Annotated in this window: 105 protein-coding genes, 1 tRNA gene, 1 pseudogene and 1 riboswitch (1 of these 108 running past the window's edge); of the genes and pseudogenes, 56 read left to right on the top strand and 51 right to left on the bottom strand. The window is 60.9% G+C overall.

Annotation, left to right across the window (positions count from 1 at the left end):
• Together HMPREF3175_RS07940 and HMPREF3175_RS07935 are read left to right on the top strand one after the other, a co-directional pair.
• Window positions 1-115, top strand: the final stretch of a protein-coding gene (locus HMPREF3175_RS07940) for an ABC transporter permease (protein ID WP_070491700.1). 1,670 nt of this gene lie to the left of the window's left edge; only the last 115 of its 1,785 coding nucleotides appear in the window; its start codon lies off the left edge, out of view; the stop codon is at window positions 113-115.
• Between the two features lie 2 nt (window positions 116-117).
• Window positions 118-843 (top strand): ABC transporter ATP-binding protein, encoded by a 726-nt coding sequence (locus tag HMPREF3175_RS07935; protein ID WP_070491697.1) that lies wholly within the window; start codon window positions 118-120, stop codon window positions 841-843.
• A gap of 71 nt (window positions 844-914) precedes the next feature.
• Here the strand turns inward: HMPREF3175_RS07935 and HMPREF3175_RS07930 are convergent, their stop codons facing one another.
• From HMPREF3175_RS07930 to HMPREF3175_RS10015, 6 genes are all read right to left on the bottom strand, one after another.
• Complete coding sequence (locus tag HMPREF3175_RS07930) at window positions 915-2,321, bottom strand: L-serine ammonia-lyase (RefSeq protein WP_035756277.1); 1,407 nt, start codon at window positions 2,319-2,321, stop codon at window positions 915-917.
• A 129-nt stretch (window positions 2,322-2,450) separates the two neighbouring features.
• Entirely contained in the window at window positions 2,451-2,831 is a 381-nt protein-coding gene (gene gcvH / locus HMPREF3175_RS07925) for a glycine cleavage system protein GcvH (RefSeq protein ID WP_035756276.1), read from the bottom strand.
• Window positions 2,832-2,922: 91 nt separating this feature from the next.
• Entirely contained in the window at window positions 2,923-4,050 is a 1,128-nt protein-coding gene (gcvT, locus tag HMPREF3175_RS07920; RefSeq protein WP_176745147.1) for a glycine cleavage system aminomethyltransferase GcvT, read from the bottom strand.
• A gap of 119 nt (window positions 4,051-4,169) precedes the next feature.
• The gene (gcvP, locus tag HMPREF3175_RS07915) at window positions 4,170-7,070 is read right to left on the bottom strand and encodes an aminomethyl-transferring glycine dehydrogenase (protein ID WP_070491695.1); all 2,901 of its coding nucleotides are present in this window, start codon (window positions 7,068-7,070) and stop codon (window positions 4,170-4,172) included.
• A gap of 201 nt (window positions 7,071-7,271) precedes the next feature.
• Window positions 7,272-7,362, bottom strand: a riboswitch (glycine riboswitch).
• A gap of 132 nt (window positions 7,363-7,494) precedes the next feature.
• Window positions 7,495-8,340, bottom strand: a complete 846-nt coding sequence (locus HMPREF3175_RS07910) for an SGNH/GDSL hydrolase family protein (protein WP_370991853.1) — start codon at window positions 8,338-8,340, stop codon at window positions 7,495-7,497.
• Window positions 8,341-8,399: 59 nt separating this feature from the next.
• Window positions 8,400-9,443, bottom strand: coding sequence for a ribonuclease H family protein (locus HMPREF3175_RS10015; RefSeq protein ID WP_256276336.1), 1,044 nt, complete (start codon window positions 9,441-9,443; stop codon window positions 8,400-8,402).
• Between the two features lie 119 nt (window positions 9,444-9,562).
• On the opposite strand from HMPREF3175_RS10015, the gene HMPREF3175_RS07900 reads away from it, so the two are divergent.
• Together HMPREF3175_RS07900 and HMPREF3175_RS07895 are read left to right on the top strand one after the other, a co-directional pair.
• Window positions 9,563-10,090, top strand: a complete 528-nt coding sequence (locus HMPREF3175_RS07900) for a MarR family winged helix-turn-helix transcriptional regulator (RefSeq protein ID WP_052048471.1) — start codon at window positions 9,563-9,565, stop codon at window positions 10,088-10,090.
• Between the two features lie 307 nt (window positions 10,091-10,397).
• Entirely contained in the window at window positions 10,398-11,627 is a 1,230-nt protein-coding gene (locus HMPREF3175_RS07895) for a hypothetical protein (RefSeq protein ID WP_141742504.1), read from the top strand.
• A 253-nt stretch (window positions 11,628-11,880) separates the two neighbouring features.
• Here the strand turns inward: HMPREF3175_RS07895 and HMPREF3175_RS07890 are convergent, their stop codons facing one another.
• Entirely contained in the window at window positions 11,881-12,585 is a 705-nt protein-coding gene (locus tag HMPREF3175_RS07890; RefSeq protein WP_070491693.1) for a copper resistance CopC family protein, read from the bottom strand.
• A gap of 183 nt (window positions 12,586-12,768) precedes the next feature.
• Here HMPREF3175_RS07890 and HMPREF3175_RS07885 point away from each other — a divergent pair, with 183 nt between their 5' ends.
• The 6 genes from HMPREF3175_RS07885 (at window position 12,769) to HMPREF3175_RS07860 (ending at window position 18,936) form a co-directional block, all read left to right on the top strand.
• Window positions 12,769-13,677 (top strand): MBL fold metallo-hydrolase, encoded by a 909-nt coding sequence (locus HMPREF3175_RS07885; protein ID WP_256276335.1) that lies wholly within the window; start codon window positions 12,769-12,771, stop codon window positions 13,675-13,677.
• A gap of 46 nt (window positions 13,678-13,723) precedes the next feature.
• A complete protein-coding gene (locus HMPREF3175_RS07880) occupies window positions 13,724-14,527 on the top strand; it encodes an SDR family NAD(P)-dependent oxidoreductase (RefSeq protein WP_070491692.1) in 804 nt (267 codons plus the stop codon).
• Between the two features lie 312 nt (window positions 14,528-14,839).
• Entirely contained in the window at window positions 14,840-15,787 is a 948-nt protein-coding gene (locus tag HMPREF3175_RS07875; RefSeq protein ID WP_035756270.1) for a siderophore ABC transporter substrate-binding protein, read from the top strand.
• A 158-nt stretch (window positions 15,788-15,945) separates the two neighbouring features.
• Window positions 15,946-17,094, top strand: coding sequence for an ABC transporter permease (locus HMPREF3175_RS07870; protein WP_083289502.1), 1,149 nt, complete (start codon window positions 15,946-15,948; stop codon window positions 17,092-17,094).
• The gene (locus tag HMPREF3175_RS07865) at window positions 17,087-18,181 is read left to right on the top strand and encodes an iron chelate uptake ABC transporter family permease subunit (protein WP_239445963.1); all 1,095 of its coding nucleotides are present in this window, start codon (window positions 17,087-17,089) and stop codon (window positions 18,179-18,181) included. The genes HMPREF3175_RS07870 and HMPREF3175_RS07865 overlap by 8 nt, the downstream gene beginning before the upstream one ends.
• Window positions 18,178-18,936 (top strand): iron ABC transporter ATP-binding protein, encoded by a 759-nt coding sequence (locus HMPREF3175_RS07860; RefSeq protein WP_035756268.1) that lies wholly within the window; start codon window positions 18,178-18,180, stop codon window positions 18,934-18,936. Before HMPREF3175_RS07865 ends, HMPREF3175_RS07860 begins: the two co-directional genes overlap by 4 nt.
• Window positions 18,937-18,987: 51 nt before the next feature.
• Here HMPREF3175_RS07860 and HMPREF3175_RS07855 read toward each other — a convergent pair whose 3' ends face one another.
• A complete protein-coding gene (locus HMPREF3175_RS07855) occupies window positions 18,988-20,262 on the bottom strand; it encodes a mechanosensitive ion channel family protein (protein WP_083285428.1) in 1,275 nt (424 codons plus the stop codon).
• A 250-nt stretch (window positions 20,263-20,512) separates the two neighbouring features.
• Here HMPREF3175_RS07855 and HMPREF3175_RS07850 point away from each other — a divergent pair, with 250 nt between their 5' ends.
• Window positions 20,513-21,820 (top strand): acyl-CoA dehydrogenase family protein, encoded by a 1,308-nt coding sequence (locus tag HMPREF3175_RS07850; RefSeq protein WP_083285429.1) that lies wholly within the window; start codon window positions 20,513-20,515, stop codon window positions 21,818-21,820.
• Between the two features lie 98 nt (window positions 21,821-21,918).
• On the opposite strand, the gene HMPREF3175_RS07845 is transcribed toward HMPREF3175_RS07850, so the two are convergent.
• Complete coding sequence (locus HMPREF3175_RS07845) at window positions 21,919-22,710, bottom strand: alpha/beta fold hydrolase (RefSeq protein ID WP_070491688.1); 792 nt, start codon at window positions 22,708-22,710, stop codon at window positions 21,919-21,921.
• Between the two features lie 57 nt (window positions 22,711-22,767).
• Here HMPREF3175_RS07845 and HMPREF3175_RS07840 point away from each other — a divergent pair, with 57 nt between their 5' ends.
• Window positions 22,768-24,054, top strand: coding sequence for an AI-2E family transporter (locus HMPREF3175_RS07840; RefSeq protein WP_083289501.1), 1,287 nt, complete (start codon window positions 22,768-22,770; stop codon window positions 24,052-24,054).
• Here the strand turns inward: HMPREF3175_RS07840 and HMPREF3175_RS10545 are convergent.
• On the bottom strand, window positions 24,051-24,179 hold the full coding sequence (locus HMPREF3175_RS10545; protein ID WP_256276334.1) for a hypothetical protein: 129 nt from the start codon (window positions 24,177-24,179) through the stop codon (window positions 24,051-24,053). The genes HMPREF3175_RS07840 and HMPREF3175_RS10545 overlap by 4 nt on opposite strands.
• Window positions 24,180-24,193: 14 nt before the next feature.
• On the opposite strand from HMPREF3175_RS10545, the gene HMPREF3175_RS07835 reads away from it, so the two are divergent.
• The 5 genes from HMPREF3175_RS07835 (at window position 24,194) to HMPREF3175_RS07815 (ending at window position 29,099) form a co-directional block, all read left to right on the top strand.
• The gene (locus HMPREF3175_RS07835; RefSeq protein ID WP_070491686.1) at window positions 24,194-24,601 is read left to right on the top strand and encodes an RNA-binding S4 domain-containing protein; all 408 of its coding nucleotides are present in this window, start codon (window positions 24,194-24,196) and stop codon (window positions 24,599-24,601) included.
• Window positions 24,602-24,856: 255 nt separating this feature from the next.
• Window positions 24,857-25,060, top strand: a complete 204-nt coding sequence (locus tag HMPREF3175_RS07830) for a cold-shock protein (protein ID WP_035756264.1) — start codon at window positions 24,857-24,859, stop codon at window positions 25,058-25,060.
• A 226-nt stretch (window positions 25,061-25,286) separates the two neighbouring features.
• Window positions 25,287-26,837, top strand: coding sequence for an FMN-binding glutamate synthase family protein (locus tag HMPREF3175_RS07825; RefSeq protein WP_070491684.1), 1,551 nt, complete (start codon window positions 25,287-25,289; stop codon window positions 26,835-26,837).
• 129 nt (window positions 26,838-26,966) lie between these two features.
• On the top strand, window positions 26,967-28,001 hold the full coding sequence (locus HMPREF3175_RS07820; RefSeq protein WP_070491682.1) for an LLM class flavin-dependent oxidoreductase: 1,035 nt from the start codon (window positions 26,967-26,969) through the stop codon (window positions 27,999-28,001).
• Between the two features lie 12 nt (window positions 28,002-28,013).
• Window positions 28,014-29,099, top strand: coding sequence for an enoyl-CoA hydratase/isomerase family protein (locus tag HMPREF3175_RS07815; protein ID WP_070491680.1), 1,086 nt, complete (start codon window positions 28,014-28,016; stop codon window positions 29,097-29,099).
• A gap of 129 nt (window positions 29,100-29,228) precedes the next feature.
• On the opposite strand, the gene HMPREF3175_RS07810 is transcribed toward HMPREF3175_RS07815, so the two are convergent.
• The gene (locus HMPREF3175_RS07810; RefSeq protein WP_070491678.1) at window positions 29,229-32,840 is read right to left on the bottom strand and encodes a bifunctional proline dehydrogenase/L-glutamate gamma-semialdehyde dehydrogenase; all 3,612 of its coding nucleotides are present in this window, start codon (window positions 32,838-32,840) and stop codon (window positions 29,229-29,231) included.
• A 178-nt stretch (window positions 32,841-33,018) separates the two neighbouring features.
• On the opposite strand from HMPREF3175_RS07810, the gene HMPREF3175_RS07805 reads away from it, so the two are divergent.
• The gene (locus HMPREF3175_RS07805) at window positions 33,019-33,291 is read left to right on the top strand and encodes a GlsB/YeaQ/YmgE family stress response membrane protein (RefSeq protein WP_370991852.1); all 273 of its coding nucleotides are present in this window, start codon (window positions 33,019-33,021) and stop codon (window positions 33,289-33,291) included.
• A 154-nt stretch (window positions 33,292-33,445) separates the two neighbouring features.
• On the opposite strand, the gene HMPREF3175_RS07800 is transcribed toward HMPREF3175_RS07805, so the two are convergent.
• Complete coding sequence (locus HMPREF3175_RS07800; RefSeq protein WP_070491676.1) at window positions 33,446-34,966, bottom strand: MFS transporter; 1,521 nt, start codon at window positions 34,964-34,966, stop codon at window positions 33,446-33,448.
• Between the two features lie 48 nt (window positions 34,967-35,014).
• The gene (locus HMPREF3175_RS07795) at window positions 35,015-36,496 is read right to left on the bottom strand and encodes an AI-2E family transporter (RefSeq protein ID WP_070491674.1); all 1,482 of its coding nucleotides are present in this window, start codon (window positions 36,494-36,496) and stop codon (window positions 35,015-35,017) included.
• Between the two features lie 299 nt (window positions 36,497-36,795).
• Here HMPREF3175_RS07795 and HMPREF3175_RS07790 point away from each other — a divergent pair.
• Window positions 36,796-36,868: transfer RNA gene (locus HMPREF3175_RS07790), tRNA-Ala, on the top strand.
• Between the two features lie 47 nt (window positions 36,869-36,915).
• Here the strand turns inward: HMPREF3175_RS07790 and HMPREF3175_RS07785 are convergent.
• Window positions 36,916-38,106, bottom strand: a complete 1,191-nt coding sequence (locus HMPREF3175_RS07785; protein WP_256276333.1) for an IS481 family transposase — start codon at window positions 38,104-38,106, stop codon at window positions 36,916-36,918.
• Window positions 38,107-38,425: 319 nt separating this feature from the next.
• On the bottom strand, window positions 38,426-39,505 hold the full coding sequence (locus HMPREF3175_RS07780; RefSeq protein WP_070491671.1) for a GNAT family N-acetyltransferase: 1,080 nt from the start codon (window positions 39,503-39,505) through the stop codon (window positions 38,426-38,428).
• A 59-nt stretch (window positions 39,506-39,564) separates the two neighbouring features.
• Here HMPREF3175_RS07780 and HMPREF3175_RS07775 point away from each other — a divergent pair, with 59 nt between their 5' ends.
• The gene (locus HMPREF3175_RS07775; protein WP_256276332.1) at window positions 39,565-40,185 is read left to right on the top strand and encodes a TetR/AcrR family transcriptional regulator; all 621 of its coding nucleotides are present in this window, start codon (window positions 39,565-39,567) and stop codon (window positions 40,183-40,185) included.
• 30 nt (window positions 40,186-40,215) lie between these two features.
• Here HMPREF3175_RS07775 and HMPREF3175_RS07770 read toward each other — a convergent pair whose 3' ends face one another.
• Window positions 40,216-40,599: a VOC family protein gene (locus HMPREF3175_RS07770; protein WP_070491669.1), complete on the bottom strand. Its 384-nt coding sequence runs from the start codon at window positions 40,597-40,599 to the stop codon at window positions 40,216-40,218.
• Window positions 40,600-40,711: 112 nt separating this feature from the next.
• On the opposite strand from HMPREF3175_RS07770, the gene HMPREF3175_RS07765 reads away from it, so the two are divergent.
• On the top strand, window positions 40,712-41,683 hold the full coding sequence (locus tag HMPREF3175_RS07765) for a helix-turn-helix transcriptional regulator (RefSeq protein WP_070491753.1): 972 nt from the start codon (window positions 40,712-40,714) through the stop codon (window positions 41,681-41,683).
• Between the two features lie 245 nt (window positions 41,684-41,928).
• On the opposite strand, the gene HMPREF3175_RS07760 is transcribed toward HMPREF3175_RS07765, so the two are convergent.
• From HMPREF3175_RS07760 to HMPREF3175_RS10540, 4 genes are all read right to left on the bottom strand, one after another.
• Entirely contained in the window at window positions 41,929-42,135 is a 207-nt protein-coding gene (locus HMPREF3175_RS07760) for a hypothetical protein (protein ID WP_070491666.1), read from the bottom strand.
• Complete coding sequence (locus tag HMPREF3175_RS07755; RefSeq protein WP_338110365.1) at window positions 42,116-42,535, bottom strand: DMT family transporter; 420 nt, start codon at window positions 42,533-42,535, stop codon at window positions 42,116-42,118. Before HMPREF3175_RS07755 ends, HMPREF3175_RS07760 begins: the two co-directional genes overlap by 20 nt.
• A 352-nt stretch (window positions 42,536-42,887) precedes the next feature.
• Window positions 42,888-43,259, bottom strand: coding sequence for a nuclear transport factor 2 family protein (locus HMPREF3175_RS07750; protein ID WP_070491664.1), 372 nt, complete (start codon window positions 43,257-43,259; stop codon window positions 42,888-42,890).
• Between the two features lie 264 nt (window positions 43,260-43,523).
• Window positions 43,524-43,652: a hypothetical protein gene (locus HMPREF3175_RS10540; RefSeq protein WP_256276331.1), complete on the bottom strand. Its 129-nt coding sequence runs from the start codon at window positions 43,650-43,652 to the stop codon at window positions 43,524-43,526.
• Window positions 43,653-44,328: 676 nt separating this feature from the next.
• Here HMPREF3175_RS10540 and HMPREF3175_RS07745 point away from each other — a divergent pair.
• The 6 genes from HMPREF3175_RS07745 (at window position 44,329) to HMPREF3175_RS07715 (ending at window position 51,440) form a co-directional block, all read left to right on the top strand.
• Window positions 44,329-46,191 (top strand): ABC transporter ATP-binding protein, encoded by a 1,863-nt coding sequence (locus HMPREF3175_RS07745; RefSeq protein WP_083289508.1) that lies wholly within the window; start codon window positions 44,329-44,331, stop codon window positions 46,189-46,191.
• Window positions 46,192-46,444: 253 nt separating this feature from the next.
• Window positions 46,445-46,729, top strand: a complete 285-nt coding sequence (locus HMPREF3175_RS10535) for an Abi family protein (RefSeq protein WP_070491662.1) — start codon at window positions 46,445-46,447, stop codon at window positions 46,727-46,729.
• A gap of 421 nt (window positions 46,730-47,150) precedes the next feature.
• Complete coding sequence (locus HMPREF3175_RS07730; protein WP_070491658.1) at window positions 47,151-47,537, top strand: TetR/AcrR family transcriptional regulator; 387 nt, start codon at window positions 47,151-47,153, stop codon at window positions 47,535-47,537.
• Window positions 47,538-47,566: 29 nt separating this feature from the next.
• Window positions 47,567-47,938 (top strand): hypothetical protein, encoded by a 372-nt coding sequence (locus HMPREF3175_RS07725; protein WP_035756356.1) that lies wholly within the window; start codon window positions 47,567-47,569, stop codon window positions 47,936-47,938.
• Between the two features lie 195 nt (window positions 47,939-48,133).
• A complete protein-coding gene (locus tag HMPREF3175_RS07720; protein WP_035756355.1) occupies window positions 48,134-49,429 on the top strand; it encodes an SIR2 family protein in 1,296 nt (431 codons plus the stop codon).
• Between the two features lie 4 nt (window positions 49,430-49,433).
• Window positions 49,434-51,440: an ATP-binding protein gene (locus HMPREF3175_RS07715; protein WP_070491656.1), complete on the top strand. Its 2,007-nt coding sequence runs from the start codon at window positions 49,434-49,436 to the stop codon at window positions 51,438-51,440.
• 439 nt (window positions 51,441-51,879) lie between these two features.
• On the opposite strand, the gene HMPREF3175_RS07710 is transcribed toward HMPREF3175_RS07715, so the two are convergent.
• Both HMPREF3175_RS07710 and HMPREF3175_RS07705 read right to left on the bottom strand, forming a co-directional pair.
• Complete coding sequence (locus tag HMPREF3175_RS07710; RefSeq protein ID WP_035756352.1) at window positions 51,880-52,173, bottom strand: antibiotic biosynthesis monooxygenase family protein; 294 nt, start codon at window positions 52,171-52,173, stop codon at window positions 51,880-51,882.
• A gap of 162 nt (window positions 52,174-52,335) precedes the next feature.
• Window positions 52,336-52,863, bottom strand: coding sequence for a hypothetical protein (locus HMPREF3175_RS07705; RefSeq protein ID WP_035756350.1), 528 nt, complete (start codon window positions 52,861-52,863; stop codon window positions 52,336-52,338).
• A 241-nt stretch (window positions 52,864-53,104) separates the two neighbouring features.
• On the opposite strand from HMPREF3175_RS07705, the gene HMPREF3175_RS07700 reads away from it, so the two are divergent.
• Window positions 53,105-53,362 (top strand): YobI family P-loop NTPase, encoded by a 258-nt coding sequence (locus HMPREF3175_RS07700; protein ID WP_218078898.1) that lies wholly within the window; start codon window positions 53,105-53,107, stop codon window positions 53,360-53,362.
• Window positions 53,363-53,430: 68 nt separating this feature from the next.
• Here the strand turns inward: HMPREF3175_RS07700 and HMPREF3175_RS10000 are convergent.
• A pseudogene (locus tag HMPREF3175_RS10000) lies at window positions 53,431-53,556 on the bottom strand (DUF4411 domain-containing protein); the annotation flags it as partial.
• A 70-nt stretch (window positions 53,557-53,626) separates the two neighbouring features.
• Window positions 53,627-54,784 carry an ImmA/IrrE family metallo-endopeptidase gene (locus HMPREF3175_RS07695; protein WP_070491652.1) on the bottom strand — a complete coding sequence of 386 codons (1,158 nt, stop codon included), beginning with the start codon at window positions 54,782-54,784 and terminating at the stop codon, window positions 53,627-53,629.
• A gap of 75 nt (window positions 54,785-54,859) precedes the next feature.
• Between HMPREF3175_RS07695 and HMPREF3175_RS07690 the strand changes: the two genes are divergently transcribed.
• Together HMPREF3175_RS07690 and HMPREF3175_RS07685 are read left to right on the top strand one after the other, a co-directional pair.
• Complete coding sequence (locus tag HMPREF3175_RS07690) at window positions 54,860-55,453, top strand: TetR/AcrR family transcriptional regulator (protein ID WP_070491749.1); 594 nt, start codon at window positions 54,860-54,862, stop codon at window positions 55,451-55,453.
• Entirely contained in the window at window positions 55,450-55,806 is a 357-nt protein-coding gene (locus tag HMPREF3175_RS07685; RefSeq protein WP_035756348.1) for a DoxX family protein, read from the top strand. Before HMPREF3175_RS07690 ends, HMPREF3175_RS07685 begins: the two co-directional genes overlap by 4 nt.
• A gap of 172 nt (window positions 55,807-55,978) precedes the next feature.
• Here HMPREF3175_RS07685 and HMPREF3175_RS07680 read toward each other — a convergent pair whose 3' ends face one another.
• Window positions 55,979-56,893 carry a 3-hydroxyacyl-CoA dehydrogenase gene (locus tag HMPREF3175_RS07680; RefSeq protein ID WP_070491650.1) on the bottom strand — a complete coding sequence of 305 codons (915 nt, stop codon included), beginning with the start codon at window positions 56,891-56,893 and terminating at the stop codon, window positions 55,979-55,981.
• A 199-nt stretch (window positions 56,894-57,092) separates the two neighbouring features.
• On the opposite strand from HMPREF3175_RS07680, the gene HMPREF3175_RS07675 reads away from it, so the two are divergent.
• On the top strand, window positions 57,093-57,728 hold the full coding sequence (locus tag HMPREF3175_RS07675) for a DsbA family protein (RefSeq protein WP_070491648.1): 636 nt from the start codon (window positions 57,093-57,095) through the stop codon (window positions 57,726-57,728).
• A 44-nt stretch (window positions 57,729-57,772) separates the two neighbouring features.
• Here HMPREF3175_RS07675 and HMPREF3175_RS07670 read toward each other — a convergent pair whose 3' ends face one another.
• Window positions 57,773-59,221 (bottom strand): NAD-dependent epimerase/dehydratase family protein, encoded by a 1,449-nt coding sequence (locus tag HMPREF3175_RS07670; RefSeq protein WP_070491646.1) that lies wholly within the window; start codon window positions 59,219-59,221, stop codon window positions 57,773-57,775.
• 141 nt (window positions 59,222-59,362) lie between these two features.
• Between HMPREF3175_RS07670 and HMPREF3175_RS07665 the strand changes: the two genes are divergently transcribed.
• Complete coding sequence (locus HMPREF3175_RS07665) at window positions 59,363-59,725, top strand: BlaI/MecI/CopY family transcriptional regulator (protein ID WP_052048480.1); 363 nt, start codon at window positions 59,363-59,365, stop codon at window positions 59,723-59,725.
• A gap of 25 nt (window positions 59,726-59,750) precedes the next feature.
• Entirely contained in the window at window positions 59,751-60,533 is a 783-nt protein-coding gene (locus HMPREF3175_RS07660; protein ID WP_070491644.1) for a M56 family metallopeptidase, read from the top strand.
• A gap of 35 nt (window positions 60,534-60,568) precedes the next feature.
• Here HMPREF3175_RS07660 and HMPREF3175_RS07655 read toward each other — a convergent pair whose 3' ends face one another.
• Genes HMPREF3175_RS07655 through HMPREF3175_RS07645 form a run of 3 tightly spaced genes read right to left on the bottom strand, consistent with a single transcriptional unit; the run spans window position 60,569 to window position 63,188 of the window.
• Window positions 60,569-61,831 carry a Dyp-type peroxidase gene (locus tag HMPREF3175_RS07655; protein ID WP_070491642.1) on the bottom strand — a complete coding sequence of 421 codons (1,263 nt, stop codon included), beginning with the start codon at window positions 61,829-61,831 and terminating at the stop codon, window positions 60,569-60,571.
• 48 nt (window positions 61,832-61,879) lie between these two features.
• Window positions 61,880-62,461, bottom strand: a complete 582-nt coding sequence (locus HMPREF3175_RS07650) for a copper chaperone PCu(A)C (protein WP_070491640.1) — start codon at window positions 62,459-62,461, stop codon at window positions 61,880-61,882.
• A gap of 25 nt (window positions 62,462-62,486) precedes the next feature.
• Window positions 62,487-63,188 (bottom strand): copper resistance CopC family protein, encoded by a 702-nt coding sequence (locus HMPREF3175_RS07645; protein ID WP_176745146.1) that lies wholly within the window; start codon window positions 63,186-63,188, stop codon window positions 62,487-62,489.
• A gap of 337 nt (window positions 63,189-63,525) precedes the next feature.
• Between HMPREF3175_RS07645 and HMPREF3175_RS07640 the strand changes: the two genes are divergently transcribed.
• Window positions 63,526-64,860, top strand: a complete 1,335-nt coding sequence (locus HMPREF3175_RS07640; RefSeq protein ID WP_083289498.1) for a CDP-glycerol glycerophosphotransferase family protein — start codon at window positions 63,526-63,528, stop codon at window positions 64,858-64,860.
• A 128-nt stretch (window positions 64,861-64,988) separates the two neighbouring features.
• Here HMPREF3175_RS07640 and HMPREF3175_RS07635 read toward each other — a convergent pair whose 3' ends face one another.
• Window positions 64,989-66,431, bottom strand: coding sequence for a variant leucine-rich repeat-containing protein (locus HMPREF3175_RS07635; protein WP_070491638.1), 1,443 nt, complete (start codon window positions 66,429-66,431; stop codon window positions 64,989-64,991).
• Window positions 66,432-66,616: 185 nt separating this feature from the next.
• On the opposite strand from HMPREF3175_RS07635, the gene HMPREF3175_RS07630 reads away from it, so the two are divergent.
• Complete coding sequence (locus tag HMPREF3175_RS07630; protein WP_141742503.1) at window positions 66,617-67,408, top strand: hypothetical protein; 792 nt, start codon at window positions 66,617-66,619, stop codon at window positions 67,406-67,408.
• A 108-nt stretch (window positions 67,409-67,516) separates the two neighbouring features.
• Here HMPREF3175_RS07630 and HMPREF3175_RS07625 read toward each other — a convergent pair whose 3' ends face one another.
• Entirely contained in the window at window positions 67,517-67,753 is a 237-nt protein-coding gene (locus tag HMPREF3175_RS07625; protein WP_035756368.1) for a helix-turn-helix domain-containing protein, read from the bottom strand.
• Window positions 67,754-68,110: 357 nt separating this feature from the next.
• Between HMPREF3175_RS07625 and ald the strand changes: the two genes are divergently transcribed.
• Window positions 68,111-69,223 carry an alanine dehydrogenase gene (ald, locus tag HMPREF3175_RS07620; RefSeq protein WP_070491635.1) on the top strand — a complete coding sequence of 371 codons (1,113 nt, stop codon included), beginning with the start codon at window positions 68,111-68,113 and terminating at the stop codon, window positions 69,221-69,223.
• A gap of 38 nt (window positions 69,224-69,261) precedes the next feature.
• On the opposite strand, the gene HMPREF3175_RS07615 is transcribed toward ald, so the two are convergent.
• Window positions 69,262-70,362: a YeiH family protein gene (locus HMPREF3175_RS07615; protein ID WP_083285436.1), complete on the bottom strand. Its 1,101-nt coding sequence runs from the start codon at window positions 70,360-70,362 to the stop codon at window positions 69,262-69,264.
• A 195-nt stretch (window positions 70,363-70,557) separates the two neighbouring features.
• Between HMPREF3175_RS07615 and HMPREF3175_RS07610 the strand changes: the two genes are divergently transcribed.
• The 5 genes from HMPREF3175_RS07610 (at window position 70,558) to HMPREF3175_RS07590 (ending at window position 75,283) form a co-directional block, all read left to right on the top strand.
• Window positions 70,558-71,424: an NUDIX hydrolase gene (locus HMPREF3175_RS07610; protein WP_035756332.1), complete on the top strand. Its 867-nt coding sequence runs from the start codon at window positions 70,558-70,560 to the stop codon at window positions 71,422-71,424.
• A 73-nt stretch (window positions 71,425-71,497) separates the two neighbouring features.
• Window positions 71,498-71,953, top strand: coding sequence for a type II 3-dehydroquinate dehydratase (aroQ, locus tag HMPREF3175_RS07605; protein WP_070491745.1), 456 nt, complete (start codon window positions 71,498-71,500; stop codon window positions 71,951-71,953).
• 196 nt (window positions 71,954-72,149) lie between these two features.
• Window positions 72,150-73,937, top strand: a complete 1,788-nt coding sequence (locus tag HMPREF3175_RS07600; protein ID WP_070491633.1) for a DHA2 family efflux MFS transporter permease subunit — start codon at window positions 72,150-72,152, stop codon at window positions 73,935-73,937.
• Entirely contained in the window at window positions 73,930-74,436 is a 507-nt protein-coding gene (locus tag HMPREF3175_RS07595) for a MarR family winged helix-turn-helix transcriptional regulator (protein WP_070491631.1), read from the top strand. The genes HMPREF3175_RS07600 and HMPREF3175_RS07595 overlap by 8 nt, the downstream gene beginning before the upstream one ends.
• 211 nt (window positions 74,437-74,647) lie before the next feature.
• Window positions 74,648-75,283, top strand: coding sequence for a DNA-3-methyladenine glycosylase I (locus tag HMPREF3175_RS07590; RefSeq protein WP_218078901.1), 636 nt, complete (start codon window positions 74,648-74,650; stop codon window positions 75,281-75,283).
• A 7-nt stretch (window positions 75,284-75,290) separates the two neighbouring features.
• Here HMPREF3175_RS07590 and HMPREF3175_RS07585 read toward each other — a convergent pair whose 3' ends face one another.
• Window positions 75,291-75,566 carry an ATP-binding cassette domain-containing protein gene (locus HMPREF3175_RS07585; RefSeq protein ID WP_052048485.1) on the bottom strand — a complete coding sequence of 92 codons (276 nt, stop codon included), beginning with the start codon at window positions 75,564-75,566 and terminating at the stop codon, window positions 75,291-75,293.
• A gap of 28 nt (window positions 75,567-75,594) precedes the next feature.
• Between HMPREF3175_RS07585 and HMPREF3175_RS10190 the strand changes: the two genes are divergently transcribed.
• On the top strand, window positions 75,595-75,885 hold the full coding sequence (locus HMPREF3175_RS10190; protein WP_176744676.1) for an ArsR/SmtB family transcription factor: 291 nt from the start codon (window positions 75,595-75,597) through the stop codon (window positions 75,883-75,885).
• Between the two features lie 96 nt (window positions 75,886-75,981).
• Here HMPREF3175_RS10190 and HMPREF3175_RS07580 read toward each other — a convergent pair whose 3' ends face one another.
• The 10 genes from HMPREF3175_RS07580 to HMPREF3175_RS07535 form a co-directional block, all read right to left on the bottom strand.
• Complete coding sequence (locus HMPREF3175_RS07580) at window positions 75,982-76,998, bottom strand: glycine betaine ABC transporter substrate-binding protein (protein WP_256276329.1); 1,017 nt, start codon at window positions 76,996-76,998, stop codon at window positions 75,982-75,984.
• A 1-nt stretch (window position 76,999) separates the two neighbouring features.
• Window positions 77,000-77,761, bottom strand: coding sequence for an ABC transporter permease (locus tag HMPREF3175_RS07575; protein ID WP_070491627.1), 762 nt, complete (start codon window positions 77,759-77,761; stop codon window positions 77,000-77,002).
• On the bottom strand, window positions 77,758-79,056 hold the full coding sequence (locus HMPREF3175_RS07570; RefSeq protein ID WP_305366910.1) for an ABC transporter ATP-binding protein: 1,299 nt from the start codon (window positions 79,054-79,056) through the stop codon (window positions 77,758-77,760). Before HMPREF3175_RS07570 ends, HMPREF3175_RS07575 begins: the two co-directional genes overlap by 4 nt.
• Window positions 79,057-79,135: 79 nt before the next feature.
• Complete coding sequence (locus tag HMPREF3175_RS07565) at window positions 79,136-79,777, bottom strand: ABC transporter permease (protein WP_035756395.1); 642 nt, start codon at window positions 79,775-79,777, stop codon at window positions 79,136-79,138.
• Window positions 79,778-79,928: 151 nt separating this feature from the next.
• A complete protein-coding gene (locus HMPREF3175_RS07560) occupies window positions 79,929-81,077 on the bottom strand; it encodes a lactonase family protein (protein WP_070491625.1) in 1,149 nt (382 codons plus the stop codon).
• Window positions 81,077-81,922, bottom strand: coding sequence for an HpcH/HpaI aldolase/citrate lyase family protein (locus tag HMPREF3175_RS07555; RefSeq protein ID WP_070491623.1), 846 nt, complete (start codon window positions 81,920-81,922; stop codon window positions 81,077-81,079). Before HMPREF3175_RS07555 ends, HMPREF3175_RS07560 begins: the two co-directional genes overlap by 1 nt.
• Window positions 81,923-82,085: 163 nt before the next feature.
• Window positions 82,086-83,534, bottom strand: a complete 1,449-nt coding sequence (locus HMPREF3175_RS07550; protein WP_070491621.1) for a dihydrolipoamide acetyltransferase family protein — start codon at window positions 83,532-83,534, stop codon at window positions 82,086-82,088.
• Window positions 83,535-83,555: 21 nt separating this feature from the next.
• On the bottom strand, window positions 83,556-84,521 hold the full coding sequence (locus tag HMPREF3175_RS07545) for an alpha-ketoacid dehydrogenase subunit beta (protein ID WP_083289506.1): 966 nt from the start codon (window positions 84,519-84,521) through the stop codon (window positions 83,556-83,558).
• 11 nt (window positions 84,522-84,532) lie between these two features.
• Window positions 84,533-85,756, bottom strand: coding sequence for a thiamine pyrophosphate-dependent enzyme (locus HMPREF3175_RS07540; RefSeq protein WP_256276328.1), 1,224 nt, complete (start codon window positions 85,754-85,756; stop codon window positions 84,533-84,535).
• Between the two features lie 235 nt (window positions 85,757-85,991).
• Window positions 85,992-87,134, bottom strand: a complete 1,143-nt coding sequence (locus HMPREF3175_RS07535; RefSeq protein ID WP_070491617.1) for a histidinol-phosphate transaminase — start codon at window positions 87,132-87,134, stop codon at window positions 85,992-85,994.
• A gap of 206 nt (window positions 87,135-87,340) precedes the next feature.
• Here HMPREF3175_RS07535 and HMPREF3175_RS07530 point away from each other — a divergent pair, with 206 nt between their 5' ends.
• Window positions 87,341-87,742, top strand: a complete 402-nt coding sequence (locus tag HMPREF3175_RS07530) for a phage holin family protein (protein ID WP_035756387.1) — start codon at window positions 87,341-87,343, stop codon at window positions 87,740-87,742.
• A gap of 12 nt (window positions 87,743-87,754) precedes the next feature.
• On the opposite strand, the gene HMPREF3175_RS07525 is transcribed toward HMPREF3175_RS07530, so the two are convergent.
• Both HMPREF3175_RS07525 and HMPREF3175_RS07520 read right to left on the bottom strand, forming a co-directional pair.
• Complete coding sequence (locus HMPREF3175_RS07525; RefSeq protein WP_070491616.1) at window positions 87,755-89,170, bottom strand: alpha/beta hydrolase family protein; 1,416 nt, start codon at window positions 89,168-89,170, stop codon at window positions 87,755-87,757.
• Window positions 89,167-89,460 (bottom strand): hypothetical protein, encoded by a 294-nt coding sequence (locus HMPREF3175_RS07520; protein ID WP_035756384.1) that lies wholly within the window; start codon window positions 89,458-89,460, stop codon window positions 89,167-89,169. The genes HMPREF3175_RS07525 and HMPREF3175_RS07520 overlap by 4 nt, the downstream gene beginning before the upstream one ends.
• A gap of 146 nt (window positions 89,461-89,606) precedes the next feature.
• Between HMPREF3175_RS07520 and purB the strand changes: the two genes are divergently transcribed.
• Window positions 89,607-91,019: an adenylosuccinate lyase gene (purB, locus tag HMPREF3175_RS07515; RefSeq protein WP_070491614.1), complete on the top strand. Its 1,413-nt coding sequence runs from the start codon at window positions 89,607-89,609 to the stop codon at window positions 91,017-91,019.
• A gap of 268 nt (window positions 91,020-91,287) precedes the next feature.
• Here purB and trxA read toward each other — a convergent pair whose 3' ends face one another.
• Both trxA and rlmN read right to left on the bottom strand, forming a co-directional pair.
• A complete protein-coding gene (gene trxA / locus HMPREF3175_RS07510; protein ID WP_070491612.1) occupies window positions 91,288-91,668 on the bottom strand; it encodes a thioredoxin in 381 nt (126 codons plus the stop codon).
• Between the two features lie 62 nt (window positions 91,669-91,730).
• Window positions 91,731-92,969 (bottom strand): dual-specificity RNA methyltransferase RlmN, encoded by a 1,239-nt coding sequence (rlmN, locus tag HMPREF3175_RS07505; protein WP_035756164.1) that lies wholly within the window; start codon window positions 92,967-92,969, stop codon window positions 91,731-91,733.
• A gap of 35 nt (window positions 92,970-93,004) precedes the next feature.
• Between rlmN and HMPREF3175_RS07500 the strand changes: the two genes are divergently transcribed.
• A complete protein-coding gene (locus HMPREF3175_RS07500) occupies window positions 93,005-93,982 on the top strand; it encodes a DUF7010 family protein (protein WP_035756163.1) in 978 nt (325 codons plus the stop codon).
• Between the two features lie 47 nt (window positions 93,983-94,029).
• On the opposite strand, the gene HMPREF3175_RS07495 is transcribed toward HMPREF3175_RS07500, so the two are convergent.
• The 4 genes from HMPREF3175_RS07495 to HMPREF3175_RS07480 are packed head-to-tail and all read right to left on the bottom strand — an operon-like array spanning window position 94,030 to window position 100,176.
• Window positions 94,030-97,323: an ABC transporter permease family protein gene (locus tag HMPREF3175_RS07495; RefSeq protein ID WP_141742502.1), complete on the bottom strand. Its 3,294-nt coding sequence runs from the start codon at window positions 97,321-97,323 to the stop codon at window positions 94,030-94,032.
• Complete coding sequence (locus tag HMPREF3175_RS07490) at window positions 97,320-98,114, bottom strand: ABC transporter ATP-binding protein (protein WP_052048449.1); 795 nt, start codon at window positions 98,112-98,114, stop codon at window positions 97,320-97,322. The genes HMPREF3175_RS07495 and HMPREF3175_RS07490 overlap by 4 nt, the downstream gene beginning before the upstream one ends.
• On the bottom strand, window positions 98,111-98,845 hold the full coding sequence (locus HMPREF3175_RS07485; RefSeq protein WP_052048448.1) for a phosphoribosylanthranilate isomerase: 735 nt from the start codon (window positions 98,843-98,845) through the stop codon (window positions 98,111-98,113). Before HMPREF3175_RS07485 ends, HMPREF3175_RS07490 begins: the two co-directional genes overlap by 4 nt.
• Before the next feature lie 38 nt (window positions 98,846-98,883).
• A complete protein-coding gene (locus HMPREF3175_RS07480; protein ID WP_232219280.1) occupies window positions 98,884-100,176 on the bottom strand; it encodes an MFS transporter in 1,293 nt (430 codons plus the stop codon).
• 262 nt (window positions 100,177-100,438) lie between these two features.
• On the opposite strand from HMPREF3175_RS07480, the gene HMPREF3175_RS07475 reads away from it, so the two are divergent.
• The 11 genes from HMPREF3175_RS07475 to HMPREF3175_RS07425 all read left to right on the top strand — a co-directional run bounded on the left by HMPREF3175_RS07475 (window position 100,439) and on the right by HMPREF3175_RS07425 (window position 114,509).
• Complete coding sequence (locus HMPREF3175_RS07475; RefSeq protein WP_070491609.1) at window positions 100,439-101,326, top strand: TetR/AcrR family transcriptional regulator; 888 nt, start codon at window positions 100,439-100,441, stop codon at window positions 101,324-101,326.
• Entirely contained in the window at window positions 101,316-104,063 is a 2,748-nt protein-coding gene (locus tag HMPREF3175_RS07470) for an MMPL family transporter (RefSeq protein ID WP_070491607.1), read from the top strand. Before HMPREF3175_RS07475 ends, HMPREF3175_RS07470 begins: the two co-directional genes overlap by 11 nt.
• A gap of 120 nt (window positions 104,064-104,183) precedes the next feature.
• The gene (locus HMPREF3175_RS07465) at window positions 104,184-104,789 is read left to right on the top strand and encodes a GNAT family N-acetyltransferase (RefSeq protein WP_070491605.1); all 606 of its coding nucleotides are present in this window, start codon (window positions 104,184-104,186) and stop codon (window positions 104,787-104,789) included.
• 73 nt (window positions 104,790-104,862) lie between these two features.
• Entirely contained in the window at window positions 104,863-106,038 is a 1,176-nt protein-coding gene (locus HMPREF3175_RS07460; protein WP_070491603.1) for a lipid II:glycine glycyltransferase FemX, read from the top strand.
• A 53-nt stretch (window positions 106,039-106,091) separates the two neighbouring features.
• On the top strand, window positions 106,092-107,396 hold the full coding sequence (locus tag HMPREF3175_RS07455) for a carboxylate--amine ligase (RefSeq protein WP_256276326.1): 1,305 nt from the start codon (window positions 106,092-106,094) through the stop codon (window positions 107,394-107,396).
• 170 nt (window positions 107,397-107,566) lie between these two features.
• Entirely contained in the window at window positions 107,567-107,893 is a 327-nt protein-coding gene (locus tag HMPREF3175_RS07450) for a metal-sensitive transcriptional regulator (RefSeq protein ID WP_070491602.1), read from the top strand.
• A 34-nt stretch (window positions 107,894-107,927) separates the two neighbouring features.
• Window positions 107,928-108,152: a copper ion binding protein gene (locus HMPREF3175_RS07445; protein ID WP_035756150.1), complete on the top strand. Its 225-nt coding sequence runs from the start codon at window positions 107,928-107,930 to the stop codon at window positions 108,150-108,152.
• Window positions 108,149-110,731: a heavy metal translocating P-type ATPase gene (locus HMPREF3175_RS07440; RefSeq protein ID WP_070491600.1), complete on the top strand. Its 2,583-nt coding sequence runs from the start codon at window positions 108,149-108,151 to the stop codon at window positions 110,729-110,731. The genes HMPREF3175_RS07445 and HMPREF3175_RS07440 overlap by 4 nt, the downstream gene beginning before the upstream one ends.
• Complete coding sequence (locus HMPREF3175_RS07435; protein ID WP_256276325.1) at window positions 110,728-111,423, top strand: FadR/GntR family transcriptional regulator; 696 nt, start codon at window positions 110,728-110,730, stop codon at window positions 111,421-111,423. Before HMPREF3175_RS07440 ends, HMPREF3175_RS07435 begins: the two co-directional genes overlap by 4 nt.
• A gap of 236 nt (window positions 111,424-111,659) precedes the next feature.
• Window positions 111,660-113,087 (top strand): MFS transporter, encoded by a 1,428-nt coding sequence (locus HMPREF3175_RS07430; protein WP_256276324.1) that lies wholly within the window; start codon window positions 111,660-111,662, stop codon window positions 113,085-113,087.
• A 156-nt stretch (window positions 113,088-113,243) separates the two neighbouring features.
• Window positions 113,244-114,509: an alpha-hydroxy acid oxidase gene (locus tag HMPREF3175_RS07425; RefSeq protein WP_070491598.1), complete on the top strand. Its 1,266-nt coding sequence runs from the start codon at window positions 113,244-113,246 to the stop codon at window positions 114,507-114,509.
• Window positions 114,510-115,343: the final 834 nt, after the last annotated feature.

Raw genomic sequence — 115,343 nt, 5'->3', positions numbered from 1 at the left:
CGCCGAACGCTCCACACGCTCCGCGAAACTCGCCTCAACATCCGCCCGTCGCGGCGCTGTTCCCCAGACTGCTGTTCGCCGCAGCGCAGATGCCGCTCAAGCTCAGGAGGACTAAATATGTCTACTGCTTCATATGCTCTTGAGGTTCGGGACGTGGACGTCACCTATCCCGACGGCACCGTTGCTGTCCGCGGGGTCAGCGTGGGCGTGGAACCGGGCTCGGTTTTGAGCCTGTTGGGCGCTTCTGGCTCCGGTAAGTCCACGCTCTTGCGCGGAATCGCAGGCCTTGAAGACGTCACGGCTGGCCAGGTTCTGCTCGATGGCGTCGATGTTGCCGGCGTTCCGGTCCACCGGCGCGGCATCGGGATGGTGTTCCAGGACGGGCAACTGTTCCCGCACCGCACTGTGGGCCGCAACATCAGTTATGGCCTCGAGATGGCAGGGGTCGCGAAAGAGCAACGCAAGGCCAGGGTCGAGGCGATGCTTTCGCTCGTGGACTTGGACGGTTACGCCGAGCGCCCCATCCGCTCGCTTTCGGGAGGTCAGGCCCAGCGTGTCGCGCTCGCGCGCACGCTCGCACCGGAACCGAAGGTCGTTTTGCTTGACGAGCCGTTTTCGGCTCTGGACCGCGGCCTGCGCGCAACGCTCGCGCCGCACGTGCGGGAAATCCTCGCCCGCACCAACACGACCGCCGTGCACGTGACCCACGACCACACCGAAGCCCGTGCGCTCGCAACTCATGTGGCGATCCTCGATCACGGCAAGCTCATCGCCCACGGAACCTGGGAAGAGATCGACCAAGCGGCGGCAACAGACGCGCGCATCGAACGCCTGCTCGGCTAGCACGGGCCGGGCCGTTCCAGCTATACCCGTTCCCCGCTAACCAAAGCCCGGCCATGCCAGCGCGGTGGGCGTCAGCATTCGACGACGTTGACGGCGAGGCCGCCGCGGGCTGTCTCCTTGTATTTATCGAGCATGTCTTGGCCGGTGTCCCACATCGTCTTGATGACCTCATCGAGGCTGACTTTCTGTGTGCCGTCCCCCATCATCGCCATGCGGGCGGCGTTGACAGCCTTCGTTGCGGCGAGCGCGTTGCGTTCGATGCACGGGATTTGGACGAGGCCGCCGATGGGGTCGCATGTGAGGCCGAGGTTGTGTTCCATCGCGATCTCCGCGGCGACTTCTACTTGCCAGGGTTCGCCACCGAGGACTTCTGCGAGTCCCGCTGCGGCCATCGAGGAGGCGGATCCGACTTCGCCTTGACAGCCGACTTCGGCCCCTGAGATAGAGGCTTGTTTCTTATACAGGTTGCCGATCGCGGCCGCGGTGAGCAGATAGCGGCGCACTTGTTCCGCGATGACCTCGGGGGCTTGGCCGCGGCACGCGCGGGCGTAGTGGGTCACGTAGAAGCCGACCGCCGGAATGATGCCGGCCGCGCCGTTGGTTGGGGCGGTCACGATGCGCCCGCCGGAGGCGTTCTCTTCGTTCACGGCGAGCGCTGCGAGGTTGACCCACTCTTGCCAGTATTCGAAGGAGCGGTCTGTGTCGCGGGCGTAGAGTTCCTTGTGCCAGCGTGGTGCGCGGCGTGAAACGTTGAGCCCGCCGGGGAGGACGCCGGTGCGTTCGATCGCGGAGTTCTTGCAGTCCTCCATGACCTGCCATAGATGGTCGATGCCGTCCAGGACTTCTTGGCGGTCGCGGATCGCTTCCTCGTTAGCTAGCGCGACCTGCCATATGGCGAGGTCGTTGTCCTTGCACTGTTGCAGAAGCTCGGCACCCGTATCGAAGGGGTACGGGACGTCGATGTCCACGTGTGCCGCCGCGTCTTCATCGCCAGCTCGTTCGATGAATCCGCCGCCGATCGAGAAATAGGTCTCTTCGGCGATGACTCCCCCAGCGGATTCGAGGGCCGCGATCTTCAGTCCGTTCGTGTGCCGCGGCAGGATGGTGAGCGGGCGCTGCGTCATGTCCTCAACACCGAACGCGAGCTCAACGGTCTCCACGCCATCGAGCGCGGAGCCCACCGCGAGCTTCTCCCCGCGATCCCACGCGGCATAACGAGCCTCGGCCTGCTCGGGCAAAACCGTCTCCGGCGCATAGCCCTCAAGGCCCAACAAGAGTGCCGTGAACGTCCCATGCCCTTGCCCCGTGGCAGCCAGCGAGCCATACACATCAACACGTAAGCCAGCCAGCCGGCCATACGCTGACGGGTTAGCGGCAAGACGCTGCACGAAGTCCCGGCCGGCACGCAACGGGCCGACCGTGTGGGAGCTCGAAGGCCCCAAACCCACGGAGAAAAGATCAAAAATACTCAGGTACATTCGCACTCCTGAAAACTTTCGCCGGCACGCTCTCCCTCAAGGTGGGCGTGCCGGCGAAGGTCTATATGTCGCTGTGGCGAGGCGCCCTGCCTGGCCCCGCCACTACGGTGAAACGCGTCAAGCGACGCTCTAGACGAGGTTGCCGCCATTCGCGGAAGCGTAATCCTCAGCGGAGAGCAGCTCACCTTCCGAGCTCACCTCGACAGTGAAAAGCCAACCGGCACCGTATGGGTCCGAATTCAACAGTGCAGGATCATCGATCACGGCCTGGTTGATCTCAACGATCGTGCCGCTGACCGGCGCGTACAGGTCAGAAACCGACTTGGTGGACTCGACCTCGCCGCATGTCTCACCAGCGGTGACCTCGCTACCGGCCTCTGGCAGGTCTACGTAGACAACATCACCCAGTGCGTCAGCCGCAACCTGGGAGATGCCAACCTTCACCGGGTTGGAGTCATCCACCCACTCGTGTTCAGCGGAATAACGGAGGTTCTTCTTCACATCGGACATGGTCTCTCCTTGATGATCAGGCCAGGAATCCGGCCGTACATGTGAATCTAAAACTGTGAATCTAGATGCGTGAATCTAGTTGTGTGTGACTTTAGTTGGAACGACGATAGAACGGGAGAGGCACCACCGTAAACCCGAGCATCTTGCCCCGGATATCCACGGCCAACTCGGTGCCTTCCTCAGCGTGGGCCACATCGACCATCGCCAATGCGACCGGATAACCCAGCGTCGGGGACGGCTGGCCGCTGGTCACCTGCCCCACCTCAGCGCCATCGAGCATCACGGTGTATCCGCCGCGGGCGGCGCGACGCTCAAGGCCCTTCAAACCCACCAAGCGGCGGCCACTCGTGACACCCAGCCCGGATTCTTTGGCGGCCTCGAACGCGTCCCGGCCCACAAAACGCTCATTCTTCTTCAACGAAACCACCGGCCCCAAACCGGCCTCGAGCGGCGAGGTCTCAGCCGATAGTTCGTTGCCATACAGCGGCATGCCGGCCTCCAGACGCAGCGAATCGCGCGCAGCCAGGCCGCACGGAAGCAAACCTTCCGCAGCGCCAGCGTGAATCACCGCATCCCATACGGCCTTCGCATCGGCGTTAGCGATATAGATCTCGTAACCGTCCTCGCCCGTGTAACCGGTGCGAGCAACCAACGCATCCACACCAGCCACCGTGGCGGGCACCGCCGAATAAAAACGCAGATCAACCACGGCGTCGCGGTCAGCGCCCTCGGTCACGGCCGCGAGGACCTTCTCCGCATTCGGGCCCTGAACCGCGACCAGCGCGGTCTCATCAGACTCATCGGTAACCACAACATCGAAACCCAGAGCGCGTTCCCTGAGGGCCTCAAGCACCGCCGGGGTGTTGGAGGCGTTCGGGACCACCAGGAACTCGGTCTCATCTAAGCGGTAGACGATCAAGTCATCGATGATCCCGCCGTCGGCGTTCATAAGCAGCGAATACTTAGCCCGACCCACAGCGACCGCCGCGAGATTCCCCGCAAGAGCCGTGTTGAGGTAGCTCGCCGCATCAGGCCCGCTCACCCGAACCTCACCCATGTGGGAGAGGTCGAATACGCCCGCTGCCTCACGCACCGCCTTATGCTCGGCAAGCTCGGAACCGTAACGCAACGGCATATCCCAGCCGCCAAAATCGGTGAAGGATGCACCCAGCGCCTCATGAACCTCATGAAGCGGAGTGTGACGAGACGTTATATGCATGTTCGTTGGAACCCTTTCGTGCAGGGTCGGCGAAACGCCGGTGCTATCTGGATGGTGGGGTGAGTTATGAGCCACGGGCCAGTCCTCTTGATCGTGGAAGAAACTAGTCCTCTAAGAAACTAGTCCTCGAAAGCCGAAAGTGGCGGGCATTCGCACATCAGGTTGCGGTCGCCATAGGCCTGGTCGATGCGGCTGACCGGAGTGAAGTACTTGTCCGTGACCGAGGTCTGGCCCGGGAATACGCCCTGCTGGCGGGAGTAGGTGCGGTCCCAATCAGTGCGAGTCACGACTTCCGCGGTGTGCGGCGCGTTACGCAACGGCGAGCCTTCGAGGGAATGGATGCCGTCTGCGACCTCGTCGATCTCTTCGCGGATGGTCAGCATCGCGTCGATGAATCGGTCCAGTTCCGCAAGGTCTTCGGATTCGGTTGGCTCAACCATGAGGGTGCCTGCCACCGGGAACGCGAGCGTTGGCGCGTGGAACCCGAAGTCCATGAGCCGCTTGGTCACATCCTCCGCGGTGACACCCGTCTTGTTGGTGAGTTCCCGCAAATCGAGGATGCATTCGTGCGCAACCAGCCCGGCGTTACCCGTATAAAGGATCGGGAAAGCCTGCTTCAAGCGGGCCGCGATGTAGTTGGCGCCCAACAACGCATGCTTGGTCGCTTCCGTGAGGCCAGCCGGGCCCATCATCGCGATGTAGGCCCACGAGATCGGCAGCACACCGGCGGAACCGAAGCTCGCCGCGGTGATCGGCGCGCCATCGCGGCCGCCCAGGCCCTCATCGTCGCGGTCCTCAAGCGCCGGGCCTGGCAAGAACGGGCGAAGATGCTCAGCGACAGCAACCGGGCCCACGCCCGGGCCGCCACCGCCATGCGGGATGCAGAACGTCTTGTGCAGGTTCAAGTGCGAAACGTCGCCACCGAACTTGCCCGGCTGAGCCAGCCCGACCATCGCGTTCATGTTCGCGCCATCGATATAAACCTGGCCACCGGCATCGTGGACCGCTTTGCACACCTCAACCACCTGCGCGTCAAACACGCCGTGCGTGGACGGGTAGGTGATCATGATCGCGGCGACCTTACCTTGATTCGCTTCGATCTTCGCGGCAAGATCGCCTTCGTCGATCGAACCGTCATCAGCTGTCTTGACAACCACCACGCGCAGGCCCGCCAAGACAGCCGAGGCCGCATTCGTGCCGTGCGCGGAGGCCGGGATGAGGCACACATCGCGGTCAGCCTCGCCCCGGGACTGATGGTATTGGCGGATCGCGAGCAAGCCCGCGTATTCACCCTGGGAACCGGCGTTCGGCTGGATCGAAACCCCGGCGTAACCGGTGATCGCCTCTAGCCGCTGTTCAAGGTCAGCGATCAGCTCACGCCAACCGCGGGTCTGGGTTACCGGAGCGAACGGGTGGATGCCTGCGAATTCAGGCCACGTGATGGCCTCCATCTCCGCTGCCGAGTTCAGTTTCATAGTGCACGAACCCAGCGGGATCATCGTCCGATCAAGCGCAAGGTCACGATTCGCCAGCCGGGTTAGGTACCGCATCATCTGCGTTTCAGAGCGCACCGAGTTGAAGATCGGGTGCGTCATGAACTCAGATTCACGCACCAGGCCCGCGCTCTGCCCGTACACGCCGTCGCAGGACTCGCGGGCTTCGCGGGCCGCTGCGATCGCGTCATCAGCGTTGGCGATGAGCGCCTTGCATACCGCGGCGATCACGGTCTCGACGTGCTCATCGGTGGTGGTTTCGTCTGTGGAAACCGAAATCGTGTCCGCATCCACGCGGCGAACGTTGATGCCTGCGGAATCCGCGGCGTCCACGATCGAATCCGCCGCCCCGTCGGTTACGAAACGCACGGTGTCAAAGAACGATGCGGTGGCTAGCTTCGCACCGGCGGCTTCAACGCCTGCGGCGAGCGCGCACGCGTGGGCGTGGGTGCGGCGGGCGATGTTCTTGAGGCCTTCCGGGCCGTGATAAACCCCGTACATTGAGGCGACAACGGCGAGCAGAGCCTGGGCGGTACAGATGTTGGAGGTCGCCTTCTCGCGACGGATGTGCTGCTCGCGGGTCTGGAGCGAAAGCCGGTAGGCGGGGCGGCCATCGGTGTCATAGGAGACACCCACGAGGCGGCCTGGCAGGTTGCGTTCCAGGCCCTTGGTCACGGCCATGAAGGCGGCGTGCGGGCCGCCGAAGAACAGTGGGACACCGAAACGCTGGGAGCTACCGACCGCGATGTCAGCACCCTGTTCGCCCGGGGATCTCAGGTGGGTGAGCGCGAGCAGGTCGGTTGCGATCGTGACTTTCGCGCCGCGTTCCTTTGCTTCCGCGATGATCTCGGCGTGGTTGACGATCGCGCCCGAATCGCCTGGCTGTTGCAGCACGATGCCCGAAATCGGGCCCTCCGGAAGGCCTTCGGCGGCGAAGTCACGCACCTCAAGAGGGATCCCGAGCGCTTCAGCGCGGCCGCGAACCACGTTGAGGGTCTGCGGGAACATGTCCGCATCCACCACCGTGACCGCGTCGTCTTTCGCGCGGGTTGCGCGGCGCATCAAGAGGATCGCCTCTGCCACGGCCGAGGCCTCATCAAGTAGCGATGCGTTAGCGATCGCGAGCCCGGTGAGGTCAGCGACCATCGTCTGGAAGTTCAACAGCGCCTCGAGGCGGCCTTGGGAAATCTCTGGCTGATACGGGGTGTAGGCGGTGTACCAGCCCGGGTTCTCAACGATGTTGCGGCGGATCACCGCCGGGGTGTGGGTGTCATAGAAACCCTGGCCGATCATCTGAACACGCAGCGTGTTCTTCTGCGCCAACGCCCGCAACGCAGCAAGCGCTTCCTCTTCTGAGAGCCCCTCCGGGATATCTAGTGGCTCTTCCATGCGGATCGTGGACGGGACCGCGACATCAACAAGAGCGTCCAGGGACGCATAGCCAACGGTTTCCAGCATGTGTTCGGTCTCGGTACCGCGTGGACCGATGTGGCGGGAAACGAATGCGGACATATCGGAGCGTGTCATAACGTGATCGGCTCTTCTCGGCTCGGGATTCGACTCAGGGTTCGATTCAAAGAGTTCGGATCGGGGTCGGATCGGGATTCGATTGTCCTCCCCGCCCTGTCTTGGAACCTGAGAGCTTCCGCGCCGTTGACGGTTCGTCCTGCGCTTGCACCATCGGTGGGAACCAGCCTGTGGTGGCGAGGTTCCGCTTTCCAGGGTCGCCTGTACCTAGCGGTGCGGTTGCCTGAGAGTTTCCCGGGGAGGGTTTGCTCCTACGGCGCCTCGCTGGGGAGGTCTCTCCCGCTAAGCGTAGTCGGCGGTGCCATCAACCCGCGTCCCGCTGAGTGCAGGCGCGTGGTCCACAGCATGTGTCAGTCTACCGGGGCTTGCGTGATCCTGTGAAGAGGTGCCGCCGCATCGGCGGTGTCTCGGGGTCGACCCTGTTTCAGGCCTGATTTTCTGGTGCTTGGATGCGCACGTATTCGGGATACCGCGGGCTGAGGGTGTCACCGGAAGAGACGCGTTTGATGCGTCGGCGGACCCACGGGCCAGCGTGTTCGCGGACCCATTCGGCGTTGGTGCGGGCGCGTTGAAGTTTGGACAGTTCCGGTAGCTCGAGTGGTTCGACGTCGAATCCGCCGACGTCGTAGCCGAGTACACCCAGAGTTTTGCGGGCGGTGAATTCGTGGCCGCGGCTGTTCATGTGGAGGCGGTCCTCGGACCAGTAGCCGGGGTCTTGTAGCTCTCGCCAGCGCCAGTAATCGGCGATGATCGCGCCGGTGTCGTCTGCGATCTCGCGGAGGCGCTCGTTATAGAGTGCGGCGCGCCCGGCGAGCGCCCGGTAGAGCGGGCTCTTGGAAACATCGAGGCTTGTGAACAGCACAACCTTGGCCCCGACGCCGCGCAGCTCGGAGACCATGTGGTGCACTCCCCCTGCGATGTAGTCGATGTCTACACGTGGGCGCATGATGTCGTTGCCACCCATACACACGGTCGCGAGTGTCGGGTTGAGCTCTAGTGCTGGTTCGAGCTGTTCGGCCATGATCTGGGGTACTTTTTTGCCGCGGATCGCGAGGTTCGCATACCCGAAGTTCGGATGTTCACGGCACAGCCGTTCTGCTACACGGTCGGCCCAGCCGCGCACACCGTTGGGGCGGTTGAGCTCGACATCGCCCACGCCTTCCGTGAAGGAATCACCGATGGCCACGTAGCGCTGTTGATACGGCGGGTTGGTTTCGCTCATATTCGCTGACGATGTTGGCACGTTGTGTTCCTCGTTGCGTTGACTCACACATGCGATCCTACGAGGTTAGCCCGCAATCGCGAACCCCCGTGCCGCGTCGCGTCGCCTTACACGTTGATGTGCGCGGTTTCTTGCCGGAAGAAACACTGCCACCGTTGCGTGCCTGCTTGCCCTGCGTCCCCGGTGAGGCGCCACCATGACAGCACCACGGCATCGGCGGTTGAGGCCCGCTGCGCACGGTAGGCGACGTAGGCGATGTCCTGGCTGACGCGTTCGGTGGTGATGACCTCGAGGTTGGTGATCGGGTCTTGGCCGCGCAGGCCATCGATCCCGTGGAGGGCGCCGTGGGCGGAGACGCCGCGGAAGTCTTCGGTGAGCAGGTAGCGCAGGGTTGGTTCGTCGTCCTGGTCGATGCTGTCGAGCAGGTCCGCTTCAGCAGCGGCTAGGAGCTCGCGGATGTCAGTGCTCGCCTGCCCGGCGTCAACCGCAGCGGGCATCGCGCTGGGCTGGGTTACCGTGCTGGGCTGGGTTGCGGCGTTACCTTGCCCCGCATCGTTGTTCTGTCCATCGTTGCTTTGACTCGGGGTGCCGCTATAGCCAGGGCCTTCCTCGGGAGCCTCGCCGTCTTTATAGGCTTGCGCGCATGCGCGGGCGCGATCGTCGGCGGCTTCGTTGAGCTCGTGGCCTGTGTGGCCGCGCACCCACTCGAATTCGACCTTCCGGCCGGCCAGTGCGGCATCGAGCGCTTTCATGAGTTCGGCGTTTTGGACTGGTTTGCCGTCAGCTTTCTTCCAGCCGCGTTTCTTCCACCCAAAGCGCCATTTGGTGAGCGAGTTGATGACGTACTGGGAATCGCACAGAACCTTCAGCGGCGCGCCCGCGGCCTCGGTTGCTTGCAGCAGTTTGAGGACGGCCTGTAGTTCGCCCTGATTGTTGGTGCCTTTGGGCCAGCCGCCTGCGGCCCACTGGTTTTCGTCGATGTACCACGCCCACCCCGCGGGGCCGGGGTTGCCGAGGGCGGAACCGTCCGCTGCGGCAATGATCACCGGAGCGTCAGTGTTCTTGGGGGCGTCAGCGGTCTTCGGGGCGTCCGGATTCCCTGATGCGTGGGCTCCGGATGCCATCGCGGTGCGTTGTCGTGCAGAACTCATAGTCCTATCCCATCACGAACCTCTCCGATGCGGTGGTGACGGTGCATTATTTGATTCGGGGTTGGTTGGTTGCCGGGAACATGTGACGATTGATAGATCAAGTGCATGGAGTGTTTGAGATGAACCACCAACTGGACCCTGAAACGAACATTGAGCAGGGTGAGCCGCACAGTGACGTGCGGTGGCTGAACGCTGAGGAAGCTGATCTTTGGTACACGTTGCGTGAGTTCATTTGGGGTTTCCCATCCACGCTGGACCGTCAGTTGCTTCACGATTCCGCGCTGTCCTCGGGCGAGTATTCGGTGATGGCTACCATCTCAGATTCCCCGGAGCATCGGGTGCGCACCGGTGAGCTTGCCTCCGCACTTGGGTGGGAACGGTCGCGGCTCTCACACTTATTGCGGCGAATGGAGGATCGCGACCTTGTGGAACGTGCCCCTTCTGAGGGACGTGACCGCCGCGCCCAGGATGTGCTCCTGACCCCGCACGGGTGGGATGTCCTTCGTGCCGCGGCTCCGGACCATGTCACGTTTGTGCGCGAGACCGTGTTTGATCCTCTCACCGGCGAAGAGCAAGCACTTTTGGCGGACATACTGACCCGCATCAACAGGGCCTGTGATGAACAGAATGCGCGCCGCAAAAACTAGAGCTCTGTTCAAGGCAACTCTCAGGTAGTCACAACACCCCAGAAACAGCGATTTCTCAGGCATCGCATACCATCCCGAGGTTCTTTCGACAGCCGTTTCTTAGGCATTTCACACCTGTCCGGGGTCTCGGACGGAGGGTGCGTTGACGCTAGGACAACGTGGTGGTCTTCGCTATTGTCACTGTCGCTTCAGCATCCGTAGGCGGCAAGTTCACCTATAAAAGCTGTGAGCCTTCAATCTAAGACCAGGTGTAAACCGGGTGTTATTCGATGCGAGAAAACGTTGATTCCGAAGGGGTAAATCGCGCGTGTTCACCATAAAGAAGCCTGCTAAGTATGCAGTGGTCCCGTTGGCGCTGGGACTCGTTCTCCCAACTTCTGTTGCAGTAGGAGCCCATGCTGCTCCCGCCCCTACCGCAGTGGAGACGAAAGCCGGCCCTCCAGAGATCTCCCATGACAGCGGACGGTTTGAGACTGACTACAAGTTCGACACGATCGAATTCTCTGGTCAGGACTGGGCTATTCGCGGCAAGAACGATGTGATGGGTTGGGGCGGTCCTCAGGCTCCGCACCCGAGCGATGGCGAAGGTAAGTGGGTCAGCGGCGCTCACGTCAACGACAAAGGTGAGCTTGTTGTTGAGAACCAGGGCATCAACGGTGGCGTTGAGCTCATTGCTACCAAGTCCACCGGTTACGGCACGTACGAGTTCAGCTACACCGCTGACTTCGACAAGATGGACCCGAACAACGTTCTTGGCATCTTCACCTATGACACCGCCGAGGTCGCTATTGACGGCACCCCTGGCATGAAGAAGCACGTCAACATGAAGGGCCTCACGGAGATCGACTTCATCGAGGTTTCCCGCTGGGGTAGCCAGGATCTCCCTAAGACCTTCGGCATGGTCACTGTCTACCCGGATGACCTGAAGAACTTCCGCGACCGCGTATCCCACAAGCGCTTCGACATCCCTAAGGGTGTTCAGACCCTCAAGACTAAAGCGATCTGGGATAAGGATTACCTGCGTGTGATCACCTCGCTGGAAAACGGCAAGGTCCTCTCGGACGACACCCAGACCAAGCGCGTCCCTAAGGACAACGGAACCCAGCAGCTGCGCATCAACCTGTGGACCACCAAGGCCAACCGCGCTAACTTCGAGAACGCTCAGGGCGACACGATCGTCTTTGATGACGCGACCTTCACCCCTGCAGGCGAGAAACGTCCAGCCGAGGACAAGCCTAAGGATAAGAAGGACAAGAAGAAGGATTCCAAGAAGAAGAAGGATTCCAAGAAGTCCAAGGATAAGAAGGCTAAGGACAAGAAGAAGTCCAAGAAGTCTAAGGATTCGAAGAAGAAGGACTCTAAGAAGAAGAATTCGAAGAAGTCCAAGGACGCTAAGAAGAAAAAGAACTCGAAGAATACTCTGAGGACTCCGGACCACATCAGGAAAGCCATCCCGCGTGACTTCCACGGGGACCTCGACGAGTTCGAGAAGACCGTCAACGAGTTCGTGACCACGCTCGCTGGCAAGACCAAGTAAGCGAGCTAACCCTCGCGACACCGCGGTTGCCGCGTAAGAAGAGAAACACTCTGCGAAGAGAAAACCCTGAGATAGGGAAACGCTCTAGAAGCGGCACAACATGAGTAGCGGTTACACCCCATAGAGAAAGCCCTCGTCGCCAAGCGACGGGGGCTTTCTTGTGCACTGTCAGCGCTGAGGTCAGAGGCAGAGATCAGCAGCAGAGGTCAGCAGCAAAGGTCGCGGTGTTCGCGTTGAGTAGTGCCGCAAATAATTAGTGGCGGTGCCTTCCAGTCTTCTTGAGGGTCACCTGCAAGATGAGACCGATCACTACGAGCACTAGGAATGCGGCGCCCACAATCCACATGATGGTTGTGGTGTCAGCCGTGGATTCCGGCGTCACCGCCTTCGCCTGAGCAGACGCAGAGTCTTCCGTATTTGCTGCCGCGGCATCGGAGCCCTTGGAACCCTGCCCGTCCTCGCTACCCTTGCCGGAGCCTGCTTCGCCGTCATCGGAGTTGCCACCCTGGGACTTCTCCCACGCCTCGATGTCCTTCTTCGAGGCACCTTCGGTCACGGTGAAGGAATAGTTGCCGTCGCCCTGGATCCGGTGGCCGTCCGAGGAAAGCGCGGACCACTTGACGTCATACGTGCCTTCCGGAAGCGGCTGCATAGCCCGCGAAACCTTAGTCCCTTTAACTGTGACGTCGCCGTAAGTCAGCTCGTTGCCGTCGCGGTCTTGAACAATGATCTGGTTGGCTTCACCACCTGAAACCTGCCGGATCTCACCCGAGAACGTCAGCGTGATCTTCTCCGGCGCTTTCGCGATCGCGTTGCCCGAGGGCGGGTCGCCGGCAATGAGCTGATCATGCGCAAACGCCTTCTGGGCACCAAATCCCGCGAACAAACCAGCGAACAGCAGCATGGACGCCGCCAACACAGCGACCATGGGCTTCGACAAACGAGCACGTACCTGCACAGTTCAATCCTTACCGTTGATGATTCGCATTGAGGACACCGCTTGCAGATATTCGTTACGTCACGCTTCCAGCGGGTCACTGCGATAAGTTTAGGCGCTCACCTTCCCAACCGGGCGCCCAAACCCGGAAACTATCAGGCTCTGTCCAGAAACCGTCAGGGGGGTTCCTGCATACTGGGGTGCATGAACGCGAGCGAGAACAACCCTCACGCCCACGGCATGCACGATGCGGCTGCTGGCCCAGGCGGCGCTGTCCCGGTCTCTACAGGCGACGCCGCCCCGGACGCTGTAGACACGGCCCCGGCCGGCGCGGTTGCTACACCTGTCGAAGGCGTGTGGATGGTGCACCAGAACAATCCAGGCCCTATGACGTTGGATGGCACGCAAAGCTATTGGATCCCCAGCCAGCGCGGTGCGATCGTTGTGGACCCAGGTGAGGACGATGCGCAACACCAGGCCACGCTCGCCTCGCACAAAGTCGCGCTGATCCTGGTTACGCATCGGCACCCTGACCACGTCGGTGGATTAGAACGCCTACAGGACCTCACGGGCGCGCCGAGCCGAGCATTCAGCAGCGACTACTGCAGCGAAGGGCAAGAACCACTCTCGGACTCCGAAGTCATCGATGTGCCTGGCACCGGGCTTCAGTTGAGGGTCCTTGCCACGCCTGGCCACACATCGGACTCCATCAGCCTCGTCATCGAAACCTCACCCGGGGCCCACCCGCTCGGTGTTCTGACCGCGGACACGATCCTGGGGCGCGGCACCACCATCATCGACCACCCGGACGGCCGGCTCGCCGACTACCTGGACTCACTCGAGAAACTTGAAACGCTCGGTAACATCCCGGCACTTCCCGCACATGCAGGTTTCCTCCCCTCGGTTGCCGCAACCGCGCGGGAATACCTCGCCCACCGCCGCGAACGTCTCGAACAGGTCCGCGCCGCCGTACATACCCTGCAGGAACGCGGCGAAGAAGCCACCGTCAGCAACGTGACCGATATCGTCTATGCCGACGTCGATCCCGGGGTCAGGCCCGCCGCCGAACACACCGTGAGCGCCCAGCTAGCCGCACTCAAAGATGGCGCATGAACGCAACATCGAGACGCCAACCCCACCGAAGGACTAGTGTTTCAGTATGGACACCACCCCAGCCCCACTAAACGCACCTCACCGAACAGCGCTGATCACTGGGGCAACCGCAGGGATCGGCGAAGAATTCGCAGAACAACTCGCCGCGCAAGGCAGGCATCTCGTGCTGTGTGCCCGCGACGCCGAAGCGCTCGCGGAAGTAGCTCACCGGCTTGAGAGCCGTTACGCCGTCCACGTTGAAACCCTCATCGGCGATCTACTGACCGAAAAAGGGGCCGCGGCAGTCGAGAAACGCCTCGCCTCCGACATCGACCCCGTGGAGTTGTTAGTCAACAACGCTGGTTTCGGGCTCATCAAAGGGTTCACATCCAGCGAGTGGCAAGATGAACAGGACCACTGGCGCATCCACACAGAAATCCCGCTGCGATTCATGCACACCGCGATTCCTGCGATGATCAAACGCGGCGGCGGGCGCATCATCAACATCGCCTCTATCGCCGCGTTCACAGGTGTCAGCACCTACTCCGCCGCTAAGCACGCGATGGTTGAATTCTCCGAATACGCTTCCCGCAGGTATCAAGACCGCGGTGTGTCCGTGACCGCGGTATGCCCCGGCATGACCCGCACCTCATTCCATGAACGCATGAACATGAACGTGAGCCGTGTCCCCAAGGTCGCGTGGCTCAAACCCGAACAGGTAGTGCGGGAGTCCCTTCTGGCCTCCGCGACAGGCAAGCCCCTGTACATCCCGTCCCGCCGCTACCGCCTGCTGCGTTTCCTCCTGCGTTTCCTCCCTGCACGCACCGTGCAGAAAGCCACGACGAACGCGGCAAGCTCGACCAACGACTAGGCCGCGTACAGCCCAGCCGCACCCCAGTCATACCCCGGCCGCCGGCTGCCCTGGACCACACCTCACTTTGTAACCTGGCTCACAAGAAAGTAGCTGCTCAAGCGCCGTTCGGCGCGGAACCTCAACGTTCCGCACCGAACGGCGCTTTCATGTAAAGGAACACGTACTTGCATCTTGCGGATAGGATCGCCTAACCTCATAGGCAGATGATTACGAAACATAAATGTTTGCTAATCAATCGCCTTGTCAAATAGAGCGGTAGCTGGGGCATCCGAGCCACCCTCCACGGAACAGATAGAACGAGAGAAATCCATGAAGCGTACCCGTCTCGCAACCCGGCTCACCGCCGTCGTTGCCGCCGCAGCCCTCGCGCTGACCGGTTGCTCCGGCAACGGAGACAACAACAAGGGCTCGTCGGAGACCATCGAGATCAAACACGCGCAGGGCACCACCCAGGTCCCTAAGAAGCCGGAGAAGATTTTCAGCTACGACCTCGCCTCCACTGACACCCTCAAGGCGCTCGGCACCGACGTCGCAGGTGTTGCCGAATTCACCTACCCGGAGCAGATGAAGTACCTCGAGGACGACAAGTACACCAAGATCGGTGGGCCAAAAGAGCCAGACCTGGAGAAGGTTGCCGCTGAAAAGCCTGACCTCATCATCATCTCCGGCCGCACCGCAGACGCGTATAAGGACCTCAGCGATATCGCCCCGACCATCGATATGTCGGTTGACGCGACCAAGCCGCTGGAGTCCTTCGAGGAAAACACTCGTTCACTCGCCAAGATCGTCGATAACGAAAAAGAGGCTGACGAAAAGCTGGGCGAGCTCGAAAAGCGCATCGACGAGGTCAAGGCTCGCGCTGAAAAGTCCGACCTGACCACCATGACCCTCATGGTTTCTGGCGGCAAGCTCACCGCTTACGCTAAGGGCTCGCGATTCGGAATCATCAACGACATCCTTGGCTTCAAGCCAGCCGCTGACGTGAAGGCATCTGGCCCTCACGGCGAGTCGGTTTCCTTCGAATTCGTCAAGGACAAGAACCCTGGCGCAATCTTTGCTATCGACCGTGACCAGGCCATCGGCGAGTCCTCCGGCGAGTCCGCAAAGCAGGTTCTCGATAACAAGCTCGTCAACAAGACCGATGCAGCTAAGAACAACAAGATCATCTACCTCGATGCGGCTAACTGGTACCTGGTCGGCTACGGCCTGACCACGGTTCCGAAGATGATCGACGAAGTTGAAAAGGCACTCGACTAGCCTGTAAAGCTCGAAGGGTGGGGCGTCCCCGTGACGCCCCACCCTTACGCGCCTCACACATTGAGTTGCCGGCTCACCAGTTGGGTCGAAGACTCTACAGGTGAGCGTATCTGGGGCACCACTGCAGTGTTGAACCACGAATATCTCGGTGTTAAACCATGACTAAAACAACTACAAGCATCCCGCCCCGGGCGAAGCGTGAGTCTTCACCGGGGCCTCGCCGTGTCACTTTCGGTCCAGCTGATCAGTCTCTGGCGACCCGATGGTGGGTCTTATTGCTCGCTCTTTTCGCGGTTCTTGGCCTCGCGGCCCTCTCGCTCTTCGTTGGCGCGTCCTCACTGTCTCTATCTGACCTGCTTGCCGGGAAGCAGGAAGCCGAGGAGGTCTTCTGGATCTCGCGCGTCCCCCGCACCGTAGCGGCCCTGCTTGCTGGCGCTGCGGTAGCGATCTCCGGTCTCATCATGCAGCAGCTGGCACGCAACCGTTTTGTTGAACCGCACATGGTCGGCTCAACCGAATCCGCGATGCTAGGTATCCTCGCTGTCACGATCTTTGTTCCGGCCATGCCAGTGATCGGCAAAATGGGTGTCGCCACCATCTTCTCTCTGGTCGGCACCGCTCTGTTCCTCGCGATCATCAACAACCTCCCAACCCGCGCAACGCTGCTGATCCCGTTGGTTGGCATCATGCTCGGCGGCGTGATCTCCGCAGCCGCAACGTTTGTGGCTTACCGCAACGACCTCCTCCAGACCTTGAACGCCTGGATGATCGGAGACCTCTCCGGCATCATCCAAGGCCGTTATGAGCTGCTGTGGATCGTCGCGGTCGTCGGCCTCGTAGGCTATATCGCGGCAGACCGTTTCACCGCCGCGGGCCTCGGTAGCGACTTCTGCACCTCGATCGGCATGAACTACAAGGTCACGGTCCGCCTCGGTATGGCTGTCGTCGCGCTCATCTCCGCGGTGAGCGTCACCACCGTAGGAGCACTCCCCTTCCTGGGGCTTGTGGTCCCGAACATCGTCTCCGCCATCGTGGGCGACCACCTGCGCCGCGCGGTCCCCTGGACCGCACTCTTGGGCGCCGGCATGGTGCTGGCCTGCGACATCACCGGCCGACTCATCCGCATCCCGTACGAAATCCCGGTGGGCATGATCATGTCCGTATTGGGTTCCATCGTGTTCCTCAGCATGATCATCCACCAGCGCTACCAGAACGTCCCGCCGTCCTCGAAGAAGCGCGCCCGCCAGGCCGCTAAGAAAGCCCTGGCGATGCGCAAGCGCGCCGAACAGGAGGCTGCAGGTGCCTAATCAACACACAGCAGCTCATGACAACGCAGCAGCTCATGACAAAACAGCGGCTACGCAACAGCTGGCCTCTGCTTCGAGCGCCACGACCCTGGATGAACTGATTGCCGAAGGTGTCAAAGCTGAACGGCGCGACGCGCGGCGCGGCTGGATCTGGATCGCCGCACTGAGCGCCGGACTGCTGATTGCGGTTGCGGTGTTCCTCACGTGGGATCTGATGGGTGCGCTCGAATTCGCACTGAAGCTGCGTGGCACCCGTGTGGGCGCGATGCTCGTATGTGCTGTCGCTATCGCGGTTTCCACCGTCGCGTTCCAGACCGTCACCGCCAACAGGATCCTGACCCCATCCATCATGGGTATGGATGCGCTCTATATCCTGCTGCAGACCACCGCGGTATTCGTTCTGGGTGGTACCGCATGGATGACCGCTTCCCCACTGCTGCGTTTCGGCATCGAGTTGGGGCTCATGGTCCTGTTCGCTGTGTTGCTCTACCGGTGGATGTTCACTGGGCGTACCGCCAACCTGCACCTCATGCTGCTGGTGGGTATCGTGTTGGGGACCCTGTTCCGCGGCATCTCGGCTCTCCTGCAGAAACTGCTGGATCCAAGCGAGTTCACGCAGCTTCAGGACCTGTTTTTCGCGTCTTTCAACCGGGTTGACCCTAACCTTCTGACTGCCGCGGCGATCGTGGTGGGGGTCGCGGTGTTCTTCGCGTGGCGTATGCGCCACACACTGGATGCGATGGCGCTGGGCCGCGACATGGCAACCAGCTTAGGCATCAACCACCAACGGGTCACCACCATCGTGCTGATCTTGTCTGCCGTGATGGTTGCAACCTGTACCGCGCTGGTTGGGCCGATCACGTTCTTCGGCCTGCTCGTGGTCTCGCTCGCCTACCAAGCGCTACCGGGCGCGGGCCACGGGACCCTGTTCATTGTGTCCTCGCTGATCGGTGCGTTCGCTTTGGTTGTGGGTCAGTTCATTGTTGAGCGGCTCGCGGGTCATTCGACCACGCTGTCTGTTGTGATTGAGTTTGCCGGTGGCATTGTGTTCATCGCGCTGTTGCTGAAGGGATCGTTGAAGTCATGATTGAAATCAATAAGGTTTCCAAGCAGTATGGCGCCACCACAGTGGTCGATGAGGTCACCACAGTGATCCCGGCTGGCGGGCTCACGAGCATCATCGGCCCCAACGGCGCCGGCAAGTCCACGCTGCTTTCGATGGTGTCGCGCCTGATCCCGATGGAGGAGGGCAACGTCAAAGTCGATGGCTTGGATGTGTCCACGACGCCGTCGAAAACGTTGGCGAAGAAGCTCGCTATCTTGCGGCAGGACAACCATGTTTCGCTCCGGTTGCGTGTGCGCGACCTCGTGGGTTTCGGTCGCTTCCCGCATAACGGCGGCCAAGCCACGCGTGAGGACCGCGCGATCATCGCTCAAGCAATGCAGGAAATGGACATCACGCCGCTGGCGTTCAAATACCTCGACGAGCTATCAGGCGGGCAGCGTCAGCGCGCGTTCATCGCGATGGTTTTGGCGCAAGACACCGACTACATCCTGTTGGATGAGCCGCTCAACAACCTGGACATGCGCCACTCGGTCGAGATGATGAAGCTCATGCGCCGCCTTGTTGATGAGCAAGGTAAGACGGTGGTTGTGGTGATGCACGACATCAACTTCGCCTCCGTGTATTCGGACACGATCGTGGCGATGCGCGATGGCCGCTTGGTTCAGCAGAGCAGCCCGGAAGAACTCATGACCACCGAACGGCTCGCTGAGGTGTATCAGATGCAGATCCCGATCCACGAGATCGACGGTAAACGCATCGGCGTCTACTACGGCTAGGTTGCTTTTGGGCTAGCTCCGGTTCCGCCGGTGAGCTTTGGCTACGCTGGCTCAGGCTGGCGGCTGGCTGCCGGGCACAACTTTCGGGAGGGCGTCCGGGTATTTCTGCATGACTTCGTCTACGAGGTGTTCGCGGATGTAGTTTTTCAGATCCCAGAGGTCGCCCGGGTTGCGGGCGCTCACCACGACGGTGAGTTGCATGTTGCCGCCGGCCGCGTTGGTCACAACGGTCTCACTGAAGCGGCCGTCCCACAGCTCAGTTGCGTCCAGTAGCTGTTCAACGCGTTTACGCAGTGCCGTAACGGGTGCATCCCACGAGAGGTCCAGGACCACCGAGCCCTTGATTTCTTCCCCGCCTCGCGACCAGTTTTCAAACGGCGTGGTGGTGAAGTAGGTAGACGGCAGAATCATTTTGCGGCCGTCCACGAGCTTGACCACAACGTATGTCAGCGTGATCTCTTTGACGTTGCCGCGTTGGCCTTCCACCACCACGATGTCTTCAACACGGATCGCGTCCGAGAACGCGAGCTGCAAGCCAGCGAACACGTTGGTCAGCACTCCCTGAACCGCGAGGCCTGCAACCACGGAGATCAAACCGGCGGACGCGAGAACGGTTGCACCCATCGCGCGCACGCTCGGGATCATGAGTAGCACCGCGCCCACGCCGAGCACGAGCACGATCGCGGTCACGAGCCGCCGCATCAACGTCATCTGGGTACGCAGCTTGGCTACCTGCCGCGGGTCCCCGGATTCCTCATAGTGCACAATCACGGAGATTTCGACCACCGAAAGCACCGTGACCGCAAGCCACGTGATCGAAGCGACGGCCGCGACTTTGAGGATCACAGCCAACGGGATCGATATTTCTTCATCCCGGAACACCCCCGGGGTCCCGAACATGAGTCCCACCGAAAGCAGGAGGCAGAACACAGGGATTTGGAGGCGGCCTAGCTGCTCCTTGACCCGCGGGCGCTTACGCAGGATCCGCGCGAAGATGAACCACACGAGCCATGTGATGACTAACGATGCGACGATCGGAATGCCGAACGCGAGCCACGGCCGCACCACATTCGGTGCGCTCTCGACGATCGGCTCGAGCCCGGGAAGCGTCGGCTTGTCCGGATCAGGCTCCAGGAAGCCGCTCGGGCTTGAGCTTGGATCCTTGCTGGGGTCTGTTGAGGACGGGTCGCTTGAGGGCTTCCCAGATTCCGATGCGCCAGGTTCCTCAGACGGTTTTGGAGATTCCGATTCACCGGGGCTCTGACCATCGCTGGGGCTCGCTTTTTCTGCAGGCAAGGCCGTCAACAAGGTTGCTAGGAATCTCATAACTGTCAGCGTTTCACAAGTTTCTGATGGATTCCTTGAAGTGTTGCGGTAAGGCGCGGTAAACGCGCACTGCGCTGTCGGCTGCATTGGCGCGTTCTCTACGCACCTTAGGCAGGCCTAGCCCTAGTCAGATGAACGCGCGAACGTTAGGCTGGTCACATTAGGTTACTTGGGGGTAACTGCCGGCCGTACCGCATAGTCGCTGCTGTTGCCGTTGCCCTCCGCTCACGTCTTCGTTTCAGGAGTTCTCATGACTGACGCTTCCACCTCCCCACCGCAGCCATCATCGTCGCAGCCAGCGCAGCAAGCATCCACATCGCGCCCTGCTTCGCTCACGGAGCCGGATTACGATCTGTACGCGGCCGGCCCTGACGCGCCGAACGCTGATCCGGCGGGGGTTTTCAAAGATTTACCTGAGAGTGCGCGTGCCGTGCGGGAGCGGGCGCGCGCTTTCGCGCTCGAGAAGGTCGCGCCGGTGATCGATGACTACTGGCACCGCGGCGAGTATCCGGCGCATCTGACCAAGGAACTCGGCGAGGCTGATCTGCTGCGCGACGGCATCGCGGTGGATGGCCGTGAAGGCTGGAGCCGGCTTGAGGCCGCGATGGTCGGCATGGAGCTGGGCCGCGTAGACCTCTCGGTGTCCACCATCGTGGGTGTCCAGGGTGGCTTGGCTCTGCGTTCGATCGACCTGTGCGGCTCCGAGGAACAGAAGCAGAAGTGGGGTCCGGCACTTGCCGAAGGCAGTGTTGCTGGCGCGTTCGCCCTGACGGAGCCAACCCACGGCTCGGATTCGATCGGCCTGGAGACCATGGCTACTAAGGTCGATGGCGGGTGGCGCATCACTGGCGCCAAGAAGTGGATCGGTAACGGGGCGATCGGTCCGGAGTTCGGTGCGCCGGCCATCTCGGTCGTGTGGGCTCGTGATACCGATGACGGCCAGGTCAAAGGCTTCATTGTCCCGCAGGATGCGGAGGGCTACAGCGCGTTCCATTTGAAGGAGAAAATCGCTCTGCGTTGCTTGTGGCAGGCCGAAATTGATCTGCAGGATGTGTTCGTTCCAGAGGAGAACGTGCTGCCGGGCGCGCAGTCCTTCAAGAACACGGCGCAGGTTTTGTTCGCTACCCGCCTCGGTGTTGCGTGGGCCGCCGTGGGTGCGGCGATGGGCGCGTACGAGGTCGCCGCGCAGTACGCGAGCAAGCGCATGCAGTTTGGCCGCCCGCTGGCTCATTCCCAGATTGTGAACGAGCGTTTGGCGCGCATGCAGTCCACGCTCGTTCAGGCGCAGCTTTTGGCTCTGCACTGCACCGAGTTGGAGGACCGCGGTGAGCTCTCCGGCGAGCTTGCATCGCTGGCTAAGTTCACGTCCACGCGTGCGGCCCGTTCGATTGCCGCCGATGCGCGTGACCTTCTGGGCGGCAACGGCATCCTGATCAAGAACCGGGTGGCACGCCACTTCGCCGACATCGAGGCGCTGCACACCTATGAAGGCACCGAAACTGTGCAGGCGTTGCTGATCGGGCGTGGCGTGACCGGCAAATCCACTTTCGCCGGTTAGCTGCTCCGGGACATCGTGGTGCGCCGGGCAACGTGGGGCGCCGGGCATCGCGGTGCGCCCGGCATCGCGCAGGCTAGCCCCGCCTGTATCAACCCGGGCTAACCCAGCCCAGGGTAGTTCTTATCGAGGAACGGTTTGATGACGGCGAGGTTGTCTTGCGCATAGAACAAGGTACCCGCGTGGTTGCGTCCAGGCAGTGGATGGAACGTGCAGTTCTGAGCGAGCTGTGCTTCATCTTGTGAGTCTGCGTAACGGCGCGGGTCCTTGTCTCCGGCCATCGTGAGCACGGGTGCGCTGACCTGGGCGATGAGCGTGTCCGGGATGGTTTTCTCTGCTGTTTCCATCTCGGTGAACATCGCGTAGAGCGCGAGCGGGTCGTTGGCTTTGAATGCGAGCGCGGTGGCGTGGTCTAGTCCTGGCCCGAAGCCCGCGACGAACGCGTCGATGTCTCCGGCACGCAAGGTTTCGAGGTAGCCGGGGAAGAAGATGTTTTGGACTTCACCGGTCTGCTTCCGGTGGCTTCCCCCGAGCGCAACGAAGGTCGTAAATCGGGTTGGCGCGGTGGTCATGAGCTGCCAGCCGGTGCGCGCCCCGAGCGAGTAACCGACCAGGCCCGCGGTAGCGATCTGTTCAGCATCCATCACGGCGAGCACGTCTTCAGCCATGCGCTCCATCGCATAGGCCTGCGGTTCGTGGGGTTTATCTGACTTGCCGTGGCCGCGCGCGTCGATGCGGATGTGGGTGTAGCCCGGCAGCCCCTTGAGGTAGCCCAGCCCACGCCAAATGACCCGCGACAGCGCCGATCCGTGCAGGAAAATCAGGACGGGCCCCTCCCCGGTTACCTCGTAGTAGATGCGGGTTCCGTCCGTGGGGTTGATTGCATAGCTCACGAGTTTGGATTCTAACTAACAGCCCGTGTCGGTGCGCATCGTGCCAAGATAGTAGACATGGATCAGCACGAAAGCACCGGTCAGCAAGAAGGCACAGGTCAACTAGACGGCACGCCTCAGCGCAAAACCCGCACTCACATTCCTGCCGCGGCGCAAAAGCCTGCGCCGGTGTCTGGCAGCACGGAGGCCAACACGTCGAACCATTTGCCGAGCGTGCGTCATCTGCCGAACCCCTGGAAGGACCGTTGGGGCCGCGCGGGTGCACGTAGCGCGCAGGTGCTGCTCATCATCGCGCTGGCCTCCGTCCTAATTTACGGGCTGATCCAGGTTTCGGTTCTCGTCATCCCTGTTTTGTTGGCGACCATCCTCGCGTGTGCGGCGTGGCCTGCGATCGAATGGTTGCGCCAACGCATGTCTGATACGTGGGCCGCCGTAGTGGTTGTGGTTGCCGCAGTGTTAGTTCTTGGTGGGATTGTTGGCGGGATCACCGCGACGGTCATCAGCCAGTGGAGCGGGCTAGTTGATAACGCGGTGCAGGGCTTCAACCAGACGCGTGAGATGGCGAACAAGATGGGCATCGAAATCAGCTCGAGCCAAGTGGATGAAGGGATCGAGCAGGTAAAGAAGTTCTTGACCAGCTCAACCTTCAGCACGGGCGCGGCGGCTGGATTGTCTTCGGCCAGCATGTTCTTCGCTGGCATGGGTACGTTCATTGTCACGATCGCGATCTTCTTGCGTGATGGCGACAAGATCTGGTCTTTCCTTCACTCATGGGTTCCTGAGTCTGCTCAGCCTACGTGGCATACGGCTGCGGTGCGTGCCCGTGACACATTCGGCGGTTATGTGCGTGGCACCGCGGTGATTGCAGCGGTCGATGCGGCAGGCATCGCCCTGGTCATGCTCGTGTTCGGTGTGCAGTTGTGGTTCCCGCTGGCGATCATCGTGTTCATCGGCGGCTTCATCCCGATCATGGGTGCGTTGGTCAGCTCGATCCTCGCCGCCCTCGTCGCTTTAGTGACCAACGGTTGGCTTCCAGCGCTGGCGATCATTATCGGTTCGATTGTTGTGAACCAGCTTGAAGGTAACCTCCTGCAGCCGCTCGTGATGGGTTCGGCTCTGCGGGTTCACGCGCTCGTCGTGCTGTTCGCCCTGACTGCGGGGACGGTTCTTGCCGGCATCATCGGTGCGCTGCTTGCCGTTCCGCTTACGGCTGCCGCGTGGGCCGCAATCAAGGTCTTCACCGGGAGGGAAACCAAGGTGGATGATCTCGAATACCGCAAGAGGAAGAAACGCGTCCGGAAGATCGCGAAGAAGCGCGCTAAGCGGGTCAAGCAGCTCGCCTAACGCGGGGCCTGCAGCAGGGCTACGCTGGTCTGCAGCAGGCCTGCGTTGGTCTGCAACAGGGCCGCATTAGTCTGCAACAAGCCCAGGCTGATCTGCTCCTCCCCTACCCAAACTCCGTACTGCATGTGAGGGTTCGTTCATGAAAGCTCGTATCGATGCGTGGTTGTGGTCCGTGCGCGTCTATAAGACGCGCTCGGAGGCCACCACCGCGTGCAGGGCGGGACATATTCGGGTCAATGGTGAGCCGGTCAAGGCGGCATATGCGATCAAGCCCGGCGATAACGTGCGCATCCGCCGGCATGGTTTCGATCGGCACCTGCAGGTTGTGAAGCCGCTCGCCAAGCGCGTCTCAGCGCAGGTCGCGGCCACCGCATACGTCGACCACACACCTGAGCGAGTCAAGCCCGCGATCCCGCAGGTGCCGGTCCGTCCGCGCGGCTCTGGCCGGCCCACCAAGAAGGAGCGCCGGCAGATGGATCAGCTGCGCGCATCGTGGGTTCCAACGGTTGAGAACATCGAGGATCTGGACCTCAATGCCGGCCTTTAACAGCACCCTGAACCTAAGCCGTAGCTGAGCTTCTCATGTGAGCCGATATGAATGCGCTGTGAGTTTATCGCCCCGCTAGAGTAATTCACTCCGAGACGGTAGCGTGAAAGCTACGTCTGTGCATATGCAGGCAGATCTTGTTCGCCGAAAGCAGTCCGGCACCGGTCAGCACACCGCGAGTCAAGGTAGTAGAACCGCCCATGCGTGGGCATAGGCCCGGCTTAACCGCTGGGTGTAGAAAGGACAAGGGCTCGTATGGCTTCTGGAACCGTCAAATGGTTCAACCCGGACAAGGGTTTCGGTTTCATCGCTCCGGATGATTCTTCGGATGACCTCTTCGCTCACTTCAGCGCAATCCAGACTACTGGCTTCCGCACCCTCGAAGAGGGCCAGCGCGTTGAATTCGTTGTAGCTGAGGGCCCGAAGGGTCTGCAGGCAACCGAGATCACCCCGCTGTAAGCGCACGCTACAACAGTGCATAATTACATAACATTCTTAACCCCAACGTGGCAGCCCTAGCATGGCACCCCGATGCGGTAACCCTAGTCGGTAGCCCCGTTATGGCGTCCACGTTGCGGTAGCCCCCGATGCGGCGAAAGCGAGCAGTAATCTGTTCAGCTTTCGCCGCATCGTACATTGAGGCGATAATCTGGGAACACCTCACCTCGCCAACAAGGGGAAGACTGTGGCAAACAAGAAGCTTAAAAAGCGTACGTGGGCTGCGATCGGTGCCGCTGCTGCCGTGAGTGGTGTGGCCGTTCGTGATCTACTCCAGAAGAAGAACGCGGTTCTGCGTAACTATCCGGTGCTGGGGCATGCGCGGTATCAGCTGGAGAAGATCCGCCCGATGATCCAGCAGTATTTCATTGAACGTGACTGGGATGGCCGCCCGTTCGACAAGACGACCCGAGACCTCATCAACGCACGCGCTGACGGCAAGAAGGCCGAGGAGGCTTTCGGTACGTTGGCGGAAGTCAACGAGGTCGGTTTCGAGTGGATGGTTCACTCGATGAACCCGCTCGAGCCGCCGCAGACCCCGCCTCGTGTTGAGATCGGTGGACCGGACTGTAAGCAGCCGTATTCGATGTCGTTGCTGAACATTTCCGCGATGAGCTTCGGTTCCCTCTCAGGTAACGCGATCACGGCCCTGAATAAGGGTGCGCGAATGGGTAATTTCGCGCACGATACCGGTGAGGGCGGGTTCACGCCGTACCACCAGCAGGGTGGCGACCTGATCCTCGAGGTCGGTACGGGTTATTTCGGTGTCCGCGATCAAAGCGGCAAGTTCGATCCGGAGCGTTTCCGTGATGTCTCCAGCAACGAGCAAATCAAGGCCGTTGAGATCAAGCTGTCCCAGGGCGCTAAGCCCGGCCTCGGTGGTGTCCTGCCTGGCCCGAAGGTGACGAAGGAGATCGCGGAGATCCGCGGCATCCCTGAGGGCGTGAAGTGTGTCTCCCCTCCGGGGCATTCAGCGTTCAAGACCCCGACCGAGCTGATCGAGTTCATCGCTAAGACCCGCGAACTCTCGGGCGGTAAGCCGACCGGATACAAGTTGTGCGTGACCTCCGTAGATGACGTCTTGGCGATGTGCAAAGCGATGATTGAGGTTGGCACGGCGCCGGACTTCATTGTGGTCGATGGCGCTGAGGGCGGTACCGGTGCCGCTCCGGTTGAGTTCGAAACCCACATGGGTATGCCGCTGACGCAGGGTCTCATGATTGTGCATAACGCTCTGGTGGGTGCCGGTTTGCGCGATAAGGTCAAGATCGGTGCTTCCGGCAAGATCGCTGAGGGTAACGCTATCGTCAAGCGCTTGATTCAGGGCGCTGACTTCACGAACTCGGCGCGCGGGATGATGCTCGCGCTGGGTTGCATCCAGTCTCTGCGTTGCGCTGAAGGTACCTGCCCTGTGGGTGTCGCGACCCAGAACCCGCGCCTTGAGCGCGGCCTGGACGTGGATGTGAAGGCTAATCGGGTCTATAACTTCCACCAGGCAACCGTTGCCCAGGCGATCAAGATCATGGCTTCGATGGGCGTGACCCGCCCTGAGGACCTCTCCCCTGCGATGTTGCGCCGCAACGTCTCCCCAGACAACAACGATTCCTTCGCTCGCCTGTTCACGTGGCTTGAACCAGGTGAACTGCTGAGCGATTCCCCACGCATGTGGAAGGAACACTGGGCGAACGCGAGCTCGAGCCGCTACGGGCTCGGCAACGCGACAACCGCCCGCGCTTAGCAGGGAGGCAGGCGCGGCGCGCGGGGCAAACGCGCCTTGCGTGAACGTGGGTTGCGCCCGGCCCGCGCCGGGCCCATACGTGGGCCAGGCCGGAATATTTCGTTTGAGGGCACCGTTGGAATAGCTAATATGGCTACTTCAACGGTGTCCCCTTCACCTTCAACTGACCACTCCACTGCCCCAGCGCTTTCGATGCTGGATTTGGTTCCTGCGCGCCGTAACGATGGTCCGCAGCAGCCCTTCGTCAACGCGGTTGAGCTCGCCCAAGCCGCGGAACGTACCGGCTACCAGAGCTTGTATTACGCCGAGCATCACAACATGCCTGAGATCGCATCGACGGCTACCGCGGTTTTGATGGGGCACGTCGCCGCCCGCACCGAGACGTTGGGTGTGGGTGCGGCCGGTGTGATGCTGACGAACCACGCCCCGCTCGTGGTGGCTGAGCAGTTCAAGATGCTCGAGGCCCTCTACCCTGGACGCATCCAGCTCGGCCTGGGCCGGGCTCCTGGTACGGATCAGGCGACGGTGCGCGCTCTGCGCCGCTCCCCTGAAGCCGCGGAGCATTTCCCTACTGACGTCATGGAGCTACTCGGGTATTTGGATGGCCCGTCGCGCATCCCTGGGGTCGAGGCGTTCCCGGCCACACCGGATGCCAGGATCCCAGTCACTATCCTGGGGTCCTCGCTCTACGGTGCGCAGCTGGCCGCCAAACTCGGACTCCCCTACTCTTTCGCCTCGCACTTCGCGCCAACCCACTTGCAGGAGGCGCTTGAGGTGTACCGGAGCGAGTTCAAACCGTCCGAGCGTCTGGAGAAGCCTCGCGTCACCGTGGCTGTTGGCGTTGTGGCCGCACCGACCGTGTCTGAGGCGAACCAGCAGTTCCAGCACGCGCTGCGCCGCCGCGTGCAGTCCATGCTGGGCAGGCATCGTCCGCAGCCTTTTACCGAGGCTGAGATCGACCAGATCCTGCAGATGCCGGCGGGTAACCAGGTGCGAAACATGATGAGCTATTCCGCGGTGGGCACGCCGGATCGTGTGGTTGAACAGCTCAAGAATATGGCCGAGGAGACGCAGGCTGATGAGCTGATTCTCGCCCACCAGGCCGTGGCGCATGAAGACCGGCTCGCCTCCGTCATCGCAACCGGCGAGGCCTGGCAGAAGTAACGGGAAGGATCCATGCAGATGCAAACTCACCTCGTGCACGCCAGCGTGCACCAAGGCTTGGGCCTCATCCGCCTCAACCGGCCTGAAAAGCTCAACGCTTTGACCCCTGAGATGGTCGATGCGGTCCACACTTCCCTCCGTACATGGCGGTATAACGGGGACGTCAAGGCCGTGGTTTTGCTGGGTGAGGGCGAACGTGGGCTCAGTGCGGGCGGTGACCTGCCGAATTTCCGCCGCATGCTCATGGCGGGCGAGGCCACGCAGATGCTGGGCATCTTGGCCGCCGAGTTCGAGCTGGCGGCCGCGATCCAGACCTACCCTAAGCCGGTGATCGCGTTCATGACCGGGGTCACGATGGGCGCGGGCTTCGGGCTGGCATCGGCGGCTTCGGTGCGGATTGTGACCCCGGATTCGCAGCTTGCGATGCCGGAGGTGCGCATCGGCTATGTTCCGGATGTGGGTGGTTCGCTGTGGCTGGGCCGGGCGCCGGGACGGGTCGGCGAACACATGGCGTTGACTGGAGATGCGGTGGGTGCCGGGGACGCTGTCGAGTTCGGTCTTGCTGATTTCTGCATCGAGCAGGATGCCGTGGATGACGTGCTCACCTCGATCGCTGACCTGTGTGCTTTGCCTGGCCAGGATTTGGCGGTGGGCCTGCACATCATGCATGGTGCGCCGCAGCGTTCTGAGTTGAATGTTCAGCGGGCCTGGATCGATGAGGCCTATTCCGGCAGTGATGTCGCCCAAATCCTGAAGAATCTGGATGCTTCCCCGTGGCCGGCAGCCGCGAAGGCTGCCGAGCGGATCCGCGCTAACGCACCGATCGCGTGTGAGATCGCTTTGCAGCTCGTGCGTGAATCCCGCGCTGAAGACGAACTGCGGGGCGCGCTTGAACGTGAGCACCGTGCGGCGTCCTACGTCATGGACACCCCCGATGTTGTTGAGGGGATCCGCGCGCTGCTGATCGATAAAGACAAGTCACCGCAGTGGTCGGTGACCCGCGCCGAGGATGTCGATACAGACCGGGTGGCCCGCATGCTCGAACCCCAGGACGATGAGCTCGGCCTGTGGGACGACGGCGAAGACGGCGACTGGTAGCGCCGGCACTGACACCCGCCCGACGCTGTCCCGCCCCTGTTGCCTACTCACCAGCATTGACACTTGTGGCCCGCTCGAAACATTCGAGCGGGCCACAGTACTTCATCCCCTAGGCGCTATTCTGAGGCGCTACTTGCGGGTGACGTCGCCGAGTGCTTCGCTGGCGAGCTTGTTGACGGTGCCGTAGCGGTGCGCGGTCATGGTCACGGACTGTTCGCGCACGAATGGCAGCATTTCGATGCGGCCCGAACGTGTGACCGGGTGCGCGTTGACTGCGAGGTCCGGGGCTTGGGTCGTGGCCTCGCGGGTCGCCTGAACCAGCGCGTCCATCTCTTCTGTTCCTTCGCGGCCGATGAGGCGCACGCGGCTTCCGTCCGGGTTCGCGGACAGCTGCCGGCAGGTTTCGAGCCAGGCTTCTTCGTCTTCGATGACGACCGCTGCACCCAGCTGACGGTAGGCATCGGCGATACCGATGGGTGCCTCGTCTGGCAGTGAGACTTCCATGCGCTGTTTAGCGCCGGTTCCTACGCGGTCGGTCACAGAGCGCAGTACGCGCCAGCCTGCGGCAACCACTCGTGCGAGCAGCACGAGGTCGGCTTCTTCGATGGTTGCCACGCGGATGCGTACCTTGACGGGACGGTAGCGCAGGCCGTTGACCTCAACGTCGAGTCCTGTGGCGTCTTGGAGGCCTTCGAAGAACTCGCTGTCCTTGGCGTCCTGCGCGAGTGCTTTTTCGAGCCAGGCCCGTGGTTCTTCGTTGAAGGTGTGGACCAGCATCGAGTAGTGCGGCGTGGATACGATGACCTCGCGGTCTGCTGGGCCGAGGCCGTGTTCGGAGTCTTCCCAGCGCAGCATCGACGGGACGTAGTTCGGGCCGCCGGCCTTGGTTCCGGTGCCGACCGCGGATTTCTTCCAGCCGCCGAACGGTTGACGCTGAACGATCGCGCCGGTGATACCGCGGTTGATGTAGAGGTTACCGGCCTCGATGTGCTGCTGCCAGTACCGGATTTCCTCGGCATCGAGTGAGTGGATGCCGCTGGTGAGGCCGTAGTCGATCTGGTTGACCCACTGGACGGCTTCTTCGAGGCTTTCGGCGTGCATGATGCCGGTGACGGGCCCGAAGTATTCGGTCAGGTGGAACTCGGAGCCGGGCTTCACGCCGGCGCGGATGCCTGGCGAGAACAGCTTGCCGGAGTCATCGAGCGGCTCCGGTTTGAGGACCCAGTTCTGCCCTGGCTCAAGCTGGGTGAGTCCGCGGCGTAGCTTCTCCCCTGGTTCTTCGATGACTGGCCCCATGATCGATTCGGGTTTCTCCGGATAGCCGACCACAAGCGAGTTCGCGGCGTCGACGATCTGGCGGTAGAGGCGCTCGGAGCGGGCTGCCTGGCCAACCAGGATCACCAGCGAGGCGGCCGAGCACTTCTGTCCGGCGTGGCCGAATGCGGAGTCGACGATGTCTTTCGCGGCGAGGTCGTAGTCCGCGGATGGGGTCACGATGATCGCGTTCTTGCCTGAGGTTTCTGCGAACAGCGGCAGGCCTGGGCGCATCTCGTGGAAGGCCTGAGCGGTTTCGTACGCGCCGGTGAGGATCACGCGGCCCACGCGTTCGTCGGTGATCATCGCGTCGCCGAGGTCGCGGGAGGAGGCGTCGATGAGTTGCAGGATCTCGCGTGGGAGCCCGGCTTCATCGAGCGCTTCCCAAATGCATTCGGTGAGCACTGCACCGCAGCGGATGGATGCGCGGGCTGGCTTGATCACTACCGCGCTGCCCGCGGCGAGCGCGGAGATGGTTGAGCCGGTTGGGATGGCTACGGGGAAGTTCCATGGCGGGGTCACGAGCGTGACTTTGTCCATGACGGGTTCCGCGCCGGCGATTGCGCCGAGGTTGCGTGCTTGTTCGGCGTAGTAGTTGCAGAAGTCGATGGCTTCGGAGACTTCCGGGTCGCCTTGGGCCAGTGTCTTGCCGGCTTCGGAGCCCATGACTTCGAGCAGGTCGGCGCGGCGGGCTTTCATTTTGTCTCCGGCGCGGTGGAGCACGTCGGCGCGTTGGTCTGGGGTGAGGCCTTGCCACACGTCGGCGGCTTTTTGGGCGGCGTCGTAGACCTCGTTGAGGCGTGTGGTGTCTTTGACTTTCGCTGCGGCTACGGTATCTGTGCCGAGGGTGCTGGTTGGGATGTTCTTGAGGATGTCTCCTCCCCAGAGGCGGTTCCATGCCAGGTCCGGGTCGGTGTCCGGTTCGTTGGTGAAGGTGCCGCCCCAGGTTGGTTGGGTGAAGTCTTCTTTGTTGCGGTCCTGGAAGCGGCGCGGTACGGGCGCCTCCGTCCATTCTGACAGGATGCTGACAGATTCGCGGAAGCGTTCCTCTTCCTGCTTGAACGCGGCAGGGTCTTCGTCGAGGTTGAAGACCTCGGACATGAAGTTGTCTTCAGTCGCGCCCTCTTCGAGGCGACGCACGAGGTAGGAGATCGCAACATCGAACTCATCCGGCTTGACCACCGGCGTGTAGAGCAGAAGCCGGCCCACATCCTGCCGCACCGCTTGGGCTTGCTGGCTTGCCATGCCCAGCAGCATCTCGAATTCGACGTCCTTGCCACCCGGTTCGATGCCGCGGGCACGCATCAGATGCAGGTGCAGCGCGATGTCGAAGAGGTTGTGGCCTGCGATGCCGAGGCGCACGTTCTTGACGTGGTCCTGGGTCAGTGCGTAGTCGAGGATCGCTTTATAGTTAGCGTCAGTGAGCTGCTTGGTTGACCACACGGTCTGGGTCCAGCCGCGCATCTGCGCTTCGACCTGTTCCATCGGCAGGTTCGCGCCCTTGACCAGGCGCACCTTGATAGGGGCCCCGCCGTTGGCCACGCGTTCCGCGGCGAAGCGCTGGAGGCGCTTCATGGCAGCGTAGGAATCCGGCAGGTAGGCCTGCAACACGATCCCGGCCTCAGTGTTTGTGAACTCGTCCTCGCTCAGCAGCTCGGTGAATACCGCGAGCGTGAGGTCGAGGTCCTTGTATTCCTCCATGTCAAGGTTGATGAAGGTGCGTGGACTGGAATTGTTGGCCGCGCGATACAGCGGGCGCAGGTGCTCCACGATGTCGGTCACGGCTTCGTCGAAGGCCCACGGGCTGTGCGGCGCCACGGTTGCGGAGACCTTGATGGATACGTAGTCCACGTCGGAGCGTTCGATGAGCTCCTTGGTGCCCTTGACGCGGTGCGCGGCCTGGTCTTCGCCGAGGATCGCTTCGCCCAGCAGGTTGATGTTGAGGTCAATGCCCTCAGTGCGTAGCTCCTTGATCGCTTTGGTGAGCTTGTCTGGGCGGGCATCCACGATGAGGTGGGAGACCATGTTACGAAGTGCGGCGCGGGCGGCCGGGATCACGACACGTGGGGCGAGTTTACCGAGAGTTCCCCCGGCTTTGACTGCGCTTTGGAGGTACCACGGCAGGAACGCTGGGACCTTCGCTGCGATCTCGTTGAGGGCTTTCGCGGCTGCCGCTGGGTCCTCGGTGCGAATCACGCGATCAACAAACCCGACCGTGAAGTCGAGGCCGTCTGGGTCAGAGAGCACGCCGGCGAGCTGTTGGGCCGCCTTATCGACGGGGTAATCGCGGGCTGCGGTGAGCCAGTCACGAACCTGCTGTACGGCTTCGTCTGTGAGGTCCCACGGGCGGATGAGTCCTTCCATGTCTGGCCCGTGCCAAGCGATGGGCCGGCGGGTGATTGATTCAGCCGTGTGGCGTCCCGTCATGCGTACGCACTCCTAACTTTCGTGTCAATAACTAACGTGTTTCCGTGGAAAATCTAGCTGGCGTCCAGGATGCTCTCAGCGTAATTTGAGCTTCTCCCTGGCTATATCTCTATTTTGCCGTAGGGTTGTAAGCAGAAGGCATCCTCAACGTGTGGGTGCTGTTTTATTCTGAAAGGCGGTGTTGGCTTTGGGTATTCTAGGTTGGATTCTAGTAGGTCTGATTGCTGGCGCTATTGGTAAGGCGATCATGGGCGACTCGATGGGAATCATCCCAACGCTCGTCGTCGGTATCATTGGTGGTCTTCTTGGTGGTTGGCTCGGTTCCGTTATTTTCGGTAAGGGAACCGGCGGTTTCTTCGAGTTGAGCACGTGGATCTGCGCGATCGCAGGTACCTGCATCCTGCTGGGTATCTTGGGAATCTTCTCCCGCGGCTCCGCACGCGCTAAGTAATAGACCTAGCTCTAGACAGCGGTGCCCTACCAGGTTTGACCTGGTAGGGCACCGTTCTTTAAGCCCGCTGACTTCTAGATGGCTGCTTGCACTGCGCGGTTGCGGCTCTGCGCTGGTTACCTGGCACCGGGCTATTGACGGGGCACCGACGTGTTTATTTGGCGTCGCGGGGTGTGCGCAGGCCGAAGTACACGGCGATGGATACCGCAAGCGCCAGCACGCCGGCGACTGTGGCGGTCACGGTGACGCCCGAGTCGAAGGCCTGCGATGCGGCCTGCAAGAGTTCTGCCGCGCGTTCGGGCGGGATGCCGGCCGCGACATCGTGCGCTGCCGCGAGCGAGGACGCGGCATGCTCGCCTTGGGCGTGACTCAGGGCCTCCGGTGGCACGAGGTGCGCGGTGTAGAGGGCGTTGAGCAGACCACCCAGAACGGCGGCCCCCATCACGGTGCCGAACTCGTACGCGGTTTCAGACATCGCGGACGCCGCACCCGCTTTTTCGGATGGGACAGCGGTGAGCACAAAGTCGTTCGAGAGGGTCTCCGCCATGCCAGCGCCAGCACCAATGAGGAGGAACGCGACCATCGGAACCCAGTCGCCTCGTCCCACGAACACCGCGAGGATCCCGTACGCGAGCGCACTGCACAGAAGACCTGCGACCATCGCGGCGACCGGGCCCGTTTTCCGGGCCACCGGAACAACGCCGAGACCAGCGAGAACCGTCATGACCATGCCGGGCAGCATGAATAGCGCGGCTTCAGCGGGGCTGCGGCCCTCAATGAGCTGTAGGTGCTGGGAGAGGTAGTAGAGGAAGCCCACGAGCGAGAACATCGCGAGCAGGTTGATGATCAGCGGGAGGGCGAACGCCTTGCGAGAGAGTAAGCGGACGTCCAGGAACGGGATCTCCGCACCCAGTTGGCGGCGCACGAAAACGAAGCCGGCAACCAGCGCGAACGCGATAGCGCCCAGGCCAACCCATAGCTGCTGCGGAAGGGCCTTGATCCCGTATGTGAGAGGAAGCAGGGTCGCCATAGCGAGCGCGATGCTCACAACATCGAGCGGGCCCGGGTTCGGGTCCTTCGACTCCGGCAGCAACAGAGGCGCGCCGATCAGGAACGGGAGCAGGTTCGGGACCGCCATAAGCAGGACCGAACCCCACCAGAAGAAGTTCAGCAGCAGTCCGCCGATGATCGGACCGAGCGCTGCGCCCGCAGAAAACGTGGCCGCCCAGATAGCGACAGCGGTGGTGCGTTCGCGAGGGTCCGGGAAGATATTGCGGATCAGGGACAGCGTGGCGGGCATGAGTGCCGCACCGAACACTGCTTGCAGCGCACGGAACACGATGAGCATCATCGGGCTCACAGAGAACGCAGCGATACCGGAGACCACCGCGAAACCGACCGCGCCGATCATCATGATGCGGCGGCGACCAATCCGGTCACCCAGGTTCCCCATCGGGACCAAGAGCCCCGCCAAAACCAGCGGGTAGATGTCCAGGACCCACAGTTGCTCGGTTGCGTTCGCGTGCAGTTCAACAGCGATTTCCGGAAGGGCCAGCACCATCACGGAGTTATCGACAGAAACCAGCAGGACAACAATCATGAGCAGCGCCAACGCGGCCCAACGCCGGCGGGCGCTCGGGATCAGCTGCTCGTATTTACCGTATTGGGGGGACATAAGCTTTCTCGAAAAACAACAAGTAACGGGAGCGCAGATGCGCTCGGGCTAGCCGCGGAGGATGGCTTTGCGTTCCCTCCAGGCGCGGGCTTTGCGTTCCGATAGCGGCATCGGCTGCTCATCCTCAGGGAGCGCAGAATCCGCTGGGACCGCGATGAAGGTGTTGAGCCATCGCGCGTTCGGGTCGGAATCGATGAGGAAGGATTTCAGCAACAGCGTTGCCGGCAGTGCGAGCAGGGCTCCGAGTGGGCCGAGGACCCAGACCCAGAACAGCAGGGACAGGAAGGACACGGTTGGGGTGACGCCCACGGATTCGCCGGCGAACTTCGGTTGGATGATCGATTGGATCACGAAGTTCAGGACCGAGTACGCGACGATCACCGCAACGGCCGAACCCCAGCCTTTCTCGAGGAAAGCCAGCAGTGCGGGTGGGATGAGGCCGATGAAGAACCCGACGTTGGGGATGTAGTTGGTGATGAAGGAGAGGATGCCCCATACCCACACCAGCGGGATGCCGAGCAGCCAGAGCGCGCCGACGTCGGCGATCGCGACGATGAGGCCGAACACGGTGGTGACGAGCCAGTAGCGGCGCACGCCGTAGGCGAAGTCGTTGGTGACGATGAGCGCGCGCGGCTTGGTGATGCGCAGCAGCTGCTGGCGGGCATGCAGGCCAGCGGAGTCCATCGCGAGGAACAGGGTCGCGATCACCAGGGTGGTCAGTAGCGCGAGGATTGAGGAGACGTTGGAGAACAGTGGCGCCAGCAGCGACATGACGTCGTTCGGCTGGATGGATTGCAGTGACTTGGTGATTTCGCTGAAGTCCAGGTTGAGTTCGAGCGCGGTCTTCTGGATCCATTGCCACGCTTCAACGAACTGTTCGTTATAGGACGGCATGAGTTGAATCAACGCGAGTAGCGACCACACGATGAGCCACACGAACAGCACCAGGATCACAAGCACCAGCAAGAGCGAGACCATCGCACCCACGAACGGTGGGACCCAGCGTTGCAGGAATTTCTGGACTGGGTACACCACGATCATGAGGTTCAGGCCCAGGAAGACCGGCGCGATGATGTCTTGCAGATCGCGCACGAACATGAGGATGATGCAGGTGGCGGCGAGCCCGAGCGTCACCTTGATGAACCGAGGCATACCGGCTTGTTGGTCTTCGCCCCACTTGCGGGCCTTACCGGCGGAGGCAGAGAACTCTTCTTTGGGTTTGCCGGCATCATCCAGCGGGATCACGCCGATGCTGCGGGCTGGCTTGAACTCGTCCGCGTCGGCGTCGGTGGCGGTGTCACGTGGCTCTTCCTGCGCGGCGGAGGTGGAGGCGCCTGCCGCATCGTCCGTTGCGCCTTTGGGTTGCGGGGCTTTGGGTTGCGGGGCTTCAGTTTGGGTGTCCGCAGGTTCGGCGTCTTCTGTTTTGGCGCCGTCTGGGTTTTCGGGGGTGGGGACGACGGGGATTTCGCCGGTCACAGCATCGTTCGAGTCTGCTGTGTATTCATCTGACGATTCTTGACGTTCAGACATACGCCTCTCCCCTAGGTTTAACGGATACTTCGGCTCATTCGCACACCATTCTATGGCGCGATGACGGCTGCGCGGCGAGTGTTGCGCTCCGGCGTCAAACGGATGTGTTTTCGGGTTGAGTTTGGATTAGGAGCAGGTGGGGCGCGAGCTCGTTTCGGGCCGGGTTTGGGTTCGGTTTGGGTTCGCCTATCGGGCGTGGTATGGTTTCATCTGTTCGCCGCGGCGCGGTCCAGTGAGGACCTGCGGACAGAGCGGACAGCGCAGGAACTATAAGTGAATTATTGTGGCTTCTGCTTTGCGGGGGTATGGCGCAGTTGGTAGCGCGTCTCCATGGCATGGAGAAGGTCAGGGGTTCGAATCCCCTTACCTCCACGTTGTAATGTGGTCGGGACATCGTTCACACGATGTCCCGACATTTTTTATGCTCTGGGGCTTTGATGTGTCGGGTCATCGTTCCGCTTTTTTGGTGGATGTGTCAGGACATCGTTCCGTTTTTTGGTGGGGTCGATGGTGTAGGCGCCAATGATTTCACCGGTCGTTTTGTTGATGGCGAGGGCTTCGGGGCCGTTGACGAGCAGGATGATGCGTTGTCGGTTGTGGGCGTGGCCGATGCCGAGGTGGCGTAGTTTTCCGGCGTAGCGGAGGGTGATTTTGCCGTGGCTGTCTACGCGGTCGTAACGGACTCGCCAGCAGCTGTTGCCGAGTGTGGTGGTGGGTTGGTCTTTGGGTGTGGCGGTGTAGGCCTGGTGGGGTGTTCGTCTGTCGATGGCTCGGTGTTTTCGTTGGGTGTTATAGAGGGTTTGGAAGTCGTGGAGTTGTTGTTGTAGGTCTTGGTGGGTTTGGGCTGGTGGTTGGGCTTTGAGCCATGTTTTCAGGGTGCGGTGGAAGCGTTCGATTTTTCCTTGGGTGGTGGGTTTTCCGGGGCGGCCGTTCTTTTGTTCGATGCTGAGGTCGGTGAGGAGTTGTTCGAAGGGGTTGGGTTGTTTATTGGTGGTGCGTCCTCCGGCTAGGCGTGTGGTGTAAACGAGTCCGTTATCGGTCAGGGTTGCTGCTGGGAGTCCGTGTGTCTCGGTGGCTTCTAGGAAGGTGTTGACCACGATGCGGCCGGTGATTCTGGGGTGGACGCTGATGTGGGTGAGGTAGCGGGAGTGGTCATCGAGCCAGGAGATGATTTCGGTGTCGGTGCCATCGGCTAGCGGCCAGTGTGTGAAGTCGGATTGCCACAGGCTGTTGGGGGCGGGTGCTTGGAATCGTTGCCATGAGGAGCGGGGCCGTTTTTGTGGTTGGGGTTGGATTGTCCCGGCTGTTTTCAAGATCCGGAAGATGGTGCTGGTTGAGGGGCGAGTCTTCTCTGGTAGCAGGTCATAGATGGTTTCAGCACCAGCGTCTAGGCCGTCTCGAAGGAGTTGGTGGCGTAGGGCGAGGATGGTTTCGCGTACCTCTTCTGGTGTCTGGTTGGGGTTGGTGTGCGGGCGTTTGGAATGTGGGTGGAGTGCCTCAAGCCCGCCGATACGGAAGCGTTTGAGCAAGGTCCTGATCCAACGGGTACTGACACCAAAATGTGTGGCTACGTCTTTGACGCTCATCCCGCCGTCAGTGATTGCTAGCACGATCGCTCTGTTGCGTGTGTATGTCATACCTCAGCATGCCCACCACACCCCACCCTGGTGGGAACGATGTCGTGACACATGGGTGAACGATGTCGTGACACATGCTTGGAAGGATGTCGTGAGAGATCTGTGGGTGGGTTGGAGTGGTGTGGGGTGAACGATGTCGTGAAACCAGACACCCTTACCTCCACGTTTGTAATGTGTCGGGACATCGTTCACACGATGTCCCGAGACTTTTTTATGCTCTGGGGCTTTGATGTGTCGGGTCATCGTTCCGCTTTTTGGGTGCGACCAAGGCGGACGAAAGTCCGACTCTTCGTCATTGAAGCGCGTCTTCAGAAGCCAGCCGCGCATAAACGAGGGTGTCGGTCCATTCGCCCTTGCTGAACCAGCCCTGGACGTGATGTGCTTCGAGCCGGAGCCCGACACGACGAGCCAGTGCTGCCGAGGCGCTGTTGCGGGCATCCATCTGCGCGGTGATGCGATGGAGCCGGTAGTGGTCAAACCCGAGGGCGAGTACTGCTCGGACGGCTTCGCTGGCGAACCCTTCCCCACCGTACGCCGGGTCGAGGACCCACCCGATCTCGCCTTGCCGGTGCTCACTATCGGTGAGCCACAGCGTGACACTCCCGATCGCGACGCCGTCATGCTCGATGACCAGCGCAAGCGCCCCACTCTCACCATCGATATCAGTCTTCGCTAGGCGTTCGGTGAGCTTGTCACGGGTGACTTCTACAGTCCATGGCTCGCCCGGCAGATAGCGAGCAACGTCGGGTCGCGAGTACAGCTCGTGAAGCCATTCGGCATCGTCGGCGTTATAGTGACGGAGCCGAAGCCGCTCCGTCGCCAACGGCCACTGGGCGGTGGGCTTGAGGTCGCGCCGGTAATGGAATAGTTCCTCGCACTGCCCTGCGGGCGTGATCCCGACGGCTCGCTCGACCTCATGAAACCCTGCGTTCGTCAAGCACCGCTGGGAGGCCTTGTTCTCCAGGAGCGTGCGTGCTGTCAAGGTTCGCAGTCCACTGTTGCGTGCGAAGCGCGATGCCAACTCCAGGCCCCGACGAGCGTGCCCTGCTCCCCGCGCATCGGGATGAATCCAGAACCCGACCTCGACAGCCTCGGAGCTGACGTCGAAGAGCACCATGGAGCCCACAAACCGGTCCGTCTCGGCGTCGGCAAGTGCGAGGACTGCCAGCGTGCCGGACGACAGACCCTCAGCAACCTCGTCACGGATCATCCGTCGCACGGACTCGGGGGTGTAGTCGGACTCGGGCAGGTGGCCGAAGCACCGCACAGCTTCGTCCTTGGTTCCGGCTGCATACGCGTCTGCGTCCAGCTCAGAGAGGGGGCGTAGGCGAGTGTTCTCAAAGGTGATCGGGAGGGTGGTGGCATCCAGCATGCGCTAAACCTAACATAGAATGGGTAGCTAACTGAAGCGTGTTTGGTTAGGCTGGTGGGGTGAGCTACTGGGAACACCGCAAACCTGTGCAACGTCTCCGCGCAGTGGACATCGGGGAGGTTGCGAGGGCATCGGTAGGGTTACTGGACGAAGGCGGGTTGAGGGCCCTCACCCTGCGATCTGTGGCGCAACAAGTGGGTGTCGCTCCAGCCAGCCTGTACTCCCGCGTCGAATCCGTCGACGATCTGTTCGACCTCGCCCTCGACACAGCGCTTGAAGACGATCCGGTCATGTCCGACTCGATCCGTAACGCTGACCTGCCTGCCCTGATGCAGGCCTTCTTCGCGCACCTCACAGCCCACCGGTGGGCCGGTCGGGTCATCGGTATGCGCGCTCCCAGGGGCCCGGCGTACCTGGCCCTTTCTGAGCGAATGTGCGTCCTACTCGAACAAACAGGCACCCCGGACCCGCTCGGCACTGCCTACCGACTATCCAATTTGGTGATCGGTTCCGCTCTAACTGCTCCGATGGCGCCTGACGAGAAGCATGTCACCATCGACCCTGAGCAAGCTCCGACCTACGCGCGACTCCACGCGCAGCACCACATCAGCCCGCAGGAGATCCTTGCCGACGGAATCAGCGCTCTCCTCGCCTCGCCCTCCAAGCCGGGTGCGCTTTGAGGGCGAGGCGAGGGAATGCCCGCAAGACCCCTAAAGATTAGTGGGGTCGGTGGCACAGACGCGGAGGCGGTGCCCGTCGGGGTCAGTGGCGACGAACGTATAGCCGAACTCCAGGGTGGTGGGTTCCAGCGCGATCGGAAAGCCGAGGGTTGTCCAATCGTGGTAAAGCTGGTCGACATCATCGTGGGTGGCGTAGCTCATGGATAGTTCGACGCTGCCTGGTGCGCCGGTGGCGGCGGGGTCGATCTGGTCGCGGGTCTGCAGACCGATGATGACATTGTCGGTGAGGGCGAACACTGCGAAGTCTTTGAAGGTCTCGATGGGCTCCTTATTCAGGGCTTGACGGTAGAAGATGGTGCTGGCCTCGACGTCGGTGACGTAGAGGATCACGCTAGTGGGTGCGAAGGCGGTCATAGCTTCTCTCTCTGCGAGCGCCCCTTTTGGGGACGATTTTGTCGTTACGCTTTTACGAAGCTACGGGTGATAGGTGACATCTTCTGTCATGTATCTGTGCGAGTATTGGGGCATGCGAGCGGATCGGTTGTTGTCGATGATCTGGCTGCTGCGTACCCATGGCGGGCTTTCGACGGCAGAGTTGGCGCAGCGCCTGGAGGTGTCGCGTCGTACCGTGCTGCGGGATGTGGAGGCACTTTCGGCTGCCGGGGTGCCGGTGTACTGCGAGCGCGGCCCCCACGGCGGTGTCCGCCTGATGCCGGGCTACCGCACCGATGTCACAGCGCTATCTGAGGACGAGAGCCGCGCGTTGTTCTCCGCGATCTCATCGTGGGGCCCTGATTCGATTGGCTTGGGTGACGCGTTCGCCTCGGGGCTACGTAAGCTGCTGGCTGCGGTTCCCGACGCCCATCGTAACCAGAGCCTGGAGGTTGCGTCGCGGATCGTGATTGATCCTCAGGGCTGGTTGCCGCAACCTGATGCGTTGCAACCTGGGGAGGCATTCGCAATCCTCGAAGCCTGCGTGTTCGCCCGTCAGCGGTTGCAGCTGACCTATCGCTCACGCCAAGCCACACGTGCACAAGAGCTGATCGTGGAGCCACATGGTCTGGTGTCGGCCGGCAGCGACTGGTATCTATGCGCCAGCACCGAGGGAACGGTGCGGTTCTTCAAGGCAGTCCGTATCGAGCACGCCGCCCCGTTGGCTGAACCATGCTCCGGACCTGACCTGGATGTGGCCCAAGCATGGCGAGAGCACCGCGGCCGGTTTCTCGACCAGTTCACTCCTGTGAGTGTTGATGCCTGGCTCCTGGCCGCGCGGTGGGACGACGCGCGCGAGTGGAGTATCCGCACCAAGCCGATGGATGCGTCCGGGAGCCCACCGGGTGAGGGGTGGCGGCCCGTGCGCCTGGAGTTCATGGACGACCTGCATGCGGTCACCGTCCTGCTACGCCTCGGCTCGGACGTGCGCATCGAAGCCCCCGACGACATCAAAGCCAAGCTCCTGGACCACATCGATCAGGTCGCCACGCTCTACCGCTCGTGATCCTGCTCCGTACAGGCGCCTCTGAGCACCCTGATCTCAGCCAGCTGTAGCCACCATCTGGAGCTGCCAGGCCTCTTGCAGATCGAGGTTAGGAGGCTCCGGCTCACCTGTGTGACGGCCAGGTGAGGGGTGGTTTGGCTGACGATGTCGATGCGGGTGATGGCTACAAGTACTTGCTGTGGACTGTAATGTGTCGGGACATCGTTCCACTGAACTGCTTCCCATTAGTTGGACTGAGAAATCAGTTACCGACTAGTGGGGAGCAGTTCATGTTCGCGAGGGCCTTCGATCATGAGCTTGGCTCCGCCGGCGCACCACAGGACGCCTTTGAGGTAGTGGTCGTACTTCTGGGGTCGTTCGCCGCGGGCGTTGTTGGCGTCGAGGTTGGTTTGGACGCGCAGCCTGGTCTCGGCGTCGACGAAGGGCCGGCGGTCAGGCCGTGTCTTCCTCACGGTGGTTGGTGCGTCTGGTCGCGAGGCCGACGCCACCCAGGACGACCGCAAGCCCAATCCACTGCAGGAGCGAGGGCTGCTGGCCGAAGAAGGACCACGCCCACAGCATTGTGACCGGTGCAGTCAGGTAGAGCAGAGTGCTGGTCCTGGTGGCTCCCACCTGGCGTAGGCACCAGATGAACGTGGCGTAGCCGCCGAGGCCAGACAGGAGAACCAGCCAGCTGATTGCCAGCACCAGTACCCCCGTGACCTGCACTGCGAGCCCGTCGGTCAGGAGGGCTATGCCGCTGAAGATCACGGCCGCAACGCTCACTTGCACGGTCAGGCTGGTCACCACGGGCACCTGGGGCTTCCACGAGCGTTCCAGCAATGAGGCCATGGACAGTCCCAGCAGGCTCACTACCACCAGGCCCACGCCTCCCACCCCCGCTGCGCTGATGCCTCCCACGCTCAAGGCGACGCCAACCAGAGCGATGAGCAGGCCAACCCACTGGAGGATGCTGACTCGGTCACCGAAGAAGATGCGCCCCGCCGCGGTGAACTGCCCGCGTGGTAGTCACCCAGAGGCACCGCGACTCAACCGGGACTGCTGAACGCCATTAGATCGAGGGAGGAACAACGCAACTGCTGGGGTGTGCTTCCCGTCTAGCGACGAGGGATGCCTATGGCGCTGGGTGGGGCATCGTCTTTATCCTCCCAGCAGGGCGAGACTGGCTGTGTACGGCTCGGACTTGCTCGCGTTCAGTGTCAGATCAGTGCGTTGCTGTCGTCTGGGTGTAGAGCGCGAGACGAGGGCCGTCGGCCGATCTGACGTACACGCTGGTCATGGTCGCCTCGAAGGGCTCTTCGCCCGCGCGCTGAGCTGTGGCCCGGTACACCAGCGCTGCCGCTTCCGCTCCTACGCGGACGATCCGCTCGTCGCTGATCGTGTAGCTGTCCCATGCCGGCGCCTGGTCGAGGGACGCGACCACGGTGTCCCTGTCCATCGTGAAGCCATTCACGAGGACCATGACGGCGTCTTTGGTCATCAGAGATCCGTAGAAAGACGAGCCGGTCTGATTGCACAGCGCATCCCATCCCTGACGCTCGAGCGCACACAGGGCGGGCAGAGTCAACGTGTCCATGTGCTCGACGCTATCACGCGCCGCACCGGCGTTTCCTGGCACGACCGGGCGCACGCGACTCAAATGGCGCCGACGCCGGGCGATACCTAGCCGTATCGAACAGCCCGAAGTCCGTTAGGATAGACCCATCCCTTGGGGTGTGCTTTCTATCTGGCGACGAGGTTCACGAGATGCAACCACGCGCTCACCTGGGCGGTGAGGTTGAAACTGGCAAAGCGTCACGTGTCTCGGGATTGGCGATGGTCCTGCTGCCTTCTGGACTGCTTAACGGCCGTGCGTGTCGCGAATCATGACGCCGGCGATGAGTAAGTGTTTGCGGACTGTCCCGACCGTGTATCCGAACTTACCACCCACACGCTCCAAGGAAGCCCCTTGGTCATACATGGCACGCATCAGCCGAATCTCGCTGCTGGACGGGGAGTGGTTCCGGAGGACGACACCGCGTTCCCGAAGGAAACGAGAGAGTCGCTCATGTCCAAGACCAACTTGCCGGGCCACGGCTTTCAGAGACCCGCCCGCTGCATAGGCGGCTTCCGCTCGTTGAAGAACGTCTTCGGATGCTCGCGACGCCCGCTGCGGATGGCGCCTCCAACTGTGCGTCCTGCGCCGTTCAGCGCGGATCGACTGGTGTGCTCGCACCATCTGAGTCACCGGCGGGGCAAGTTTCGACAATCCTCCCGCTAGGTCCGCGTTTGTAATGTGTCGGGACTGCATTGATGTGGTGGGTCCGCGTTCCGCTTTCCGGTGGATGCGCCAGGACGTCGGGACAAGCGCATTTCTGCCCAACCTAGCTTGACATTCTGAAGCCTTCACGGGTCGCCGTGGTCGCGGCGAACATGCACTAACCCGAGGGCGGGGCTGCAGGCGGTCGAGTCGTTACGGGTGCTGGCTGACACGTTGGAGTTGCGGCAGATCGAGCTGGACCGCGCGCACAGGATGGCGGCACCTGGTCGGTGTCCCGCTGCCTCCATTGCAGAAACTCATGGTCTGGTTTAACCTGTTCCAGACCGGCAGCGCCACTAGCCGGGCGTTCCGCTAACCCGCTTCGAAGATGATCACGAAAGACACCATGAACGTCTCTGAATCTCCGATTAACGGCATCGACGACGCGAAGTCGGGCAACGCTGCGGTCCCGTTCCGGGAAGGTATCGCGCTGCTGTGGTCGTACTCGCGTCCGCATCTTCGAACCCTCATCATCGGTGTGTTGCTGGGGTTGTTCGCAACGGCCATCGCGCTTGCGACACCGATGGTCACCAAGTGGGTGCTCGACTCGCTCGGCACTAATCTCGACCTCACAGGTCCAGTCACGGTCCTGGTGCTAATCCTGATCGTCGGAGTCATCGCGAACCTCGCCCAGAGCGTGCTACTGGGGAGGCTCTCAGAGCGCATCGTGTTAGATGCTCGCCGTGGCCTGGTCAGTCGGTTCTTGCTGGCGAAGCTGGAACAGATTCAGCGCTTCCGGTCCGGTGAACTAGTCACCCGCGTCACCAGCGACACGCTACTTTTGCGGGAGGCGACGACGAATAGTCTCGTGCAACTCATCAACGGCCTGGTATCCCTGGTCGGAACCATTGTGTTGATGGCGATCCTCGATTGGCCTCTCCTGCTGGCCACGCTCCTCGCGCTGATCGTGGTCGGCGTCTTGTTCGGTGCGCTCGTTCCGCAGATCGGTAAAGCTGACAAACGCGCACAGGACGCCATCGGAGAGCTTGGGGCGACGTTGGAGGGCGGGGTGCGTGCCCTGCGTACCGTGAAATCCAGCCGCGCCGAGCACCGCGAGATCGCACGGGTGAACGCAAAAGCCGAAGAATCTGCCCGGCACGCGATCCGATCGGTCTGGTTCTCGGCACTGGCGTGGTCGGTCGCGGGCGGCGGGGTGCAGCTGGCGATCATCGTCATCCTCGGCCTCGGCGCAGGACGAGTCGCGCTCGGCGAGCTTGCCGTGTCCACTCTTGTCGCATTCCTCATGTATGCCTTCAACATCGTTGACCCGATCACCTCACTGGCCGGGGCATTCTCCACCCTCCAGAGTGGCCTCGCCGCCGCCGCACGCATTCGCGAAACCGAACACCTCGAACTCGAAGACACGCACGCTCGCCCCGCCGATGCACCTGCTCCTGTGAGCCATCCTGATACCCCGGTGCTTACGCTCCGTGCGGTCACAGCAGGCTACGCCGACGCAGAAACCCCCGCGCTGCGCGACATTACTCTCGCCATCCCGCGCAAGGGGCACATCGCACTCGTCGGCCCGTCCGGAGCGGGAAAGACCACCGTCTTCTCACTACTACTCCGTTTCATCGACCCCACCTCAGGGCGACTCGAACTGAACGGTGTCCCGTACGAGCACTTGAGCATCGATGATGTCAGGTCAGGCATCGCCTACGTCGAACAAGAAACCCCTGTGATCCCCGGCACCGTTCGTGACAACGTGCTCTTCCGTGTGCCCGACGCCACCGATGACGAAGCATGGGAAGCACTTGCCTCGGTACGCCTCGATCAGAAGATTCGATCCCTCAATGGCGGGCTGGACACTAACGTTGCCGAGACCAGTCTCTCCGGTGGGGAGCGTCAACGCCTTGCCGTCGCACGAGCCCTGGTTCGCCGCCCGAACGTGCTCCTGCTGGATGAGGCTACCGCCCAGCTCGACGCGACTACCGAAGCGGCCATCCAGAACCTCATCGCCACCGCTTCATGGGAAGGCGCGGTCGTCACCATCGCACACCGCTTATCCACCGTGCTCGATGCAGACCAGATCATCGTCCTCGAAAACGGTCAGGTGCGAGACGCAGGAACCCACCGCGACCTCCTCAGTCGTGACACCCTCTACCAAGAGTTCATCTCCGCACTACACATTCACACAAGCGCCGGCCTTCCCCCGGCCGAAACGTTAAAGCAAGCCCGACCCAGTTCTCCGGACACTGATCGTGCGTGAAGTTTGTTCACGGGACGGAGTCCGTGATGCCTGCACCGAAGTCGCCCGAGTTCCGCCGTCGTGCATCAACAGGGTGAGCCTGTTGCACAGATCCCCCGAAACCTAGGGAACAGCGAGTCGTGTTCACAGCGATGGATGGCGTGAAAGCACGACAATCACGCTTACCTCATGCTAATCTGGGACGCACTATATCCCCCACGCCTCTCCACGGAAGCGCACTTGGGGGATTTTTTCTACCCCACTGGAGCGGTAAATGAGCCAACAGGAACCACGCGATCGGGGTCAGGCGGTTTATAACAAACCAGCCTTGAACCATCCCGATCTCGTTGCGCTTATGCAAGACCGTGGACTGCTTATTCCCGACACAGCACATGCTGAACGCCACCTTCGCAACATCGGCTTCTACCGTCTATCGCCATACACCATCCCATTCAAACGGCACGACTCAGATAAATTCAGGGATGGAATCGTCTTTGATGACCTTTTGAATCTATATTTTTTCGACCGCAAGCTCCGTTTGCTGAACATTACCTATTGACTTATGGCGAGCCAGCTCTCCCTCCGTCGTGGATTGTCATGGAGCGATGCACCTTGGGGCAGATGGAACGCCTGGTGGATAACCTGAAACAACGCGCTCGACTCTATCCAGTTCTCGTGGCACTCCAGTCGTTGCTGCTGACCCTGTCTCCTCACAGCACCTGGGCATCGAGGCCGAAGTCGCTTATAGACGAACATCCCAACCTTCCGCTGGAGGCTATGGGGATGCCTAATGATTGGTTCGAGGATCCGTTTTGGGCTGAGTAAATTAAGAGCTAGTCCGAGAACTCGCCTCCGGACATCTAGCTTTCGAGGGCCTTCTTTCTCCAGTTTCTCTTAGGCGCGAATACTGTCCTCTACGCACCTCGATCCACCCATGGAGCATTCTTGACCACTCGTTCTAGAACGCTTATTCTGAAACTATGGCAAGACCACGGGAGTTTGATACGGCGGCTCTCCTGCAGCAGGCGGGTGAGTTGTTCATTAGGCGGGGTTTCACTGCGACCTCGATCGACGAGGTCGTGAAAACCACCGGCGTGGTGAGGGGAAGCCTGTATTCGATCTTCGGTTCGAAGCAAGGCATTTTCGTTGCGGCCCTCAAACATGCTGCAGACGAACACAGCGACGACGACGGTCCTGGCCGCGGGACGTTGCTTGACCTGCTCAACGTCGCTGTTTTCGAGATCGCACCCCACAACCGTGACGTCGCGGAATTGGTTCAGCGCATCATCCACACCAATGGGATTACAGCTCAAGCGCTTGGTCAGCGAGCGCTCGAACGGGCTTGCCTCACCGAGGCAACCGGCTAGATCTATAGATTTTGAAGAAGGAGAAACGCATGGCTCGCAACAAGGTTGAAATTCAGGACGGGGAGCTCATCGTCACCCCGCGCGGCCTAGACAAGATGTGGTCATTCAAGAGGGAAATCCGTGTGCCGCTGGCAGTTGTTCGCGGGGCTACATTCGACCCGGGTGTGGTGACGGAACCGAAGGGGTTCCGCTCGCCGGGGCTGAATACGCTGGGTAAGAAGGTGTCGGCGACGTACCGCAAGGACGGGGAACGCCACTATTGGAACGTGACGGGCGCATCGGACGTGCTCGTGATCGAACTGGACCCGACGTTTGAGTACAGCCGCCTCATTCTTTCCGTTGATGATCCGGTTGGTTTGGAACGGCGCATTAACGAGGCTGTCCGCGACCGCACACAATGAGCGATGGCGGCCGCGGACAGATTTAGGCGAGACACATATGCACCGACATGTAGCTCTAAACGAGTCGAACCGCCCCGATACAACGAGGTACGAAGCTGTAGCTTCTTAGGATGATTACCGGCTATCCTGAAATGAGGATCCGCAACCTGAAGCCACCGCTACACTGGGGCATCCGTAACATAGCCGAGGGACAAGATGACAGACGAAGCACCGGAGCCTGATCTCACTTTCCTCAAAGGAGGAAAACGCTATGATAGCGACACATGTGATGCTTCAAATCGCTCACCGCTGGATATCGTCAAAAACGACTTCAACGAAGTACTTTCTTCAAAGAACTTGACGTTTCTCTTTGGATCAGGCTGCTCCTCTCAGGTAACGGAAAATAATGAAGAAAAAGGCATCCCCACAATGGCCCCAATGGCCCAAGGTCTACTCGCCAAGAATAATGTAAACGTCGCTAATCGATACGGGCTCACAGCCGACATCAAGAAATCCCTCTCAAACAATTTAGGCATTGACCTCACCAACGAGGCCTACGCATGGAATCTTGAACGCCTCATGGAAGTTCTCTTCGGCTTCCAATTTGCTCTTGCTCAAACAGACAGACCTTCACTCATCGACGCCAAGAAGGACGTCGATTCTGCGATCGATTCGATCAAGAGATACGTTTTCGAGACATGTGTTGAGGGGCAAGAGAAACCTTCCGCGACAAGCATACTGAAGCTTTACCAAACGTTCTATCGGAAACTATCGCAACGCTCACGCTCACTTCCCCGTCCCACTGTTGCCACCACCAACTATGACCTGTTCAATGAAATTGCAATGGATCGAATCGGCGTTCCACACATCAACGGGTTCCTTGGTTCGATCGAGAAACGTTTCAACCCTGCATCGTTCCGTTACACCATCGCTCAACGCCTTGACTTGACATCACAAAAATGGACCTCGCTCGACAATCTGGTCTATTTCCTCAAGCTTCATGGGTCACTCAACTGGCATGCGGTGGATGACGGATTATTCCCCGTCGAAGAACGCCCGATCAGTGAGAGCGCAGATGGAAAGGCGATGCTGATTTACCCTACGCCAGCAAAGCAAAATGCCAGTTTCGCTGCTCCTTACTCCGATATCTTCCGCGAGTTTCAGACCAAAGTCGTTCAAGAACAAAGCGTTTTGGTAACCATCGGTTACGGTTTCGGTGACGAGCATGTTAACAACATCATTTACCAGGCGCTCACGATTCCGACATTTCGTCTCGTAGTTTTCGCTAAACCGGAGGACGACACGAGCACCACCAGCAGACCTGTCAAAATGCTTCAAGAGCTCAACGACCCGCGTGTGTGGATCATCGGAACTGAGAACTCAAATGCTTCCTGGAAGGCACACTACTTCAAGGAGTTCGTTGAAGACATCATGCCCGCAGGAGATCTCGATCCCGCCGAAAGTGCCATCGAGAGTGTGATGGACATGTTCGCTAGCATCAAGAAAGACTAGAAGTATGGCCACAAGTGATTCTCGGCGCCGCAGACTAGGAACAATTATCGAGGTAACTGCTGAACGTTTTCGCGTAGAGATGGCTGAGAGCGCTGACGGTTACACCCTCGTTGGCTTTGACGGTCAACATTATGTAGCAAGGATTGGGTCACTTGTTCTCATCCCCTTAACCAACGCTTATGTAGTTGCCGAAGTTACGGGACTTCAAGAAAAGCCCGAGGCATCAACCATATCCAGCGCCTTAAAGTCCCTTGACGACGTGTCATATGCATCCTCTCGACAACTGACATTAGCGCCGCTGGGCATCCTTCCTTTCGAAGAAGATCATGGTTTCTCATTCGGAGTATCCGAGTTCCCGCCTCTGTACGCAGATGTCCTACACGTCGAGAACAGAGATCTAGACCGTATTTTAGATGTTGCAAACCAAGAGGTCGCTATTGCTAACACGTCACCGCCCGCGACGAAACTAAATACGCTTACCATTGGGACGTCTGCAATTTTTAGTGACTATGATGTGAAGATTCGAATCAACGAATTCTTCGGAGCTCATTCAGCTATTTTAGGTAACACAGGTAGTGGAAAGTCTTGTACGATATCTAGTTTCCTGCAGGAAGCACTTGGAAAGGTTGGTCTAGAACCAGCGGGGGGAAGCACGTTCGTGCTCTTCGACACTAACGGGGAATATCGACGTGCTGTATCCGAACTACCGGCACCAATTCAACGTACATGCGCACGAATCGACTTCGTGCAGCCATCAACGTTTTACCCTGCCGACCCCTATGACGAACGGGAGCAACTTAAAGACTTCGTTCTGCCCCACTGGTTACTAAATCTTGAAGAATGGGAACTCCTTCTCCAAGCTAGCGACAGAGTCCAGCGCCCAATACTACGCACCGCGCTAGGGCTCACGTCCTTATTTGCGGCCAAAAACCATGAATCTGAATTCGCGACACTACGCAATCATATTCTTGCTTCTTGTTTGCTGTTTCTACTAATGGACAGCGAGAACGCGACTGCAGCAAATTCACGTATTCGTGGACTTCTTAATGTATACCCGTTGCCCGAAAAAATCACCTCTCTCATAACTTCAAATCTGAAGGTACATTACGGCAGTTTTAAAACGCAGGGACTGCAGGAAGTTGAGCATACATTGAAGGCCCTCCAACTGCCGGAGGCCGAGATGCCCTCGTACAAGAACCACCCCTTCCGTTTCTCGGATCTCATAACCGCACTAGACCTGGCAATTCTTTACGAAGAAAGTCACGGCAACCGTCGAGTGCGTGACAACTGTTCGACACTACTTACTCGTGTCAAATCGCTCGGAGCACGAGACGAGTTTTCCTTCTTGTGCCACGACCATTTCGTTCGAGACATTGGTGAAGTCACTGCGGAGTCATTTACTGACAGCATCCTCGGCATCGAGCGTCATGCGACGTTCTGCAAAAAGCAGGCGCAGGTCTACGTTCTAGATTTAAGCGCAGTTGACGACGAAGTCGTAGAGGTTGTTTCTTCAGTTGTAACGCGCCTAATTTTCGACCGTCTTCGACATAGCACCACACGAAATTCTTTTCCCGTTAATTTGATACTGGAGGAGGCCCACCGCTACGTCCCTCGCCGAAGCGTAGGCGCCAGCACACTCGAAGCAACGCGTATTTTCGAACGCGTCGCGAAGGAAGGAAGAAAGTACGGACTGTTCCTCATGCTTTCTTCGCAGAGACCCAGCGAGCTGTCAGGAACCGTGCTTTCACAGTGCTCAAACTATGTCATCCATCGTATCCAGAACCCCGAAGATCTACAGCATATCCGCCGTATGACACCCTTTATCTCCGAGTCCGTGCTCAACCGCCTGGCATCACTCCCCAAGCAGTTTGCACTGGTTTTCGGTACATCAGTGAGCATCCCTACAACCTTTAAGGTACGCACTGCGGCACCACTTCCTCACAGTGACGATTCCGATGTAAGTGACCATTGGTACCAGTCACCCGAAAGAATCAGAAACTTACCTCTTTAGAGCACTATTACTCAAGTAGTTCGGCCGCTTTTTGGCGGGCTAGGGAAGGTCTCACGAAATACTAATATCCTTGAGCAGTGTGAAATGCGGCTCTGCACGACAGCAGGTTCATGAAAGCAGGCTAAATACCGAACATTCACGACAGGGGCCTTCTCGAAGACGGCGGCCTACACCCAGGAAAACGCAACCCAACAGGACGTATCCAGATTGATCGGGCTAGCCACAGGATAGGAAGTACTTTTACTGTATGTTGCGCAATGGTCTAGAGTTTTGCGGCTCCATACTAGAGACCTGCTCCGTGCCGCGTTCCCGCACGAGCCTTGGACTTGTTTCGAAACTGCTTTCAGATTCGATGCTCGTGCTCCCCATAATCCGGAGAAAGCGAAATCACCCAGCCGCTCTGGTTCCTACATCCAAGTTCTCCCGCGTCGAGTCACTGCTAGTCGTTGAACGGGACGACGTCGAAGCCGAGGAGTTCCACGCTCATGCCGCGCTGCTCATCGTCGCCGTGATCGCGGGCCGGGCGTGCATCCAGCCATGCTTGGAAGTGCTCGCGGGTTTCCCAGCGGGTCACAACAAAGTAGCGGTCCTCCCCGATCTGCGGACGCAACAGTTCAAATCCTTGGAAGCCTTCAGCGGTGTCCACAGCTTTCTTCCGTGCAGCGAAACGCTGCTCGATCTCGGCTTCGGCCCCTTCGGGGTATGTGAGTGCCGTGATGTTGACGAACGTCATCTGAACCTCCCTAGACGGCGGCGGTGTTATGCGCCGCGACGTGATCCAACCTTTTAACAAGGCTACCGATGTTTCCTGAAGTTTCGCCAAGTGGTGGCCGCGGCTCCGCTCAGGTTCCGGTGTGGGGCGGGCGTGGGCTTTTGGATGCACACGGAGCGCGGTTTAGTACTTCTCGTAGAAGTGCGCTAAATGTGGAAACTCGGGGAGTTTGCCGCCATCTCGGATGAAGGTGCAAAAGATAAGAGCGGTGTCATCGATTTTAGGATCCAAAAAAACTTTCCCCTTTTTTATGGGTTTCCCGTAGATGTAGCAGCCTTCACCAGTGACCTGTACCTCATTTCGGTAGAAGTGTATGCCCTGGTCTGGTCCGCGCTTATCTGGCTTGAAGCAAAGAGTTTGGGCGCAACTGTTTGGGATAGCGTCATTGCTGATGATGAGGAAAGCCGTCTCGGCCTCTCTCACGAGTTCCTGAAGTTCTTCCAGCGCCCACCTGATCTGCCCGTAAGACGTAACCGGCACCGTCTCGTAATCGCCGCCGTCAACGTATAGGATCCACCCGTCGGGGACTCGCGCGGTGTAGTCGAATTCGGGCACCGGGACCGGCGGTGCGGTGTCGGGCGTTTCAAGCGCGACATGCTCTTGCTCATCATGTTTTGTGTTGCTGAATATTTTCTTGAAGAGGGAGAACATGGTGACCTTTCTGTCATTGTTCGACCCTTGCCACACTAGCCCAGACCCCTAGCGAGCGCCCCGATTCGATTTCGGGTCCGAGGGACCGGACAAGACGTACTGTCTGTGCACAGTTATCACTTAGCATGAGAGCAAATCTCAGCAGCTCACCTCCGTTCGTATGACTAGTGGCATCCACCTTTCCGCGCCCGCCAAGGTTCGGCTGTTGAATGCGGGAAGTCTGGTAGCGACGGAGGGTTTGGTGAGCGAAGCGAAATGGAACCTGGTGCCGCTTACGCCTGAATACATTGAAGATGAGCATGGCGGCTACGTTGCGGAGCTTGAGAACGCGCTTAAGAACGATGAAATCCGCAACATCGCTCTTTCCGGGCCTTACGGTGTCGGCAAAAGCAGCATCCTTCGCGAGCTTGCGCGGAGGCATAAAGGTCGCGTCGTGGAGCTTTCGCTACATCTTCCCAACGCTTCCCTTCGACAAGCCCTTACAGCTAGCTTGGGCTAGGCAAGCCTCGCGATATCGAAGAAAAATAGCGCGGAAAACGGACTGTTGCATGGCTTTAGCTGACGCTACTACAAGTGGAATTGGGCCCCGGTTTGGCGGAGCAGCCGGAAAATATCCAGCCTATTAACGCCTTTTCCTGTGCAAGCGTCCGGAATCAATACTCTCTTCCGAGAGTCAGGTTGAGAACGTTCATGGGTAACCGTGCGCTTATGCTTTCGTTCGTAGACCTATGGAAGTTACTCCGCCCAGCGTCAAGTAGATACATCATGCCACCTGCAGCTCGATAGCCAGATTCTCAAATGTCTCGTGCTTTTTAGTTCCGAGCAACCTGTAAGCGTCCCGAAAGGTAGTGTTTCCTTCATAGGCGCTAGCGATTACAGCCCGAGCGAACCGGCGGCTTAGCCGGAGCGGTTGCGTTTTGTAATAATTGCCGCCACCCGACCCACCATGTTTCTCGGCCAGAATCTTCATCACGCGGTTCTGCTCTTCCTCATAACGCTGACGGTAGCCATCCCATGTCAGGAGGCCAGCATCGAACATGCGTCTGAGAACCACGAGGGTGCTGACTCGATACTTCCCTGCGAGACGTTCCAGCTCCTCAAGGGTCGCCTCACCTAGATAATCCCTACGCAAAGCATCAAAGGGAACCAGCACTTCTGCCGCAACTTGATTGCACCACAGTTCCTCAGCTTGGTCAGTGCGGGCAGTCAACGCCGCGTCGGAGAGCGCGCTTCTCCCCAACCACACATGAGCGAGCTCGTGGATCAGAGTGAAGATCTGCGCTGCCTTCGAATCAGCGCCGTTAACGAAAATCAGTGGCACAAGTGGGTCAGACAGTGCGAACCCCCGAAATTCCTCAGGGTTGAGCTTCCGGTGAGTGTTCGCCCCTACGATCCCATTGATCATTACCAAAACACCGATGCTTTCGATGCGATCAATCAGGTTTCGACGGGCCTCTTCCCAGCTGGAAAACTCTTCTCTTCGGGACAAGCCGAGCTCCAGCAAACGGCGCATCTCATCCGCCACTAACTCCGGGGACGTATCCGTGGTTACGGATCCGACAAACTCGGGCGCAACCATTCCGCACTCTTGTGCGTAGGCTCGGTACCAGTCCTGTCGAGCCTGACACATGTAGATCGTGTCCAGCAGATCAGCCGATGGTTGCGGGACGGCAACATTCCCGATGGTGCGCATATCTGGGATAGGTACTTCTTCCCTGGGTGGCTCAGGGAGGAACAGCAACCCGAATGGGGTGTGCGTGGCGCTAGTGAATTTCTCAAGCTGTTTTAGTGTCGGCTGGTCAGTGCCAGAGATCCAGGCATCTAGTTTAGGGGCGCGCCGTTCAACAGTTTCAACATCCCATCCGGCCCTTTCGACAGCCCACTGGAGCAGGTCGGGAGCGACCTCAACGCGAACACTCACCACGCCACCACTTACATTCGAGCCGCCACCAAGTCTAGACTGAACGTGTTCAGCGAACACGTTCAGGAGGTTTCCGTGGCCCGCATTCGGACAGAAACAAGGCACGCAACCCGTCGCGCCGTGTTGGAAGCTGCAAGTCGCCTATTCGGCGAGCGCAGGTTCACATCCACGACAGTTCGCGACATCGCGCAAGAAGCCGGCGTGAGCGTCGGCACCGTCATGGCCGCCGGGGACAAAGAAGCCCTCCTCGTTGAGCTCTTCGATGACCTCATCGATCAACGCCAACAGCGCATCGACACCCCCGTCTTAGATCCCAACAAACCGTGCGGAGACAGTGCTGTGGCCATCGTGGAGCCGTTCGTCACTCTCTTCGAGGAACGCCGCGACCTCGCCCGCACCTACGCATCGATCCTGGTGAGCGGGCGCCACACCTCCGTCGTCTTCACCGACCTCGCACGCCGACTAATCACAGTGTTCGAACAACTCATCACCGCCCACGGGTGCACAAACCCGGCAGACACACGCGGGCGGGCCGAAGCCCTTCATTCTGCCTACATCGGCAACCTATTCATCTGGGCATCCACCACCGAGCAGTCCGGCACCGACCTCCTCACCCAGCTACGCAAAGTCTTCACCGCAATCTGCCCACCAACAGGAAGCAACTCATGATCCTGATTCCCTCATCATGGTTACCACCAGCACTCTTAGCAGCAGTCCTCCTCATCGACATTGCGCTATCAATCCGGCCAGTCCAGTTCATCCGCAACTGCCTCCACGGCGTCCGCTTTCCCGAAGAATGGTGGTGGTCCCTACTCGTCATCAAGGCGCTTGCAACAGCCGGGCTCATCGCAGGGATCTGGATGCCAGGACTAGCTTTCGCCGCAAACAGCGGCGTGATCGCCTACTTCCTCTGCGCAGCCATAGCCCACATCCGCGCGAAAGCAACAGGCTCAGCCTTCTGGATCAACTGCTTAGGAATGCTCGCGCTATCCTGCGCCACACTAGCGTTGAGCCTCATCTAGCTGCAGCACCTACCGCACTGCAAAGGCCCCGGGATCGTTTCGCTCCCGGGGCCTTCCGCCTACCTAGTTCACGGTGACCAAGCTGGGGTGGTGAACTGGACGTCTACGCCGCCCCGCCTACACAACCGAAGCTACACCGACTCAGCCACCACTGAGACACCAGCCATGTGCCTCACTCAGTGAAGAACTCGTTCGGGCCTACCGGCTTGCCGTTCTCGTCATAGATGTAGAAGCCCTTGCCATCTGCGATACCGCTGAACCCGGCATCGATCGCTTCCTTGAGTTTTTTACCGAAACGCTGGCGGGTCTCATCCTCGGACGTGCTTGCGATGTTGGAAGCCACGTGGAAACCAACCACGTCGTACACCTCGAACGGGCCGCGTGCAAAGCCCGTTCCGAGGTTCCACGCGTTATCGATGTCCTCAGGGGTACCCACGCCGTTCATGTACAGATCGCTACCTGCGTTGAGCCATGGGATCAGCAACGAGTTCAGGAAGTAACCAGGGGTTTCCTTCTTCACATGAGCGGGAACCATGCCGGTCTCCTTGGCATAGGTCAGCGCCTTCTCAACGAAGGCCTGCTCCGTCTTCGGGGTCTCCATGACCTCCGCGAGGTTCTGCTTCCAGATCCGGTTCGCATAATGGATCGCGACGAAACGCTCCGGAGCGCCCGTCGAGTCAGCAAACAGCGACGGCAACAAAGACGACGTGTTGGTCGCCAACACGGTCCGTTCATCAGCCAGCTTGCCGACCTTAGTCCAGGTTTCGCGCTTGAGCTCAAGGTTCTCCGGGACAGCCTCGATGATGATGTCGACGTCGGAAACCGCCTCTTCGAGGTCAGTTGTTGTCTTGATGCGCGCTACAGCTTCCTCGAACTTCTCATCCGTGAAGTCGGCCAGGTCCTCGCTATACCCCTTGCGCATCCACGCCCAGCGGGCTGGCAGCTTGTCGATTGACTCCTGGAACGGATCGTAAATAATGACGTCTTTACCGTGGTAAGCGGCCTGCATCGCGATCTGCGATCCCAGCACGCCTCCACCCAGAACTGTGACAGTTGTGAATTCAGCTGCGTTGTTAGATTCCGACATCATCCGCTCCTTTGCGAGGGCTACTTTACACTTGTAAGTTAACTCCTCCGTAGGTGCGTAGATTGCGTTTTCAACCCACAGCGAACCCAGCCGCAGGACTCATGCCGCTAAGGAATAAACCCGGTCCCGGAACCGGTTAAAACACATGAGCTTGCCTCATATGCAAGCACCTACCTAAGGCCCCAACCGAAGGAGCGTCATGAGCACCACCGTTGACTTCTACTACGACCCCTGCTGCCCCTTCTGCTGGGTCACCAGCCGCTGGCTCGTCCGCGTCCAAGAAGACCGCGACATCACCGTCACCTGGCGCCCCTTCTCACTCGCCATCAAAAACGACGAACTCGGCAACGGCACCGCTGACCACAACGGCCGCGGGCACATCGCCGGCCACCGCGTACTGCGCGTCATCGCCGCCGCCGAAAAGAACGGTGCCGACGCCGGCGAGCTCTACACCGCATTCGGCCGCGCCTACCACACCCAAAACAGCAACATGGATGACACCCTCATCGCCACCGTCCTGGCGGACCACGGGCTCGACGCGTCCCTCGCCGACGCCGCGGACGATGACTCCTGGGACGCTTACCTCGAAGCCGAACAGCAAGCAGCGCTCGATGCGGTCGGCAACGACGTCGGCGTACCAATCGTTCTCTTCACGAAGGACGGCTCGGAACCACAGGGATACTTCGGACCAGTCACCAACGCCCTGCCGAGCCGCGAAGAAGGCCTCGACCTGTGGGACGGGCTTGAAAAGCTCGCGCCTGTGCCTTCCTTCTACGAGCTCAAGCGAACCCGGCCAAAGGGTGGGCCAGACACAACCGGTACCGACGCCATCTAGCCGCGGCTAGGCAGCACACTCTGGGCGGGCCCGGTGACCTTCCCTTAGCGGAAGGTCGCCGCGGCCCGCTCGAAGTCTGGATACTCGAACACAGGCCCCACCACCTCAACCGCGTTCGTTTCCGCCTTCACACCATGCAACAGAAGCCCCGGCTCAAGCCCCGCCAACCCGCCAGCGGCACGCATCACACCAGCCGGAACCGGCAACCGAACACCCCCACCAGGCTCGGAACCAAGTAGCCGCAGCGCTTCCGAAAGCCTGATCGGCTCCGGAGCCGCCGCCACCACAACCCGGTCATTCAACGCTTGGAGAGCACCAGCATCGGCCGTCTGCTCTTCCTGCATGAGCAGCGCATGCACAACAATCCGCGCCCAGTCCTCCACGTGAATCCAGGACAGCCACGGGTCCACGCTCGGCCGCACATGCGAGGCCGCAACAGCCTTCAACCCTGCAAGCCCCGGCATCCCGGAACCCAGAACGGGCGCGGTCCGCACCACCACGGCATTTTCAGGTGCATCGTTCTCCCACTCACGCAACAACGCGGCCATCCCCGGTACCGCTTCCGGCGCCCAGTCCGGCGCGGTCTGCGCGGTATATGCCGGGGCATCCACATCGGTAGTCAAGGCAAGGGCCGATGCGTGAACCCACCCCGTCACGCGCCTCGCCTTCTGCGCCGCCTGAGCCAGCGCACGCGCCGCCGTCAGTCTGGCCACGCGAAGTTCCGCCATCTTCGCGGCCGTCGCTTTCTTGAACATGCGCGGCCCCACCATGTTCACAACCGAAACCCCGGCAGGGTCAGCGAAAACCTCCGCCCACTCCCCAACGCTCACGCCATCCCACTGGCGCCGCGGAACCAAACCCCCAGTACGCCGCGAACGGCTCAAAACCACCACGCGGCGGCCCCGCGACATCAACGTGTGGGCAAGCCTGTTGCCCAAGAACCCCGTGCCGCCTGCGATCACAACCAGCGGCAACTCACGTGAGGCATTGTGATCGGCAGGCTCCGCGAGCATCTCGAAAAGACGCGCACCAACCTTGGATAGATCACTATCCAGCAAGCCACCGAAAGCCGCCCCACCAGCCGCTGACCCGAGAGGCCCCTCAGCCTCGATCCGCCGCTCAACCACGGTCCCGCGACCATCCGCGGAATCAATCAGCGACCACGTGACCTTCGTGAACCCGCCAGGTTGATCCTGCTGCCACGCGAAACGCAGACCCTCATGCATCTCAACAACCCGCGCAGGCGGCGCCGTCAACGCGTGCACCGTGCCCCGCGCCACCGCGCGAGGAACCACCATGATCCGCTGCCCCACCGTCAGGTCACCGGTCTCACCCGCGGCCACATCGTCCAGAACCGTGCCATCCTCAGCCACCGGCGCGCAACGCTGAATCGCATCGTCCACCACGGGCCACACATCCGGGGTCATCAAGGCACCCCACACGGCCTCACGAGGGACGGCAACACGAACCTGCTGGACACGCTGAAAGGTCATGAAACCAGCCTACCCACCAACAACCTAAGTCACTGTCACAGCCACAAGAACCAACGCGACATCCGATGCCACATCTTGTAGTGTTATATAGGATCGATCAGGGATAATTCCCCATAACTTCAGCAAGGAGGTGACCCAACCGTGACGCCGATTCGCGAACGCGGCCAGCTGGAACGCGAAGTCCTAGACCTTCTGCGGGAGAACAGCTCCCCCATGAGCGCCCGCCAGCTGCAAGACGCCTTCGACGAACCCACGCCGGCATACACGACGCTGATGACGGTGCTCGCCCGCTTAGAGAAGAAAGGCGAAGTCACCCGGGGCGGTCCCTCTCCACGCAAGACAACCTTCCAGGCTGTCCGTAGCGATGAAGACGCCGCGAGCCACGGAATGCTCGCAGCCCTCGGCCAAGCCAATGACCGCAAGGCGGCCCTGCTCGCCTTCGCCGGTAACCTCGATGCCGCAGACGTCGCCCTGCTTAACGAAGCGTTCAGCTCCAAGAAGTAACGCCGCTTCCTGACATACTGCGACTATGCTCTGGTGGGTTCTCACGTGCTTCGGCACCGCAACAGCGCTCGCTTTTGTAGCGCCCATCGTGCTCACCAAAGGCCACTGGCATGTTCGCCGCCCGAGGCTCGCCCTTACTCTGTGGTTCGGCGCGTTCTTCACCGGTCTTGGGTTGACTCTGCTCGGCCTCATCTTGAGCGCAACCACCGCCGTCGCCACCCCTAAAGCGGAAACCGGGCTGGAATCACTCACGCTCTCGATGCTGGCGTGGGTCGGCCTGCTCGCGCTCGGGGCGGTCACCGCGCTGATCTACACCGCGAACGAACCACTCGTGGAGATCCAGAAATCCACCGTCTCGCATCTGGAATCCGCGAGCTATCAACGCATCCACCACCGCGACTATGAACTCATCCTCTTCCACGCCGCCGAACTGCTCGCGTGCGCAGTACCTCTCAAACACGCGACCGTGTTCATCTCCTCCGGCCTGCGCGAAGCCCTCACAGACACGGAACTCGACGCGGTCATCGCGCACGAACACGCCCACCTCACCCAACGCCACGGGCTCGCGCTACGCATCGCTCACGTGAACTCGGTTGCCCTCGGCGCGTTGCGGGCCGGCCGCGAGCTGCGCCGCGCCTCACTCCTGCTGGTTGAGCTAGCTGCCGATGACGCCTCGGCCAAAGCCACGAGCCCCACCGCACTCGCTGGGGCTCTCACCACGATGGGTACGCAACTTGGTGACGCCGGCATGCTCGCACGTGCGCAACGGCTCACAGCTAGAACCAACGCCACAAGAGCGGCGGCCTAGCCGCGCTGTGCGCTGCAGCAGCGGGCTGAAGACAGTTACGCGAAGAGGGTTTCGCCGATGAACCCGCCGTCCTTGCATCCTGGCGGGATCGCGAACACGGCCGAACCGATGTGGGTGATCCACTCGTTGAGCAGATCAAGCTCATCAAGCCGCTTCTGTAGCGGCGCGTACTGGGTCACAGGGTTGTGCTGGAACGCGGTGAAAATCAACCCGGAATCTGAGACGTCAGTCCCGGTGGGGTGCACGTCGTAGTTATAGACGCGGCGGAAGATCCGCTCGTGCGGGTTGTCCGAGCGTGCACGGCGGATGTGCGCGAAGTCCGCGATCACCGGGAACCCTGCCGCGTTGTTGGCCTCAAAGTCCGGTTCGTCGTGTTCCTTCTGGCCCGTCAACGGTGCACCGGAAGCCATGCGGCGGCCCACGGAGGCTTCGCGACCATCGCGGTCCAGGCGGTCCCATTTATCCAGCATCATCTCGATGCGGCGGATCACCAGGCTCGTCCCACCATCAAGCCAGGCAGGATTCTCCTTAGGCCCTTCCCACACGACGGAAGCGAAATCATCCGTCTCCGGCCCCATATTCACGGTGCCGTCCAGCTGCCCGAAAAGGTTGCGCTGCGTGTGAGTGTCTTTCTGTGAACCATAGGCGCGACGGAAACCCTGCTGAACCCACGCGACATCCATAAAATGTCGCGAGTCCTTGAGCAACATGCGGGTTGCGTGAGCGACCGTCACCGGATCATCCGCTGCCACCTGAATCAGGAAGTCCCCGCCAGTCCACTCCGGTTTCAGGGTGTCACGTTTGTATTTCGGCAGCGGCTTGAGCCAGTCCGGCATGACCTTCGGGTCAGGGTTGATCCGCTTGACCATCTCAGAGCCGAAACCGAACGTCACAGTGAGCCGCGAGGGATAGAACGCGAGCTCCGGCTCCGTATCCGCCAACGCACCGTCACCTTGTGTAAGCCGGGACGCATCGTCGGTAAGAATATTCAGCATCCGGTGGAGACCTTCGCGGTCCGCTGCCTTCTTCAGCGTCAACCCCACCAGAGTCTGATGCGCCTGCGGGTACATCTCGATGCCGGCTTGGTGTTTGCCATAGAACGGTAGCTTCTTGACGCCTTGGATGACGTCAGCATCCGCGAGAGCTTCTTGCCTCGCCTGATCTTCTCGATTGCTTGCGAACGCATCGACGCCGACAACGGCCGCAGCTCCCGCTACGGTCGCGGCACCCCCGAAGAGCAATGAGCGGCGTGATAAGCCACCCCGACCTTTCTGGTCGTCTTGTTCCGCGTGGGTCATACGTGCCTCATCCTTTCTGTCGACGCCGATGCGTAAGCAGGAAGGAACTTACTTGTCCTTCTTGTCTTCCTTGTCACCGTGATCATGGTCGCCGTGGCCGTGGTCGCCGTCGCTACCGTGGCCGGCGTGGTCGTCATCGTAGTTTTCGTTGGCGCCGGTGAACTCCTTGGCTGGGGCTTCGATGTCGAAGCTTTCGCCATCGGTGGTCTTGAGGGTGATCTTGATCGTGTCACCCGGCTTGATCTCCTTGGACAAGCCCATGAACATCAGGTGGTCAGCGCCTGGCTCGAGAGTGATGCTCTTGTGCGCAGGAACAACGAAGCCGCCTTCCTTCTCCTGCATCTTCTTGCTGCCATCCGGGGTGTCGATGACCTCGTGCAGCTCTACCTTCTTCGCGTACTCGCTGGTTGCGGACTCGATAGTGACGTCTTTATCAGTCTTGTTCTCGATGACGCCGAATGCGGCGGTCATGCCTTCAGAGGCCGCCTTGACCCAAGCGTCCTTGGCTACGAGCGCTTCCTGCGAGGCCTCCTGCTTGGTCTCTTCCTTCTTCGTCTCACCCGAGCATGCGGACAAGCCGAGAAGGGCGGCTGCACTCAATGCGATTGCGGCGGAAATACGACGGTTCATGATGGTCCTTTACGAAAGTTGTGCCTCAGTTAGTTTTTTGGCCTCGGCTGGCGAAATACCAGACGGCCAGACCCGCTATCACAACGCCTGCGCCGGCGGCCGCGATAACCCAGACAGGGACACCTGAATCCTTTTCGGAATCAGCGCTAGCTGAGGCTTCGGCAGCACCGTCATAGATACTGCCGCTATCGACGTCCTTACCGTCAAGGGCAGGAACCTTGGGCGCGTCAGTGACATCACCTACGGAAAACGGGATAGTCCCTGAGATGGGGTGTCCATCCTCAGAAACCACACGCCACCGGATTTCGTAGTGTCCATCCGGAAGTTTCCCGTCCAAGGGCTGGGTGACTTTGAAGTCCTTGATCTTCGCGTCAAGGCCTTCAGCGTGGTTTTTCTGTTCGGCGTCCACCACCATGATCATGGTGCCCAAATCCATGGGGCGCCCCGAGAACTCAAGTGTGATGTTCTGTGGAGCCTGATCAAGTGCCTCTTGGCTGGCAGGGGTGGAGTCAATCAAACGGTCATGAGCGTGCGCGGCTGGCGCACCAAAGATCGAGGCGATGAGCAGCAACAGCGTGAACGCCACCGCACCTAATGCGACGGCAAGGCGCTGTGCACCGACGGCAGAGGCCGATGCACCGACGGCAGAGGCCGATGCGCCGACGGCAGAGCCCGGTGTAGCGACGGGCGCCGGTGCAACGGTAGACCTCGCTAGTGTGCGCGTCATGCTTTCGATCTCCCCCATGAGCTATACGTGCTTGAACACTGTGATATCGAGTACGCACCTAACTCTACAAGATGTAGTCACTATTTCCTATTGGCGGTCACATCAACGCAGTCACTAAGCCCGCGCAACCACCAGTTCCGCGCAGATCATCAAGGCGCACACCCACGGCTTTAATTATGGAGCATGCCTCGAACAGAAACCTGTTTCACGCTTGTAATATAGAGTTGATTATTTGGCAAGCCCTCGTTCACCTAGGGCCACAAGGCCGTTACCTACCCCATCATGTGCGCGCCCTCATTGTGAGTGAGCCCTCGTTCTACGTTTATGCAGGAGTCCTGTGGAAAAGCAGCTGAAGAAGTTCGCCCGTAAAATTTTCCGGTCCAAAGCCTGGAAAGCCTCCAGCCAGTGGCTGCGAGGCACCCGCGACTACAACCTGACCGCTAAAGAGTACGCAGACTCCGCCGCTCCGGAAGCACAGATCCTCGCATACTTCGGCGATACCCGCGCCAAGCTCTACCAGCTGCGCCAGTGGATCCCCGTGCTTGAAGAGCTCAACGAAACCGTACCGACCGCGATCTTCCTGCGCCGCCCATCGGCCATTAAAGCGGTAGAAGAAATGACGAGCCTACCGGTCGTCTACCGCGGCAGCTTCGACCGCATGATCAGCTACTACGAAGAACACAAGCCAAAGCTGTTCCTCTACGTCAACAACGGCCGCTCCAACTTCCAGACCCTCAGCTACGCACCAGCCGTGCACGTGCACATCAACCACGGCGAATCCGACAAGCTCTCGATGGTATCCAACCAGGCGAAAGCCTACGACGCCGTCTTCACCGCCGGCCCGGCCGCGCTACGCCGCCACCGCCGCGCACTCATCGACTTCGACGAATCCAAGCTCATCTCCGTCGGCCGCCCGCAGCTGGACCTCGACTACGAGAACGAACTGCCAGAAACCACCCTGCGCACCATCATGTACGCACCAACCTGGCAGGGTGAAAACGACAACAACAACTACACCTCGATCGACTGCTACGGCCCACAAATCATCGAAGCCGCCCTCGCAACCGAAGGCACCCGCGTAATCTACAAGCCACACCCACGCGTGGCAGGGGCACGCCAGGCCGACATGAAGGCAGGCCACCGCCGGATCATGGAACTCATCGAAGCGGCAAACGAGGAAGGCGGCGAGCACCTCGTGTTACGCACCGGAAATATCCTCGCGATGTTCGCTGACGTTGACCTCATGATCACCGACATCTCCAGCGTCGGCCTGGACTTCCTCTACCTCAAGGCTGACAGCCCGATGCTGTTGACCGACCGCCGCACCAACCGCAAGCATCTCACCGACGAATCCCCGGTCGCCTCCGCTGTACCAGTGATCGACGCAGACACCGTGGATACACTGGCTGAGATGATCGCCGATGCGCTGGCCAACGGTGGCGATAAGGACGCTCGCGCTGAAGCCCGGGCACTGTACTTCGGTGACTACGGCGTCGGCGAATCCCGCGTGGCTTTCATCGACACCGTGCAGCGGCTCATCGCTGAACGCGCGGAGAAACTCAAGCACCTCGTCCTCCCAGCAGCCACCGCAGCCGAAGCCGGAGACGACCCAGAGGAAGACAACCTCGAAGGCGAGAACACGGCCGCTGAAAACCCGGCCGAAGAACACTAGAACACAGCAAGTCCAGCCCCAACCGGGCGAGGACTACAACACAGCAACGCCCCGGGGCTATTGACTGCACCCCGGGGCGTTGCTGTATCGCTGTAGCTCTGCGGCTCTGTGACTTTGTAGCTTTGCGGCTAGTACGTGATGAAGTGGGAGCGGCTCAGGAATACACCGCGCCCGGTTTTGCTGTTCCAGCAGGTGAGGCCGTGCTCTTCAGAGACGCACACGAAATCACCGTGGACAACGGATTCGCCGTATCCGAGCTTCTGACCCTTGAACCCGTCTTCACAGCCGTTCTTCTCGAAGCAGAACTTACCTTCGTGGGAGCCGCCGTAGCTCGCCAAAGACTTGTTGGCGCCCAAGAACACGTACGGAGTGGTGCCTTGCTTAGGTTTCGGGTTCGCGGCTACCGGCGCCCGGTCCTTCCACGACTTCACGGAGCACGCGATCGAGTCGCCAGCATCCCCGCTGTCATCGTCACTGTTTTCACGCAGGCGAATGTCACAACCGATATTGCCGGTCGGGGTCATGACCGAGGCGATCGTCATGCCGTCTTTCTCGACCGTAGCCTGCGGCTGCTGGGCATCATCCGGAGCCGGACCACGGGCACCCGCGTACACCTGCGGCGGCAACGGAGTCTGGTCCTTCTCCTCAGGCTCTTCCTCGTCCTCATCCTTCGCCGGCTCGTCGCTTGGCTCCTCGGATGGGCTCGCGTCCGTGGCTTCAGCGACCGTATTCGGCGCCGAGTCCTTGTTTTTATTGCCTCCAAAGAGTGTTGTCGCCGCGAAAACCACGGCAACGATCGCTAGCACCGCCACAATTACTATGGGCAACACGGCCCCGGAACGGCGGCGCGGCTCTCGATCTTCCTCAACATATTGGTCTTCCTCAACATATTCGTCGGAGTGATCATCGTAGGAATCCTCCGGCGGATAAAAGCCCGCGTACCGAGTGGGTTGCTGTGGGGCGGGCTGCTGGGCCGGCTGCTGCGGGTTTGAAAATTGTTGCGGGGCCGCTGCCGCTTGGGCGTTGAACTGCTGGGTTGCTTGCGCATCCCCGTATTGCGCATCCCCGGACTGCTGGGCGCCGCATTGCCCAGCGCCATACTGCTGGGCGTTGAACTGTTGCGTAGCTTGATCGTCATGCTGCTGAGCATTGAACTGCTGCGTTGCTTGATCATCAAATTGTTGTGCAGCACCGTATTGCTGAGCCCCGTACGGTTGCGGGCTGTGTGGTTGCGTGTTGTGCGGCTGGGCTGGCGGGTTGGGAGGCATGTCCCCCACCGCCGCATCCTCTGGAGTGACCGGTGGCAGGATCGGGGAAAATACAGGCCCTTCGGCCGGGCGAGGCGGCTCGCTGACGGCCTGCATGTGTTGCGTAGCCTCAGCGTCAGGGGCGTCCGCCCCAGGGATTTCGGCGAGGATCTGAGCCACCAAACCGGCAGGGCAGTTCGGGTGCATGAAGACCTGGCTCCTCAGCTGAGGATATTGCTCAGCGATACGAACCAGTTCATCAGCAGAAAGTTGCGGATCTTGCAAACGCGAACGCGCCTCGTCCATCTCCCCATCCTCGAACACGATGTCAAAAACTCCTCAGCTGTGCTCTTAACACAGCTAAAGAACAGTGCAAACATTGATTGTAGACTGTTTCGCCCCGCCCTGAGGAGAGCACTATGAACAGCCAGAACCCTCAACAGTCGGCGCCACCATCCTCCACCCCACCCGCTCGCGAGCAGAAACGCTCAGCCCGAATGATAGCGATTGTGAGCGCCGTAGTCGCTGTTCTCGTGTTGATTGCGGGGATCATATGGATCGTGGTTCGCGGCGGATCCGAGGACAACGCGAAACAGCCTTCACCTGAAAACCCGGCCGCCACAACAACCACCAGCGCAGAAAATGACGGGGCGGCTCCCTCGGATACTCAGGCCTCGGCTACGGACGCCACCTCAGAAGAACCCGGCGCGAGCGGCACCGGCGGCACCGGCGACGACAGCGAAGACCAGGGCAACAACGAGCAGGGCAGCGACTCGGACCGGAAGCCAGACACGGGCGTGGACGTTCAGGCCGGGAAACTACCGAAAGCTGGGGCGCCCGCCCCACGCTCCGCTATCGAAGCGAAACGCACCCGTCAGGTACGCGGCAGCCTCGTTGCCTCGATCCAGGTACCGAGCGGCAACATCGTATGCAACATCTATAAACCTGAATCAGACCAAGACCGCATGGGCAATCAGCTGATGTGCACCGTCGACTCCTGGAAAACCAACCCGCCTAAGAACTTCAGCGAAGAAGCCCCGCACCATACCCCGGATGACGATGCGATGGTCGCGATCACCGAAGCCGACCGGAAACCGTTCTACGGAAGCGGCCGTGTAGAAGATAAGTGCTACAAGAAAGACGTGTGCGAGAAAGGTTTCGAAGGCCAGGTGCTCGAGTACGGGACCGCCGTGAAACACGGTGACTACGTATGCCAGTCTGAAAAGGCCGGCCTCACGTGCTGGAACACCAAGACCGGCCGCACAGTATTCATGAGTAAAGAAGACCTGCGAGTCTTCTAGATTTATGAGCACAGAAGACCTCCGCGTTTTCTAACAACGAAGGTCTTCTGCGCTAGCTAAGCCCAGCGGTCTAGCTTCGGGGCTCAGTTCTTAGCCGAGTCTCAGCGCTTAGTCGGCGAATTCGTCAGCGAGTTTATCCATCGCCGCGGCTTCACGGGTGTATTCGTACTGCCGCTGAATATAGGACTCGAGCTCGTCGCGTTCGATGCGCCAAATGCCGCGGCCACCAACCTTAATGGCTGGTAGAGCGCCTGTTCGCACCAGCGAGCGGGCCTGCTGCATGCTGACGTTCAACTCATCAGCTACGTCCTCTAGACGTAGGAAACGAGGCTGTTTTTTCTCCATACGGTTCTCCCCCAAACGGTTCTCCACAAGCTCACAACTATCCCGATGGACAGGTCATCGAACAGATGTGGATGCACCCCACCAGGTCTTTCTTATGGAATTAGATACAGAATATCACCGCCAGGCGCCAGCAAGAAAGAGCTAACAGCATAAAAGAGAGGCAAAGCGGGCACACAGCCAGGCGCGGCGCTTCAAGGTGAATGTGACCGCCACATTAAGGCATGATGTGTGTGATAGGTCACAGCTTTACTACGGCCACTCCACGGACCACATTTCGAACAGTCACGGTCTAAACAGGCACAGCCTAACCAGACACAACCCAAGCAGATACAACCCAACTATGAGTACGGAGTCCACATGCGCATCGGTGTCCCCACTGAAGTCCTCAACAACGAGTCCCGCGTAGCGATCACTCCTGCCGGGGTATCCGAACTCGCGGCTCAAGGCCACGAGGTCCTGGTCCAGTCCGGCGCTGGCATCAACGCAGGCCATAGCGATGACGACTATGCGGCCGTGGGCGCGCAGATCGTCGCGGACGCCGAACAGGCGTGGGCCGCCGAACTCGTCCTCAAAGTCAAGGAACCACAGCCGAGCGAATACAGCCTGCTACGTAAAGACCAGGTGCTGTTCACCTACCTGCATCTTGCCGCATCGCGCGAATGCACTGACGCTCTGTTAGAAGCCGGCACCACATCGATCGCATACGAGACCGTGACCCAGGGCCGCACGCTGCCGTTGCTCTCCCCGATGTCCGAGGTGGCGGGCAGGCTTTCTGCGCAGATCGGGGCCACACTCCTGCAACAGCCAGCTGGCGGCTCAGGCATTTTGATGGGCGGCGTTCCAGGGACGCGGCCAGCGAAAGTTGTGGTGATCGGCGCCGGAAACGCTGGGGAACAAGCCGCACGCACAGCCCAAGGCATGGGTGCAGAGGTCACGATCGTGGACATTTCCGCATCCCGCCTCCACGAGATCGACAACCTCGCCCGCGGCCACATCAAAACCATGGCCTCAACCAAGCTCGCGATCGCCGAACTCGTGAAAGAGGCTGACCTCGTGATCGGTTCCGTGCTCATCCCGGGTGCGGCTGCGCCGAAGCTCGTGACCCTCGACATGGTCAAGACGATGCGTCCAGGATCGGTGCTCGTGGACATCGCGATCGACCAGGGCGGGTGCTTCGAAGGCTCCAAACCAACCACGCACGACAACCCGACCTACCGCGTGCACGACGCTCTCTACTACTGCGTAACCAACATGCCCGGCGCCGTCCCACAAACCTCAACCGCGGCACTCACCAACGCGACACTCCCCTACGTGATGCAGCTAGCGAATAAGGGCTGGCGGGATGCGCTCGCGGCCGATGAGGGCTTCGCATCCGGACTCAACACCTGCGACGGGAAGGTCACCAACCGCGGAGTCGCCGAGGCACACGGAATGGACTTCGTGGCTCCCGCAGACGTGCTCGCAGGCTAGGAACGGGTCTACAAACTGGCGGTCGGCGCCGCGCCATACTAACTGAGCGCCGGTGCCGCGCCGAGCGCGATGCACACGATCACAACGAGGATGATCACCACGCTCGAACCCGCACCGAGAAGCAGTGGGCGGCCGCCGAGCTTCATGAGCGATTTCACGTGAACGCCCAGACCGAGCGCGAACATCGCTGAAGCCAACAGGAATGTTTGGGCGATCTTCGCGACATCCAGAACCGGTTGCGGAACGATGTGCAGCGACGCGATCACAACCATCACGATGAACCCGAGCACAAACAGCGGCATGATCGGCGGGAGCTTGACCTCCGCATCGGCGCTATCTGCGCTACCGTCTGAACCGTCTACGTTGCCGCCGGTGCCGCTAGCTGTGGCGCGGGCCGCGCTTGCGTCTCGGCGAGCGCTGAGCGATACGGCGGCGATCATCGGGGCGAGCATCAGGACTCTTGCGAGCTTGACGGTGACGGCGGTGGATAGGATGACGCCGCCTCCTGCGATACCGCCTGCCGCGACTACTTGGGCGACTTCGTGGACGGAACCGCCGATGAACATGCCGGCGGCGGCATCGTCATAGCCGAGTAGCTGCGCCAGAAGTGGAGCGATGGGGATCATGAGCGTCCCGCACACTACGACCATCGCGACCGCGGCAGCAACGAACTCTTGTTTGGCGCGGGTAACACCTTGCATTCCGGCGACGGCCGCGGCGCCGCAGATCGAGAAGCCTGCGGCCATTAGCATCCGTAGGTCTTTTTCGATGCCGAGCGCCTTACCGAGCCCGAGGGTCGCAACGAATGTGATGGCCACTGCAGCGACGGCGACCACGATCACGCCCCAGCCGAGGCTAGCGATCTGGGTGACGGACAGTTGCAGGCCAAGGAGCACGACCCCTAGCCGCAAGACCCGTTTAGCGGCAACCGCGATGCCGGGATCGAAGACTGCGGGCACTGGGGCGAGGTTACGCCATAGAGCGCCGAGCAGGATCGCGATCAGCATGACCGGGATCGAGGCGTTCAACGCGCCCAATCCGATACACACAGCCCCCACCGCGAACGCGAGTCCAAGCCCCCACCACACTGACGGTTTCGCAACCGTGCCGTTGCTCTGTTGGGCTTGGTTCCTGGCCACGTGACGCTCCTCGTTAGGTAGGCGGGCTTGAAGTATGTCGCACCCTTCAGGCTAGACCCTGCCCCACCCTGTATCCACAGACTCGGTTCATGATTGCGCAGAAACACTAGACTCAAGACAACACTGAATTCAGGCAAGCACCAGACACAAGGCAAGCGTCCAGCCGCATGGTAACGATGAGAGAAAGGCCCCGATGTGACTTCTTCGACGTCCGCTTCGACGTCCGCGTCAGCTAAAAACTCTGCGTCAGTACTGCTGGTCCGCCCCGCCTCTGAGGCGAGCAGCGGCGTTGAGGTGTTCGTGCATGTGCGTGCCAACAGTATGGAGTTCGCGCCGGGCGCCGTGGTGTTCCCTGGCGGCGGCGTTGATCCGAGCGACGCTGACGGCACTTCAGCCTGGGAATTGCCGGCGCCGCTTGCGGCATCACTGACAGATGACGCGGCAGAGGCGTCCGGGATTTCTGCGGCTGAGCGCGGCCGCCCGGTCGCCCCACAGACCCTTGTTGCCGCGGCGGTGAGGGAAACCTTCGAAGAATGCGGGGTTCTGCTCGCCCGCCCAACCGAGGAATCCACCAGCCCGGGGCTGCATCCTGAGCGGGAGGCACAGCGCCGAGCGTTGGAGGAGCACCGCATCGGGATCGATCAGGCAATCACAGCGCTCGCTGCGGTCCCCCACCTGGAGAGCATCGTGTGCGTTGACCGTTGGATCACCCCCGCCAGCCTGCCGAAACGCTACGACACCCGGTTCTTCGCAGCGGTACTCCCTGAAGGGCAGATAGCCGATGGCCACACGAGCGAATCCGTAGACAGCTTCTGGATCCGGCCCGAGGAAGCGCTACGCCGCTATAAGGAAGGAACGCTTATGGTGATGGCGCCGACGTGGGCGCAGCTTATTCGGCTTGCGCAAGCCGAAACCGTCGAAGACGCCCTGAAGCCCGCCGCCACAGGCGTCACGATGCCGCGCATCATCAAAGAACCCGGCGCGAAACCAGGTGCTAAGACGCGCATCGCGTTCTGGGGCGAAGAAGCCTACATTGCAGCCGGCAAACCCATCTACAGCTAACCCATCCCACCACAATTCCTAGCCACCAGCGGAACCGAACCCAACTGCCCCGATAGCCAAAGCGAGCATGATCATGAGCACCAAAGCACAACGCACCGTGTATGTTTTCAACGGCCCCAACCTCAACCTGTTGGGCACCCGCGACCCGGAAACGTACGGGACCACGACCCTCAGCGACGTCAAGGACCTGTGCGAGGCCGCTGCTGCCGGGCAGGGACTGACTCTGGATTTCCGGCAAACCAACCACGAGGGCGAGCTCATCGACTGGATCCACGAAGCCGGGGCCGCCGTCAAGGACGGAAAGGCGGTGGGTGTTGTGCTCAACGCCGGGGCATACACGCACACCTCGCTCGCCCTCGCAGACGCGATCTCGGGGGCCTGCTGCCCCACCATCGAAGTGCATATCTCCAACGTTCACGCGCGCGAAGAGTTCCGGCACCACTCCTACCTCTCCCCCGTTGCGAAGGGAATCATCGTGGGGCTCGGGGTCACCGGCTACGAACTCGGGATCCGTGCTCTCGCCCAGTAACACTGGGTTCATCTGGCACAACGCACTTAGCCGGTAAACAGCCTCGCCCCGTAAAACCTGGACCCCGGCCCGTGACCGCGCGCCGTGTCGCGCAAGACACCACGCAAGTAGTTGACAATGCGCAACTACCTTGGATTATTGTTGACTTTCATCAACAACTTTTGTCGTGACTGCCGCAACATGTCCAGGAGGTTGCATGGCCGAAAACCCTGCGTCTGAACAGAACCCTGCACCGGCATCCAACCCGGCGCCGATGTCTCACAGCGCCAAGATCCAGTCGCTGACAGCGCTGATCATGGCGATGTTCGTGGGCATGATCGCCAACACGGTCGTCTCAACCTCGATGCCGCGCATCGTTCACGACCTCGGCGGTACACAGGCACAGTATTCGTGGGTTGTCGCGGCCGCAATGCTCGCGATGACGGTCACGGTCCCGATTTGGGGCAAGCTCTCTGACCTGCTGGACCGCAAGATGTTGATGCAGGTCTCGCTCGCGATCTTCGTCTCAGCAACAGCGTTCGCCGGCTTTTCACAATCCATCGACATGCTCATCGCCGCCCGCGTGTTCCAGGGGATCGGTATCGGCGGGACGATGACGTTGTCACAGATTGTGATGGCTGACGTCATTTCGCCTCGTGAACGCGGTAAATATATGGGGATTTTCGGTGCGGTCATGGCGTTCGCGACCGTCGCCGGGCCGCTGTTGGGTGGCTGGATCACGGATACGTTCTCTTGGCGCTACAACTTCTATATCGCGTTACCGGTAGCGATCGTCGCGTTCATCATGCTGCAAACCCGCCTGCACTTGCCGCCGCAGGAGTACCGCCGCTTCCGCCTCGACGTGCTCGGGCTGGTGTTGCTCTCCAGCGGTATCTCCCTGTTGCTGATTTGGGTCACGATGGGCGGCAACGCTCCCGGGGCGATGTTCCCGTGGAAGTCGGTTGAGACGCTGTGGATGACCAGCGCATCGGCTGTTTTGTTGATCGCGTTCGTGTTCGTTGAGTTGCGTACGGACGAACCGTTGCTGGATTTGCGGTTGTTCAAGAACCGTACGTTCACGCTTTCGGTGATCGGTTCGATCGCGGTGGGGCTGGCGATGTTCGGCGCGACCGTGTACCTGTCTCAGTTCATGATTATGGCGCGCGGCGCGAGCCCCACCATGGCGGGCATCATGACCATCCCGATCATGGTGGGCAGCATGATCTCCGGCAACGTCGTCGGCGTCATCATCAGCCGCACGGGCGTGTGGAAACCGTATGTGATCGCGTGCTCCGTCATGCTGGTTGTGGGGCTCGGATTGATGTCTGTGGTTCGCGCGGACAGCAACTATTGGTTCATGGCGGTGCTCATGTTCCTCATGGGTGCCGGTGTGGGCGGCACGATGCAGAACTTTGTTTTGCTGACGCAGAACGCTGTGCATCCGCGGGTCATGGGGGTTGCATCTTCCGCGGTGGCTTTCTTCCGTTCGATGGGCGGGACCGTTGGTATCGCTTGGCTCGGTGGTGTGCTCGCTAACCTCGCTCCGGCGTTGATTTCTGATAGGCAACAGGACTTGATGCGCGCGATTTCTAGCCTCCCGGCGTCCGAGCGGGCCGCGGTTTTGGACATGCAGACCTCTGGCGAGTTGCCGGCCCCGAGCATGCTCCCGGATTCTGTGGCAACCATCATTGAGCACGCCTACGGTGAGGCAATCGCGCACTTGTTCCTGTACGCCGCACCGTTCGCTGTGCTTGGCCTGGTGGTTGCGATCTTCATCCCGAACCTGAGCTTGTCGACTCATACCCGCCACGAAGAGCTCGCCCGCACCGCAGGGACCGACAGAGAGCCTGCTGGTGAGGAAACGACTGGGTCCGCAGGCAACCCGGGCTCTGCGGATAACTCTGGGGCTACGGGGAGGCCCGGGTCTGCTGGTAGTTCAGGGCCTGTTGACAAGTCCAGGCCTAAGAACATGGTGCCGCGGCAGGAGGTGCGCCGAGATGTCTGATGCGTGTAGCGAGGAGTTCACGGAGCAGCTGCGTTCGCTGACCCGCGAGTACCGGATCCTGTTGGCCGCGGCTCGCCGCAGCTTCCGTGAGCAGGCCGCCGCCCTGGATGCGTCCCTCCAACCGTTCGACGGGGTTGTAGCTTCCGCGCTGTACCGTCGGTTCATGGAGACCGGCAGTTGCACCCCGGACGCCGGGATGACGGTGACCGAGCTGTCCGAGGTTGTGGATGCCGATAAGTCGATGGTGTCCCGCGCGATCAAACGGCTTGAGACTGCGGAGCTGTTGGTGCGCACCGCGGACCCGAAGGACGCCCGGAGCTATCTTCTGGTTCTGAGCGATTCGGCGCGAGCTCGCTTCAAGGATTACGTTATGAAGCGGCAACAAGAATCCGCCGTCATGTTCGAGGACTGGAGTATCGAGGAAGTCTCGAGGCTAGCCGCGCTATTGAAGAAACTCAACGACAGCCGCACCCGGATGCAGGGTCGAGAAGCGCTATAGCTCGGGTTTCGGCAATCCACACCCGGTTCCTATCGGAGTTTTATCCACGGATTGAGGGTGCGGCTGTTTCGCGCCCGTGTTGTGCTGGGAGGCTGGAAACCCTGAGCATAACAGCCGCCTGAAAGGAGCCGTCGTGACCGATTCAGCTGACCAAACCGAGTTACTTGACCACACCGAATCAACTGAGCAAACCGAGGTACCTACCCAGGACCTGGCGTTGCCCCGCACAGCATGGGCGTTGCAGGATCCGCTTCTGACCGAGTATTACGACACCGAATGGGGCCGGCTGATCACGAGTGAGCGTGGGTTGTATGAGCGGATCGTGCTCGAATCCTTCCAAGCGGGGCTGTCTTGGCTCACTGTCCTGAAGAAGCGCGAGGCCTTACGGGAGGTCTTCGCAAACTTTGACCCGGAGGCGGTCGCGGAGTTCACCGAGCAGGACGTCGAGCGGCTGCTGGCTGATGCCCGGATTATCCGCAACCGCGCCAAGATCGAGGCCGCGATCACCAACGCACAAGCAACGCTTGCGTTGCGTGAATCGGGTGGGCTCGCCGCACTCGTGTGGTCGCATACCCCGGCGCGCAGCTGCGTTCCTGTAACCGAGGAAGAGATCCCTTCGCAAACCGAGGAGTCCCGCGAACTCGCACGCGCCCTGCGCGGGCAGGGTTACCGTTTCGTGGGCCCGACCACCGCGTTCGCGCTGATGTGCGCGGTCGGGATGGTCGATGCCCACGTCACCTCATCCCACATGCGGGGCGTGTGCGGACTACGCGATGCCGCTGGCCAGTTGACCGAAGAAGGCAGGCGCTTCGTCGACGAGGTAACCGCGCCCGCTACTGCGCCATAATGACCCGCTACTGCCCTGTGATGCGGATGGTTGTGCTCGCCATCGCTGTCAACAATGGGGAGTCATGCGAAACGATCGCGGCCGCTGCTTGATCCTCGGCCACTACGTCCCCGATCACGTCCCACACTCGAGAGGCAGTGCGAGAATCCAATGCAGAGGTCGGCTCATCCGCGAATAAATACCGCACAGGCCGGACCAGCCCACGAACCACAAGCGCGCATTGAAGCTGACCATCGGAAACCTCATGTGGCTTCCGGCCCAGAAGTTCGCGCTCTAGTCCCACACGCTCCTATAAGATGAGGGCTCGCTCATTGAGGACTTTAGCGCGCGGCCGAATCCGGCCCCGGCCAAAACTCAGCGGAGCCGCGACTGTCTCAGCGAACGTCACCGAACTCGCCGAGGCCGCCGGGATCACGCCGAACGCAACGACACAAGCCTTGCGACGACTCGAAGACTCAGGCCTCGTCCTCCCTCGCCGGGATGGCCGCCACCGCCGCTGGTCACTCACCGACCCACGCATCCACGAGCTACTCCACCTGGTCAGTGCTCCCCACACCGAACTGCACCCGGAACACAAAACTTTCCCGGAAAATCAGCACTAAGAGCCTCGGCACTTCGCCGTAACAATGGCGAGACAATACGCAAAACGGGCTGGCACCCCCCACCCGGTGCCAGCCCTTTCTGCGTACGAGACGAGACTATTTCTCGCTAATGAACCCTTCTTCGACCATCCATTCATAGGCCACATCCGATGGGTCTTGGCCATCGACGTCGACCTTGAGGTTGAGCTCCTGGAAGGTTTCGTTGTTCATTTTCTCTGTGATCTTCTCGTAGTTCTTCTCAAGCTGTGGATACTTCTTGATGAACTCGGCGTTATACAACGGAGCGATCTCATAGGACGGGAAATACTTCTTATCGTCCTCCAGGACCGTCAGGTTCAGCGACTTGATGCGGCCATCCGTTGCGAAGACCTCACCGAAGTTGCACGTCCCACGGGCGGTCGCCTCATAGATGGCGCCCGTATCCATCACGGACACGTTGGAAGCCGGAACGCCGTCCGCTTTACCTAGATCCATCTGGTAGTGGGCAAGCAACGGTTTGAAACCATCGGCACGGGAATTGAACTCCGCCTCAACACAGAACGTGCGGTCCTCGGCCGGGAGCTTGCCGACATCGGAAAGTGTCTTCGCATCCCCGAGCTTCTTGGCCGCATCCGCGCTGTAGGCGATCGCGTACGTGTTGTTCAGCTCGCCGGGCTTGCCCCACGTGATGCCGTTCTCGCGGTCCGCCTCGGCCACCGCCTGCCACTGCTTCTGAGGGTCCGGAATACCTTCCTCGCCACCCAGATAGGACAGCCACACGGTTCCCGTGTAATCGAACATGACGTCCGCCTTGTGCTGCTCCATGAGCTTACGCGCCGGCACAGAACCCGGAACGTTCGTAAGGTCCTTGACGTCAAAGCCCGAGGCCTTCGCCGTCAACACCGCGATCTTGCCCACAATCTGCTGCTCCGTGAAGTTCTTGGAGGTCACCACGATCTCCTGACCCTCCGCGCCATCGACCTGTTCAAGGCTTCCAGGGCCCGGATCCTTCACGAAAGCCGCCGATGACTGCAGCCCGCACGAGCTCAACGCGAGCCCCACCGCGGCGAGCGCGGTCATCGCCATGATGCGAGACCGGCGGGGACCATTCAGTTTCTTTTTTACGAAAGCCACCTCACAAGCCTTTAGGACGGGCGACGTGCTCGACTACGCGCCCGACCCAGTCGATTACCAACGCCAGCAGCGCAACCAGGATTGCGCCCACCACTACAACGGTGGTCTGTGACAGGTTCACGCCCGTGGTGATGAGCAGCCCCAAACCGCCGCCGTCGATGAACGTCGCCAGCGTTGCTGTACCAACCAGCAGAACCAACGCGGTACGGATACCGGCGAGCATCACCGGGACCGCCAGCGGCAGCTCAACCCGGAACAGGACCGAAAGAGAGGACATTCCCATGCCGCGGCCAGCCTCGATCAAGCGCCGATCCACGCCATCCAAGCCCACCATCGTGTTCCGCAGTACCGGAAGCACCGCGTACACCACGAGTGCGACCACCGCGGACCAGAACCCGAAGTCCATCCACATAGCCAGCAACACCACAAGCCCGATGGCAGGCGCGGCCTGGCCAATGTTCGCCACCGCGATCACGGGGCCGGTGAGGAAACGCAGCGGCTTGCGGGTCAGCAGTACGCCCAGCGGGATCGCGATCGCCAAAACGATCAGCGTGGAAACCACCGTGAGCTCGATGTGCTGAACAGTCAGTTCAGCCAGGCTCTTCGGAGACAATGTCGATGCGGCGGTGGGGCTCAACTCAGCTGCCGCCAGATAGATGAAGACCGCCCCGATCAGACCCAACAACACCAGCAACTGGATGCCTAGACCCAGCCAGTTGTGCGAGGTGACTTTCGGTTTCTTCGCAGTAGTTTGGCTCGTCACAGGCGACCTTCCTCACCAGCGCCACCCGCGGCAGGCCCCTCTTGCGGACCAGTCCCTTCTGGGGCCTGAGTTTCGGCCGGAGCATCGGCCTCCGGCATCGGGGTGTCGCCTTCACGGTTGGCATCCGACTGCGTCGCGACCGCCGGGATCGCGCCCGAGTTCATACCCACTGGCGCGTTGCGATCATCGGCCAGCTTGCGTGCCTGACCAATCCACGCCGTCACGGACTCGATGTCCACAACACCCTGGAGTGCGCCGCGGCGGCCCGCAACAATCGCATGGCCCGTGGTTGCTACAAGCATCGCATCCAACGCGTCATTGAGAGTGGCGTCCATACCGATCACCGGGAGGTCATCGACCACCTGATCCGAGATGACCTCCATACGAGACAAGTCACGACGGGTAGGCCACTGGATTGGACGCTCACGCGAATCCACCACGACCGCCCTCCGATGCCCGGCCGCCTGGACGCGCGACAAAACATCCGAAGCCTTCTCGCCAGGGCGAGCCACAACCGGCTCAAGCAGATCCACTTCACGCACACGCGAAAGCGACAACTGCTTGATGCCCGCGCCAGCCCCGATGAAACCCTCAACGAACTCGTTGGCAGGCTGAGCCAAGATCGCCTCAGGCGAGTCATACTGAACCAACTGGGCGCCCACATCGAACACAGCGATCCAGTCACCCAACTTCATCGCTTCCTCGAAATCGTGGGTCACGATCACGATAGTCTTGCCCAGCTCCTCATGGATCGAAAGCAGCTCATCCTGCAACCGCTGGCGCGTAATCGGATCCACCGCACCGAACGGCTCATCCATCAGCAGCACCGGCGGATCAGCCGCCAGCGCGCGAGCCACACCCACACGCTGCTGCTGACCACCCGAAAGCTCCTTAGGATAACGCTTCCGATACACCTTCGGATCCAAAGAAACCAGCTCAAGCAACTCATCAACACGTTCGCTGATGCGCTTCTTATCCCAGCCGAGCATCTTCGGAACCAAAGCGATGTTCTTCTCAACCGTCATGTGTGGAAACAAGCCGCCAGCCTGGATCACATAACCGATCTTGCGGCGCAACTTATCACCGTTCATCCCGGTGATGTCCTCTTGGTTGATGAAGATCTTGCCCTCAGTTGGCTCGATCAGCCGGTTCATCATCTTCAACGTCGTGGTCTTACCGCAGCCCGAAGGGCCCACCAACGCAACAATCGAGCCGGCGGGGATCTCCATCGTCAAACCACCGACAGCCGGAGTCGAAGTCCCCGGATACCGCTTAGTCACATCCTCCAAATAGATCCGGGCACCGTGACGAGACGCCTCAGTCCCCTCAGCGTTCGGCTCGAGAGAGTCAGCCGACTGGGTTGCAACAGAATTATCAGACACGGATACCCTTCCGGATAGTGAGGCGGGATACGCCCAAAAGAATCAAGTCAAGAATGAGAGCCAAGATGATCACGCCCACCACAGCAACGACCACCGAGTTCAACGCATTAGCCCCGCCAAGGCGAGCCAAGCCATCGAAAATAAACGTCCCGAAACCAGGACCCAAAACATAAGCAGCCACAGCGGCCACACCCATGACCATCTGGCCGGAAACACGGATGCCAGACATGATCACCGGCCACGCAAGCGGCAACTCAACCGTCGCCAGGGAACGGATCCGGCTCATACCAATCCCGCGCGCGGCCTCCCGCGTCTCCGCAGGGATCTCCGCCAAACCCACAATCGCGTTACGCAAGATCGGCAAAACAGCAAAAAACGTAACAACCACAATCGCCGGCGTAGGGCCGAAACCGAACGGACCAATCATCAACGCAATCAGCGCGAAAGACGGGATGGTCAGCCCGACCGAGCTCAGACCCATCGCGAAATTAGCCAGCCACGGGATGCGCGCCGTCAAAACCGCCAACAAGACAGCGATGACGGTGGCAAGTATCAGACACTGCACCACCAGCGACATGTGTTGATACGCCGCGAAGAGGATCTGCCCCCAGCGGTCAATGATGAATTCTTTCACGTATCTTCCACCTCAGATAAGGGATACACCCTTAAGGATTGGCGGAAACGCAAAGGTCGCAACACACCAACCCGGAGTGTTTGACCCTATCGACCTTATCAAGATCGCAACAAGCACCACCCAGCTTGAAGTAATATCTACGGCTCAGTAGTCACTTCCTATAGAACTCGAACGCCGCAGGACGAGCCCCCGTCGCGACCCGCTGCGTAGGGTTCAAAATCCCGTGCTCCGTAATCCGATACACGCTGATATGCCCCGACAATTCGCCAGCCACCAAAACCAGCTCACGGCCCGGCGCCACCGCAGCAGCACGCGGCCGCTCCTCCGTGCGCGTGCGCGCCCTACGGCGCGGCTGCGAACCCGTATCAAACACCGTCAACGCACTCGTGGTGCGCTCCGTAGCCAAAATATAGTTAGCGCCGCGGGCATGCATCAGACCCGCAGCCCACATCGGACGCTCCGGCAAGCCAGAGTCCTGCTCATCAGCATCGCTGTGCTCATCGCCGTCGATGCGTAGGGGGCCGCAACCCTCACCACGGACGTAACCCGGCGCGAGCTCATCCTCAGGCTCATCCACCCGGACCCTCGCGAACTCAGCCAACTCACCCGTTTCCGCATCCCGGTGGAACGTCAAGATCTCACCGCTCAGCTCAGTCAGCAACGCAACATGCGTACCCTCCGGGTGAACCATCACATGTCGCGGACCAGAACCCGCAGGCGCGTTCACCGTCCCGGAACGCACCAACGGCGGCTCACCAGTCGCACCCCGCCGATAAATCACAACACGGTCATCAACCAAACTCGTCGCATACACGTGCCGGCCATCCGGAGACGGAACCACACAACGCATTCCACGGCCCGCCGCATCATCAATCCACGCCGGCTGACCTTCCTGAGGCAAACCCTGCGAATCCAACATGACACGGAACACCGCATCCCCGAAATAGCTCGCCCCCAACAAACCATCCCGGCCCACAGAACCAGCAACCGCCGGATGCTCATCCCCAGACGTCGGATCAAACTCCAAATACGCCGCCGAACACGGCAAATGCGCGGTCCCCCGCAACAACAACCGGCCACCAGCAACCACCGTGAAAACCCACAACAACGGATGCTCATGCGAGGCCCCACCCTGCCCGGCATACAAGATCCCGCGGCGATGATCCATCGCCAACATCGCGACATCCTCAAGGCCCTCAACCACCGCAAAACGGTTCAGCCGGCCCTCAGCATCATCCAAAACATAAGCCTCAATGCTGCCCTCATCCCGGCAAGCAACATACGTATACGTCGTAGACATCAGGCGTTCCACAACCCATACGAATCAGCGAGCTGCGCAATCTTCTGCGCACGCTTCAAACGAGGCAAATACGAACCATCAGTCATCGGCGCACCCTCCGCATGCTGATCCAACAACTCATGAGCCCACTTCAACTCATCCTCGCTCGGCGAAAGACCAGCATTCACACGCTCAACCTGATCAACATTCAAAACCAGCTTGCCCGTCATACCCATCTTCGACGTCACCGCGCAATCCTCAGTGACCTCAACATCATCCGCAGCCGGAACCGAAGGGCCATCAATCGGGCCAGGCAACCGCCCCACACGCGAAGCCACCACCAGCTTCCCCCGCGCATACGACAACGCCAACGGATCACCACCAGCGCCCGTATCCTTACGGAAATCATTCACACCGAAAGCCAACCGGAACGTACCCGGCGCAGACGCGATCTCAGTGGCATTCTCAATACCCAACGCCGACTCAATCAAAGCCAACACCGGAGTACCAGCCGCCAACCGCATCGCAGTCAACGCCACCTGCTCAGGCTTCTCCGTCTCCGCAAGCATCACCCCACGCAAACCAGGGGCACCCTGCAAAGCCTTCAAATCATCAGCCCAAAAATCAGACCGAATCGGGTTCACACGCACCCAACCACTCATCCCCGCATGCAACGCCTCAACAACGTTCTGCCGCGCCTCCTCCTTCTGATCCTCAGGGATCGGCGCCTCCATATCGAAAATCACCGAATCAGTCTCAGACGCCAACGCCTTACCAAAAATCTCAGGCTTCAAAGCATTAACGAGCAGCCAAGACCTCGAAAGTTTGGCAGGAAGAGCAGCAGCACGAATATTACGGATGGGCATACCTCAACCCTATAAGGACAAACCGGCGGCCGGAACACCCAACCGCCATGATGACGAAACAACGCTAGATACACATCGGTCGACGACCGTGTGAAGCGGGAGGGCGCGGCCGTGTGAGGCTGGCGATGCGAGCTATCCGGGGCAGCACGACCGCCCGCGCCGGTCAGTCCAGCAGTAGCGCGGGTTCCTCGAGGATCGCGGCGATGTCCGCCAAGAACACCGCGCACTTGTCCCCGTCAACAATCCGGTGATCAAACGAGCCACCCACCGTGGTGACGTACCGCGGTACCACCGCGCCATCGACCACCCACGGGCGTTCCCGCACCGTACCGAACGCAACAATCCCGGCCTCCGGTGGGTTGATGATCGGCGTGCCCGTATCGATTCCGAGCGTTCCGACGTTCGTGATCGAGATCGTGCCGTCGCGCATGTCCGCCGGCTGGGTCTTGCCGTCGCGGGCGTTCAATGCCAGGTCATTCAACGCGATCGCAAGCTCCTTAAGGCTGAGCTCGTCAGCGTTCTTGATGTTCGGGACAATCAAACCGCGGTCCGTCGATGCTGCAATACCGAGGTTGATGTAGCCCTTCTGGTGAATCTCAGCGCCGCTCTCCGTCTCAACCCACGTCGAATTGATCTCCGGGTTGCGTTGCGCCGCCCACATCACGGCCTTCGCGACCACCAGAAGCGGGGTGACCTTGACGCCCTCGAAATCGCGTGAAGCCTTCAGCCTGCGCACAAACTCCATGGTGCGGGTCGCATCCACATCCACAAATAGCGACACATGCGGTGCCGAAAACGCAGAACGGACCATCGCCTCCGCCGTTGCCTTACGCACCCCACGCACCGGAACCACCGTGACCTCGCCCGCCGGAGGCTCCGCAGACACTCCGTTGTGCATGCCAGCACCGAACGATGCGGCAACAGCTCCCCGCGGAACCTCACTCGAGGCAGCCGGGGCCGAGCTCCGGTAGGTGCCCAGACGCTTATCCGCGAAAGACGCCAGATCTTCGCGTGTCACCTCACCCCGCGGGCCGGTCGCCGGAACATCACGCAAATCCACGCCCAAATCACGCGCCAACTTACGCACCGGAGGCTTCGCAAGCGCCGGAACGCCCACCGAACCCGGGAGCGAACGCTGCGCACGGGCAACCGGACCATCAAACTCCACGCCACGCTCACCCGCGCGCCGCTCAGCCACACGCTGCGGGGCGCGCCTGCGACGCGACCGCAACGTCGCTTTATCCGCAACCGGGCCTGAACCCACCAACGGGCCCGGACCGTCCGCCGCCTCACCAGCCGCGCCGTCCTTACCGGCACCGTCACCGGAACCGGCGGCAGATACCGAGCCGTCGCCCGCGTCGTCGGTTGCTTCTTCACCTGGCCGGGCGATATCGATCAGCGGCTGCCCCACCTCAACCACCTCACCAACACCGGCGTGCAGGCGCGTCACCGTCCCCTCGAACGGGCACGGCAATTCAACCAGCGATTTTGCGGTTTCAATCTCAACGAAAGGCTGATTCAGCGCGACCTCATCGCCCACCGCAACCTTCCATTCGACGATGTCAGCCTCGGTGAGGCCCTCGCCCACGTCAGGCAAATTAAACGTAGTCATCCCAAAATCCTTCCAAAGCGCCTAGTGTTCGAACGTGCGGTCCAACGCATCAACGATCCGGTCGATGTTCGGCAGGTAGTCCGCCTCTACCCGCGACGGCGGATACGGCATGTGATAGCCACCCACCCGTTCGATCGGCGCCTCCAACGCATAGAAACAGCGGTGCCCGATGCGTGCCGCGATCTCCGCGCCAAGCCCCTGGAAGGTTGGTGCTTCATGAGCGATGACAAGCCTGCCGGTTTTTGCGACTGAGGCCTCTATCGCGTCGAAATCGATCGGGTTCAGGGAACGCAGGTCGATCACCTCGATATCGAGGTCTTCCGTCTCTAATGCAGCCGCCGCGGCGAGCGCGGTCGGGACCACTGGCCCCCACGCGAGCAGGGTCGCATCCGTGCCTTCCCGCACAATCATCGCCTGATCCGAGGCGGCCTCACGGTTCTGGGTGTCGACCTCGCCGCGCAACCAATACCGGCGCTTCGGCTCAAAGAAGATCACCGGGTCATCCAGCTCACACGCTTCCTGGATCATCCAGTACGCATCATGCGGCGAAGACGGCGTCATAATGCGGATGCCAGCAGTGTGAGCGAAGAGCGCTTCCGGGGATTCGGAGTGGTGCTCAACCGAGCCGATCCCGCCACCATACGGAACCCGGATCACCACCGGGAGCGTGACTTTGCCGCGCGTGCGGGCATACATCTTGGACAGCTGGGTTGTGATCTGGTTGAACGCCGGGAAAATGAAGCCATCGAACTGGATCTCAGCGAGCGGTCGGTAACCGCGCATCGCCATACCGATGCTGGTTCCGATGATGCCGGATTCCGCGAGCGGGGAATCCACAACCCGGTCTTCACCGAAGTCTTCCTGCAGCCCGTCCGTCACGCGGTACACGCCGCCGAGTTTGCCGATGTCCTCGCCAATCAACAGTGAGCGCGGATTAGTTTCGAGGATGCGGCGCAGGCCTGCGTTGATCGCGCCAGCGATAGTCATGCGTTGCGTGCTCACGCTCGCTCCCCCTTCCCGTGGCCTGCTCGGTTACTACCGTCAGGTTGCTCGGCGGCTTCACACCCGTTGTCTTCAAAAGAGTCCATGAACGCCCGATGTTCGGCCCGCTCTTGCTCCACGAGCGGGTGTGGGTGCGCATAGACGTGGTCGAACTGTTCATCCAGTGTGGCGCCACCGAGGCTCATGACGGCTTCGCGGACTTCGGCCGCGCGGGCTGCTGCTTGCTGCTCGACCTCGTCGAAGAAGGAGTCCTCGACCCCGCACTCTTTGAGGAACGTGCGCGCACGCACGAGCGGATCGCGCGGAGCCCAGCTCTCTTCCTCTGGCCGGCCGCGGTATTTGGTCGGGTCATCAGCGGTGGTGTGCGCGCCGAGCCGGTAGGTTTCAGCCTCGATCAGCACCGGACCGTGGCCGCTGCGGGCGTGCTCGAGCGCCCAGTGAGTCACCGCATACACCGCAAGCACATCGTTACCGTCAACGCGAATGCTCGGGAAGCCGTAGCCTGCGGCACGTTGCGCGAGCGGCACCCTGGACTGGGTTTCGAACGGGACCGAGATAGCCCACCGGTTGTTTTGGCAAAAGAACACGACGGGCGACTGGTTGCTTGCCGCGAAAACCATGGATTCGTGAACGTCACCCTCAGATGAGGAGCCGTCGCCGAAGCACGCGATGACGGCCTCACCGTCTTGAGCGAGCTTCGCCGGATCCCAGCCGCTCTGGTCACGTTGAATACCCATCGCGTAACCGGTCGCGTGCAGGGTCTGTGCGGCGAGCACGAGGGTATAGACCTGGAAATGATGGGCTTGTGGGTCCCAGCCGGAGTGGCCTTCGCCGCGGAAAAGCTGGAAGAGATCCCGGATGCTCACATCGCGTGCCAGTGCCATGGCGTGTTCGCGGTACGTCGGGAAAACGAAGTCGCTGGCGCGTGCGGCGCTGATCGCCCCTATCTGTGCAGCCTCTTGTCCCTGCAACGGGACCCACAACACAAGCTCGCCTTGGCGCTGCAGGATCGAGCCTTCCTGATCCACGCGGCGGGCGATGACCATGTCGCGATAGAACTCCTGATAGTCCTCGACCGTGAGGTCTGTGACCCAGTGGTCCCAATCAGGGTTGGCGATCCGCCGGCCTTCTGCATCCAACATCTGCACGGGTTCAAAGTTCAGAACCTGTTGCATTAGCTGGCGAGAATCTGGCCCGCTGTTCGCAGGGGTGACCTTCATGCCGCTCCTCACGTGAACGGGATCAGCTGAGTGTTTCTAGAAGCTGTGTCCGCGCCACGATCATTTATATTCCACTTCTGGAATGGATGTTTTCTGGTTATCTACTCTTTGTGAGCCTACATGCCTCCGGGACGTTAAAGAAAGCGCATCGGGCCGCAGAAATCGCGAGATTCTGCGGCCCGATGCGCTATTTACTTTGCAACCCTAGCTATTCCGAAACTGGAATATTCAGGGGTTAGTTGCTTGCCGAGCTGTCATCTTTCAACCCTGCGTTGCCTTCGATGAATTCCGCGCACAGCTCGATAAAGCGTGCATTTGCTTCGGGTTCTCCGATCGAGACGCGTACGCCTTCGCCTTCAAAGGCACGAACCGAGAGGGCCTTCTGCCCGGCGGCTTCTGCGAACTGTGTGGCGCGTTCACCGAGTGGGAGCCAAACGAAGTTCGCGTGGGTCTCTGGGATCTTCCAACCTTGCTCCGTCAGCGCAGCGACGACCTTATTGCGTTCCTGCACGGTCTCTTCGACGCGTTCGAGCACTTCGTCAATCGCATCGAGCGAGGCGACTGCGGCGGCTTCTGCCACGGAGGAGACACCGAAAGGTACTGCGACCTTGCGCAGGTATTGGGTGATGTGCGGCTGGGATACCGAGTATCCGACGCGCAGGTTGGCAAGCGAGTGCGCTTTGGAGAAGGTGCGGAGCGCGACCACGTTGGGGTGCTTGCGGTATAGCTCAAGCCCGTTGACGGCTTCATCGTCGCGCAGGTATTCGAGGTAGGCCTCATCGATCACGACGAGGACGTTGGTTGGGACCTTGCTCAGTAGGTCTTCGACTTCGGCGGTGCGCAGCACGGGGCCGGTCGGGTTGTTGGGGGTGCAGAGGATCATGACGGATGTGTTTTCCGTGACGGCCTCCACCATCGCATCGAGGTCGATGCGGTGGTCTTCGGTCAGGGGAACCTGCACCGAGGTGGCGCCTGCGGTTTCCACGATGATCGGGTACGCCTCGAAGGATCGCCACGGGTAGATGACTTCGTCCCCTGTGCCGTCTTCGTTGGTTCCGGCGAAGGCGTTGATGATTTGGGTCAGAGCGCCAAGCGATCCGGTTCCGGTGACGATGTCCTCGGCTGGGATGTCGAAGTGTTCTGCGAGCCGGTTGCGTAGCTTGGTGGAGAGCGGGTCCGGGTAGCGGTTGTAGTCCTCATAAGCCTTGATGGCGTGGGCTACGGAGGGGACCGGGGTGCCCGGGTTCTCGTTGGAGGAGAGCTTATAGGGCTGAAGTCCCGGGATCACCACGGGCGGTTTGCCCGCTTTATATGCGGGTAGGCGGCCGATCACGGGGCGCGGTGCGGGGGTTGCGGCGTTTTCTGTGACATCAGACATATCGCTAGGGTATTCCTTCTACGGACGTTCGCGCACCTTAAGTTTGTGAGGCTGGACACATTGCTGTTCGTATCCGGCCTGCTTCGTATGATGCGTCGCTTTCTTCTCGTGGCGATGCCAGCTTGTCTATGAGTTTCGCTTGAATTTTGCCTCGATTCATACTCGGGGTTGAGGATCTGTTGAGGGCAGCGTGGGATGCTGTATCTATGCGTCTCTTGATTAGTGCTATCGTCAACGCGCTTGCGCTTGCTGCGGCGGCTTCTATCGTCAGCGGTATCCACATCGGCCCTGTTAATGGTTCGGATCATTCGGGTTCTGTGATGGCCTCCTATCTTTTCGCGGGAGCGTTGTTCGGCGTTGTCAACGCGGCTTTGGGGAAGTTCATTCGGATTATTTCGATTCCGCTCTATTGCTTGACGTTGGGTCTTTTCGCGCTCGTGGTCAACGCGCTGTTGTTTGAGCTCACGGCGTGGCTTTCCAACCTCACGGGCCTGATCGTGTTCTCGATTGACTCGTTCTTCTGGGACGGCATCCTGGGTGCGCTCATCGTCTCGATCGTGTCCGCACTCATCGGTTTGACGATGCGCGCGCTCCGCCTGGGAGCCTGACCTGCACCCGGTTCAGAAGCGTATACGGAGCGGCCGCAAGACTGTGGGTGGCGGGATTATAGGAGGTAATCGAACCTTTGAGCCGTTGGAGGTTTTGAAGCGGTAGGTTTCGGTGATCTTCAGATCATCGAGTTCCATCTGCTTCTTAATGTCCGAGAGTGCGGTGTCTTGGACTCCATCGGCCACCCGGGCATGGTCGAGATAGTTATGGGAGCCGTGGTCTGAACCGAGCAGGTCAGGTTTGCTGGATGCGACCCGATCCCTACTCTTAGAGAACACGGCAACGCGATTCGGTGAGACTTTGAGCGGGGCAGTTGCCCCGAGTGCTGGAATCGCATCATCAGGGTCGATCAGCATCAATTGCGGCGCATCCGTTGGCGGATCGTCATCCCCGTGAGGGGCGCCCGCCGTAAACGTTCCTTTGAGCTTGTACTGTTCTTTGAACTCTTGGTCGTGCGCCAGGTTCAAGGAATGCGTCCCACCTTGCGAATGGCCATTCAGATACACGCCGTCCCCCGGCATCGCGCCAGCTTCTTTGAGGGCTGCTTCGACTGCGTTGCGCACGTCGTCGGTGTTGTTGTCGAATGCTTGAGCCATACGTCGCAATCCCCACGTTGAGCCCCCGGACATGTTGGTTCCTGGAATCGTGACAATCCACCTGTGTTCCCCGGACGAAGTCACAGCCTTACTCACCACAATGGCGCCGCGCTCCTCCCCTGCCAGTTGTTGGTGTTCAATCCATGTGGTGAGTTTCGTAGCATCCGTACGCATAGTTGATACCTCTTCTTTTCCTGCCACCACAATGTTCGGGGCGAAATCGAACAACACGGAGAACAGAGTTCTGACAGTCCTAGCACCGACTTTTTTCAGCTCAGCCGCATTCATTTCGTTTCGCAGCTTCATGCCGAGCAACCCGGGTGAGTAAATGGTGAAAGCTAAAATCGCCATTTCCTCTCTCCACTCCGGCATCGCCTGCATCATATTGAGGACAGCCCCCACTGATGCGTCCGTATCCGCGTACCCGATCGTGGACAGGTTCTGCGATTCAGCTTGCTCATAATTCTCTGCCGCGCGACTCAGGCTCTGTTCAAGTTTGTCGACGCTAGCAGAGGAATGCATCATCTGTTCAGAAGCCTTGCGTGCCGCCTCTCTAACCTGTTGCAACGCGCGAAAGATCTCAAGATACTCGTCCCCCTGCAGGCCGTTCCCCTCCGGCACGTCTGAGCACGCCCTGCTCAAACGCCCCCAATCTGGTTGATAGGCTCGCATCTCGCCGGCAGCTAGTTTGAGTGAACCGCTCACAACCTCTATCGAGTGACCACCGCCAAACACCTGCATCCCGTGGTCCCTACCGGCACCGTTGCCGCCTGCGTCGTTACCACCGGGGCCATTACCCACGGTCAAACCACTCGCCACAACCACCGTCACTGCACCCCCGTCAGGTCTAGCCCGATTCCCAACCTGATGCGCTGCTCGTTGATGGCCGCTAAAGCTGCCGCTGCACAAGCCTGCACATCCTTCAAGGACGCTCCAGCACCGTGCATGATGAGCGATGCCTCATCTCGTGCCGATTCGTAGCGGTGCTTAGCTTTCCCTTTCCAATCCGGAATCTGACACCGATTCACAGCCGCATGAGCCGCTGTGACATCAGACTCCATGCCATACAACATGTGGATATAACACTCAACGCTGATACGCAGATCGTTCAACGCATGCATCACGGCCTCCTCCCGTTTTCGTAGCGTTTCCTCAACGGTAGAAACCTGCACCCTCCCCCGGGAGGGCTTGTGGATAAGATGCTCTGCTTGAGGTGCTTGTGGGCAACGAAACCCCGCGCTGGGGCGAGTCATGGGACAATAGGGGCATGTCTGCCTCTCGTGTTTCCTTGTCCGAATCCACACTCGCCCTCGGCTCCCTCGACGGCCGCTACCGTTCCGCAGTCGCCGGCCTCATCGACCACTTGTCCGAGGCCGCACTGAACCGCAACCGCATCCACGTAGAAGTCGAATGGTTCATCTACCTGTGCGAAAACAGCGTCCTACCCGGCCTCAAACCACTCACGGACGAACAGAAGTCCGGCCTGCGCGCCATCGTGACCGACTTCAACACCGATTCCGTTACTGAACTCGCAGAAATCGAAGCCGTCACCGTACACGACGTCAAAGCCGTCGAATACTACATCGGCCGCCGCCTGGAAGCCCTCGGCCTCGAACACCTCAAAGCGCTCGTGCACTTCGCATGCACCTCAGAAGACATCAACAACCTCTCCTACGCGCTCGGCATCCGCGACGCGATCCAAGACGTCTGGCTGCCAGCCGCGTGGGACCTGGTGAACCAGCTGTCCGAGATGGCAGAAGCTGACCGAGAAACGCCGATGCTCTCACGCACCCACGGCCAGCCAGCCACCCCGTCCACCCTCGGCAAGGAGATCGCGGTCTTCGCCTACCGCCTCGCCCGCCAGCTGCGCCGCATCCAGAACACCGAATACCTCGGCAAAATCAACGGCGCCACCGGAACCTACGCGGCACACCTCGCCGCCGCACCAGCAGTGGACTGGCAGTCCATCTCCCGCGGCTTCGTCGAAGGCCTCGGGCTGAGCTGGAACCCGCTCACAACCCAGATCGAAAACCACGACTGGCAAGCGGAACTGTACTCCGACATCGCACGCTTCAACCAGATTCTGCACAACCTCTGCACCGACATCTGGAGCTACATCTCCATCCGGTTCTTCCAGCAGATCCCCGTTGAAGGCGCAACCGGCTCATCCACAATGCCGCACAAGATCAACCCGATCCGCTTCGAGAACGCAGAAGCCAACCTCGAAATCTCCAACGGGCTGCTCAACACGCTTGCCTCAACACTCGTGCAGTCCCGCTGGCAGCGCGACCTGACAGACTCCTCGAGCCAACGCAACATCGGCACCGCAATCGGCCACTCGCTACTTGCCATCAGCAACGTGTCCAAGGGCCTCGAACGCCTCGACACCGCAGTGGACGTGATCGCCGCTGACCTCGATGAGAACTGGGAAGTCCTCGGCGAAGCAGTACAGACCGTGATGCGCGCCGAAGCGATCGCGGGGGTCGAAGGCATGGACAACCCATACGAACGCCTCAAAGACCTCACCCGCGGCCACCGCGTAGACGGCGAACGCATGCGCGAATTCGTCAAGAGCCTCGGCCTGAGCGCCGATGCGGAGGAACGCCTCCTGAACCTGACCCCGCAGACCTACACCGGCCTAGCGGACCAACTGGTCGACTGGGTCTCGCAACGCGTCTAACCCAACGCTGCCGGGCACCGAAAGCATCGACTCCCAGGATTCTCACAGGTACTTTTACAGGTTTACCCTGGAGTGCTCAAGGATCTCACCAGGATACGCAGGTAGTGTCGTAGACACCTCAAGGGTGCGAGTGATGACGCAGAAGGCCCCAGCCGAAAGAATCGGCCGGGGCCTTCGTCATTTAAGCCTTCAACGTTTGAGCGAGTGCGCGCGGGCGCTCGCGCGCACGGCGCCGCTCAACCCGCTACAAGGCAGATCTACTCTAGATCTACTCTGCGGAATCAGCTTGGGCTTCCTCTTCGGCGATCTTGCGCCGCACCTCGTCCATGTCGAGTTCCTTGACCTGACCCAGGATGTCCTCCAGCGCTGCAGCTGGCAGTGCGCCTGCCTGACGGAATACGAGGATCCCGTCACGGAACACCATGAGCGTTGGGATCGACGTGATCTGAGCGGCTGCAGCCAGCCCCTGCTCGGCCTCGGTGTCTACCTTCGCGAAACGAACATCCGGGTGCTTCTCAGACGTGGCCTCGAAGATCGGGGCGAACTGCTTGCACGGCCCGCACCATTCAGCCCAGAAATCGACGATCGTGATGCCTTCAGCCTGAACCGTCTCCTGGAATTTCTCGCCAGTCAATTCGAACGTCGCCATGGGTTGGCTCCTTACGTGATCGATATATCGTCTCCCGCTATACAACCGGGACGCGCGGCCCGCTATTCCGCGGCGGCCAGCTGGCCGCATGCGCCGTCGATCTCTTTACCGCGAGTGTCACGCAATGTGGTCGGGATTCCGGCGGCCTCGAGGCGCTGGATGAATTCGCGGGTGACTTCCTTTGTTGAGGACGTCCAGATCGAGCCTGGGGTGGGGTTGAGCGGGATCGGGTTCACGTGCGCCCAGCCGCGGCCGCGCTCGTTGAGCTTCTTGGCGAGCAGGTCGGCACGCCAGCCGTGATCGTTCATGTCTTTGATCAACGCGTATTCGATCGAAACGCGGCGGCCCGTGGTCTCGAAATAGTTGTAGGCGGCATCCAGGACCTCATCGACCTTCCAGCGGGAGTTCACCGGGATCAGGTCATCACGCAGGTCATCGTCTGGGGCGTGCAGGGACAACGCGAAACGCACCTGCAGGTTCTCTGCGGCGAGCTTGCGGATCCCCGGTTCCAAACCCACGGTGGAGATCGTGATGCCGCGGGCGGACATCCCGAGCCCTTCCGGCGCATCGGCGATCATGCGGTGCACCGCGTTCATGACGCGCTTGTAGTTAGCCAGCGGCTCCCCCATCCCCATGAAGACGATGTTGTTCACGCGGGCTGGCGGCTGGTCGTCGCCGCGGATCTTACCGAGCCCACCCTCAGCGATCACGCGGTTGGCTTTCACGATCTGATCGATGATCTCGGCGGTAGACATGTTGCGGGTCAGCCCGTTCTGGCCCGTCGCACAGAAAGGGCAGTTCATGCCGCAACCGCACTGGGATGAGATGCACAGCGTGATGCGGTTCGGGTACCGCATCAACACGGACTCAACGAGGGCGCCGTCGAAGAGCCGCCACAAGAACTTGATGGTCGCCCCGTCATCCGTCACGAGCCTGCGGACCTCGGTCAATAACGACGGGAAGAACGCCTCCCCGATTGCTTCACGCTTATCCTTCGGAAGGTCCGTCATCTCTTCCGTCTGGTCCGTGTAGTGCTGGAAGTAGTGTGTGGAAATCTGCTTGGCTCGGAACGCCGGCAGGCCAAGTTCCTTCATCTTCTCTTGCCGCTCGGCAAGCGTCATGTCGGCAAGATGCTGCGGCGGCTGCTTGACACGTGGCCGTTGCGTGAACTGGAGTGTCGGGCGGCCGTCGGGGCCCATCGGCTGCTTCCAGCCCTCCGCAGTTGGTCGAACCTGCGGACGCTGACGCTTGGATGGAGCGGACTGCGGATGCTTCTGCGAGGGTTTCTTGGAAGTGCTCATGGTGTCTCCATCATCCCACGCGGTAGGTTGGAGACATGATCAAGGAACAAGCTCTCCCCACAAAACCCACTCACACAGGTGCTTTCACGTTAGAACCCGCGCAGCGGCAGGCCCGCGCCGTGATGCGCGGAGGCGGTATTTCTTTCCTCGTTTTGGCTGCGTGGTGGGGTGTTGCCGCCGCCTTGTTCCAGTGGGGCTCCCCTATCACTGGTCAGATCGCGTTGCTGGTTGGCGCCGTGGTGGCTCAGCCGATCACGTGGGCGCTGCTGAAGCTCTTGGGTGGCCCTGCGTGGCTTCCTAGCGAGAACCCGTTGCGTGGGCTCGCGCTCGCTAACGCCGCGATCCCTGTGGTGTGTGTTTTGGCCGCGATGGCGATGGCCACTAAAATCCCGGAAGCGTTCTTCGCCGCCGCGATGGTTGGCTGGGCCGCTGCCGCTCTCCCCGATGCGACCCTGTACGGTATGCGGATCCACTGGCTCTTCGGTGGCTTGCTGATCCTGATCCCTGTTCTGTTGTGGTTCGCGTTGCCCGCGATTCTTCCGTGGGCTGGACTGATTGGCGTTGTCATGTTCACGCTGTTCGGCCCGCTGATCCTGCGTTCCGGAAACCTCTTGCCTGCCGACGGCAGTGTTCCGTCGATGACCCAAGCCGCCGAACTCTCCACCTCCGCTAAGCCATCCGCTGACACGAAGGATGCGGAACGTAAGGACGCTGACCGCAAGGCCGGTTCCGTGCGCAACGCTGAGGCTGAGAAGAACGGTGCAGGGAAGAAGGCCGAACAGAAGACCGTCGCGACCAACAACGATGCGGCGCGGAACGATGCGGCTAAGGGCTCGGTGAAGGATCCCGCGCGCAAGGATGCGGGACCAGATGCGCGAGGGGACGCAGGCAAGGGCGCACCGAAGACCCCTGGCACCTCCACACCGAACGCAGGTTCTCCCGATGCTGGCGCTCCCGACGCCGGCTCGCTGGGTGGCCAGCCACCGCAGCCCCCGCGCCCGCCACGCCCGTAACGTCAAGCGGCTAGCACCCGCCCCACCACGCCCCTGACGACAGACGTTTAGACGTGTTGTAGCGGCAACCGTGGGACCATGATCCACGCGACCAGCGTGGATCCCACGGGGACAGCGAGCAACAGGGCGACCAGTTGCGTCCACGGGATCCACGTGAACGTGTATAGGTCAACGAGGCCGTAACCGATCAGCGGAGGCAGAGCCACCGCGATACCGAGCACCACCCCCAGGGTCGAGAGCACGAACGCTTGAATCGCGGAGAACCTGCGGCGTAGCGAACCCGTGGCCCCCATGACCATGACCAAGAGTTGTTCACGGCGGGCGTCGGTGATCCCGATCCCGGCCGCCAAGGATGCGACCGTGATGATCATGAGAGCCGCGCCACCTGTGACCGGCCACGTGAACGGGTCAGCCACCGGCTCCAGGTTCGCGTTCGTATCCATCTGCAGGTTCGAGGTCGTCAGTTCCTCGTTGACCAGCTGCGTCTGTGAGTCCGTGATCGGCTCATTGAACTTGACCAGCAAGCCACCTAAGCCCATCCGCTGCTTGGTCCCCTCAAGCGCTGTGGACGGCACCACAACAATCGGGTGGGCGCCCATGCTCTTGGGCTGATACACCTCGGCCTGCAAGCGCCGCTCAGTCAACGGAGCCCACAGCGGCCACCGAACATTGAGCGAACTAACGCCGACGTCGGGGTCTGCGCCCTTACCGATGCTGATGCCCTCATCGGCCGGGTTCATACTGAACTCGCCCAACCGTACGGTACCGTCAGCGGCGAGGTATTGAGGGTCAAAGACCAACGCTTGCCCCTCCCTCAACGCCCGCTCGGCGTCCTCGTCTTCGCCCCACAGCGAACTCGGCATCGTCTCCGGGCGTTCAGGGTCCACCACCACAACCGTCTGCGTCGGATATTGCAGGTCAATCTCAGGGATCACCCCGGAGGCCGCACCACCACACTTAGTCTTCTGTTGCCGGGTCAGCTTGGCTATCTCGTTCGACAAAGCATCCACCCGGCCTTCCAACGTCGTGTTCGTAGGGACCGGCAAACTGCATAAGCTACCCACCGGATACATCGGGTACAGCTCAGTACACGAGCTCGAGAACTGCGTGGCGCAGGTAGGCATCGGCTGATAAACCTCCCAGCCTCGTTCAGCCTGCGGAGCGCCAGGGATCTGCATGATTTCAGCGATCTTGGTGTGGACACCGGCCGCGCCACCAGCATAGATGCCCTCGTTAGCAGCTAATTCCTCAACCGTGATCTCGCGGTCCTCAATCTGGCCTTGAGTGAGCGCCTTACGTTCCAACGTCGTGCGGTCATCCACCACGATCCAGCCGGTACGTTCATCCGGAGCCAGAGCGTCCGCCGACGGCGCAACCAGCGATGCCTTGGTCACCGCAAGCAACATGATCCCGTACACGCCCACCACCGTGATCGAAACAACCACAGCCAAAACGGGTACCGAACGCCCTCGGCGGCGGCTGATGTCACGCACCGAGAAACGCAGCGCGAACGGCAAATATCGGTCCCACTTAGAGAAGGAGCTCGCCACCAGCGGAAGCAAAAACATGACGCCAGCGAGCATGAAGAACAACGCCAGTACCTGGCCCCCACCCAGCAGAGCCTGCGCGGTCTTGAGCTGCTCTTCCGTCTCGATCGACATCCCGTGAATCGTCAACGCGATCGAACCGATCAGGCCGATGGTCACAAGCGTCCAGCCGACCCACTGATACATCGAACGCACCGGATGCACCGTCTCAACCTCGACGGCCGGAGCCACATCAAGTGCGCGGCGCGAAGCCCGCACACCAACCCACCACGAGGTCACCCACGCCGCCAACAAAGCCAACGCCGCCGCGAAGAAGATGGCCTCCCACGGAATGTGCAGCCCGTACGTTGGAACGTGCCGGGCCTGTGCCAAACCGATCCAGATCCGTCCCGCGAGCGCGCCCAGCGCGCCACCCAGCAACGAGCCCGCAGCGCCACACGTGAGGCCCACCAAAAGCACCACGCGACGCAACACGGCAGGCTCAGCGCCCATCGTGGACAGCTTGCGAAGCAACGCACCCTGCCGGCGGGCGGAGATCGTCAACGCGAAACCGCTCAACAGGATCGCCTCACCGAAGGCGACAATCGCCAAGATCCCCACCGGCAAAGCGCGGTCCGTGTCCGACATGCTCGTGAACGGGTAGAGAAGGTCGATGGTTTTCTTGTTCGTCGCATGCCCGTATTCATCCACGACGGGGCGGAACAAAGCCGGAACACCTGCGCGATCAAAAGCGAGGAACTGCGCGTACGTATCCGGCACATCACCGCTCAAATACAGGCGCTGGGTACCCTTACCGGAAAGCTGCTTCGCGATCGGGCTACCTTCCTGAACAAACAGGATCGGCTCCGAATTCGGTTCCAGCCGCAAAATATTAGACAGCTGCGGCCAGCCCTCCGTATTGTCCACAACCTCGCCGGTGATCTTGAACGTCTGATACGTCCCGTCCTGGCCGGTACCGCCCGGACCGAGGATCCCCACCTGACCTGCGGCCGTGGTGCTCTTACCGCGCGCCTCGGCACGCTCGCGCGCCTGCTCCAAAAGCCTCGCCAGTTGCGGGGTCACCATGACCTCATCCGCACCCGAGTCAGCTACCTTGCCGTTCAACAGAGCGAAACGGGCGTCCTCGCCGGTGAGTTTAGGGTTGTTGAAGTCCGCGATCACGGTCTGGACCGTCGAATGCTGGCCCAACCCCAGCAAATCCACCGTGACCGTCTCAACGGTCGTCACGGACACGCCCGGCGGGATGACCCTACCGAGCTCACACGGCGGCTTCCCGCACAGCGTGTGCTGGCCGGCCTCGTGATCGGCCTGCCCCACGTCGATGCCCATGTCCGCGAGCTTCTGCGCATCCAACCGGATGTTCGGGTTAGCAGGTGCTGGGAATGTGGACGCCGGATCTTCCTCAGAGCCCGCTGCCCCGGAGTCTGTGACGCCCGAATCCGTTGCGGCGGGACCCGATGCGCCCGCGGCCGAATCAGCGCCGCTGTTGCCGGCGGTGCTGTTGCTCGTCATGGACTGCGCGAGGCTGAACGTGGGATCCGATGGGTCGATGAGGACCCCATCGAAACCGGTCAGCAACCGGTTGGCGTACTCAGTCGGAGAAGGCTTACCCGAGGAATAAAACAGGGTCCCGATGGTGCCCACAAGGAACACGGGAACAGCGACGATCAATGCGATGATCCCGTGCCGCATCGGATTGGTGCGGATGATGCGCATCGCCAACCGCCACGGCGTGTAACGGAAACTGTGCCGCTGGTTGGGTTCCGTCAACGGGCCGGACGCTCTGTGTTTCACTCGGCCCCACCCAGCGGAGCATCAAGGTTGATAGCGCCCGTTTCGAGTTTCAGCAACGCTTCAGCGGAACGTGCCGCGACCGTCGCGTCAGAAACGATCTTGCCGTCGCTCAGTTCGATGACCCGGTCACCCCACGGCAGGGTCTCGGGCTCGTGCGTCACCACAATCACCGCGGAGCCCGCGTCCGCTTGCAAACGCAACAGCTTCATCGTTTCAAGGCCGGCCGCCTGATCGAGCGCACCGGTCGGCTCATCCGCGAGGACCACGTACTTCTCACCGACGATCGCGCGCGCAATAGCGACCCGTTGCTGATACCCGGCAGGTAACTCCATGACCCACCGGTCTGCGGCGTCTTTAAGCCCCACCGCATCGAGGGTTTCCAGCGCGGCGGCCCGCGCGGCACGCGGCCGCACACCATCCAATTCGAGCGGCAATGCGACGTTCTCTGCCGCTGTGAGAATGTCGATGAGGTTGTGGTCCTGGAACACGAAGCCGATCGCCCTGCGCCGCAAGCGTGCCGCCTGCGTGCGGGTCAAGCCAAATAGGTTAGTGCCAGCGATGTGGATGCGGCCAGAATCCGGGCGTTGCAGCCCGCCCATCAAGGACAGGATCGAGGACTTACCGGACCCCGAAGGCCCCGTGATCATCACAAGCTCGCCCGGGCTCACCTCGAAAGAAATGTCGTCGAGGGCCTTCGCGCGGGCGTCCCCCACCCCATAACTCTTAGAGACCTTGTCGACAACCACCGCGGATTTCGGTGGAGCCTCAGGCGCGGTGCGGCGGGGCCTCATGAGCGGCCCTCCGCGTCATCGGCGTCGTGCTCGGGCGCGTGGGCGGCGTGGAAGCCTGCGTTGAGGCGGGCGTGGGCGGTCTTGGCGTTGTGAATGAACTCGGCGATCTTGTTCATCGACTTGATGCCGCGTTCCGATTCCACGCCGGAGGACACATCGACGCCCCATGGCTGCGCATCAGTGATGGCTTGGGCCACGTTCTGGGCGTTGAGTCCCCCAGCTAGAAGCCACGGTTCAACCAGCCGCGCGTTCTCAAGGGCCGCCAAGTCCCATGTGCTCCCTGAACCGGGTACGGCCGCATCGATCAGCAAGACGTCTTCGCCGCTGTCCCCGCTGGTCACCTCGGGATGGTGTTTGAGGGAGGTCGCCCACCACACTTGCCGCGGCGCGTATTCCGCACCTAGTTCGGGGGCTTTATCGAAAACGTCGCGAGCGGCCGCAACATCCTCGGAACTGTAGTTGCCGTGGAGTTGCAGCACGTTCGCGCCGATCTCGATCGCATCCCAGGCCGCCGCGACCGCTGGGGTGTCGAAAACAACCAGCACGATGTGCGCCGGGCGTTGGTGCTCAGCGAATGTTTCGCGTGCCGCATCGGCTACGCGCAGGGATTGTTCGTGGTCTGCGTGGCGGGGGCTGGGTTCGTAGTGGACGATCCCGACCGCGTCCGCACCGGATCTCACTGCGTGACGTGAGTCTTCGGCTGTGGTGATCCCACAGATCTTGACGAACACTGTGACGTACCCCTTGTCGCTGTGCTTTCGATGCGCAGCTATTGCTGCGCTGGATCCTCTCGCGTTATTGTCTCACGTGAGTTCAAGCCAGCCCGGGGTTGTTCGGGTTTCCTGATGAGCAGCACCGCAATCATCGCAACAACCGCGGCACCGGCATAGAAGATGAAGACTCCCGGGTAGCCGTTGCCTGTTGAGATCATCCAGCCGGTGATGGCTGGGCCGATGATCGCGCCGAAGCGGCCGATCCCGGCGGTCAATCCCATGCCGGTGGAGACCAGATGTGCCGGGTAGACGTAGCCGACGAAGCCGTAGAGCATCACCTGGGCAGAGAACACGAAGATGCCCGTGACGAGCAAGAATCCGTTGAGTACAAGCCCGCTGTTGAATCGGATCACGAGCGAAAGCAAGAACAGTGCGGCCAGCAAGAACCAGACGGCGTTGGTTCCGCGGACACCGAAGCGGTCCGCGGTTGCGCCGCCGATCAGCAATCCCACGACCGCGCCGACGTTGGTCACGAACAGCATCACGAGCGAATCCGCGACCGGGTAGCCTGCCGAAACCATGATCTTAGGTAGCCACTGGTTCAGGCCGTACACGAGCAGCAAGCCCATGAAGGACGCGATCCACAACGCGAGCGTCGAGCGTGCCCGGCCGTGAGTGAACAGGGCACCGATCCCCGGCTTCGTGTCGGCCGCCGGCTTGGCATCGGCGCCAGTTTCGACCGGTTCCGCGTCGAGGCTGTCCGGCAAGTAACGGTAGATCAGCGGCATCACGACGAAGCCGAGGGCACCGCCGATGTAGAAGACCCATTCCCATGCGTTCCCGACGGCGAGCGCGACGAGGGAGGCGGCGACGGCGCCGGCGTGGTAGCCGGTCATAGTCACGGTGGAGGCGTGGGCGCGGCGGCCGCTGGCCATGGTCTCTTGCATGAGGGTCAGCGCTACCGGCATCGACGCGCCGAGCCCGACACCTGCAATCAAGCGGAAGAGCGCGATGAGTTGCCACGCGGGCATAAGCGGTAGAGCGACCGTGAAGATGCTGAAGAGGGCCACGCACGCCAAAAGTGTGCGGCGGCGGCCCCACCGGTATGTGAGCGGGCCGATCACGACCGCGCCGACGCCAACGCCGACGAGTGAGACGGTTGCGACGACCGTCATCGCCTCGGTGGTGAGGCCGGCGTGCGGTGCCGCTGGATTCGTGAGGATCGGGGTTGTGGCGCCGAGCGCTACGAGGTCGAAACCTTCCAGGGCTACCGTGGTCCAACACAGAATCATGATCCACATACGTGAGATCGGGGCACCAGATTTAGTGGTGAAAGTGCGCGTGCGCATGCGTCTCCTCAGCAAGCGTCAGATCCCGGAGTATGCGCGTGGTTCGCGCCCGGCTGCCTCCGGAACACGCGTCATTCTATGGTGCTGAAAGTTATGCGCGCGAGTTATTGACGGATCAAGTTTGAATGTTGAGACGGTTCGCAATGTTGCGGCCGTCATGCGTGCGTGTCGTTTTTATTCACAGTTGCACCCCAGCGTTTCCTCAGACTTTTTGCCCACAAGGCATATTTGCACAGAGTGCACGTATTGATAAAATGAGCCCATGGCCACCCCTGAATCACCCAATACCGCGGGTTGCGTTGTAGCGCCTGCGAACCTAGCGCAAGCCGTTGAGGCGCTGGGCCGGCGTGAACTCAACCGGATGGCAACAACCGAGGGGATCGTGAACGCGTGCCTCGACCTCGGGGAAGAACTCGGGTGGGACGCGGTCACCGTCGATGCGGTCGCTGATCGGGCCGGGGTTTCCCGCCGGACGTTCTTCAATTACTTCAGCTCACTTGCCGAGGCCGTTCACTATCCGTTGACCGTGATCATCCAAGACGTCCTCATCCGCCTCAAGGTCCCGCAGGGAAACGGCGGCGCATCAGAAGAAACCTCAGGCACTGGAGGGCCACTCGATTACACGCAGGCGCTCACCGATTCGATACGGCTTGAACTATTAGCCCCCGCGACGCGCACGCTCTTGCTCGCCCGCGCTTCTTCCGCGTTACGCACCCAATCTTTACGCACATGGGAGAACAGCATCACCCAGCTCATCGAGCCGTTTCAGGGACTTTCACCGAATGCGCGGCTCGTGATCGAGGTTCAGGTCAGAGCCGCGGTCACCGCAGTCCAGGTGGCCTTTGAACACTGGGCCGCAGCACTGACCGGCCGCCCCACCAAGGCAGACGTTGAGGCTTTGCGACTCAATGCAGTCCGGGCGGTATCACTCATCTCACCGCTGGGGATGCTGCCCGCATCGGATGCTGGAGGCACCGCCGACACAAGCGGCGGCCAGGACGACGGCGAGGACAGTAGCCGCAAGCAGGGCAACCACGGCAACGGTCAGTATCTACAACACAGCGCGTGGGCGAGCTGGCTCACCAGCGACGAACGCGAAGAGATCTACAGTTCCAACTTCTTCGAGGACTCACGGAAATATGGCACATAAGCTCTATCAACTCGCCAAGCTGGCGGCACGGCGGCCCTGGGCATTCATCGTGTCCTGGGCGGTGATCATCGGCCTTCTGGTTGGCTCTGCGGCCCTGTTCATGGGCAAGCTCACCAACGATTTCGCGATCCCGGGAACCGAAACCCAGGACACCCTGGATGAAGTCGAAAAGATCTTCCCCGAGTTCAGCGGCGGCACCGGCTCCGTGGTTTTCACGACCGCTAACGGGAATGAGTTCACGGACGAGCAGAAGCAGGAAATCTCCTCGATGCTTGCCGGCCTTGAAGAGGACAAGACTGCGCTTGTAGCGGCTGACCCGTTCAAGAACCAAGCCGAGATCGCCAACGCCGGCAACAAGATCGAAGAAGGCAAGAAAGAGCTCGCGGCGAATGAGAAGAAGCTCGCCGACGGTCAGAAGCAACTCGACGGCGCAAAGAAGAAAATCAGCGACGGCCAGAAGCAACTCGATGACGGCAAGAAACAGCTCGAAGCTGGGCTGAAGCAAGCCCAAGACGGCGCGAAGCAGCTTGAAGCCGCCGGCATGACCCAGACCCAGCAGTACATGCAGGCGAAGGGCACCATCCAAGCGCTTGAACAGCAGCAGGCCGGTTTGAAGGCCAAGCAGGCGGAGCTCGATGAGGGCCGGGCCGAGCTCGAAACCAAGCAGAAGGAAATCGACGAAGGCAAGAAGAAGCTCGAGGAAGGCCGCGCCGAGCTGGCTCAAGGCCAGCGGCAAGCGGAATCCGCCGAAGGCATGAAGTTCGTCTCTGACAACGGGGCGAGCGCTGTGGCCCACATGCAGTTCGAAGGCCAAGCCGAAGCCATGGAAGCCCAGAAGCGTGAGCATCTGCTCAGCGAGCTGCACAGTGTGGAAAACCTCGGGGTCGAGGTCTATCCCTCCACCGAGATCTCCTCCGATCTCAACAGCGTCTTCGGTATCGGTGAGGCGATCGGCCTGGTTGTTGCCGGGCTGGTCCTGTTCATCATGATGGGAACTTTCGTGGGCGCCGGCCTGCCGCTGGTGCAGGCAGTTTTGGGTGTGGGCGCGGGTGTCGCGGGTACGCTCGCGTTCTCCTCGGTAGTGGACATGGCCTCGATCACCCCCGCGCTCGCTCTCATGCTGGGCCTGGCCGTGGGTATCGACTACACGCTGTTCATCGTGCACCGCCACCGCCGCCAGCTCATGCAAGGCGTTGACGTTAAAGAGTCCATCGGCTTGGCCGTCGGGACCTCCGGAAGCGCAGTGGTGTTCGCTGGTTTGACGGTCGTGATCGCGCTGGTTGCGCTGCTCGTTCCGGGCCTGCCGTTCCTCTCGGTGCTTGGTCTGTCTGCCGCCGCGACCGTCGCGTTGGCCGTGCTGATCGCGGTCACGCTGACCCCTGCGTTGCTTTCGCTGATCGGTCAGCGCCTGGTGTCCAAGCGTGCACAAAAAGCGTTCGATGCGAAACAAGCGAAGCAGCGCGCCCGCCTCGCTGGTGCTGAGGCAGGCACTGGCGCTGAGGCTGATGATGGGGCAGGTGCTGACGCTGAGACTGACGGCGATGCGGATCGGGGCGGCCACAACGGCTGGACCCGCTTCACGACCGGCAAGCCGTGGCTCGCTGCCCTGGCCGGGGTGCTGTTGCTCGGGATTATCGCGTTCCCCTCGCTCAAGCTCACCACCGCGCTACCGGATGGCGCGTCAGAGCCGTACGGTTCGGATGCACAGGTCGCCTATGAGAAGACCGCAGAGGATTTCGGTGCCGGTTTCAACGGCCCCATCCTCGGATTTGTGACATTGCCGGAGGGTGCCTCGGAGGCTGAAGCGCAGAAGGCGCTCTACGAGACTGCCACGAAGGTCCGCGAGATCGAGGGCGTGATCGCGGCCTCCCCTGTTGAACAGACCGACGACAACCGATACGGCCTACTCCAGATCATCCCAACCACCGGCCCGGCAGATGACAAGACCGTGGATCTGGTTGAGACGATCCGCGCCGCTGAGCACCAGTTCGAAGACGAAACGGGTGCGAAGCTCGCGTTGACCGGGCAGGTGACCGCGATGATCGACGTGTCAGAGAAGATGGCGGAAGCTTTGCCGCCGTACCTGGTGATCGTGGTGAGCTTGTCGCTGGTCTTGCTGCTGCTCGTGTTCCGTTCGATCGTCGTTCCGCTGATTGCAACGCTGGGCTTCCTGCTGTCGCTCGCGGCCGCGTTCGGCGCCACGGTTGCGGTTTATCAGTTCGGCTGGCTCGGCGAACTGTTCGGCGTCCATACGCCTGGCCCGATCATGTCCTTCCTACCGATCCTGTTGACCGGTATCTTGTTCGGCTTGGCGATGGACTATCAGATGTTCCTGGTGACCGCGATGCGCGAAGCGTTCGTGCACGGCGCCTCGCCGCGTGCCGCGTGCCGTAAGGGCATGACCGCCGCCGCACCGGTCGTGGTTGCTGCCGCACTCATCATGATCTCGGTGTTCGCAGGCTTCATCTTCTCCGAGCTCTCGATGATCAGGCCGATCGGTTTCGCACTCGCGTTCGGTGTGCTCTTCGACGCGTTCGTGGTCCGGTTGACCATCACACCGGCGATCATGACGCTACTGGGCAAGCATGCGTGGTTCATCCCGGGCTGGCTCGATAAGGCCCTGCCGAACGTGGACGTTGAAGGTGAATCCCTCAGCGAAGAGATCGCGGCAGCCGAACGCACCGCAACGGAGTCTAAGGACACCGATACCGCCGATAAGAATGCCGCCCGCGCATAAGCGCGCCGCTGTGCGCGGTAGCCGCTAACGTAAGGGTGGGGTTTCACACGAAACCCCACCCCGCATCGTTCGCAGACCCCGCATCGATGTATAGAACCTGATTGCCCTTCTGGAGGTTCCGTGTCCACTCACCTTCGTGCCCTCAACCTTCCAGACGGGCTGCTCGCGTTCGTAGGGAACCTGCGTTCGATGGATGCGCCCACATGGGCCGGTATTTCCACGTTGCGGCAGAACGTTTTCATCGTCGAGCAGGGATGCAACTACGCGGACCAGGACCTCAACGACCTCGAGGACACCACGGAACACTTGTGGGTTGAGGACGGCGCCGGGGTTGTGTTCGCGACCCTGCGGATCATGAACGAGCAACCCAAAGGCACCGGCCTCGGCCTGCCGCTGCTAGGGAATGCACAGACCAAGGATGCGCAGAGCATCAACATCTTCAACCCCGGCGGCAACGCCGGCGCCAACGGGATGGGTTCCGCGCCGCAAACCAACCAGCAGACCAAGCGCATCGGCCGGGTCGCGGTGCACAGCAAACGCCGCGGGCAAGGCATCGGGCATACACTCATGAAGACCGCGGTAGCCCGGTGCGGTAAGCGCCGCATCGTGCTCAATGCGCAATCCCACCTGGCTGACTGGTACACGCAGTTCGGTTTCGAGGTGGATGGCGAGGAATTCCTCGAAGTCGGGATCCCCCACGTGCCTATGGTGCGCGAAGCCCTGTAGCTATTGGGTGCGTGGGGTGCTGTAGCTAACACCGGCGCCGGCGCTCGGGCGGGCGGCGGATATACTCGGGCACATGGCTGAACCGACTTCCCCACTGAATACTCCCTTGATTAAAGCGCGTGAAATCAGTGCCGATGAGCACCGCGAGTTCCTCTCCCAGCACCCTGATGCGAGCTTTATGCAGACCCCTGCTTGGGGTGCGGTGAAGTCGGATTGGGATTCGATTTCGCTCGGCATTTACGCGGGCGAAAAGCTCGTTGGTGCTGCCCTGGTTTTGTTGCGGTGGGCGCCGGTTGTGAAGCGGTGCCTAGCGTATGTACCAATGGGGCCGGTGATTGACTGGTCTGAATACCCAGCGGACGCGGTGGTCGATGCGTTGGTTGAGGATGTGAAGCGCCGTGGCGCTTTCGCGTTGCGTTTCGGCCCGAACGTCAAAGCTAAGCGGTGGGGTGCCGCTGGTGTCCGTAAGGTCCTGGGTGCCGGGACCATGCAGAGCCTCGATGAGCTTGAACCGACCGAAACCTATGAGGTGGGTACGCAACTGATCGAGGCTTTGACCTCCCGCGGCGCGCGCCCTCTGGGTGGCGGCATGGATTTTGAGGCCGGCCAGCCTGCATACCTCGCGCTTGTTCCGCTCGTGGATGAGGGCGGGAACCAGCTGGACTTAGATGGCGTGTTGGCTTCGTTTTCGGGCAATAATCGCCGCGATACACGCAAGGCGATGCGCGCAGGTTTCATAGTGCATGAGAACCCGGACAATGGTTTCGAGCGTTTCACCGCACTGATTGAGGAGACCGCTAAGCGGCAGGATTTCACGGCGCGCCCGGCATCGTATTACAAGACCCTCTATAACGAACTCAACGCGTCAGAGAAGGGATCGTGCCGCATCTATATCGCGTCCGCCCCGGAGGATGAGAACCACGACCTTGCCGCCGCGATGTTGGTGATGCACGGCAACCAGTCTTGGTATCTGTACGGGGGTTCGGTTCTTGACCGAGCGTACGCGGGCGCCCCGCGCTTGCTTCAGGCCGTGATGATTGAGGCCGCGATCGAGCGTGGCTGCGTTGTGTTAGATCAGGGCGGGCTGACTGCGACCTTGCAGATGGGTGGCGACCACGCCGGCGGTTTGACGCGGTTCAAGACCGGCGTTGGCGCGGATGTTTTCCGGATGGTTGGCGAGTGGGAGATCGCGATCAGCAAACCTATGACGTGGGCGTTCAATAAGTACATGCAGCTGCGTTCCAAATAACGCTCAAGCGTACGCGCCCGCTCCCCTGTCAGCGACCTTCAAGGAGACACCCTGTGACGACCGTGAGCCCTGAACAGCCTTTTGTTCCCGTTTTGTATGGCGGCGACATGGGTACGTACGCGATGGCGCGCGCGTTCCACGAGAACTATGGGGTCACGTCCGTGATCGTCACGGGAGATCCGAACGGTTCGATCAACCACTCCGCAATCGTGGACCTGCGTCCGGCTGGAACCATGAAGGACGAGGCCCGCGTGATCCAGTTCCTGCTGGATCAGGGCCGCGAACTGTCAGGCCCCAACCGCAGGCCACTGTTGCTGCTGGGGTCACTGGACCTGCACATCGGGCAGTTGGTGCGTAACCGTGAGGCGCTCGAGGAGTTCTATACCCTCCCCTACCCTGACGAGCAGACCATTACCCAGGCGGCGAATAAGTCGGAGTTCTATGCGGTGTGTGAGAAGTTGGGGATCCCGCATCCACGCACCGTGGTGATTGATCCGCGCAAGGTGGCAAGCGAGGGTGCGGAGGCCGCCGTACCGGAAGAGTTACCTGAGTTCCCGCTGATCGGTAAGCCGGCCGATTCCGCGGCGTGGGTTGATGCGAGCTTTGAAGGTAAGCAGAAGGTTTTCCGTTTCACAGACCGCGATGCCGTAGTCACGATGGTGGGTCGGATGGCCAAAGGCGGGTACACGCAGCCGTTCATCCTGCAGGAGATGATCCCTGGCGGGGATGAGAACATGCGGCTGTGCTCAATGTACGGGGCGAAGGATGGCTCCGGGACTCTGTATGTCGCGAACGCGAACGTTGTGGTTGAGGAGCACTCCCCGATTGTCGAGGGGAACTCGGCGGGCATTGTCACCACCGACAACCCGGATATTGTGCCTTCCGTCAAGGCCCTGGTTGAGCATTACGGTTGGACGGGCTGGGCCATGGTGGACGCCAAGCTGGATCCGCGCGATGGCGTGGTCAAGCTCTTCGAGATGAACCCGCGTTTGGGCCGGAACCACTACTACATGCAGGCCGCAGGCCTCGCGGCCTCACGCGTGTATGTTCAGGAATGGCTGGATGCTAACGAGTTCGGGCTGTCTGATGGCACCCCGGTTGTGTCCGATGCGGACTCCCGCGTCGAGGGCGGCACGCGCGTGCTGACGCGCGAGCACCTCTACACGGTGTTGCCGCTGCGGCTTCTGAAAAAGTACGCAAAAGGCACCTCCGGCGCACAAGCCAAGGAGCTCATCAAAGCCCGCAAGGTCACGAATCCCTTGTTCCATAAGGCCGAACGCCATCCCCGCCGGTGGCTCTATATCGCGATGGCGATGGTCAACTACGTCAAAAAGTTCCGCGACTTCCCGCCCGCGTAAACAGCGCGGCGGAGGCCGCTGCGTTCCGCGTTGCTGCCGGTAGCGCGGGGCCAGCGCCCGCTGTAGCGGCCCGCAGCCGCAGCCCCGCCCAAATCTGCCGCCCCCGCATCTTGCCGAGCGGCAAGAGCACTCTTCAGATACCCCTAGGGGGTATTGGTATAGTAGATGGCATGGTTGATTCGACGCATCACGATCCGCACGCCGGTCACGGCTATACGCAAGACAAGACGGCCCTGTTGAACCGGCTGCGGCGCATCGAAGGGCAAGTCCGCGGCATCTCCCGCATGGTCGAGGACAACACGTATTGCCTCGACGTCCTGACCCAGCTCGCGTCCGTGAACTCGGCCCTGCATAAGGTTTCACTTGAGCTCATCAAGGACCACATCAACCATTGCGTGGTGGACGCCGCGCAAGAGTCGATCACGACCGGCGACTCCACCATCGTGCAGAACAAAGTCGATGAAGTCACCGCCGCCGTCGGCCGTCTGCTGCGCTAACTGAACACTTCCCTCCAACCGAAGGAGAACCCCTATGGCTGTCACCCTGAACGTCACTGGCATGACCTGCCACCACTGCGTCTCATCCGTCAAGGAAGAACTCGGCGAACTCGACGGTGTGGCCAACATCAGCGTCGAACTCAACACCGGCGGCACATCCGTGGTGACATTCGACGCTGAGGCGACCGTGACCGATGAGCAGATCCGCGGCGCGATCGAAGAGGCAGGCTACGAAACCACGGAGTTGAGCCGCGCATGAGTGAAACGCAGCGTGTACTCACCCTCGATATCGAGGGGATGACGTGCGCGTCCTGCGTCAACCGGATCGAGCGGAAACTCGAGAAACTCCCCGGCGTCACCGCGGCCGTGAACCTCCCGCTTGAGACCGCGCGCGTCACCGCGCCGGCAGACGTCGAGGATGGCACGCTCATCGAAGTGATCCGGAAAGCAGGCTACGATGCGCGCATCCACTCCCCCAAGAAGACCCGGACAGAGGCTCAAACCAGCACGGCGTCGCATCCGGCGGCCGAGCAAGCACACGCCGACCCAGCGCTTTCTTCCGACACAGGCCAGAAGAACCCAGCGCCTTCCGAAGCAGGCCAGGCGGATCCAACGGGTGAGTTTGGGTCTTCGGCGGGCTACCGGGTTCCGTTGTTCAAGCGGTTCCTGATCGCCGCGATCCTGACCGCGCCGGTGTTGCTGATTTCGATGGTTCCGGGGCTTCAGTTCCGGCATTGGGGCTGGGTTGCCGGCTTGTTTTCGTTGCCGGTGGCGACGTGGGCGGCGTGGCCGTTCCATAAGGCTGCGGCGATCAACGCGCGCCACGGGACGTCCACGATGGACACGCTCGTCTCGATCGGTGTAATTGCCGCGACTGTGTATTCGTGGGTTCAGTTGTTGCGTGATCCGGCGCTCACGGCCGATGCACGCCTCGGTGACCTGCATGCGATGCACGGGCACCACCTGTATTTCGAGTCAGCAGCTGTCATCGTCACGTTCTTGTTGCTGGGGCGTTGGCTTGAGTCGCGTGCTCGGCACGGCGCAGCGGATGCAACGCGCGCGTTGCTTGAGCTGGGAGCGAGCCACGCGACGGTCGTTGACGCCGATGGAGGCCACCGTGAGGTCCCGGCGGATGAGCTCACCGTGGGCACCGTTATTTTGGTGCGGCCTGGTGAGAAGATCGCTGCCGACGGCGTTGTGCTCGAGGGTGACTCCGATGTGGATGCCTCGATGATCACGGGCGAATCCGTGCCCGTGCCGGTCTCCCCCGGCTCAGAGGTCACGGGCGCAACCATCAACACGTCCGGTCGCTTGCTCGTACGGGTGAGCGCGGCCGGTGAGGATTCGACGTTGGCTGCGATGGGCAGGTTGATTGCGCAGGCGCAGTCGGAGAAGACTCCGCTTGTGCGGCTCGTGGACCGGATTTCCGGTGTTTTCGTTCCGATCGTTTTAGCACTAGCGGTGCTCACGTTTGTGGGGTGGTGGCTGATTGCCGGCAACCCTTCGGGCGGTTTCATCGCGGCCGTAACGGTCCTGGTTGTCGCGTGCCCGTGCGCGCTCGGTTTGGCGACCCCGGTTGCACTCGTCGCCGGCATCGGTAACGGGGCGAGCCGCGGAATCCTCATCTCCGGGCCTGCCGTGCTTGAAGAAGCACGCAACCTCGATGCGGTGGTGCTCGATAAAACCGGCACCATCACCGAAGGCCGTATGACACTCACCTCCACGACCCTGTTGCCCGGCGCTAGCGCTGCCACCTCCGCTACAGCCTCCCCTGCCGCAACAGTGGACATCAGCGCCAACACTGCGCTGGCTTATGCCGCCGCACTCGAGCAAAATTCGGAGCACCCTATCGCCCGCGCGATTGTCGATGCCGCCACCGGCGCGACGGGCGAAGCCGGCTGCACAGAAGCCGCGGGCGCAGACCCTGCCGCGGGCGCAGAAGCCGGCGGTGCTAACGGCCACCAGCTCACGGTCGAGGACTTCGCCTCGCACGCCGGAAGTGGCGTCACCGGGGTCGTGAGTGATCAGAACGGTATGCGCCACGCGGTCGCGGTCGGAACGCTGGACCTGCTCGCTGAGCAGGGTATGGAGGTGAGCGATGACGCCCGCGCTGAGCTTGCACGGCTTGAACGCGAGGGCATGACGGTCGTCGCGCTTGGCATCGGGGGCTCCGGAACCGGCGACACCGAGGCAGCTGGCACTAGCACAAGCGGCACTGGCACAGGCGGCCGCGCGGTCGCGTTGCTCAGCGTCGCGGATCAGGTCAAGCCGGATTCCGCGGAGGCTGTCGCCCGGCTCACTGGGATGGGCGTGACCCCGTGGATGGTCACGGGTGACAACCGTGAGGTCGCGGCCGCGGTCGCGCGCGAGGTCGGCATCCCGGAGGCACACGTCATGGCCGGGGTGCGGCCCGAAGGTAAGGTCGACGCGGTCCGGGATTTGCAGGCGGATGGCACGAAGATCGCGATGGTCGGCGACGGCGTCAACGATGCACCTGCTTTGATGACCGCTGACCTTGGGCTTGCGATGGGCGCCGGAACAGATGTTGCCCGTGAGGCCGCCGGGGTCACCCTCATGGGGTCTTCGCTGGGGCAGGCCGCGGATGCGATCGAGCTGTCCCGGCAGACCTTGCGCATCATTCGGCAGAACATCTTTTGGGCGTTTTTCTATAACGTCGCCGCGCTCCCGGTGGCCATGTTGGGGCTTCTGAACCCGATGATCGCTGGGGTTGCGATGGCGACCAGCTCCGTCATCGTGGTGTTCAATGCGTTGCGTCTGCGCCGCTTCGGGAAACACAGTCCTGGCCCGCATGCCGATGTGAGAGGATACCAACCGTGAAGGCTCATGAGTTGGTGATGCAGTGGGTGACCGACGAACTTTCGGCAGGCCGCCTCAACATTGGCGATCACCTACCGAGCGAACGGTCACTCGCTGAAACGCTCAAGGTGTCCCGCGGTACCATCCGCGAAGCGTTACGCGTCTTGGAGGCGCTGGGTTCTATCCGGAGTTCCACGGGGTCTGGGCCTCAGTCTGGGACGGTGATTACCGCGGCACCCGAGCAGGCGCTTTCGCTGGCGCTGAACCTCCAGTTGGCTACGAGCCAGGTTGAGCATCACCACGTGTTTGAGATGCGGCTCTTGCTTGAAGACTGGGCGGTACGCAACGCCGAACCCGAGCATGCCGACCCTGAACATTCCGATTGGATGAAAGCGGAAACGCTTCTGGACATGATGGATCAGCCGGGCCTGTCCGTCACTGACTTCCTGAACTTGGACGCGCAGTTCCACGTAGCGCTGTCCAAGGCCGCGAATAATCCGCTCGCCTCAACGCTCATGGATGCGATGCGCACCGCGATCGAAGGGCACACGGTTGAACGCGCCAAGGCCCTGCCCGACTGGGAGGCGACATCGGCGCGGCTGCGGAGCGAGCATCGTGCAATCCTGGAGGCTGCCCGCCACGGCGAAGCGGACGCGGCTGCGGACCTGCTCAAGGAACACATCAGCGGCTACTACGCCGAAACCGCTGGCTGACGGCAGGTAGCGTAGCGCAGCCTCACCGGCGCCACTACCTGCTACCACGGCCCGGCGGCCAATGCCTGGTACCGCCTGCTACAACCCGCCTGCTACCGCTGTCCCGGCACCGACGCGGGCACCTTGAGAAAAATTACCTCTTGCGCAAATGTGACCGAGGCCATAGTGTCTGTGGTTAGACCACATGGTCTGACCACATCTATCCTTGACATTGGCACCTACCCCCAGGAGTAGCTTTGAAGCCTTCATCGCATCAGAACTCCGCCGCGGCGAACCCGGCACACTCTGCCACGAACCCACAAGCTGGCAACAACGCCGCATCAGGCTCCAAAGCCCGCAGGCCACACAACGGAACGCAAGAAAAGCAGCCCCTGAACTACCGGGTGCTATTCGGAAGCCTCAGCGGCTCCGTCATCGAATGGTTTGACTTCCTCATCTACGGAACGGTCGCGGCTCTTGTTTTCAACAAGATCTACTTCCCCAGCGACAACCCGTTCATGGCCACCTTCCTGGCCTACGTGTCATTCTCACTCACGTTCTTCTTCCGCCCGCTCGGTGGCGTGATCTTCTCCCACATCGGCGACCGCATCGGCCGCAAGAAAACCCTGTTCATCACCCTGTGCCTCATGGGCGGCGGAACGGTAGCGATCGGTTTGCTCCCGGATTATTCGATGATCGGGATGTGGGCTCCGCTTCTACTGTGCCTGTTCCGTATTCTGCAGGGCCTCGGCATCGGCGGCGAATGGGGTGGGGCGCTACTGCTCGCCTACGAATACGCGCCACGCAACCGGCGCGGCCTCTACGGTGCGGTACCGCAGATGGGTATCTCGCTCGGTATGTTGCTCGCCTCCGCCGTGGTGGCGTTGCTGACCCTCATGCCGGAAGACCAGTTCATGCTGTGGGGCTGGCGCATCCCATTCGTGGCCTCGATCGTGCTCGTGTTGATTGGTTTGTGGATCCGTAACGGCCTCGATGACACGCCTGAATTCCGCCGCATGCGTGAACAGGGAAAGCAGCTCAAGCTGCCGATCAAGGAAGTTGTGACCAAGCACTGGGGTGCAGTCCTGGTTTCAATCGCCGCGAAAGCCGCGGAAACTGGACCGTTCTATATCTTCGGAACCTACATCGTCGCCTACGCGACCGATGTCCTCGGCGCCCGCAACAACATGGTCCTGCTCGCAGTCGCGGCAGCCGCTTTCGTCGCAACCATCTGGATGCCAGTCTTCGGCGCGATTTCCGACCGCGTGAACCGGGGCGTCCTCTACCGTACATGTGCCCTGAGTACCATCGTGCTCGTGTTCCCGTACTATTGGATCCTCAACACCGGCGAAACCTGGGCGCTGTTCGTATCCACGATCCTCGGTTTTGGTATCCTCTGGGGCTCCGTCAACGCAATCTTGGGCACCCTGATTGCTGAAAACTTCGCTCCACAAGTCCGCTACACCGGCGCATCGCTGGGCTACCAGCTGGGTGCCGCGATCTTCGGTGGTACCGCGCCGCTCATCGCTGTCTGGCTGTTCGAAATATCCGACGGCCAATGGTGGCCGATCGCCTGCTACGTCATCCTCTGCTGCTTGATCTCCGTGATCGCTAGCTTCTTCATCAGCCGCGTGGCCTACATTGAAGAAGAGAACCTCGCACACGAACAGGCCCCGGCGCAGTAATGACTGACGCAGCGGTGGCCTACGCAGTGAAGGCCTACACAGCGATGACTTGCGCAGTGCTGTCTTGCACAGTGCTGTCTTGCCGCTGCGCGCCGGCCGCCTGTTGGCGCACTTACAGACTTGCCCCTGGCAACTAATTTAGAGAAAGGAATACAGATGATTCGCCGTCAATTCCCTCACCCCAACGAGATTTTTGATCTGCTGAAGTTCAAGAAGCCCGAGCTCAACCCTAAGAAGCGTCGCCTGAGCAACGCGCTGACCGTGAGCGATCTGCGTAAGATCGCTAAGCGCCGCACCCCGGCCGCCGCGTTCGACTACACCGACGGTGCCGCTGAGGAAGAGATCAGCATGCACCGCTCCGTGCAGGCGTTCCGTGATGTTGAGTTCCACCCGGACATCCTCAAGCCAGCCGAGCACGTCAACACGTCCGTGCAGATTCTGGGCGGTAGCTCCGCGCTTCCGTTCGGCATTGCGCCAACCGGCTTCACCCGTCTCATGCAGACCCAGGGTGAGCACGCTGGTGCGGCCGCCGCTGGTGCCGCTGGTATTCCGTTCACGCTTTCGACGCTGGGTACGGCTTCGATTGAGGACGTCAAGAAGGCGAACCCTCACGGTCGCAACTGGTTCCAGCTGTACGTGATGCGGGACCGTGAAATTTCCTATGGCTTGGTGGAGCGCGCCGCGAAGGCTGGGTTCGACACTCTCATGTTCACGGTGGACACCCCGATTGCTGGCCACCGTTTGCGTGACTCCCGCAACGGCTTCTCGATCCCACCGCAGATCAGCCTGGGTACCGTGCTGAACGCGATCCCTCGCCCATGGTGGTGGATCGACTTCCTGACCACCCCTAAGCTCGAGTTCGCTTCGCTGTCTTCGACCGGCGGCACCGTAGGTGAGTTGCTGAACTCGGCGATGGACCCAACCATTTCCTACGAGGACCTCAAGGTTATTCGCGAGATGTGGCCGGGCAAGATCGTGGTCAAGGGTGTTCAGACCGTTGAGGATTCGCACCGTCTGCTGGATCACGGCGTGGACGGCCTGGTTCTGTCCAACCACGGTGGCCGTCAGCTGGACCGCGCACCAGTTCCATTCCACCTGTTGCCGCAGGTTGTGCGCGAGGTCGGTAAGGATGCGACCATCATGATCGATACCGGTATCCGTACCGGCGCGGACATTGTCGCGTCGATGGCTCTGGGCGCTAAGTTCACCCTGATCGGGCGCGCATACCTCTACGGCCTGATGGCAGGCGGCCGCGAAGGCGTTGACCGCACCATCGAGATTCTGCGCACCGAGATCGAACGCACCATGGCCCTGCTCGGTGTATCCACGGTCGAGGAACTCGAGCCACGCCACGTGACCCAGCTTCAGCGCCTGGCGCCTATCCAGAACGATGCGGTAGAAGCCGCCGAGCGCACACTCTAAACCTCACGAGCTAGCTGCGGGTGAGCTGGTTCAGCAGCACAGCTTCAGCTAGGAACCGCTCCCCATGAGTTGGACTGAGAACTCAGTCTCCAGCCATGGGGAGCAGTTCGTTTAAGGCCTAACACTCCGTAGATGCGGGAGCCTTGAGTGTGATGCAATCCAATGTGCCGCGTCCGGATTGAGCCACGTGGTCAAAAGCCTGATAGCTTCCTGCGCACGATCAAGACGAGCATCTTCCTGCTGTCTGTTCCGCCTGACAATCGGTTCGTGATGGGCACAACGGTTACGTAGTTTATAGACCACATCAACCTCACACTTGAAATCTGTCAAGGACGGCACGTAGATGCCAGCCCCGCCCTTATCCGTGGTCGAAGCCGGTGTGGCGACAAGAGTCTTATGAACCAGAGGCCAAATGGTCGACGCGTACCTATTCGTAAAAAGGTACGCCCAAAAATCCAAGTTGAGCTCAGCAATCACCCGCCCCGGTGGCGGCTCCGGTTGTCGGCCGCTCCCCGACCTTCCGTCCGCCTTCCTACCTGCGCGTTTACTCGCCTTCCTAACAGAGTTCTCGGCATGCCAATCAAAAGGAATAGCAGAGTGGACATACCACCGCTCGCCATATCTTGAGGAAACAGCAGTATCGACATGGTTGCGCAAGAGCACCTCGACGTGCTGTATGTCCTCCAGGAATGCCTTCGTCACGCGCGTGTTCCACAAGTAGAGGGCTTCAGGGTCCGGGTGAAAACTGTAGGTTTTCATCCGCACAGGGGAAAACCACGCTTCAAGATCGCCGCCCGGTGTCTTCCGTAGTGCCTCATGTCAAGTTGATCGCGT

This window comes from Arthrobacter sp. HMSC08H08 (genome assembly GCF_001807575.1).
Lineage (GTDB): Bacteria > Actinomycetota > Actinomycetes > Actinomycetales > Micrococcaceae > Pseudoglutamicibacter > Pseudoglutamicibacter albus.
Note: the sequence above shows the minus strand (reverse complement) of the source record. Positions and strands in the feature narration are given on the sequence as shown.

Bases quoted from the DNA above. Each gene is read 5' to 3' on its own strand.
- HMPREF3175_RS07725 (WP_035756356.1), top strand. From the start codon at position 47,567: ATGGCTCGCAACAAGGTTGAAATTCAGGACGGGGAGCTCATCGTCACC.
- HMPREF3175_RS10535 (WP_070491662.1), top strand. From the start codon at position 46,445: ATGAGCCAACAGGAACCACGCGATCGGGGTCAGGCGGTTTATAACAAA.
- HMPREF3175_RS07680 (WP_070491650.1), bottom strand. From the start codon at position 56,893: ATGTCGGAATCTAACAACGCAGCTGAATTCACAACTGTCACAGTTCTG.
- HMPREF3175_RS07860 (WP_035756268.1), top strand. From the start codon at position 18,178: ATGATTGAAATCAATAAGGTTTCCAAGCAGTATGGCGCCACCACAGTG.
- HMPREF3175_RS07745 (WP_083289508.1), top strand. From the start codon at position 44,329: ATGAACGTCTCTGAATCTCCGATTAACGGCATCGACGACGCGAAGTCG.
- HMPREF3175_RS07750 (WP_070491664.1), bottom strand. From the start codon at position 43,259: ATGGACACGTTGACTCTGCCCGCCCTGTGTGCGCTCGAGCGTCAGGGA.
- trxA (WP_070491612.1), bottom strand. From the start codon at position 91,668: ATGGCGACGTTCGAATTGACTGGCGAGAAATTCCAGGAGACGGTTCAG.
- gcvP (WP_070491695.1), bottom strand. From the start codon at position 7,070: ATGACACGCTCCGATATGTCCGCATTCGTTTCCCGCCACATCGGTCCA.
- HMPREF3175_RS07875 (WP_035756270.1), top strand. From the start codon at position 14,840: ATGAAGCGTACCCGTCTCGCAACCCGGCTCACCGCCGTCGTTGCCGCC.
- HMPREF3175_RS07765 (WP_070491753.1), top strand. From the start codon at position 40,712: ATGCGAGCGGATCGGTTGTTGTCGATGATCTGGCTGCTGCGTACCCAT.
- HMPREF3175_RS07655 (WP_070491642.1), bottom strand. From the start codon at position 61,831: ATGACCCACGCGGAACAAGACGACCAGAAAGGTCGGGGTGGCTTATCA.
- HMPREF3175_RS07720 (WP_035756355.1), top strand. From the start codon at position 48,134: ATGACAGACGAAGCACCGGAGCCTGATCTCACTTTCCTCAAAGGAGGA.
- HMPREF3175_RS07450 (WP_070491602.1), top strand. From the start codon at position 107,567: ATGGTTGATTCGACGCATCACGATCCGCACGCCGGTCACGGCTATACG.
- HMPREF3175_RS07850 (WP_083285429.1), top strand. From the start codon at position 20,513: ATGACTGACGCTTCCACCTCCCCACCGCAGCCATCATCGTCGCAGCCA.
- HMPREF3175_RS07880 (WP_070491692.1), top strand. From the start codon at position 13,724: ATGGACACCACCCCAGCCCCACTAAACGCACCTCACCGAACAGCGCTG.
- HMPREF3175_RS07445 (WP_035756150.1), top strand. From the start codon at position 107,928: ATGGCTGTCACCCTGAACGTCACTGGCATGACCTGCCACCACTGCGTC.
- HMPREF3175_RS07840 (WP_083289501.1), top strand. From the start codon at position 22,768: ATGGATCAGCACGAAAGCACCGGTCAGCAAGAAGGCACAGGTCAACTA.
- HMPREF3175_RS07810 (WP_070491678.1), bottom strand. From the start codon at position 32,840: ATGACGGGACGCCACACGGCTGAATCAATCACCCGCCGGCCCATCGCT.
- HMPREF3175_RS07885 (WP_256276335.1), top strand. From the start codon at position 12,769: ATGAACGCGAGCGAGAACAACCCTCACGCCCACGGCATGCACGATGCG.
- HMPREF3175_RS07530 (WP_035756387.1), top strand. From the start codon at position 87,341: ATGCGTCTCTTGATTAGTGCTATCGTCAACGCGCTTGCGCTTGCTGCG.
- HMPREF3175_RS07820 (WP_070491682.1), top strand. From the start codon at position 26,967: ATGGCTACTTCAACGGTGTCCCCTTCACCTTCAACTGACCACTCCACT.
- HMPREF3175_RS07870 (WP_083289502.1), top strand. From the start codon at position 15,946: ATGACTAAAACAACTACAAGCATCCCGCCCCGGGCGAAGCGTGAGTCT.
- HMPREF3175_RS07710 (WP_035756352.1), bottom strand. From the start codon at position 52,173: ATGACGTTCGTCAACATCACGGCACTCACATACCCCGAAGGGGCCGAA.
- HMPREF3175_RS07625 (WP_035756368.1), bottom strand. From the start codon at position 67,753: ATGGAGAAAAAACAGCCTCGTTTCCTACGTCTAGAGGACGTAGCTGAT.
- HMPREF3175_RS07770 (WP_070491669.1), bottom strand. From the start codon at position 40,599: ATGACCGCCTTCGCACCCACTAGCGTGATCCTCTACGTCACCGACGTC.
- HMPREF3175_RS07930 (WP_035756277.1), bottom strand. From the start codon at position 2,321: ATGTACCTGAGTATTTTTGATCTTTTCTCCGTGGGTTTGGGGCCTTCG.
- HMPREF3175_RS07855 (WP_083285428.1), bottom strand. From the start codon at position 20,262: ATGAGATTCCTAGCAACCTTGTTGACGGCCTTGCCTGCAGAAAAAGCG.
- HMPREF3175_RS07595 (WP_070491631.1), top strand. From the start codon at position 73,930: ATGTCTGATGCGTGTAGCGAGGAGTTCACGGAGCAGCTGCGTTCGCTG.
- HMPREF3175_RS07650 (WP_070491640.1), bottom strand. From the start codon at position 62,461: ATGAACCGTCGTATTTCCGCCGCAATCGCATTGAGTGCAGCCGCCCTT.
- HMPREF3175_RS07645 (WP_176745146.1), bottom strand. From the start codon at position 63,188: ATGACGCGCACACTAGCGAGGTCTACCGTTGCACCGGCGCCCGTCGCT.
- HMPREF3175_RS07660 (WP_070491644.1), top strand. From the start codon at position 59,751: ATGCTCTGGTGGGTTCTCACGTGCTTCGGCACCGCAACAGCGCTCGCT.
- HMPREF3175_RS07470 (WP_070491607.1), top strand. From the start codon at position 101,316: ATGGCACATAAGCTCTATCAACTCGCCAAGCTGGCGGCACGGCGGCCC.
- HMPREF3175_RS07500 (WP_035756163.1), top strand. From the start codon at position 93,005: ATGATCAAGGAACAAGCTCTCCCCACAAAACCCACTCACACAGGTGCT.
- HMPREF3175_RS07440 (WP_070491600.1), top strand. From the start codon at position 108,149: ATGAGTGAAACGCAGCGTGTACTCACCCTCGATATCGAGGGGATGACG.
- gcvT (WP_176745147.1), bottom strand. From the start codon at position 4,050: ATGCATATAACGTCTCGTCACACTCCGCTTCATGAGGTTCATGAGGCG.
- HMPREF3175_RS07545 (WP_083289506.1), bottom strand. From the start codon at position 84,521: ATGACTATCGCTGGCGCGATCAACGCAGGCCTGCGCCGCATCCTCGAA.
- HMPREF3175_RS07460 (WP_070491603.1), top strand. From the start codon at position 104,863: ATGGCTGAACCGACTTCCCCACTGAATACTCCCTTGATTAAAGCGCGT.
- HMPREF3175_RS10015 (WP_256276336.1), bottom strand. From the start codon at position 9,443: ATGAGTTCTGCACGACAACGCACCGCGATGGCATCCGGAGCCCACGCA.
- HMPREF3175_RS07780 (WP_070491671.1), bottom strand. From the start codon at position 39,505: ATGCTGGATGCCACCACCCTCCCGATCACCTTTGAGAACACTCGCCTA.
- purB (WP_070491614.1), top strand. From the start codon at position 89,607: ATGTCTGCCTCTCGTGTTTCCTTGTCCGAATCCACACTCGCCCTCGGC.
- HMPREF3175_RS07800 (WP_070491676.1), bottom strand. From the start codon at position 34,966: ATGTCCCCCCAATACGGTAAATACGAGCAGCTGATCCCGAGCGCCCGC.
- HMPREF3175_RS07900 (WP_052048471.1), top strand. From the start codon at position 9,563: ATGAACCACCAACTGGACCCTGAAACGAACATTGAGCAGGGTGAGCCG.
- HMPREF3175_RS07600 (WP_070491633.1), top strand. From the start codon at position 72,150: ATGGCCGAAAACCCTGCGTCTGAACAGAACCCTGCACCGGCATCCAAC.
- HMPREF3175_RS07675 (WP_070491648.1), top strand. From the start codon at position 57,093: ATGAGCACCACCGTTGACTTCTACTACGACCCCTGCTGCCCCTTCTGC.
- HMPREF3175_RS07425 (WP_070491598.1), top strand. From the start codon at position 113,244: ATGATTCGCCGTCAATTCCCTCACCCCAACGAGATTTTTGATCTGCTG.
- HMPREF3175_RS07480 (WP_232219280.1), bottom strand. From the start codon at position 100,176: ATGCGCACGCGCACTTTCACCACTAAATCTGGTGCCCCGATCTCACGT.
- HMPREF3175_RS07490 (WP_052048449.1), bottom strand. From the start codon at position 98,114: ATGAGGCCCCGCCGCACCGCGCCTGAGGCTCCACCGAAATCCGCGGTG.
- HMPREF3175_RS07475 (WP_070491609.1), top strand. From the start codon at position 100,439: ATGGCCACCCCTGAATCACCCAATACCGCGGGTTGCGTTGTAGCGCCT.
- HMPREF3175_RS07520 (WP_035756384.1), bottom strand. From the start codon at position 89,460: ATGCATGCGTTGAACGATCTGCGTATCAGCGTTGAGTGTTATATCCAC.
- HMPREF3175_RS10545 (WP_256276334.1), bottom strand. From the start codon at position 24,179: ATGCAGTACGGAGTTTGGGTAGGGGAGGAGCAGATCAGCCTGGGCTTG.
- HMPREF3175_RS10540 (WP_256276331.1), bottom strand. From the start codon at position 43,652: ATGCGTGCCATGTATGACCAAGGGGCTTCCTTGGAGCGTGTGGGTGGT.
- HMPREF3175_RS07715 (WP_070491656.1), top strand. From the start codon at position 49,434: ATGGCCACAAGTGATTCTCGGCGCCGCAGACTAGGAACAATTATCGAG.
- HMPREF3175_RS07670 (WP_070491646.1), bottom strand. From the start codon at position 59,221: ATGACCTTTCAGCGTGTCCAGCAGGTTCGTGTTGCCGTCCCTCGTGAG.
- HMPREF3175_RS07555 (WP_070491623.1), bottom strand. From the start codon at position 81,922: ATGCCCATCCGTAATATTCGTGCTGCTGCTCTTCCTGCCAAACTTTCG.
- HMPREF3175_RS07835 (WP_070491686.1), top strand. From the start codon at position 24,194: ATGAAAGCTCGTATCGATGCGTGGTTGTGGTCCGTGCGCGTCTATAAG.
- HMPREF3175_RS07830 (WP_035756264.1), top strand. From the start codon at position 24,857: ATGGCTTCTGGAACCGTCAAATGGTTCAACCCGGACAAGGGTTTCGGT.
- HMPREF3175_RS07550 (WP_070491621.1), bottom strand. From the start codon at position 83,534: ATGACTACGTTTAATTTGCCTGACGTGGGCGAGGGCCTCACCGAGGCT.
- HMPREF3175_RS07705 (WP_035756350.1), bottom strand. From the start codon at position 52,863: ATGTTCTCCCTCTTCAAGAAAATATTCAGCAACACAAAACATGATGAG.
- aroQ (WP_070491745.1), top strand. From the start codon at position 71,498: ATGAGCACCAAAGCACAACGCACCGTGTATGTTTTCAACGGCCCCAAC.
- HMPREF3175_RS07560 (WP_070491625.1), bottom strand. From the start codon at position 81,077: ATGTCTACGACGTATACGTATGTTGCTTGCCGGGATGAGGGCAGCATT.
- ald (WP_070491635.1), top strand. From the start codon at position 68,111: ATGCGCATCGGTGTCCCCACTGAAGTCCTCAACAACGAGTCCCGCGTA.
- HMPREF3175_RS07795 (WP_070491674.1), bottom strand. From the start codon at position 36,496: ATGTCTGAACGTCAAGAATCGTCAGATGAATACACAGCAGACTCGAAC.
- HMPREF3175_RS07815 (WP_070491680.1), top strand. From the start codon at position 28,014: ATGCAGATGCAAACTCACCTCGTGCACGCCAGCGTGCACCAAGGCTTG.
- HMPREF3175_RS07540 (WP_256276328.1), bottom strand. From the start codon at position 85,756: ATGAAGGTCACCCCTGCGAACAGCGGGCCAGATTCTCGCCAGCTAATG.
- HMPREF3175_RS07685 (WP_035756348.1), top strand. From the start codon at position 55,450: ATGATCCTGATTCCCTCATCATGGTTACCACCAGCACTCTTAGCAGCA.
- gcvH (WP_035756276.1), bottom strand. From the start codon at position 2,831: ATGTCCGATGTGAAGAAGAACCTCCGTTATTCCGCTGAACACGAGTGG.
- HMPREF3175_RS07730 (WP_070491658.1), top strand. From the start codon at position 47,151: ATGGCAAGACCACGGGAGTTTGATACGGCGGCTCTCCTGCAGCAGGCG.
- rlmN (WP_035756164.1), bottom strand. From the start codon at position 92,969: ATGAGCACTTCCAAGAAACCCTCGCAGAAGCATCCGCAGTCCGCTCCA.
- HMPREF3175_RS07535 (WP_070491617.1), bottom strand. From the start codon at position 87,134: ATGTCTGATGTCACAGAAAACGCCGCAACCCCCGCACCGCGCCCCGTG.
- HMPREF3175_RS07935 (WP_070491697.1), top strand. From the start codon at position 118: ATGTCTACTGCTTCATATGCTCTTGAGGTTCGGGACGTGGACGTCACC.